This is a genomic window from Haloarchaeobius litoreus (genome assembly GCF_024495425.1).
In the GTDB taxonomy this organism is placed as follows: Archaea; Halobacteriota; Halobacteria; order Halobacteriales; family Natrialbaceae; genus Haloarchaeobius; species Haloarchaeobius litoreus.
Map to the genome: position 1 here is coordinate 218,328 of NZ_JANHJR010000001.1, position 111,534 is coordinate 329,861.

At 68.3% G+C, this 111,534-nt stretch carries 106 protein-coding genes and 1 tRNA gene (2 of these 107 running past the window's edge); 55 read left to right on the plus strand and 52 right to left on the minus strand.

What is annotated here, in order from left to right:
* Positions 1-42 carry the 3' portion of a proline dehydrogenase family protein gene (locus tag NOW55_RS01220; RefSeq protein WP_256399329.1) on the plus strand. It extends 798 nt beyond the left edge of the window, so 42 of the gene's 840 nt are visible here — the last part of the coding sequence; its start codon lies beyond the left edge, outside the window; the stop codon is at positions 40-42.
* 81 nt (positions 43-123) lie between these two features.
* Positions 124-348, plus strand: a complete 225-nt coding sequence (locus NOW55_RS01225; protein WP_256398226.1) for a hypothetical protein — start codon at positions 124-126, stop codon at positions 346-348.
* A gap of 25 nt (positions 349-373) precedes the next feature.
* Here NOW55_RS01225 and NOW55_RS01230 read toward each other — a convergent pair whose 3' ends face one another.
* Positions 374-1,180: an SDR family NAD(P)-dependent oxidoreductase gene (locus NOW55_RS01230; RefSeq protein WP_256398227.1), complete on the minus strand. Its 807-nt coding sequence runs from the start codon at positions 1,178-1,180 to the stop codon at positions 374-376.
* Between the two features lie 157 nt (positions 1,181-1,337).
* Here NOW55_RS01230 and NOW55_RS01235 point away from each other — a divergent pair, with 157 nt between their 5' ends.
* Positions 1,338-2,354, plus strand: a complete 1,017-nt coding sequence (locus NOW55_RS01235; RefSeq protein ID WP_256398228.1) for an Acg family FMN-binding oxidoreductase — start codon at positions 1,338-1,340, stop codon at positions 2,352-2,354.
* 91 nt (positions 2,355-2,445) lie between these two features.
* On the opposite strand, the gene NOW55_RS01240 is transcribed toward NOW55_RS01235, so the two are convergent.
* Positions 2,446-3,165, minus strand: a complete 720-nt coding sequence (locus NOW55_RS01240) for a helix-turn-helix domain-containing protein (protein ID WP_256398229.1) — start codon at positions 3,163-3,165, stop codon at positions 2,446-2,448.
* A gap of 131 nt (positions 3,166-3,296) precedes the next feature.
* Between NOW55_RS01240 and NOW55_RS01245 the strand changes: the two genes are divergently transcribed.
* On the plus strand, positions 3,297-4,079 hold the full coding sequence (locus NOW55_RS01245) for a M14 family metallopeptidase (protein ID WP_256398230.1): 783 nt from the start codon (positions 3,297-3,299) through the stop codon (positions 4,077-4,079).
* Positions 4,080-4,125: 46 nt separating this feature from the next.
* Here NOW55_RS01245 and NOW55_RS01250 read toward each other — a convergent pair whose 3' ends face one another.
* From NOW55_RS01250 to NOW55_RS01260, 3 genes are read right to left on the minus strand one after another with little or no spacing between them, the layout of a single operon-like run.
* Positions 4,126-4,983: a hypothetical protein gene (locus NOW55_RS01250; RefSeq protein ID WP_256398231.1), complete on the minus strand. Its 858-nt coding sequence runs from the start codon at positions 4,981-4,983 to the stop codon at positions 4,126-4,128.
* Positions 4,980-5,432: a UPF0179 family protein gene (locus tag NOW55_RS01255; RefSeq protein WP_256398232.1), complete on the minus strand. Its 453-nt coding sequence runs from the start codon at positions 5,430-5,432 to the stop codon at positions 4,980-4,982. Before NOW55_RS01255 ends, NOW55_RS01250 begins: the two co-directional genes overlap by 4 nt.
* Positions 5,433-5,457: 25 nt before the next feature.
* Complete coding sequence (locus NOW55_RS01260; RefSeq protein ID WP_256398233.1) at positions 5,458-5,856, minus strand: DUF5820 family protein; 399 nt, start codon at positions 5,854-5,856, stop codon at positions 5,458-5,460.
* A gap of 1,017 nt (positions 5,857-6,873) precedes the next feature.
* On the opposite strand from NOW55_RS01260, the gene NOW55_RS01265 reads away from it, so the two are divergent.
* From NOW55_RS01265 to NOW55_RS01280, 4 genes are read left to right on the plus strand one after another with little or no spacing between them, the layout of a single operon-like run.
* A complete protein-coding gene (locus NOW55_RS01265; protein WP_256398234.1) occupies positions 6,874-8,946 on the plus strand; it encodes a PrkA family serine protein kinase in 2,073 nt (690 codons plus the stop codon).
* Positions 8,946-11,234, plus strand: a complete 2,289-nt coding sequence (locus tag NOW55_RS01270; protein ID WP_256398235.1) for a PrkA family serine protein kinase — start codon at positions 8,946-8,948, stop codon at positions 11,232-11,234. The genes NOW55_RS01265 and NOW55_RS01270 overlap by 1 nt, the downstream gene beginning before the upstream one ends.
* Positions 11,225-12,535, plus strand: coding sequence for a YeaH/YhbH family protein (locus NOW55_RS01275; protein ID WP_256398236.1), 1,311 nt, complete (start codon positions 11,225-11,227; stop codon positions 12,533-12,535). Before NOW55_RS01270 ends, NOW55_RS01275 begins: the two co-directional genes overlap by 10 nt.
* A complete protein-coding gene (locus NOW55_RS01280) occupies positions 12,528-14,531 on the plus strand; it encodes a SpoVR family protein (protein ID WP_256398237.1) in 2,004 nt (667 codons plus the stop codon). Before NOW55_RS01275 ends, NOW55_RS01280 begins: the two co-directional genes overlap by 8 nt.
* A 20-nt stretch (positions 14,532-14,551) precedes the next feature.
* Here the strand turns inward: NOW55_RS01280 and NOW55_RS01285 are convergent, their stop codons facing one another.
* Entirely contained in the window at positions 14,552-16,072 is a 1,521-nt protein-coding gene (locus NOW55_RS01285; RefSeq protein WP_256398238.1) for a DUF7827 domain-containing protein, read from the minus strand.
* Positions 16,073-16,144: 72 nt separating this feature from the next.
* Here NOW55_RS01285 and NOW55_RS01290 point away from each other — a divergent pair, with 72 nt between their 5' ends.
* Positions 16,145-16,540 carry a secondary thiamine-phosphate synthase enzyme YjbQ gene (locus NOW55_RS01290; protein WP_256398239.1) on the plus strand — a complete coding sequence of 132 codons (396 nt, stop codon included), beginning with the start codon at positions 16,145-16,147 and terminating at the stop codon, positions 16,538-16,540.
* 3 nt (positions 16,541-16,543) lie between these two features.
* On the opposite strand, the gene NOW55_RS01295 is transcribed toward NOW55_RS01290, so the two are convergent.
* Positions 16,544-17,212 carry a glycerophosphodiester phosphodiesterase gene (locus NOW55_RS01295; RefSeq protein ID WP_256398240.1) on the minus strand — a complete coding sequence of 223 codons (669 nt, stop codon included), beginning with the start codon at positions 17,210-17,212 and terminating at the stop codon, positions 16,544-16,546.
* Positions 17,213-17,799: 587 nt separating this feature from the next.
* Between NOW55_RS01295 and NOW55_RS01300 the strand changes: the two genes are divergently transcribed.
* From NOW55_RS01300 to NOW55_RS01345, 10 genes are all read left to right on the plus strand, one after another.
* Entirely contained in the window at positions 17,800-18,171 is a 372-nt protein-coding gene (locus NOW55_RS01300) for a hypothetical protein (protein WP_256398241.1), read from the plus strand.
* A 132-nt stretch (positions 18,172-18,303) separates the two neighbouring features.
* Positions 18,304-20,253, plus strand: a complete 1,950-nt coding sequence (locus NOW55_RS01305; protein ID WP_256398242.1) for an endonuclease/exonuclease/phosphatase family protein — start codon at positions 18,304-18,306, stop codon at positions 20,251-20,253.
* Positions 20,254-20,286: 33 nt separating this feature from the next.
* Positions 20,287-21,381, plus strand: coding sequence for a mandelate racemase/muconate lactonizing enzyme family protein (locus NOW55_RS01310; RefSeq protein ID WP_256398243.1), 1,095 nt, complete (start codon positions 20,287-20,289; stop codon positions 21,379-21,381).
* A complete protein-coding gene (locus NOW55_RS01315; protein ID WP_256398244.1) occupies positions 21,378-22,895 on the plus strand; it encodes an aldehyde dehydrogenase family protein in 1,518 nt (505 codons plus the stop codon). Before NOW55_RS01310 ends, NOW55_RS01315 begins: the two co-directional genes overlap by 4 nt.
* A 134-nt stretch (positions 22,896-23,029) precedes the next feature.
* Positions 23,030-24,097 carry a zinc-dependent alcohol dehydrogenase family protein gene (locus NOW55_RS01320; RefSeq protein ID WP_256398245.1) on the plus strand — a complete coding sequence of 356 codons (1,068 nt, stop codon included), beginning with the start codon at positions 23,030-23,032 and terminating at the stop codon, positions 24,095-24,097.
* 82 nt (positions 24,098-24,179) lie between these two features.
* Entirely contained in the window at positions 24,180-24,611 is a 432-nt protein-coding gene (locus NOW55_RS01325) for an SCP2 sterol-binding domain-containing protein (RefSeq protein ID WP_256398246.1), read from the plus strand.
* A gap of 44 nt (positions 24,612-24,655) precedes the next feature.
* The gene (locus NOW55_RS01330; RefSeq protein WP_256398248.1) at positions 24,656-25,315 is read left to right on the plus strand and encodes a helix-turn-helix domain-containing protein; all 660 of its coding nucleotides are present in this window, start codon (positions 24,656-24,658) and stop codon (positions 25,313-25,315) included.
* 197 nt (positions 25,316-25,512) lie between these two features.
* On the plus strand, positions 25,513-26,808 hold the full coding sequence (locus NOW55_RS01335; RefSeq protein ID WP_256398249.1) for a multicopper oxidase domain-containing protein: 1,296 nt from the start codon (positions 25,513-25,515) through the stop codon (positions 26,806-26,808).
* Position 26,809: 1 nt separating this feature from the next.
* The gene (locus NOW55_RS01340; RefSeq protein WP_256398250.1) at positions 26,810-28,036 is read left to right on the plus strand and encodes a ZIP family metal transporter; all 1,227 of its coding nucleotides are present in this window, start codon (positions 26,810-26,812) and stop codon (positions 28,034-28,036) included.
* A 78-nt stretch (positions 28,037-28,114) separates the two neighbouring features.
* Entirely contained in the window at positions 28,115-28,819 is a 705-nt protein-coding gene (locus NOW55_RS01345; RefSeq protein ID WP_256398251.1) for an SDR family oxidoreductase, read from the plus strand.
* A gap of 12 nt (positions 28,820-28,831) precedes the next feature.
* On the opposite strand, the gene NOW55_RS01350 is transcribed toward NOW55_RS01345, so the two are convergent.
* Positions 28,832-30,562, minus strand: coding sequence for a histidine kinase N-terminal 7TM domain-containing protein (locus tag NOW55_RS01350; protein ID WP_256398252.1), 1,731 nt, complete (start codon positions 30,560-30,562; stop codon positions 28,832-28,834).
* 136 nt (positions 30,563-30,698) lie between these two features.
* On the opposite strand from NOW55_RS01350, the gene NOW55_RS01355 reads away from it, so the two are divergent.
* The 5 genes from NOW55_RS01355 (at position 30,699) to lipP1 (ending at position 36,388) form a co-directional block, all read left to right on the plus strand.
* Positions 30,699-31,991 (plus strand): M48 family metallopeptidase, encoded by a 1,293-nt coding sequence (locus NOW55_RS01355; protein ID WP_256398253.1) that lies wholly within the window; start codon positions 30,699-30,701, stop codon positions 31,989-31,991.
* A gap of 337 nt (positions 31,992-32,328) precedes the next feature.
* Complete coding sequence (locus NOW55_RS01360; RefSeq protein ID WP_256398254.1) at positions 32,329-32,943, plus strand: TetR/AcrR family transcriptional regulator; 615 nt, start codon at positions 32,329-32,331, stop codon at positions 32,941-32,943.
* A complete protein-coding gene (locus NOW55_RS01365) occupies positions 32,943-34,385 on the plus strand; it encodes an MATE family efflux transporter (protein WP_256398255.1) in 1,443 nt (480 codons plus the stop codon). Before NOW55_RS01360 ends, NOW55_RS01365 begins: the two co-directional genes overlap by 1 nt.
* 108 nt (positions 34,386-34,493) lie before the next feature.
* Positions 34,494-35,384, plus strand: a complete 891-nt coding sequence (locus tag NOW55_RS01370) for a tetrahydrofolate dehydrogenase/cyclohydrolase catalytic domain-containing protein (RefSeq protein WP_256398256.1) — start codon at positions 34,494-34,496, stop codon at positions 35,382-35,384.
* Positions 35,385-35,443: 59 nt separating this feature from the next.
* Positions 35,444-36,388, plus strand: coding sequence for a LipP1 family hormone-sensitive lipase (gene lipP1 / locus NOW55_RS01375; RefSeq protein WP_256398257.1), 945 nt, complete (start codon positions 35,444-35,446; stop codon positions 36,386-36,388).
* 9 nt (positions 36,389-36,397) lie between these two features.
* Here the strand turns inward: lipP1 and NOW55_RS01380 are convergent, their stop codons facing one another.
* A complete protein-coding gene (locus tag NOW55_RS01380) occupies positions 36,398-37,114 on the minus strand; it encodes a DUF7117 family protein (RefSeq protein WP_256398259.1) in 717 nt (238 codons plus the stop codon).
* Positions 37,115-37,553: 439 nt separating this feature from the next.
* On the opposite strand from NOW55_RS01380, the gene NOW55_RS01385 reads away from it, so the two are divergent.
* Together NOW55_RS01385 and NOW55_RS01390 are read left to right on the plus strand one after the other, a co-directional pair.
* Positions 37,554-37,982, plus strand: a complete 429-nt coding sequence (locus tag NOW55_RS01385; protein WP_368407720.1) for a DUF7528 family protein — start codon at positions 37,554-37,556, stop codon at positions 37,980-37,982.
* Between the two features lie 123 nt (positions 37,983-38,105).
* The gene (locus NOW55_RS01390) at positions 38,106-39,056 is read left to right on the plus strand and encodes a DUF1028 domain-containing protein (RefSeq protein ID WP_256398261.1); all 951 of its coding nucleotides are present in this window, start codon (positions 38,106-38,108) and stop codon (positions 39,054-39,056) included.
* A gap of 21 nt (positions 39,057-39,077) precedes the next feature.
* Here NOW55_RS01390 and NOW55_RS01395 read toward each other — a convergent pair whose 3' ends face one another.
* Positions 39,078-39,797 (minus strand): class I SAM-dependent methyltransferase, encoded by a 720-nt coding sequence (locus NOW55_RS01395; RefSeq protein ID WP_256398262.1) that lies wholly within the window; start codon positions 39,795-39,797, stop codon positions 39,078-39,080.
* Positions 39,798-39,917: 120 nt separating this feature from the next.
* On the opposite strand from NOW55_RS01395, the gene NOW55_RS01400 reads away from it, so the two are divergent.
* Positions 39,918-41,576, plus strand: coding sequence for a tRNA uridine(34) 5-carboxymethylaminomethyl modification radical SAM/GNAT enzyme Elp3 (locus NOW55_RS01400; protein ID WP_256398264.1), 1,659 nt, complete (start codon positions 39,918-39,920; stop codon positions 41,574-41,576).
* Between the two features lie 177 nt (positions 41,577-41,753).
* Here NOW55_RS01400 and NOW55_RS01405 read toward each other — a convergent pair whose 3' ends face one another.
* A complete protein-coding gene (locus NOW55_RS01405) occupies positions 41,754-42,329 on the minus strand; it encodes an NUDIX domain-containing protein (protein WP_256398265.1) in 576 nt (191 codons plus the stop codon).
* A 188-nt stretch (positions 42,330-42,517) separates the two neighbouring features.
* Here NOW55_RS01405 and NOW55_RS01410 point away from each other — a divergent pair, with 188 nt between their 5' ends.
* Positions 42,518-43,762: a Zn-dependent hydrolase gene (locus NOW55_RS01410; RefSeq protein ID WP_256398266.1), complete on the plus strand. Its 1,245-nt coding sequence runs from the start codon at positions 42,518-42,520 to the stop codon at positions 43,760-43,762.
* 14 nt (positions 43,763-43,776) lie between these two features.
* On the opposite strand, the gene NOW55_RS01415 is transcribed toward NOW55_RS01410, so the two are convergent.
* The gene (locus NOW55_RS01415; protein ID WP_256398267.1) at positions 43,777-44,034 is read right to left on the minus strand and encodes a hypothetical protein; all 258 of its coding nucleotides are present in this window, start codon (positions 44,032-44,034) and stop codon (positions 43,777-43,779) included.
* 83 nt (positions 44,035-44,117) lie between these two features.
* On the opposite strand from NOW55_RS01415, the gene rqcH reads away from it, so the two are divergent.
* From rqcH to NOW55_RS01430, 3 genes are all read left to right on the plus strand, one after another.
* Positions 44,118-46,286 carry a ribosome rescue protein RqcH gene (gene rqcH / locus NOW55_RS01420; RefSeq protein ID WP_256398268.1) on the plus strand — a complete coding sequence of 723 codons (2,169 nt, stop codon included), beginning with the start codon at positions 44,118-44,120 and terminating at the stop codon, positions 46,284-46,286.
* A gap of 36 nt (positions 46,287-46,322) precedes the next feature.
* Positions 46,323-47,030 (plus strand): DUF4013 domain-containing protein, encoded by a 708-nt coding sequence (locus tag NOW55_RS01425; protein ID WP_256398269.1) that lies wholly within the window; start codon positions 46,323-46,325, stop codon positions 47,028-47,030.
* 323 nt (positions 47,031-47,353) lie between these two features.
* Positions 47,354-48,421 (plus strand): mRNA surveillance protein pelota, encoded by a 1,068-nt coding sequence (locus tag NOW55_RS01430; protein WP_256398271.1) that lies wholly within the window; start codon positions 47,354-47,356, stop codon positions 48,419-48,421.
* 180 nt (positions 48,422-48,601) lie between these two features.
* Here NOW55_RS01430 and NOW55_RS01435 read toward each other — a convergent pair whose 3' ends face one another.
* The 3 genes from NOW55_RS01435 to NOW55_RS01445 form a co-directional block, all read right to left on the minus strand.
* Complete coding sequence (locus NOW55_RS01435; RefSeq protein ID WP_256398272.1) at positions 48,602-49,384, minus strand: TrmB family transcriptional regulator; 783 nt, start codon at positions 49,382-49,384, stop codon at positions 48,602-48,604.
* Positions 49,384-53,361, minus strand: coding sequence for an MMPL family transporter (locus NOW55_RS01440; protein ID WP_256398274.1), 3,978 nt, complete (start codon positions 53,359-53,361; stop codon positions 49,384-49,386). The genes NOW55_RS01435 and NOW55_RS01440 overlap by 1 nt, the downstream gene beginning before the upstream one ends.
* Before the next feature lie 147 nt (positions 53,362-53,508).
* Positions 53,509-54,243, minus strand: a complete 735-nt coding sequence (locus NOW55_RS01445) for an MBL fold metallo-hydrolase (protein WP_256398275.1) — start codon at positions 54,241-54,243, stop codon at positions 53,509-53,511.
* A gap of 757 nt (positions 54,244-55,000) precedes the next feature.
* Here NOW55_RS01445 and NOW55_RS01450 point away from each other — a divergent pair.
* Entirely contained in the window at positions 55,001-57,799 is a 2,799-nt protein-coding gene (locus NOW55_RS01450) for an ATP-dependent helicase (RefSeq protein WP_256398276.1), read from the plus strand.
* 9 nt (positions 57,800-57,808) lie between these two features.
* On the opposite strand, the gene NOW55_RS01455 is transcribed toward NOW55_RS01450, so the two are convergent.
* From NOW55_RS01455 to NOW55_RS01470, 4 genes are all read right to left on the minus strand, one after another.
* Entirely contained in the window at positions 57,809-58,846 is a 1,038-nt protein-coding gene (locus tag NOW55_RS01455; RefSeq protein WP_256398277.1) for a hypothetical protein, read from the minus strand.
* Between the two features lie 101 nt (positions 58,847-58,947).
* Positions 58,948-59,457, minus strand: a complete 510-nt coding sequence (locus tag NOW55_RS01460; protein ID WP_256398278.1) for a DUF6789 family protein — start codon at positions 59,455-59,457, stop codon at positions 58,948-58,950.
* Between the two features lie 88 nt (positions 59,458-59,545).
* Entirely contained in the window at positions 59,546-60,385 is an 840-nt protein-coding gene (locus NOW55_RS01465; RefSeq protein ID WP_256398279.1) for a phosphatase PAP2 family protein, read from the minus strand.
* A 40-nt stretch (positions 60,386-60,425) separates the two neighbouring features.
* Positions 60,426-63,095, minus strand: coding sequence for an AAA domain-containing protein (locus NOW55_RS01470; RefSeq protein WP_256398281.1), 2,670 nt, complete (start codon positions 63,093-63,095; stop codon positions 60,426-60,428).
* 97 nt (positions 63,096-63,192) lie between these two features.
* Here NOW55_RS01470 and NOW55_RS01475 point away from each other — a divergent pair, with 97 nt between their 5' ends.
* The 4 genes from NOW55_RS01475 (at position 63,193) to NOW55_RS01490 (ending at position 65,226) form a co-directional block, all read left to right on the plus strand.
* The gene (locus NOW55_RS01475; protein WP_256398282.1) at positions 63,193-63,717 is read left to right on the plus strand and encodes a hypothetical protein; all 525 of its coding nucleotides are present in this window, start codon (positions 63,193-63,195) and stop codon (positions 63,715-63,717) included.
* A gap of 253 nt (positions 63,718-63,970) precedes the next feature.
* A complete protein-coding gene (locus tag NOW55_RS01480) occupies positions 63,971-64,522 on the plus strand; it encodes a hypothetical protein (protein WP_256398283.1) in 552 nt (183 codons plus the stop codon).
* A gap of 79 nt (positions 64,523-64,601) precedes the next feature.
* On the plus strand, positions 64,602-64,985 hold the full coding sequence (locus tag NOW55_RS01485) for a nuclear transport factor 2 family protein (protein WP_256398284.1): 384 nt from the start codon (positions 64,602-64,604) through the stop codon (positions 64,983-64,985).
* Between the two features lies 1 nt (position 64,986).
* Complete coding sequence (locus tag NOW55_RS01490) at positions 64,987-65,226, plus strand: DUF8527 family protein (RefSeq protein WP_256398285.1); 240 nt, start codon at positions 64,987-64,989, stop codon at positions 65,224-65,226.
* 11 nt (positions 65,227-65,237) lie between these two features.
* Here the strand turns inward: NOW55_RS01490 and NOW55_RS01495 are convergent, their stop codons facing one another.
* Together NOW55_RS01495 and NOW55_RS01500 are read right to left on the minus strand one after the other, a co-directional pair.
* A complete protein-coding gene (locus NOW55_RS01495; RefSeq protein WP_256398286.1) occupies positions 65,238-66,200 on the minus strand; it encodes a zinc-dependent metalloprotease in 963 nt (320 codons plus the stop codon).
* 53 nt (positions 66,201-66,253) lie between these two features.
* Positions 66,254-66,547, minus strand: coding sequence for a hypothetical protein (locus NOW55_RS01500; protein ID WP_256398287.1), 294 nt, complete (start codon positions 66,545-66,547; stop codon positions 66,254-66,256).
* Between the two features lie 136 nt (positions 66,548-66,683).
* Here NOW55_RS01500 and NOW55_RS01505 point away from each other — a divergent pair, with 136 nt between their 5' ends.
* The 5 genes from NOW55_RS01505 to NOW55_RS01525 all read left to right on the plus strand — a co-directional run bounded on the left by NOW55_RS01505 (position 66,684) and on the right by NOW55_RS01525 (position 70,443).
* Positions 66,684-67,748, plus strand: coding sequence for a M20/M25/M40 family metallo-hydrolase (locus tag NOW55_RS01505; RefSeq protein WP_256398288.1), 1,065 nt, complete (start codon positions 66,684-66,686; stop codon positions 67,746-67,748).
* Positions 67,749-67,810: 62 nt separating this feature from the next.
* Positions 67,811-68,005, plus strand: a complete 195-nt coding sequence (locus NOW55_RS01510; RefSeq protein WP_256297427.1) for an LSM domain-containing protein — start codon at positions 67,811-67,813, stop codon at positions 68,003-68,005.
* Positions 68,002-68,175: a 50S ribosomal protein L37e gene (locus tag NOW55_RS01515; protein WP_256398289.1), complete on the plus strand. Its 174-nt coding sequence runs from the start codon at positions 68,002-68,004 to the stop codon at positions 68,173-68,175. Before NOW55_RS01510 ends, NOW55_RS01515 begins: the two co-directional genes overlap by 4 nt.
* 180 nt (positions 68,176-68,355) lie before the next feature.
* A complete protein-coding gene (gene purF / locus NOW55_RS01520) occupies positions 68,356-69,837 on the plus strand; it encodes an amidophosphoribosyltransferase (RefSeq protein ID WP_256398290.1) in 1,482 nt (493 codons plus the stop codon).
* 69 nt (positions 69,838-69,906) lie between these two features.
* Positions 69,907-70,443 (plus strand): GNAT family N-acetyltransferase, encoded by a 537-nt coding sequence (locus tag NOW55_RS01525; protein ID WP_256398291.1) that lies wholly within the window; start codon positions 69,907-69,909, stop codon positions 70,441-70,443.
* Positions 70,444-70,456: 13 nt separating this feature from the next.
* Here the strand turns inward: NOW55_RS01525 and NOW55_RS01530 are convergent, their stop codons facing one another.
* The 4 genes from NOW55_RS01530 to NOW55_RS01545 all read right to left on the minus strand — a co-directional run bounded on the left by NOW55_RS01530 (position 70,457) and on the right by NOW55_RS01545 (position 73,987).
* Entirely contained in the window at positions 70,457-71,026 is a 570-nt protein-coding gene (locus NOW55_RS01530) for a DUF420 domain-containing protein (protein ID WP_256398292.1), read from the minus strand.
* Positions 71,027-71,058: 32 nt separating this feature from the next.
* The gene (locus tag NOW55_RS01535) at positions 71,059-71,946 is read right to left on the minus strand and encodes a plastocyanin/azurin family copper-binding protein (RefSeq protein ID WP_256398293.1); all 888 of its coding nucleotides are present in this window, start codon (positions 71,944-71,946) and stop codon (positions 71,059-71,061) included.
* Positions 71,898-73,685, minus strand: coding sequence for a PA14 domain-containing protein (locus NOW55_RS01540; protein WP_256398294.1), 1,788 nt, complete (start codon positions 73,683-73,685; stop codon positions 71,898-71,900). The genes NOW55_RS01535 and NOW55_RS01540 overlap by 49 nt, the downstream gene beginning before the upstream one ends.
* Before the next feature lie 217 nt (positions 73,686-73,902).
* Positions 73,903-73,987, minus strand: a tRNA-Leu gene (locus NOW55_RS01545).
* A gap of 152 nt (positions 73,988-74,139) precedes the next feature.
* Between NOW55_RS01545 and NOW55_RS01550 the strand changes: the two genes are divergently transcribed.
* Positions 74,140-74,652 carry a helix-turn-helix domain-containing protein gene (locus tag NOW55_RS01550; protein WP_256398295.1) on the plus strand — a complete coding sequence of 171 codons (513 nt, stop codon included), beginning with the start codon at positions 74,140-74,142 and terminating at the stop codon, positions 74,650-74,652.
* 297 nt (positions 74,653-74,949) lie between these two features.
* Here the strand turns inward: NOW55_RS01550 and NOW55_RS01555 are convergent, their stop codons facing one another.
* Together NOW55_RS01555 and glyA are read right to left on the minus strand one after the other, a co-directional pair.
* Positions 74,950-75,351 carry a hypothetical protein gene (locus tag NOW55_RS01555; protein WP_256398296.1) on the minus strand — a complete coding sequence of 134 codons (402 nt, stop codon included), beginning with the start codon at positions 75,349-75,351 and terminating at the stop codon, positions 74,950-74,952.
* 231 nt (positions 75,352-75,582) lie between these two features.
* Positions 75,583-76,830 (minus strand): serine hydroxymethyltransferase, encoded by a 1,248-nt coding sequence (gene glyA, locus NOW55_RS01560; protein WP_256398297.1) that lies wholly within the window; start codon positions 76,828-76,830, stop codon positions 75,583-75,585.
* Positions 76,831-76,953: 123 nt separating this feature from the next.
* Here glyA and NOW55_RS01565 point away from each other — a divergent pair, with 123 nt between their 5' ends.
* Positions 76,954-79,014 carry a hypothetical protein gene (locus NOW55_RS01565; protein WP_256398298.1) on the plus strand — a complete coding sequence of 687 codons (2,061 nt, stop codon included), beginning with the start codon at positions 76,954-76,956 and terminating at the stop codon, positions 79,012-79,014.
* 399 nt (positions 79,015-79,413) lie between these two features.
* A complete protein-coding gene (gene tbsP / locus NOW55_RS01570) occupies positions 79,414-80,232 on the plus strand; it encodes a transcriptional regulator TbsP (protein WP_256398299.1) in 819 nt (272 codons plus the stop codon).
* A 308-nt stretch (positions 80,233-80,540) separates the two neighbouring features.
* Here tbsP and NOW55_RS01575 read toward each other — a convergent pair whose 3' ends face one another.
* Positions 80,541-80,831 (minus strand): amphi-Trp domain-containing protein, encoded by a 291-nt coding sequence (locus NOW55_RS01575; RefSeq protein ID WP_256398300.1) that lies wholly within the window; start codon positions 80,829-80,831, stop codon positions 80,541-80,543.
* 227 nt (positions 80,832-81,058) lie between these two features.
* Between NOW55_RS01575 and NOW55_RS01580 the strand changes: the two genes are divergently transcribed.
* Entirely contained in the window at positions 81,059-81,331 is a 273-nt protein-coding gene (locus NOW55_RS01580) for a PadR family transcriptional regulator (protein ID WP_256297442.1), read from the plus strand.
* A gap of 33 nt (positions 81,332-81,364) precedes the next feature.
* Here the strand turns inward: NOW55_RS01580 and NOW55_RS01585 are convergent, their stop codons facing one another.
* Positions 81,365-82,609, minus strand: coding sequence for an AI-2E family transporter (locus NOW55_RS01585; protein ID WP_256398301.1), 1,245 nt, complete (start codon positions 82,607-82,609; stop codon positions 81,365-81,367).
* 96 nt (positions 82,610-82,705) lie between these two features.
* Between NOW55_RS01585 and NOW55_RS01590 the strand changes: the two genes are divergently transcribed.
* A complete protein-coding gene (locus tag NOW55_RS01590) occupies positions 82,706-84,007 on the plus strand; it encodes an MgtC/SapB family protein (protein ID WP_256398302.1) in 1,302 nt (433 codons plus the stop codon).
* A 74-nt stretch (positions 84,008-84,081) separates the two neighbouring features.
* Complete coding sequence (locus tag NOW55_RS01595) at positions 84,082-85,452, plus strand: aminotransferase class III-fold pyridoxal phosphate-dependent enzyme (RefSeq protein ID WP_256398303.1); 1,371 nt, start codon at positions 84,082-84,084, stop codon at positions 85,450-85,452.
* A 29-nt stretch (positions 85,453-85,481) separates the two neighbouring features.
* Here the strand turns inward: NOW55_RS01595 and NOW55_RS01600 are convergent, their stop codons facing one another.
* From NOW55_RS01600 to NOW55_RS01610, 3 genes are all read right to left on the minus strand, one after another.
* Positions 85,482-85,802 carry a ribbon-helix-helix protein gene (locus NOW55_RS01600; RefSeq protein ID WP_256398304.1) on the minus strand — a complete coding sequence of 107 codons (321 nt, stop codon included), beginning with the start codon at positions 85,800-85,802 and terminating at the stop codon, positions 85,482-85,484.
* 153 nt (positions 85,803-85,955) lie between these two features.
* Positions 85,956-86,303, minus strand: a complete 348-nt coding sequence (locus NOW55_RS01605; RefSeq protein WP_256398305.1) for a hypothetical protein — start codon at positions 86,301-86,303, stop codon at positions 85,956-85,958.
* Complete coding sequence (locus NOW55_RS01610) at positions 86,303-86,524, minus strand: hypothetical protein (protein WP_256398306.1); 222 nt, start codon at positions 86,522-86,524, stop codon at positions 86,303-86,305. Before NOW55_RS01610 ends, NOW55_RS01605 begins: the two co-directional genes overlap by 1 nt.
* Positions 86,525-86,798: 274 nt before the next feature.
* Here NOW55_RS01610 and cysE point away from each other — a divergent pair, with 274 nt between their 5' ends.
* Positions 86,799-87,437: a serine O-acetyltransferase gene (cysE, locus tag NOW55_RS01615; protein WP_256398307.1), complete on the plus strand. Its 639-nt coding sequence runs from the start codon at positions 86,799-86,801 to the stop codon at positions 87,435-87,437.
* Here cysE and NOW55_RS01620 read toward each other — a convergent pair.
* The 7 genes from NOW55_RS01620 to NOW55_RS01650 form a co-directional block, all read right to left on the minus strand.
* Positions 87,434-88,282, minus strand: a complete 849-nt coding sequence (locus NOW55_RS01620; protein WP_256398308.1) for a hypothetical protein — start codon at positions 88,280-88,282, stop codon at positions 87,434-87,436. The genes cysE and NOW55_RS01620 overlap by 4 nt on opposite strands.
* Positions 88,283-88,381: 99 nt before the next feature.
* Positions 88,382-89,524: an acyl-CoA dehydrogenase family protein gene (locus tag NOW55_RS01625; RefSeq protein ID WP_256398309.1), complete on the minus strand. Its 1,143-nt coding sequence runs from the start codon at positions 89,522-89,524 to the stop codon at positions 88,382-88,384.
* 70 nt (positions 89,525-89,594) lie between these two features.
* Entirely contained in the window at positions 89,595-90,386 is a 792-nt protein-coding gene (locus NOW55_RS01630) for a helix-turn-helix transcriptional regulator (RefSeq protein WP_256398310.1), read from the minus strand.
* Between the two features lie 227 nt (positions 90,387-90,613).
* The gene (locus tag NOW55_RS01635; RefSeq protein WP_256398311.1) at positions 90,614-91,849 is read right to left on the minus strand and encodes an alanyl-tRNA editing protein; all 1,236 of its coding nucleotides are present in this window, start codon (positions 91,847-91,849) and stop codon (positions 90,614-90,616) included.
* 93 nt (positions 91,850-91,942) lie between these two features.
* Positions 91,943-94,234 carry an OB-fold nucleic acid binding domain-containing protein gene (locus NOW55_RS01640; RefSeq protein WP_256398312.1) on the minus strand — a complete coding sequence of 764 codons (2,292 nt, stop codon included), beginning with the start codon at positions 94,232-94,234 and terminating at the stop codon, positions 91,943-91,945.
* A 47-nt stretch (positions 94,235-94,281) separates the two neighbouring features.
* A complete protein-coding gene (locus NOW55_RS01645; protein ID WP_089735021.1) occupies positions 94,282-94,542 on the minus strand; it encodes a DUF7521 family protein in 261 nt (86 codons plus the stop codon).
* Between the two features lie 87 nt (positions 94,543-94,629).
* The gene (locus tag NOW55_RS01650) at positions 94,630-94,977 is read right to left on the minus strand and encodes a winged helix-turn-helix domain-containing protein (protein ID WP_089735019.1); all 348 of its coding nucleotides are present in this window, start codon (positions 94,975-94,977) and stop codon (positions 94,630-94,632) included.
* A gap of 152 nt (positions 94,978-95,129) precedes the next feature.
* Here NOW55_RS01650 and NOW55_RS01655 point away from each other — a divergent pair, with 152 nt between their 5' ends.
* A complete protein-coding gene (locus NOW55_RS01655) occupies positions 95,130-95,330 on the plus strand; it encodes a DUF7835 family putative zinc beta-ribbon protein (RefSeq protein WP_256398313.1) in 201 nt (66 codons plus the stop codon).
* A 34-nt stretch (positions 95,331-95,364) separates the two neighbouring features.
* Here NOW55_RS01655 and NOW55_RS01660 read toward each other — a convergent pair whose 3' ends face one another.
* Complete coding sequence (locus NOW55_RS01660; RefSeq protein ID WP_256398314.1) at positions 95,365-95,628, minus strand: hypothetical protein; 264 nt, start codon at positions 95,626-95,628, stop codon at positions 95,365-95,367.
* 118 nt (positions 95,629-95,746) lie between these two features.
* Between NOW55_RS01660 and NOW55_RS01665 the strand changes: the two genes are divergently transcribed.
* Positions 95,747-96,484 carry a metal-dependent hydrolase gene (locus NOW55_RS01665; RefSeq protein WP_256398315.1) on the plus strand — a complete coding sequence of 246 codons (738 nt, stop codon included), beginning with the start codon at positions 95,747-95,749 and terminating at the stop codon, positions 96,482-96,484.
* An 86-nt stretch (positions 96,485-96,570) separates the two neighbouring features.
* On the opposite strand, the gene NOW55_RS01670 is transcribed toward NOW55_RS01665, so the two are convergent.
* Together NOW55_RS01670 and NOW55_RS01675 are read right to left on the minus strand one after the other, a co-directional pair.
* Positions 96,571-97,602 carry a PAS domain-containing sensor histidine kinase gene (locus tag NOW55_RS01670; protein WP_256398316.1) on the minus strand — a complete coding sequence of 344 codons (1,032 nt, stop codon included), beginning with the start codon at positions 97,600-97,602 and terminating at the stop codon, positions 96,571-96,573.
* 55 nt (positions 97,603-97,657) lie between these two features.
* Positions 97,658-98,356, minus strand: a complete 699-nt coding sequence (locus NOW55_RS01675) for a mechanosensitive ion channel family protein (RefSeq protein ID WP_256398317.1) — start codon at positions 98,354-98,356, stop codon at positions 97,658-97,660.
* A 189-nt stretch (positions 98,357-98,545) separates the two neighbouring features.
* Here NOW55_RS01675 and NOW55_RS01680 point away from each other — a divergent pair, with 189 nt between their 5' ends.
* Positions 98,546-98,938 (plus strand): OsmC family protein, encoded by a 393-nt coding sequence (locus tag NOW55_RS01680; protein WP_256398318.1) that lies wholly within the window; start codon positions 98,546-98,548, stop codon positions 98,936-98,938.
* A 32-nt stretch (positions 98,939-98,970) separates the two neighbouring features.
* Here the strand turns inward: NOW55_RS01680 and NOW55_RS01685 are convergent, their stop codons facing one another.
* Positions 98,971-99,822 carry a ubiquinol-cytochrome c reductase iron-sulfur subunit gene (locus tag NOW55_RS01685; protein ID WP_256398319.1) on the minus strand — a complete coding sequence of 284 codons (852 nt, stop codon included), beginning with the start codon at positions 99,820-99,822 and terminating at the stop codon, positions 98,971-98,973.
* 149 nt (positions 99,823-99,971) lie between these two features.
* Between NOW55_RS01685 and NOW55_RS01690 the strand changes: the two genes are divergently transcribed.
* Positions 99,972-100,457 carry a DUF5799 family protein gene (locus NOW55_RS01690; RefSeq protein ID WP_256398320.1) on the plus strand — a complete coding sequence of 162 codons (486 nt, stop codon included), beginning with the start codon at positions 99,972-99,974 and terminating at the stop codon, positions 100,455-100,457.
* On the opposite strand, the gene NOW55_RS01695 is transcribed toward NOW55_RS01690, so the two are convergent.
* A complete protein-coding gene (locus NOW55_RS01695) occupies positions 100,454-100,600 on the minus strand; it encodes a DUF7557 family protein (protein WP_256398321.1) in 147 nt (48 codons plus the stop codon). The genes NOW55_RS01690 and NOW55_RS01695 overlap by 4 nt on opposite strands.
* A 36-nt stretch (positions 100,601-100,636) precedes the next feature.
* Positions 100,637-101,614, minus strand: coding sequence for a 3-isopropylmalate dehydrogenase (leuB, locus tag NOW55_RS01700; RefSeq protein WP_256398322.1), 978 nt, complete (start codon positions 101,612-101,614; stop codon positions 100,637-100,639).
* 302 nt (positions 101,615-101,916) lie between these two features.
* Between leuB and NOW55_RS01705 the strand changes: the two genes are divergently transcribed.
* A complete protein-coding gene (locus NOW55_RS01705) occupies positions 101,917-102,444 on the plus strand; it encodes a hypothetical protein (protein ID WP_256398323.1) in 528 nt (175 codons plus the stop codon).
* Between the two features lie 73 nt (positions 102,445-102,517).
* Positions 102,518-103,777: an acyl-CoA thioesterase/bile acid-CoA:amino acid N-acyltransferase family protein gene (locus tag NOW55_RS01710; protein ID WP_256398324.1), complete on the plus strand. Its 1,260-nt coding sequence runs from the start codon at positions 102,518-102,520 to the stop codon at positions 103,775-103,777.
* 4 nt (positions 103,778-103,781) lie between these two features.
* On the opposite strand, the gene leuD is transcribed toward NOW55_RS01710, so the two are convergent.
* The 7 genes from leuD to NOW55_RS01745 form a co-directional block, all read right to left on the minus strand.
* Positions 103,782-104,399 carry a 3-isopropylmalate dehydratase small subunit gene (gene leuD / locus NOW55_RS01715; RefSeq protein WP_256398325.1) on the minus strand — a complete coding sequence of 206 codons (618 nt, stop codon included), beginning with the start codon at positions 104,397-104,399 and terminating at the stop codon, positions 103,782-103,784.
* On the minus strand, positions 104,392-105,822 hold the full coding sequence (leuC, locus tag NOW55_RS01720; RefSeq protein ID WP_256398326.1) for a 3-isopropylmalate dehydratase large subunit: 1,431 nt from the start codon (positions 105,820-105,822) through the stop codon (positions 104,392-104,394). Before leuC ends, leuD begins: the two co-directional genes overlap by 8 nt.
* A complete protein-coding gene (locus NOW55_RS01725; RefSeq protein WP_256398327.1) occupies positions 105,822-106,190 on the minus strand; it encodes a DUF7989 family protein in 369 nt (122 codons plus the stop codon). The genes leuC and NOW55_RS01725 overlap by 1 nt, the downstream gene beginning before the upstream one ends.
* Before the next feature lie 2 nt (positions 106,191-106,192).
* Entirely contained in the window at positions 106,193-107,248 is a 1,056-nt protein-coding gene (gene ilvC, locus NOW55_RS01730) for a ketol-acid reductoisomerase (RefSeq protein ID WP_256398328.1), read from the minus strand.
* Positions 107,245-107,865 carry an acetolactate synthase small subunit gene (gene ilvN / locus NOW55_RS01735; RefSeq protein ID WP_256398329.1) on the minus strand — a complete coding sequence of 207 codons (621 nt, stop codon included), beginning with the start codon at positions 107,863-107,865 and terminating at the stop codon, positions 107,245-107,247. Before ilvN ends, ilvC begins: the two co-directional genes overlap by 4 nt.
* Entirely contained in the window at positions 107,862-109,628 is a 1,767-nt protein-coding gene (gene ilvB, locus NOW55_RS01740; RefSeq protein WP_256398330.1) for a biosynthetic-type acetolactate synthase large subunit, read from the minus strand. The genes ilvN and ilvB overlap by 4 nt, the downstream gene beginning before the upstream one ends.
* Before the next feature lie 346 nt (positions 109,629-109,974).
* Positions 109,975-111,255 carry a LeuA family protein gene (locus tag NOW55_RS01745; RefSeq protein ID WP_390293333.1) on the minus strand — a complete coding sequence of 427 codons (1,281 nt, stop codon included), beginning with the start codon at positions 111,253-111,255 and terminating at the stop codon, positions 109,975-109,977.
* 189 nt (positions 111,256-111,444) lie between these two features.
* Here NOW55_RS01745 and NOW55_RS01750 point away from each other — a divergent pair, with 189 nt between their 5' ends.
* Positions 111,445-111,534 carry the 5' end (the start) of a ferritin-like domain-containing protein gene (locus NOW55_RS01750; protein WP_256398331.1) on the plus strand. It continues 363 nt past the right edge of the window, so 90 of the gene's 453 nt are visible here — the first part of the coding sequence; the start codon lies at positions 111,445-111,447; its stop codon lies off the right edge, out of view.

The window sequence follows — 111,534 nt, forward strand, 5'->3', positions numbered from 1 at the left end:
TCGAACGCGCTGTTCGCGCTACGGGCCGTGGTCGGGCGGTGAGTTCGCCAGCCGTCTCGATTTCACGGTTCGGAACCCGCTCTCGTGCGTACGCTTTTGTCTTCGCTCCCGCAACTATCGGACATGTCTCGGCGTCTCCGTAGCTGGCTCTCCGGGCGGTTCGGCGGCGAATCCGACGGCGAGGACGACAGCACGGACGACGAGTCTGAGACGGGTCGGTTCGTCCCCTCGCCGCTCGACCTTTCGGTCCGTTTCGCCCACGGGAGCGGCGACAGCAACGTCGACCGCGAGCTGACCAAGGTCCACGATGAGGCCAGACGGCTCGACGAGGAGCGACGGCGGGACTGATTCTCACGACGACAGGGTGGGCGTCTCAGGTATCCTGCTCGGGCGCCATCGTCTCCGGCTCACGCCCCGATTCGTGCTCTCGCACGAACCGCTCGGTCTCCCGCCTGACGAGGACCGGGAACCGCCGTGCGAGCGCCAGCCCGATTCGCGTGACCCAGTCGGTCATGACGACCGGCTTCGTCGACTCGACCTTCCGGGCCAGCTTGCGGCCCACGTCGGCCGGGTCGCTCATCATCGACTCGTCGTAGTCGAGCGTCGCTGCCGACCGGGTGTTCGCCAGCCGCGGGTGCATCACCGAGCAGGAGACGCCCGTGTTCCGGAGCTCCAGCCGGAGCGACTTCGTGAGCGCCTCTATCGCGCCCTTCGAGGCACCGTAGGCGGTGAGGCCGGGATTGCCGACCAGACCGACGCCGGAGCTGACGTTGTGGATCTTGCCCTCGTCCCGTTCGAGCATGTGGGGCAGGACGGCGTGGATGGTGCGGACGTAGCCGAAGCAGTTCACGTCGAACACCTCCTGCATGTCCGCGACGGTCTGGTTCTCGAAGAAGCCGAACTGCAGCACCGCGGCGTTGTTGACGAGGATGTCGACGCGTTCCCACTCGTCGAGGACGGCGTCTACCGCCGCCTCGACGTCGTCGTCGCTCCGCACGTCGCACTCGTGGTAGCGGACCCGGTCGGGGTACTGGTCCCGGAGCGGTCGGAGGTTCTCCACGTTCACGTCGAGGCCCGCGACGCGATACCCGTCCCCGGCCAGCGTGGCGGCCATGTGGTGGCCGATGCCCTCGTTGGCACCGGTGAGAACGACGACGCGGTCCGCGTCCGTGGATACCATCGTGTCGGACAATGGCGACCCAGAGCTATCGACTCGTCGGTGGTCGGTCTCCCGGGTCGCCACCACCCGGCCGCCCGACAGTGCCCCCGTCTCCGATGGATGGGAACTGGAAACCGTAGTTATGTGCATGACTCACGTATCCTCGACCGAGGCCTTCATGCCAGCTCCCAGAGCACCACCCGACACGACGTCGTTCCCGGCCGGCGAGTCCCTGGAGAATCAGGCGACGTTCCTCGTCCGGTACGCGATTCTGGCACCGTCGAGTCACAATTCGCAGCCGTGGGCGTTCGCGGTCACGGAGGATTCGGTACTGGTCTACGCGGACGAGTCCAGACGCCTCGACGTCGCCGACCCCGACGGTCGCGAGCTGCTCCTGAGCGTCGGCTGTGCGCTTGAGAACCTCGTCGTCGCGGCCCGGCGGTTCGGGCTAGAGCCGACCGTCGAGTACGGCGCGTCCGAGGAGTCCCCACCGTCGGGCGGGGACCACCTTCGGCACGTCGCGACCGTCCGGCTCGATTCGGCAGGGTTGACCGACGAGGGAGCGGTGCAGACGGAACTGTTCGACGCCATCGGGAACCGCCGGACGAACCATCGGCCCTTCGAGGACCGCCCCGTCGCCGAGTCGGTCCTCGCGCGGTTCGAGGAGTACGCCGCGACCGATGGACTGGGACTCGAGCTGGTGACCGACCCGACACAGCGACGGGAAATCGCGACGCTGCAGACCCGCGCCGACGAGCACCAGTTCGACGACCCCGCGTACCGACGGGAGCTGGGCCACTGGATCGGAACCGGCGCACTCGGTGCGAGCTGGTTGACGGCCCGCATCGGCCAGCTGGCGGTGAGCCACCTCGATATCGGCGAGCGGGAGGGGCGGAAGAACTCGAAGCTCGTCACGAGTGCGCCGGTCGTCGCCGTGCTGACTACCGAGTCCGAGGACGTGCCGACCCTGCTTCGGGTGGGACAGGTGTTCGAGCGCGTTGCCCTCGCCGCCACGAGCGAGGGACTGGCGGTCCACCCGATGAGCCAGATACTGGAGGTCGACGAGTTTCGTACCGAACTGACCGCGCTGCTCGGGCTCGAGGACCAGACGCCCGTACACCTCTTCCGTATCGGCTACGCCGAGCCCGGATCGACCCGAACGCCCCGCCGGCCGCTCGAAGACGTACTGCGGTGACGGCGGTCGGGGTGAGGCTGCAACCGACTGGGGGGTCAGACACCGCTCTCGGTCCAGGAGAACAGGTCCGTAAGGGTGTCGCGTCCCTCCGCTACGGGTCGAGCAGCTTCGCCTCGGCCTTGCGCAGGTGTTCGAGCAGCGTCGTCTTCGAGATGTCCATGTCGTTGGCGAGCTCGCGGGTCGAGGTGCCGCGTGGCCACTCGAAGTAGCCCGCGTCGCGAGCGTGCTCGAACACCTCGCGCTGTGCGGCGGTGAGCGTGTCGAGGCGCTGCTCGCGTGGCGACTTCGTCGACTCCGACGAGGTGATGGAGGAGACAGTCACCTCCGCTTCCGCCTCCTCGCGGACGCAGTCGAGTTGGTCCTGTATCTCGGTGCGCTCGCCGGCGAAGCCCACCTGCCACTCCTCACGGCCGTCCTCGATGCGGACGGGTGCGCTGTGGACGAAGCCGTGCTGGAGCAGCGTCGGGCAGACCATGTCGTCCGGGTTGTACTCGAGGAAGAACTCGCGGACGACGTTGCCCGGAGCGTTGCGTGCCCGCCCGAATCGCTGCTGGAGCTCCTGGACCTCGCCGGCGTGGTCGGTCTCGCGGATGGCGTCGAGCAGCCGCTCGACCTCGCGTTCGGTCGAGCCGTAGGCGGTGAACAGTCCGTTGACGGTGTTGGCCGGTAGTGCGTCGGCTCGGGGCGAGTCGTAGATCGCGTGGGCGAGGACACCTCCGTTTCGTCGGTCTGTCGCTTCGATCGCCCAGCAGTTCGGGTGCCACAGTTCCAACGTCAGTCTCGTTCCCGGTGTCTGGTCGGCCAACGCCATAGATTTTTCTGCCTCTGCAGTGTCTTGTGTGTGTCGGCCTAACAGACCCCGACCGACCATGGTCGGGACGGGCCGAATCGCGCCGACCGGTTCGAACGGTTTTACTCCCCCCGACCCCTGGGACGTGACGAATGCAGGTGACGAAGCTGGGGGAGGGCCACGCCGAGGTCGCCATCGTCGGCGGTATCCACGGCGACGAGCCCTGTGGTATCCGAGCCATCGAGCGACTGCTGCGGGACGTCCCCGAGGTGCGCCGCCCCGTCAAGCTGGTATTCGCGAACGAAGAGGCCACCGAACGGGGCGTCCGCTACGTCGAGGAGGACCTGAACCGGGCGTTCCCGGGCTACCCGGACGGTGAGACACACGAGAAGCGCCTCGCGTACGACCTGGCCCACGAGATAGAGGGGTGTCGGACGCTGGCGCTGCACTCCACGCAGTCCCACGCCGAGCCGTTCGCGGTGGTCGACGGCGTCGACGACTTCGCCCGGGCGGTCTGTCCGCGGCTCCCGGTCGCGTCGGTGGTCGAGACCGGGCGGTTCGTCGAGGGACGCATCTTCAAGGCCGTCCCGGACACCATCGAGGTCGAGTGCGGGCTCCAGGGGAGCGAGGACGCCGCCGCGAACGGCTTCCTGCTGGTGCTCTCGTTCCTCACCGCGACCGGGGTGCTCCCGGGCGTCGCGCCCGCCAGGGACACGCCGGTGTTCCGGCTCGTCCGGCGAATCCCGAAGGGGGCCGCGAACGAGTACGAGGTGTTCGTCGAGAACTTCCAGCGCGTCGAGAAGGGCGAGACGTACGCGGCCGTCGACGGCGAGACCGTCGTCGCGGACGAGCAGTTCTACCCGGTGCTCATGTCCTCGTCCGGTTACGAGGACGTGTTCGGCTACGCGGCCGACAGGGTCGGCTACGTCGGCTGAGCCGGTAGCTCGTCCCGTGTTCGTCACTCGTCGTTCCGTCCTGCCTTCAGGGACTGCTATCCGCGGTGTCGCGCCGGCCGATGGCCGCGAGGATGGCCTCCGGGCCGACCCCGGTCAGCGCGGCGACCTCGTCGGCCGGTCGGTCGAACGTGTCGAACGCGAGCAACGCACCCTGGAGTCGGACGATGCGGCGGCACTCCGGGTCGGTCCGCTCGGCCGGGTCGAACCGTGGCTCGCCGCCGGTTGCGACCTCGACGTGGTAGCTCGCCAGCACCGCGTCGCGGTACGTGTCGTCGTCGACTGTCGCGTCGGTCTCGACGAGCGAGACCAGCCGGGCGAGCACGGCGAGGCCGGTCGAGAGCAGGTGTTCGGTGTCGGAGCCCGTCTCGTGGGCCGCCTTCGCGCCGACGGCGGCACGCTCCAGCCGTTCGAGCAGCACCGCGAGCGCGAGGTACGGGTCGGGGTCGTCGGGCTCGTACACGAGCTGGGCGAGCAGCTGGCCCTGCCAGCGGCCGGCGTTCCGGACGACCGTCTCGACGGCGGTCACGAACGGGTCGTCGACCGGGAGGTCGTCTCCGGCGTCTGACAGCCCGTCGGCGGCGAGCAGCGGCACGTCGAACCGGTCGGCGTACCGGCTCGCCGACGACCGGAACCGGTCCTCGGGCGGTCGGCTCAGCACGTCGTCGGCGAGGACGGTCGGTTCGGGTAGCCCGAGCGCCCCCGCGGCCTGCGAGCCGAGCGAGAGCAGCGGCGAGAGCCCGGCCGCGAGCACGTCCTCGGCAGGGGTGGCGTCCTGGGAGTCGAGCTGGGCGGCGACGGTGTTCTCGACGAGTTCCCCGTCCGTGCCTTCCGAGGAGCCGTCCGTTGCGTCCTCGGTGGGCTCGTCGTCCGGCTCCTCGCTCATGCGTCTTCGTCGGGCGCGAACTCGACCATCGTCAGGTCGCGGTCGAGGTGGCAGTACTCGTGGGGTGGGTCGCCGACGACCTCGGCGATGCGGTGCTCACCGTCGAGTGAGGCTCCGTCCGGCTCGCAGAGCTCGTGGCTCGGGCAGTCCGTGTGCGGGCACGGACCGGCGAGCTCGACCTTGCTGCCGGCGTAGGCCTGCCGCGAGGGGACGTTCGCCCGCACGCCGACGGCCTCGACCTCGACGGCGCGGACGCCCTCGTCGTGGACGGCACAGTCGAGCGTCTGTGCGTTCTGGCGCACGTCCGTCACCTGGTACTTCACGCCGTCGGTGAGGTTGAGGCACTGGCTGCGGTACGGACAGCCCTCGCAGGCACTCGACTCGCCCTCGTAGACGAACTCCACGCCGGAGTCGGCGAGTCTGGCCCCGATGAGCGTGACGGTTGACATGGTCCCGGGTACGGGAGGGCTCCGGTTAAGACTGTCCCGTCAGCTCCCGCAGCTTCTCGACGTACTCCTCGCGCGGGACCTGGTACACGTCGTCGGGGTCGATCTCACCGTCGGCGAACCGTCGGGCGAGCTCGATGGTGCCGTCGACGCCCGCCTCCCGGTCCTCGTATCGGTTCGTCTCCTGCAGCTGCACGTCGGGTTCGAGATTGAGGGTGACGTACCAGTCGCCGGAGACGGCGTCCTCGCGCGAGACGCCCGGCCGACGGTGGTTGCGTCGGCCACGCGTGAGGTACAGCGTCGGCAGACACGGCGCGGGGAACTCGGTGGAGTCGAACACGTCGGGCCGGTAGGCGAGGACGCAGTGCCCGTCCGGCTCCTCGTTCCAGACGACCCACCCGTCGGGCAGGTCGGCGAAGTCGCTCATGGCCACGGGTAGGCGGTGGCGGCGTTAATGACTCCCGGTCCGTGACGACGGGGGCATCGCCCGGCATCACCGTGGACACGAACCGCGCGAGCCCACGTGGCCCGAAACAGCCGTGAACAGGCGAGAGAGCCCCGCTACCCGCACGAGTATATAAATAGCTCTCGACAGCCGGTCGAGACGGGTCGCTGGAGTGACACGCTCAACGCAAGCGAACCGACTCATTTAAAATGGAGTTGCAGTTCTGGTAGATACATCTTGGGGGTGCAACAGCTCGGACGGCGGGGTGGCGTCGGGCCCGCACTCCCCCGTCGCCCCTCGCCCCGGTGGCATCCACGGTCGTCCGTCCGATGCACGAGAACCACACGAAGAAACGGACCTGGGAGCGCCCCCACGTGAGCAAGTGGCACGCACCGTCCCGGCGGGAAAGCCGTCGCTGCCTGGAACCGCCCCGGGACGGCGGGGCCCGACGTGCAGACGCGGTAGGTCCGCGCTACCTCGTACTGCGGGTGCGACCGTCGCAGGCGGGCCCGTGGCCGGCAGGAATGGGGTTCCACCGTGGGCGTCGGTCGGTGTGACCATCGGCCAGTATATAAATGACGCCGCTATCTCCGGTGAACAGCGGGTAGAGAGAGCACTGTCTCCCGCGAACAAACCGATTCCTTTAAAGTGAGTTTTGGTCCAGCTAAATATTTGTTGGGGTCAAACTTATGCGCGTCCGCATCTGAACTAGGGACACCACTCGGTATCCCCCCGCACTGCCGATGGTGGCGGCCCCACGGTCTCGAACACCGTCGAGTGGCCGTCACGCACCCGGTAGTGTCACGAGTTCACACATGTCACGAATCACGTCCGGACGGATGGGGCGCGGCCAGGGCGGGCGCGCAGACGACACGAATCGACCGGACGGTTCGACCGTGGCAGGGGTGACCGAGCCGTTCTGGACCGACGGCGACGTGCGAGCGCACCCGGCCGCCCGGTGTGCGAGTCGCCGGTCCCGACCAGCGTACCCATGATAGCATGACCGACACCAGAGAATCACTGGCGGAACTGAGCACCGACTACAAGGAGTCGATACCGGCGGACCTGCGCGAGACCAAGCCCTTCGAGTGGTACCTCGACGAGGTGTACGAGGACCCGCTGGTCGCCCGGAACGCGCACCAGCGCGTCGCCGACATGTTCGACTTCTACGGCACCGAGTACGACGAGCGCGAGGGCATCGTCAAGTACAAACTCGCCACCGAGGACCCGCTCAACGACGGGGAGAACACGTTCTACGGGAACGTCATCCACCAGTCCATCCACGAGTTCGTCAACAAGGTGAAATCCGGGGCGCGCGGACTGGGGCCGGAACGCCGTATCAAGCTGCTGCTCGGTCCGGTCGGGTCGGGGAAATCGCACTTCGACCGGATGGTCCGGCAGTACTTCGAGGACTACACCCTGCGCGACGACGGCCGGATGTACACGTTCCGGTGGACGAACCTCTGTGACGTCATCCGCGACCAGGACCCCGCCGACGACGTGGTCCGGTCGCCGATGAACCAGGACCCCCTGGTCCTCCTGCCGAAGCGCCAGCGCCAGGCCGTCCTCGACGACCTCAACGAGGTCCACGACGCGCCGTACACCATCCGGAACGAGCAGAGCCTCGACCCCGAGTCGGAGTTCTACATGGACCGGCTGCTGGAGGAGTACGACGACGACCTCGAGACCGTCCTCCAGAACCACGTCGAGGTCATCCGGCTGACCGCCGACGAGAACAAGCGCCAGTGCCTGGAGACGTTCGAGCCGAAGGACAAGAAGAACCAGGACGAGACCGAGCTGACCGGCGACGTCAACTACTCCAAGATCGCCATCTACGGCGAGAGCGACCCGCGGTCGTTCGACTACTCCGGCGCGTTCTGCAACGCCAACCGCGGCATCTTCTCCGGCGAGGAGCTGCTGAAGCTCCAGCGCGAGTTCCTCTACGACTTCCTCCACGCCACCCAGGAGATGACCATCAAGCCGAAGAACAACCCCAGAATCGACATCGACCAGGTCATCGTCGGGCGGACGAACATGCCCGAGTACAAGGACAAGAAGGGCGACGAGAAGATGGAGGCGTTCAACGACCGGACTAAGCGCATCGACTTCCCGTACGTCCTGGGCTACGAGGAGGAGGCCGACATCTACCGGAAGATGCTGAACAACGCCGACGTGCCCGACATCAACGTCGAGCCCCACACGCTGGAGATGGCGGGGCTGTTCGCGGTGCTCACCCGCATCGAGGAGCCCGACACCGGGACCGTCGAGATGATACAGAAGGCCAAGGCCTACAACGGGGAGATAGACGACGGCGACGACATCGACGTCAAGAAGCTCCGCGACGAGGCCGAAGCCAAGGCCGAGATCGGTGAGGGCATGGAGGGCGTCTCGCCGCGGTTCATCGGCGACGAGATCGCCGAGGCAATCATGGACTCCAAGCACCGAACGCGCGGGTTCCTCTCGCCGCTGACGGTGTTCAACTTCTTCGAGGACAACCTCGAACACCACGGCTCCATCCCCGAGGAGAACTTCGAGACATACTACCGCTACCTCGAACTCGTCCGCGAGGAGTACAAGGCACGCGCCATCGAGGACGTCCGCCACGCACTCGCGTACGACGTCGACGAGATCCAGCGGCAGGGCGAGAAGTACATGGACCACGTCATGGCCTACATCGACGACGACACCATCGAGGACGACATCACCGGCCGCGACCAGGAGCCCGACGAGAAGTTCATGCGCTCCATCGAGGAGAACCTCGACATCCCCGAGGACCGCAAGGAGGACTTCCGCCAGGAGGTCTCGAACTGGGTGTCCCGGCGGGCACGCGAGGGTGACACGTTCAACCCGCAGGACAACGAGCGCCTGCGCCGTGCCCTCGAGCGCAAGCTCTGGGAGGACAAGAAGCACAACATCAACTTCAGCGCCCTCGTGAGCGCCAACGAGACCGACGACGACGAGCGCAACTCGTGGGTCGACGCGCTCATCGAACAGGGCTACTCGCGCGACGGCGCGACGGAGGTGCTCGAGTTCGCCGGCGCCGAGGTCGCCAAAGCAGAGATGGAAGACTGATGAGCACCGGAGACGACTACGTCACGGCGAGTGACCGCGCGCTGGAGGACACGTACGAGGCCCCGATGAGCCTCGCGGAGTACGTCGACCGCGCGTTCGAACAGCCCTCCATCGCCGCCCACGCCTCGAAGTACCTGCTGCAGGCCATCGAGGCCGCCGGGACCCGCACTGTCGTCGAGGAGGGCGAGGAGAAGGAGCGCTACCGGTTCTTCGACGACCCGTACAACGACGGCGAACACGCGGTGCTCGGCAACACGGACGTACTGAACTCGTTCGTGGACGACCTGCGCTCCATCGCGGCCGGGCGCGGCAAGCACGAGAAGATACTCTGGTTCGACGGGCCGACTGCAACGGGCAAGTCCGAGCTCAAACGCTGTCTCGTCAACGGCCTGCGCGAGTACTCGAAGACGCCCGCGGGCCGCAGGTACACCGTCGAGTGGAACGTGGCCGCGGCGGAGGGCAGCAGCCGCGGGCTGAGCTACGGCGACGACCTCGGCGGCGACGACGAGAGCGACTGGTACGAGTCCCCGGTGCAGGCGCACCCGCTGTCGGTGTTCCCCGAGTCCGTCCGCGCGGACCTGCTCGCGGAGATGAACGAGCGCGTCGACTCCGACGTCCCCGTCCGCGTCGAGGAGCGACTCGACCCGTTCAGCCGCGAGGCGTACGACTACCTGGAGGAGCGCTACCGCCGCGACGGCCGCGACGACCTGTTCTCGGCCATCGCGGACAGCCGCCACCTCCGGGTGAAGAACTACGTCGTCGACGTGGGCCAGGGTATCGGCGTCCTCCACAGCGAGGACGACGGCTCGCCGAAGGAGCGCCTCGTCGGCTCGTGGATGCGGGGGATGCTCCAGAAGCTCGACTCCCGTGGCCGGAAGAACCCGCAGGCCTTCTCCTACGACGGCGTGCTCTCGCAGGGCAACGGCCTCCTCACCGTGGTCGAGGACGCCGCCCAGCACGCAGACCTCCTCCAGAAGCTGCTGAACGTCCCCGACGAGGGCACCGTCAAGCTCGACAAGGGCATCGGGATGGACGTCGACACGCAGCTCGTCATCATCTCGAATCCGGACCTGGAGGCGACGCTGAACCAGCACTCCGACAGGCAGGGGATGGACCCGCTGAAGGCGCTCAAGCGCCGGCTCGACAAGCACGAGTTCACCTACCTGACGAACCTCTCGCTGGAGACGGAGCTCATCCGGCGGGAGCTGACCGGCGAGACGTCGGTCTGGACCGCCGAGTCGTACGACGACCTCGCCGCGAAGATACGGCAGCCGGTGACGCTGTCGGTCAAGCGCTCGGCGGACCGGCTCACCGACCGGGAGTTCGCCCCGCACGCCATCGAGGCGGCGGCGCTGTACAGCGTCGTCACCCGGCTCGACGACGAGGACCTGCCGACGGGGCTCGACCTCGTCGACAAGGCGATTTTGTTCGACCGTGGCTACCTGCAGGAGGGCGACACCCGACGCGACGCCGAGGAGTTCGAGTTCGCGGCCGACCCGAAAGACGGGAGCCACGGCATCCCCGTCACGTACACCCGGGACGTGCTCGCGGACCTGCTCCACGAGGACACCGACCGCCACCACGCCGACCTGCCCGTCGAGAACGTGCTCATGCCGCGTGACGTGCTGAACGCGATGGTCGAGCGCCTCGTCGAAGCGCCGGTGTTCTCGACCGGCGAGCGCACCGAGTTCGAGTCCCGCGTCGCCCAGGTGAAGAACCACGTGTTCGACGCCCAGGAGCAGGACGTGGTCGATGCGATGCTCCACGACAGCACCGTCGACGAGGCGACCGTCGCGGAGTACGTCGAGCACGTCTACGCGTGGGAGACGGACGAACCCATCGTCAACGACCGCGGCGAGCGCGAGGAGCCCGACCCGCTGAAGATGAAGGTGTTCGAGGTCGAGCACCTCGGCCGCTTCGACGAGGACGAGTACGAGGGCGACCAGCCGAGCGAGGCCGTCGCCGCGTTCCGTCGCGAGAAGATCATCACGGCGCTGAACCGCCACGCCTGGGAGCACCGCGACGAGGACTTCGCCATCGAGGACGTCGACCTCGCCGCCATCCCGGTCGTGCAGGCGGTGCTGGAGTCGAACGACTGGGACGACGTGCGTCGCACCTACGAGGACCTCGACCCGAGCCAGTGGGACGACCCGCCGAGTGGCACGGAGACCGCCGACCTCAAGGCCAAGACCATCGCGGCGATGGTCGACCTGCAGGGGTACTCCGAGGCGTCGGCCGAACTGACCAGCAGACACGTCATGGGACAGGTGGCATACAGATGGGACTGAAAGAGGACCTCGACCGGTTCCGGGAGGTCGGCGAACAGCGACGCGAGGACCTGAAGGAGTTCATCCAGTACGGCGAACTCGGCCGCAGCGGCGCGGACCAGGTGAAGATACCGATCAAGATCGTCGACCTCCCGAGCTTCGAGTACGACCGCCGCGACCAGGGCGGCGTCGGTCAGGGTGACGCCGACGTCGGCGACCCGGTCGGCCAGCCCCAGCCACAGCCCGGCGAGGGCGACGAGGGCGACCCCGGCGAGGAGGGCGGCGAGCACGAGTACTACGAGATGGACCCCGAGGAGTTCGCCGAGGAGCTCGACGAGGAGCTCGGGCTCGACCTCGAACCGAAGGGCAAGCGCGTCGTCGAGGAGAAGGAGGGCCCGTTCACGGACATCACCCGGAGCGGTCCGGACTCGACGCTCGACTTCGAGCGGATGTTCAAGGAGGGGCTCAAGCGCAAGCTCGCGATGGACTTCGACGAGGAGTTCCTGCGCGAGGTGCTGAAGATCGACGGCTGGGGCCCGCGCAAGGCGTTCGAGTGGGCCCGCGGCGAGAGCCTCCCCGTCTCGATGGCGTGGCTGGACGACGCCTACGACGAGATTCCGCGCGAGGAGCGCACGAAGTGGGCCTCCCTCGAGGAGGTCGAGGAGAACGTCGACCGCCAGACCGTCACCGAGAAGATCCGCCGGGAGGGGATCAAGCACGTCCCGTTCCGCCGCGAGGACGAGCGCTACCGCCACCCCGAGATCATCGAGGAGAAGGAGAAGAACGTCGTCGTCGTCAACATCCGCGACGTCTCCGGCTCGATGCGCGAGAAGAAACGGGAGCTGGTCGAGCGCGTGTTCACGCCGCTCGACTGGTACCTCACCGGGAAGTACGACAACGCGGAGTTCATCTACATCGCCCACGACGCCGACGCGTGGGAGGTCGAGCGCGAGGAGTTCTTCGGCATCCGCTCCGGCGGCGGGACGAAGATATCCTCGGCGTACGAGCTCGCCGCGGAGCTGCTGGAGGCGTACCCGTTCAGCGATTGGAACCGCTACGTGTTCGCGGCCGGCGACTCCGAGAACTCCAGCAACGACACCGGGGAGCGGGTCATCCCGCTGATGGAGTCCATCCCGGCGAACCTCCACGCCTACGTGGAGACCCAGCCGACCGGGACGGCAATCAACGCGACCCACGCCGAGGAGTTGGAGTCGCACTTCGGCGGCAGCGACGACGTGGCCGTCGCGTACGTCACCGGGCCGGAGGACGTCACCGACGCGATCTACACCATCCTCTCCACGGAGGGTGATTCCGATGAGTAATCCAGACAGGATCGAGAAACAGCGCATCGCCGACGACCTGCGGGAGCACGTCGCGGAGGCCCGCAACCTCGCCGAGAAGTTCGGTCTCTCGCCGTACGAGGTGAACTACTGGGTCGTCGACTACGACGAGATGAACGAACTCATCGCATACGGCGGCTTCCAGCACCGGTACCCGCACTGGCGCTGGGGGATGCAGTACGACCGCCAGCAGAAGCAGGGCCAGTACAGCGGCGGGAAGGCGTTCGAGATCGTCAACAACGACGACCCCGCCCACGCGTTCCTGCAGGAGTCGAACACGCTGGCTGACCAGAAGGCGGTCATCACCCACGTCGAGGCGCACTCGGACTTCTTCGCGAACAACGACTGGTTCCAGCTGTTCGCCGAGGGGACGCCCAACGCGGCGGCGATGCTCGAACGGCACGCCCGCGCCATCTCGGAGTACATGCAGGACCCCGAGATCGAGCGCGCCGAGGTCGAGAAGTGGATCGACAACGTGCTCACCCTCGAGGACAACATCGACCAGCATCGTCCGTACCAGGCCGTCAGCTCGGTCGTCGACGACCCCGAGGAGCTGGACCCGGAGGACCTCGCCGACAGGCTGGGTGACCTCGAACTCTCCGAGGAGGTCCGCCGCGAGGTGTTCGACGACGAGTGGCTGGACGCGCTCGACGGCGACGAACCGCCGGCGACGTTCCCCGAGGAGCCACAGAAGGACGTCATCGCGTTCCTGCGCACCCACGGCAAGCAGTACGACCCCGAGGCCGAGAAGGCGGCCGACATGGAGCCGTGGCAGCGCGACGTGCTCGATATGATGCGGGAGGAGGCGTACTACTTCGCCCCGCAGAAGATGACGAAGATCATGAACGAGGGCTGGGCGAGCATCTGGGAGTCCCGGATGATGACCGACGAGGGGTTCGCCGGCGACGACGAGTTCCTGAACTACGCGGACCACATGTCGGCGGTGCTCGGCTCGCCCGGGCTCAACCCCTACAGCCTCGGCAAGGAGCTCTGGCAGTACGTCGAGAACACCACCAACCGTCGCGAGGTGCTCGACAAGATACTCCGCGTGAAGGGCATCACGTGGCGGAACCTCAAGGACAACGTCGACTTCGCGCAGGTGCGTGAGCTCCTCCAGCCACCCGCCGCGCTCGACAGCATCGACGCCGACTCGCTGGCGGCGGTCGCCGAACTGCCCGACGAGTACCTCGACCGCGAGGCGCTGGAGCGGGCCATCGACGGGGAGGTCGATGTCGAACGGTACCCGTGGAAGGTGCTCTCCTACGAGGGGATGTGCCGGCGACACTACTCGCTCGTCCGGCGGCCCCACCGTGGATTCCTCGAACGCGTGAGCCAGTCCGACCTGGAGCGCATCGGGCGCTACCTGTTCGACGACCAGGTGTACGACAGCGTCGAGGAGGCCATCGCCGACGTGGACTACGCGGCCGGCTGGGACCGGATGCGCGAGGTCCGCCGGAGCCACAACGACGTGACGTTCGTCGACGAGTTCCTCAGCCAGGAGTTCATCGACGAGAACGGCTACTTCACCTACGAGTACTCCGAGGCGACCGGCCAGTACCGCGTCGCCAGCCAGGACGCCGCCGACGTGAAGAAGAAGCTGCTGCTCCAGTTCACGAACTTCGGGAAGCCGACCATCGCGGTGTACGACGGTAACTACAACAACCGCAACGAACTGCTGCTCGGCCACGAGTACAACGGCGTCATGCTGGACGTCCGGCAGGCGAAGCAGACGCTCGAACGCGTCTTCGAGCTCTGGGGCCGTCCCGTGAACCTCCTGACCGTCGTGAAGGAGGTCTCGGACCACGACCGCGAGGTCGCCCGTCGCCGGAACCGCGAGCCCGAACCCAAAGAACAGGGGCGGCTCCTCCGCTACGACGGTGAGGGGTTCGACGAGCAGGACGTGCCGTGGGAGGACGTCGAGCACCTCGCGGCGGACGACGTGGACTACGACACGAAGCCCGAGGACTGGCTCGCCTGAGCCCGCCCCGCGACCGGTCCCTATTCTCGCTGGAGCGCGAGCACCCGCCCGCCGATACCGATACCCAGTCCCACCAGCGCCGCGAGCGCGCCGAAGCCGGGCTGGCCGCCGTCGCTCGTCCGTCGCGGGCCGGGCACCAGCGTCGGGTCCTCGATGCGCGTCTCGTTCGTCAGCCGCACCTCGAGCTCGCCCGTGACGGTACGTGCGCCGCCCGCGATACGGACGTCCCACCGGGTGACGCCCTCGGTCAGCGGACTGGTGTCGAACGCGACCCTGACGGTCTCCTGCGAGCGCGGGCCGACCGTCACCTCCCGCGTGACGTTCGTCCCTTCCAGACCGACGACGACGGTCGCGGTGCCCTCGCGCTCGCCACTGTTGACGACGCTCACCGCGAAGGTGGCCTCGCGGCCCTCGATGACGGTCTCGGGTGCCCGGACGTCGACGACCTCGAGGACGGGCCGGTCGGGCTGGGCACCCGCGGGGAGCACGCGGAACTCGGTCGAGGAGCTCACCTGCCCGCCGCCGGCGTAGGGGTTCGACCGCGCGACGACGAACCGTGCGACGTAGTCGGTGTCGGGCTCGAACACCGTCGCGTTCGGCGGGACGCCGACGACGAACTCGTCGTGCTGCGGGAAGTGGAGGAACGTGGCGTTCGAGAGGTCGACCATCGGGCCGTCGCTGCCCCGGGTGATGTGGAAGGTGACGCCGTCGGTGCCGTTGCCGGTCAGGTCCTCGATGCCGTCCACGTATCCGTGGATGCTCTGGCGCTCGACGAGCACGAACAGCCACTCGTCCTGCTCGATGGTCCCGCTGATACCCGACCGCGCGAACGCAGTGGAGGCGTCGGCCAGTGGCGGCCCCTCCAGCACCGTGATGGAGGAGCGCCGGAGCGGGTCCGATTCGAGCACGACGACGTCCTCGGCGACCACGCTGTCGTCGTGACGCACCGAGACGGTGTAGTGGCCCTCGTCGAGCCGTCCGTCGCGCTGTGGCGTCGTCCGCCGTGCGTCGAGCACCCGGTCGGGCTCGTCGGCCGCGACGGTCCGGTTCGCGACGGCCTCCGCCGGCACGCTCCCCGCGTGGTAGGTGTTCCAGTTGAGGACGGCGACGCCGTCGCGGTTCTCGTCGACCACCCGCACGACGAGTCGGTAGCCCAGGCTCTCGTTCTCGATAACGACCGTCGCCTCCGTCTCGTTGCCCGCGAACCCGACCGGAATCCGCACCACGTCCCCGGGCTGTTCGTCGGTCCCGTTCGGCACGGACCAGCCCTCGTCCTGTGAGGGCCGGGCCACGTCCTGTGAGGGCTGGCCCAGGTCCTGTGATGGCCAGCTCACGTCCTGCGGGGCGCTCCACCCGCTGCTCGTCGCTGCGTCGACCGCAGCGCCCTCGGCTCCCGTCGCCGTGCCCTCGGCTCCCGTCGCCGTGCCCTCGGCTCCCGTCGCCGTGCCCTCGGCTCCCGCCACCGTGCCCGCCGCACCCGCCGTCGCCACCACCGCGACGACGAGCAGGCAGACGCAGGTTACTGTGCGCCCCCGTGCCATCTGTCGTGTTACCACTCACCTACTCCTTCCCCGCCAAGAAGGTTCTCGTTGTCGGCCACCGAACCGGCACCCATGCACAGGGAGCAGTTCACGGTCGAGACCGAGGAGCGCCTGACCACCGTCGACGTGACCGACCGCGTCCGCGCTGCAATCCCGGACGACGCGACCGGGCTCTGTACCGTCGCGACCGGGCACACGACGGCGGGAATCGTCGTGCAGGAGGGCGAACCACGGCTCCGCGAGGATATCGAGGCGTTCCTCGCCGACCTGGTGCCCGACGACGGCTGGCGGCACGACGAGATCGACGACAACGCCGACTCGCACCTGCGGGCGACCGTCGCGGGGCGGGACATCTCCACCCCCGTCGAGGACGGCAAGCCTGAACTCGGCTCGTGGGGGTCCGTGCTGTTCGTCGAGTGCGACGGTCCGCGGCGGCGGACCGTCGAGGTGTGCGTGCTCGAGGGGTAGGCGTCAGCGCCCGAGCACGTCGCTGCGGTCGCTGACCACGCCGTCGACGCCACAGAGGCCGAGCAGGCGGACGATGCTCGGTGAGTGGACCGTCCAGACGTTCACCTCGATGCCGGCGTCGTGGGCGCGCGGGACGAGCTTCGAGAGCAGCGGGAGGAAGTAGTGGGGGTGGACGTAGTCGCAGCCGAGTTCGACCGCCGTGGCGACCGGTCGGTTCCGGAGGCTGTCGGTGAGGAAGGCGGTCGGAACCGAGGGCGCGGCGTCGCGGGCCTCGGCGAGGGCCGCCTGTTCGAACGAGGAGAGCATCGCGTCGCCGTCGTGGCTCGCCAGCGTCTCGGCGACCTCGCTGGTCACGCCGACCTCCTTGCACTCGACGTTGAGTGCGAGGGAGTCCGGCACCGCGTCGAGGACCTCGTCGAGCGTCGGGACGCCCTCGCCGGAGCCGAGGACGTCGAGGGCGGCGAGTTCGTCCCGGGTGAGGTCGGCGACCCGCCCCGTTCCGTCGGTGACTCGGTCGACCGTCCCGTCGTGGTGGACGACCACCTCGCCGCTGGCACACCGTCGCACGTCGAGCTCCATCACGTCGGCGTCGGAGCTGGCGGCGTGTTCGAGCGCGGCCAGCGTGTTCTCGGGTGCCTCGTCGGCGAACCCGCGGTGGGCGATGAGTCGCACACGCGCCCTGTCGCTCCGAGCGCAATTACGCGTTTCGTCGCCCGGTCCGGACCGTCCTACGAATCACCAAAACCAATCACCATTAACACAAGACACTTACCACTGGCCTCGGTGCCTTCGGTCGTATGAGAGGTAGACGGAATTATCTCAAGCGTCTCGGTGGAATCACCCTTGGAACAGCCGCGCTCGGTGCGGCAGCATCGAACGCTGCCGCAACGGCGAGCACGTATTAGGACGACTCGACGGAGGGCACGTGGCACTCCGGCTGGCAGTCCTACGACGCCTACAACGAGCTCGACAACAGGTCGGCGACGTTCGAGGAGAACCTGACGTACTCCTTCTCGCCGGCCCAGCCGGCACCGTTCGGCGAGTGGAGCGTCTACCTGAGCGCGTTCTCGACGACCGTCTGTACGTACGACGACACGGACGACCTCGCCCCCCTCGTCGGCTACAAGAAGACCAAGTTCAACTGGAAGGAATCCCAGGACCAGCACGTCGAGTACCCCGAGAGCGGCAACGACGACTGGATCGGTGGGCACAACCACGACGAGAACGACGACCTCTTCTGGGAGACGGTCGAGTTCGGCGTGGACACGGCCGAGTACGTCATCAGCCTCGCCGACGAGGTCGTCCCCGACCCGGTCGGGCCGCTCCTCGACACGAAGAACTACATCCAGGAGGTCGTCGAGTTCGCCGACGACATCGGGGGCTGGTGGGACAACTGGAACTCCGCGAGCTACGAGTGGCGCGACCACAACCGCGCGCTCCACACCTCGTTCGTGATGGTCGAGCTCGACCAGCTCGAACCCGGCGCGTCCATCGAGATCGACATGGAGACGTTCGCCAACCAGCGCCGGAACCCGCCGGAGGCCGGCGGCTCCGGCATCGGCTGGCAGCGCCGCTCCAACCTCTCGAACACCCTGACGGCTCCGGACTACGAGTCGCCCGACCCGACGTAGTTCCCACCGTTCGACCCGGCTCGGCCGCGGGCTGCCGGCGACGTGTGGCATCCGGGTCGCCTGTCGCCCGGTTTAACGACACGTCTCACGACGGCCGAACCGCTTTCTTGGTCGGGGCGATTCGTTCGGACGATGACCGGGCCGTTCGGACGCTCGACCACGCGCGTCGCACTCCTCGTCGCCGCGGTCGTGGTCGTCGCCGTCGCAGCGTTCGAGCAGGCCGTCTCGCGGCTCTACCTGCTGAACTTCAGTACGGCCGGCCCCAACGCGTCGGCGGCCCTGGCCGTACTGCTCGTGAGCGCACCCGTCGTCGGCCTCGCGAGCAGTCTCCCCGACCGCGCGCGGACACGTGCGTCGACCGGTGGCGCACTCGCCGTCCCCGTCCTGCTGGCTGTCGCGCTGCTGGGCTCGCCGGTCACCGCCGCCGTCGCGGCCAGCACGGTCGGTGCCGTCACGCTCCTGTTGCTCGTCGCCGTACTCGTCCGCCGGCCTGCTACGGTGACTCCCGGTGCGGCTCTCGGCCTCCTCGCGGTCGTTCTCCACCGGTCGCTGCTCGACGGCACGCCACTCTACGCGACGACGGCGGGGCGCGTGGTGCTGTTCGGCCTCGCCCTCTGCGTCGCCGGCGGCTGGTTCGTCCGGCCCCGACACGAGGACACCCCTCCCTCGTTCGACGCCGACGTGGCGCCGCTCGCGCTGTTCCTGTTCGTCGAGGCGGCGTTCCTCGGGGCACCCGGTGCGGTGGCGACGTGGGGGCTGACCAGTCCGACGACGGCGACGGCTGCCGCGGCTGCCGGGCTCGCGCTCGCGGGGGGTCTCGTCGCGCTCCGCGGCCCGCCGGCCCGCGTGACGCTGCCGGTGCTCGCCGGCGGGCTCGTCCTCGCCGTCGCCGACCTCCTCTGGCTCGGCCTGACGGCGGGAGCCGCGGTCGGCGTCGCCCAGGCCTGTGTCGTCGGGCTGCTCGCGCGGGGTGCGGCCGACGCTCGCTCGTCCTGCTGGCGCTGGGGCCCCGCAGCCATGGGGCAGCTGTTCGCCGTCGTCCTGCTGTTCCTGTTCATCTCGTCACTGAACTGGGCGTACATGCCCGCGCCGCTGGACTCGCTGACGCGCGGCCGGAGCGGGCTGTTCCTCCTCGCGCTCTCTGCAACGGTGCCGGCGGCAGTCGCCCTGACGGCGTGGGGGGCGCGCGCGGCAGCGGCGAACGCCCCCGCTCCAGACAGCGCCGGCACCGACCTCGCGCCCGTCGACGGCGACCGACGGACCGCGCTGCTGGCGGTCGGGGGCGCGCTGGCGGGTGTCGGGTCAGTCGCCCTGCCCGACCGTCGTGGACCGGCCAGCGCCGAGGCCCGCCCGCTGACGGTCGCCACGTACAACGTCCACCAGTTCCTCGCACCCGACGGCGACTACAACCTCGAAGCCGTCGCACGCGTGCTCCGCGAGACCGACGCCGGCATCGTCGGGCTGCAGGAGTCCGAGGGTAACCGGCTGACCTCGGGCACCGTCGACGGCGTGCGCTGGCTGGCCGACGAGCTGGGCTACTACCACGACTACGGCGCGCCGACCAGCGCCGCGAGCTACGGGGTCGCGCTGCTGTCGGCGTGGCCGGTCCGGGATACCGAGGTCGTCTCGCTGCCGACGCACGACTCGCCCCGCCGGCTGTCGATGCGGTCGGTCGTCGAGACGCCGGCCGGCGAGGTGCCCGTCGTCTGCACGCACTTCCAGACCCAGCAGGGCGACGACCCCGACGCGGTCGCGGTCCAGGGCGAGGCGGCGGAACGCGTGGTCGAACTCGCGGGCGACGACCCCAGGACCGTGCTCCTCGGCGACTTCAACGTGACCCCCGGCGACGACCCGGCGTACCGCGTGCTCGCCGACGAGTTTACGGACGCCTGGCCGGCGGCCGCCGCCCGGTCGCCATCCGACGGCGGCACCTATCCCGCCGACGAGCCAGTCGAGCGCATCGACCACGTCTGGACTGGCGACGAGTGGTCGGTCCGGTCAGCGGCGACCCACGGCGGCTGGGACGCGTCCGACCACCGTGCCGTGTCGGCCGTACTTGAAGACCCCGACCAGTCCGTCTGAAGGTTGAGGGGGCTGGCGTGCGAGAGAGTCACTATGCAGATCACGGGCGTCACCCAGCACCACCTCAGCCACCAGCTCGACGGCCACTTCGAGCCGACGTGGATCCCGGGCTACCCGCAGTCCAGCCACGAGGTCGAGCTGTTCGAGGTCGAGACCGACGCGGGAATCACGGGCCTCTGTGCCAGCCCGAGCTTCGCGGGGGGGCTCTCCTACGAGACGCCCCTCTCGCTCTTTCTGACCGGCGAGGAACCGCACGACGTGGACGCCATCCGACGGAAGCTCGAGAGCATCGACCTCATCGGCCCACGGCCCTGGCACCTCGAACTCGCGCTGTGGGACATCATCGGCAAGGACGCCGGGAAACCCGTCTACGAGCTGCTCGGCGGGAGCGGCGACGCCATCCCGTGCTACGCGAGCACCGGCGAGGTGCAGGCGGCAGACGAGCGAATCGAGTACGTGCAGGACCGCGTCGACGAGGGGTTCCAGGCGGTGAAGCTCCGCGTCGCCGAGAAGGAGGACGTCGAGGTCGTGCGCGCCGTCCGCGAGTCGTTCCCGGACCTGCCGCTGATGGTCGACGCGAACAAGGGCTGGGCGGTTCGCGTGATGGCGAACGAGGAGCGCTGGCGCTACAAGGATGCTCTCGAAGTCGCCCGCGAACTGGCGGATATCGGCGGCATCGAGTGGTTCGAGGAGCCGCTGCCGAGGCACGACTACGAGGGCTACGCCCGGCTCCGCGAGGCGACGGACGTCCCCATCGCGGGCGGGGAGTTCAACGACCGCCCTGGCGAGCTGTATCGGTTCCTCGACCACGACGCACTCGACGTGCTCCAGCCCGACGCCGCGCTCGCGACCGGCATCCGGGCGGGCGTGAGCGTCGCCGAGGCCGCCGAGGAACAGGGCGTCGAGTTCGTCCCGCACACGTGGACGAACGGCATCGGCTTCGCGGCGAACCTCCACGTGATGGCCGCCGCGGGCTCGCCGTGGTGCGAGTTCCCCATCGAGCCGCCGTGGACGCCCGAGGTGCGTGACTTCCTCCTCGAAGGGACGTTCCACCACGAGGACGGGTACGTGACGCCCCCGGACGGCCCGGGCCTCGGCGTCGAACTCGACGGAGGTGTCCTCGGATGAGCCTCCCCGACGACGTGCTGACGAAGCACCGCTCGGTCGCCGAGGACGTGGTCGGCGAAGAGACCTACGGCCACCTCATCGGCGGCGAGTGGGTCGAGAGCGACGGCGGTGAGACGCGGACGACACACGACTCGACGACCGGCGAGCCGCTGGCCGAGGTCCAGCAGGGCACGAGAACCGACGTGGACCGCGCCGTCGCGGCGGCCCGGGAGGCGTTCGAGGGTCGCTGGGGCGAGAAGTCGCCACAGCAGCGCGCCGAGCTCCTGCACCAGATCGCCGATGTCGTCGAGGCGGAGAAGACGAGCATCGCCCGACTGGACTCGCTGGAGGTGGGCAAGCCGAACAAGCACTCGCTGCTCGTGGACAACACCATCGTCGTCGACCAGCTCAGGCACTTCGCGAGCCTGGCCCGGACCGCCGACTCGGGCCGCTGCCCGCCGTCGGGCGACGACAAGCACATCTACACGCGCCGGGAGCCCTACGGCGTCGTCGGCTGCATCAGCGCGTGGAACTTCCCGGCGATGTTCGTCGCCTGGAAGCTCGGGCCAGCACTGGCAGCGGGCAACAGCGTCGTCTACAAGCCGTCCTCGCGGGCGGCGCTGTCGACGCTCGAACTCGCCCGCGTCTTCGACCGGGTGCTCCCCGACGGGACGGTCAACGTCGTCACGGGGGCGGGCAGCGTCGTCGGCGACGCCCTCACCGGCCACGAGGACGTGGCGAAGGTCAGCCTGACGGGCTCGACCGGAGCCGGGCAGGCGGCGATGCGGAACGCCGCGAACCGGGTCGCGCCCGTCTCACTCGAACTCGGCGGCAACAACCCGAACATCGTCTTTCCGGATGCGGACATCGACGACGCCGTCGAGGGGGCGCTGGTCGCGATGCTGTTCAACCAGGGCCAGCAGTGCACGGCGGGCTCGCGGCTGTTCGTCCACGAGGACGTGCGCGACGAGTTCTGCGAGACGCTGTACGCGCGGCTGGACCAACTCGGCGTCGGCGACCCGCTCTCGCCGCTGACCGACGTGGGCCCGCTCGTCGACCACGACCACGCGGACGAGGTCCGGGGCTACGTCGAGACCGCCCGGCAGGAGGGCGCGTCGGTGCTGTACGAGGGCGAGATTCCGGATGGGATGCGGGACGCACCGTTCGTCCCACCCACGCTACTCGGCGACGTTGGCGACGACGACACGGTCGCCGTCGAGGAGGTGTTCGGGCCGGTCGCGGCGCTGTTCACGTTCGAGTCCCGCGAGGAAGTGCTCGCCCGGGCGAACGACACCGAGTACGGGCTCGCGGCGGCGGTCTGGACGACCGACCTCGACCGCGCCCACGAGGTCGCGGCCGACCTCGAGGCCGGCACCGTGTGGGTGAACACCTACAACGACCTGTTCGAACCCGCGCCGTACGGCGGCTACAAGCAGTCAGGGCTCGGCCGCGAACTCGCGGCGGAAGCCCTCGACGACTACAGCCAGACGAAGTCGGTGAAGGTGAACCACGGCGACGTGCCGAACCTGGGCTGAGGGGAGCGTTCCGGGAACGCCCTCACGGTCGACACCGGTTCGGCGGATGCGCGACCGCCCGAAAGCGACGCCACCGCCCAATTTTTACATCAATATTCATTACATTTAAGCCGGTCGCTCCCGAACCGGGGACCATGCGCGCAGTCGTATTCCAGGGTGCGGAGGAGCCCATGACAGTCGAGGACGTCGACCGCCCGTCGCCGGGCGACGACGACATCCTCGTCGAGACGGAGGCCTGTGGCATCTGCCGGTCGGACTGGCACGCCTGGCGCGGGGACTGGGAGTGGATCGGCGTGATGCCCCAGCCCGGCCTCGTGTTCGGACACGAACCCGTCGGCACGGTCGTCGAGGTCGGGGACAACGTCGACCGGTTCTCGGTCGGCGACCGGGTCACCAACCCGTTCAACCTCGGCTGTGGCGGCTGTCACCACTGCCGCGACGGCCGCGGGAACATCTGCGAGCGCTCCATCCCGATGGGGTTCGTCCCGTTCCAGACCGGCGCGTTCGCCGAGTACTACTCGGTTCGGAACGCCGATTTCAACGCCGTCTCGCTCCCCGACGAGGTCGACCCGGTCGACGTGGCCGGGCTCGGCTGTCGGTTCGCCACGGCGTTCCACGGGCTCGCCCACCGCGTCGACGTGACGCCCGGCGACTGGGTCGCGGTCCACGGCTGCGGGGGCGTCGGCCTCTCCGCGGTCCACGTCGCCGACGCGCTCGGCGCGAACGTCATCGCGGTCGACCTCTCCGCCGAGAAGCTGGAGCGCGCCCGCGACCTCGGCGCGGACCGCACCGTCGAGGTCGGCGAGGTGGACGACGTGCCACAGGCCGTCAAGAAGTTCACCGAGAGCTCGCGCGGGGCGGACGTGGCGGTGGACGCGCTCGGCATCGCCGAGACCTGCCGGAACGCGATGGACTCGCTGGGGAAGGGCGGCCAGCAGCTCCAGATCGGCATGACCACCAGCGAGGAGGGCGGCGAGGTCTCCCTGCCGGTGGACACGATGGTCACCGACGAGCGGGAGTTCTACGGCACCTACGGCATCCCACCGAACGAGTACGACGAGATATTCCGGATGATGCGGACCGGCAAGCTCGAACCCGGCCGCGTCGTCAGCGAGACCGTCTCGCTGGAGGAGGTTCCGGGCGTCGTCGAGGGGCTGGGCGACTACGAGACGGTCGGCATCCCGGTCTGCGACGGGTTCTGAACGCCGGGCGACGGCTCCGTCGCTTAAAGACACGACTCCGTCCGGGGGAACGGGTAAGGGCGAGCCGTGAGAACGACGCTCCATGGCCATCGCACTACCCAGCGAGGCGGACGAGTGGATCCAGGAGTGGCGAGAGAAGCTGAACGAGTCCGAACGCTACAGCGAGGTCGGCGAGGGCTGGGGCGTCGGCTTCGACGGCTCGTTCCTGTTCGTCATCGAGCCCGACGACACCTACGACGGCGACGCCATCCACCTCTACGTCGACCTGGAGGACGGCGAGTGCACCGCGGCCCGCATGGTCGACGGCGAGGACGCCGTGGACTGGGGGTTCGCGTTCCGCGGGAGCTACACGAACTGGAAGCGGCTCATCCACGGCGAGGCCGACCCCATCGAGGGGATGATGAGCGGCGAGTTCGACCTCGACGGGGACATGCAGAAGGTGCTCCAGTACAGCAACGCGGCGGTCGTGATGACCGAGAACGCCGGCGCGGTCGACACCGAGTTCGAGTACTGACCCCACCCGAACCCTTTCCTGCCGACCCTCCGAACGACCGCACCATGAAGTCCGTGGGGTTGCGTATCGAGCCGGAGGACGGGTCGTTCCCGGGTGTCGATTCGTCGCTGGCGGCGCTGCCGGACGTGCGTCGGGATGGGCTGTCCGTCCTCGACCGGCTGGGTGACGGCACCTACGCCATGCTGTACCGTGTCGTCGGTGGCGACGGCGACCAGCTGCGCGGCGTCCTCGCCGACCACGAGGAGGTGCTCGAGTTCGACGTGGTCGACGCGGGCGACCGACGTCACTACGTCTTCGTGAACGTCCTCGCGCGCGAGTCGGTCGACGCACTGCTCGACGTGGTCGAGGCGCACCGCCTCCTGCTCGACCCGCCGTTCCACGTCACCCCCGACGGGCTGCGCGTCACGGTCTCGGGTGACCCCGAGTCGCTCCGCGAGGCGTTCGCAGACGTCGACGCGCTGGACGTCTCCATCGAAGTCGAGTGGACCGGCGGCTTCCGACCCGAGGAGCCGGCGGCGCTGACCCGGCTCACCGACCGCCAGCGCGAGGCCCTTCGCGTGGCCCACCGGCTCGGCTTCTACGAGACGCCACGCGAGGCCTCCTACGAGGAGATCGGTGCCGAGCTCGACTGTGCGCCCTCGACCGCGAACGAGCTCCTGCGGCGGGCCGAGGCGTGCGTCGTGGACGCGCTGCTCGACGGCTGAGTTCGCCGATTCCGTCGAAGCCCGATAGAGGCATCGAAACTGCTGCTGGCACCTGTTTTAGACACATCTAACTTTGAGTATAGAAAGCAACTATTATAAACTGTGGGCCTACTAATCTACGGTATGGAACGAACTGACGTCCTCACGAGCCCGCCCGGACGGTCGGGAAGTGGGGTTGGAAGGACGAGGGGTGCGCCATGACCTCGATGGGTTACGGAGCGGCGCAGTCACTCACCGCACAGCTGGAACAGGACCTCGCGAGCACCATCGACGTCGCGCCCTCCGTCTCGCGGCGCGCCGTCCTGGGTGGCCTCAGTATCCTCGGGGGAGCGGCGCTCACCGGCGTGGGCGGTGCCCAGAGCGGCGACGGTGGCGGCGGTGGCCACGACCACCCCGACCACGGGAACTTCGGTGCCGTCGGGGAGTACGACAGCGACGAGTTCGACCCCCACGAGTTCCTCACCGAGTTCAACACCGGTGACAACGGGGACGGCGGGGACGCCGACCCCAACGAGGGGGTCTACCAGGAGAACGGTCGGACGGTCCGCGAGTTCACCCTCACGGCCGTCGACACCGAGATAGAGGTCCTGCCGGGAGTCACCTTCCCGGTCTGGACGTACAACGGACAGGTCCCCGGCCCGACGCTCCGCGTCGAAGAGGGTGACCTCGTGCGCGTCAACTTCGTCAACGGGGCCGAGGAGCACGCACACACCATCCACCCCCACCTGAAGAACCTCGACCCCGACATGGACGGCACGCCGACGAACGGGCCGGGCGTCCTCAATCCGGGCGAGTCCTTCACCTACGAGTGGCAGGCCGAGCCGATGGGCACCCACCTCTACCACTGTCACACGATGCCCCTGAAGGCGCACGTCCACCGCGGGCTGTACGGTGCGCTCATCGTCGACCCGAAGCCGGAGCGGGTCCGAGAGAACCCCCGCGACTACGTGAACTACCACGGGCCGATGACCGACGAGCTGGTCTCCGAGCTGGTCGACCGGGCGAGGAGCCGGAACATGATCAGCCACCCCGACTACGCCCCCGAGGGGTTCACCGGCGTCAACGAGATGGTGATGGTGATGAACGGCTTCGACACGAACTTCGACGGCGACAACGAGGTGTACGCCGTCAACACCCGCGGCTTCTGCTACGGCGTCGGCTCGACCGACGGCCGCGGGAACTGGGCGGCCGGCGAGACGAAGCGACCCATCCAGGTGGATAAGAACGAGCTCCAGCGCGTCCACCTCGTCAACATGATCGAGTTCGACGCCATCAACTCGTTCCACACCCACTCGCAGTTCTTCGACTACTACGACGCCGGGACGACGCTGCTCCCGACCCGCTCGAACATCGACACGGTGATGCAGTGCCAGGCGCAGCGCGGGGTGTTCGAGATGGACTACAGCGACCACGACCCGGGGCTCTACATGTTCCACGCGCACCAGTCCGAGTTCGCCGAACTCGGCTGGATGAGCTTCTTCGAGGTGGTCTGAGATGAGCGACGAACCCGAGTCCGACGGCGGTGTGGTGACACACGAGGAGAGTCCCACGGGACCGTTCGGCCTGCCGACGGTCGTTGCCGGCGTCGTCCCCATCGTGATGCTCGCGGTGCTGGTCGGCGTGTTCCTGGTGACGACGCCCCTCGCTGGGCTGCAGAGCGACGGCGAACCGCTGCCGGACGTCTCCATCGACTACACGACGGTCCCCGAGGAGGGGACGCTCGTCGTCCACGTCACGAACAACGGTGCGGCACCCGTCACCATCGACCAGCTACAGATCGACGACGCGTACTGGAACTACGAGATGTCCAGTCCGGGCGACGACAGGACGCTTCAGCCACGTGAGAGCGGGACGATACGCGTCCCGTACCACTGGTCGCCCGGCTTCGACCACCACGTCACCGTGATGACCGCGGGCGGCGCGACGTTCGGGGAGACCATCGTCGCCACCCAGCAGACGCCCGGGTTCGACTTCGACGTCGTCCTCACGCTCGCCGTCGTGGGCCTGTTCGTCGGGGTCATCCCGGTCGCCCTCGGGATGCTCTGGTTCCCCTTCCTGGAGTCCATGAGCGACCGCTGGCTGCACGCCGTCCTCGCGTTCTCGGCGGGCATCCTCGCGTTCCTCGCCGTCGACGCGGGGTTCGAGGCGTTCGAACTCGGCCGCGCCGTGCCGAGTGCGTACATGGGCGAGCTGCTCGTCGTCCTCGGCATCGTCGGCGCGATGCTCCTGCTGCAGGCGGCGATGGACTGGCAGTCCGGCGGCGGTGAGCCGTCCGGGCTCTCGCTGGCCTACGCCGCCGCGCTCGGGATCGGGCTCCACAACCTCGCGGAGGGGCTCGCCATCGGGAGCGCGTTCGCTCTGGGGCGAGCGTCGCTCGGAGCCTTCCTCATCGTCGGGTTCATGATCCACAACGTGACCGAGGGGCCGGTCGTGGTCGCCCCGCTCGCACGGTCCGAGCGGCCCGCACTCTGGCACTTCGGGGCCATCGGCCTCCTCGCGGGTGCACCCGCCATCCTCGGCGGCTGGATCGGGAACCTGTTCTTCTCGCCCCTGCTCGGCGCGCTGTTCCTCGCCATCGGCGTGGGCGCGCTCCTGCAGGTCGTCTTCGACATCGGCGGGATGATCCGCAAGCGCGGTGAGCTCCTGAGCACGACGAACTCCCTCGGGTTCCTCGTCGGCCTCGTCGTGATGTACGCGACCGACTTCTTCATCACGCTGTAGGCGACGGGCGCTCCCGCCGTCGACGCGTCTTCCCAGGCGCGACCATCCTTTATGCACCGAGAGCGCGTTCGTCTAGCCATGTCCGTCAGCTTCGACTTCTCGGGCCGTGTCGCCATCGTGACCGGCGCGTCGGGCGCGCTGGGCAGTGCCGTCGTCGAGGCGTTCCGCGACGCCGGCGCGACAGTCTGTGCCGTGGACGTGGTCGACCCGAGCGACGAGGACGCACAGCTCGACCCCGACGCCGGGACGACGTTCTACCAGGCCGACCTCACCGACGAGGCGGTGGTCGAGGCCCTCGTCGAGCAGGTTCTCGACGACCACGGCCGTCTCGACCACCTCGCGAACATCGCCGGCACGTGGCGCGGCGGCGACCACGTCGAGGAGACCGAGCTCTCGGAGTTCGACCTGCTGTGGAACGTGAACCTGAAGACGGCGTTCCTCGCGACGAAGCACGCCCTGCCGCACCTGCAGGAGTCGGCGGGGTCCATCGTCTCGGTGTCCGCGCGCTCGTCGCTGGAGGGCGGCGAGGGCGACGGCCCGTACCGCATCACGAAGGCGGGCATCCGCCTGCTCACGGAGACCGTCGCCGAGGAGAACCGCGGCACCGTGCGGGCGAACTGCGTGATGCCGTCGGTGCTCGACACGCCGATGAACCGCGAGATGATGGAGCCGAGCGACGACTGGGTCGACCCCGCCGACGCGGCGCAGGTCATGCTGTTCCTCTGCTCCGAGGCGGCGTCGCCGACGAGCGGGGCGGCGGTCCCGGTGTACGGCGAGGCCTGAGCAGCCGGCGACTCACTCCTCGCCGCCGTCGTCCGTGCCCACTCCATCTCCGAGCACGCCCGGAACCCGAACCCGGACCGTCGTCCCGTCCTCTTCGGTCTCGAACGACAGCTCGCCGCCCAGCGCGTCGACGCTCCAGCTGACGAGCCAGAGCCCGAGCCCGCTCCCGTGGTCGAGGGCTGACTCCTCCTCGCGGTGGAGCGCGTCGAGCTCGTGGTCGGGGATGCCGGGGCCGTCGTCGCGGATCTCGAAGACTGCGTCGCGGCCATCACCGGACCCGGCGGCGACGGTCTCGGCGAGTGCCACGGTGACCGCCGGCTCTCCGGGGTCGTGTTCGAGCGCGTTCTCCACGAGGTTCGCGAAGACGGTCCGGAGCAGCTCCCGGTCGGTCCGGAGCGTGAGGTCGCGGGGCACCGAGACGGTCACGGCGTCGCCACCGTTGCCGTCGTCGACCTCGGCGACGACCCCCTCGAGCAGCTCGCGGACGGCAACCGCCTCGACGGTCACGTCCCGGTCCATCGTGCGCTCGATGTCGCGGGCCTTCTCGCCGAGGGCGAGCAGGCCGGCGGTCTCGTCCGCCGCGGTCCCGAGCATCGCCTCCAGCTCCGGGTCGTCCGTTCGTGCGAGCACCTCGCCGAGGTAGCCCTGCACGACGGTCAGGTCGTTCCGGAGGTTGTGCCGGAGGACGCGGTTCAGGACGGCGAGACGCTGCTTGCGGGCGAGTTCGTCGGTCACGTCCTGCAGGACGACGGTATAGCCGAGCGTGGCGTCGCCGGGGCCGGTCAGCGCGGTCACGACGACGGTGAACGTGAGGCGTTCGCCGTCGGCGTACGTGCTCACGCGGCGCTCCCCCGCCGCCTCGGCCGTGGCGTCGATGTCGAGGTGGTCGTCGAGCGGGTCGGTGAGCGCGGCACGCTTGTCGGCCCCGAGCAGCGACTCGGCGGCCGGGTTGAGCGTGACGATGCGGTTGTCGCCATCGACGACGACGACCGGGTTCCCGAGGTCGTCGATGGCGGCGCGTTCGCCCGTCCGGCGCGTCGCGGGGTTGAGCGCGAACATCTCACTGCGGAAGAGGGCGTACATGTCCAGCGCGACGTGGGGGATGAACGCGACGGCGACGAAGTTGAGTTCGGGGTACGGGCCGAGTTCGAGCAGCCACAGGCCCACGGCGACCAGCGGCGGAATGGGCGTGAGCGCGATGGCGATGGCCTGTGTCCGGTAGAGCGGGCCGTAGCTGAGGACGGTGTCGATGAGGAGGAAGATGGCGACGGTCAGCACCGCCGCAAGCAGCACGAACTGGAGGTAGATGGGGAGCCCGATGGCGTAGTCGGCCGACGCGACGCCCTCGGTCGGGACGACGGTGAACGACCGCCAGGCGAGCCCGTGGAGCGGGTTCGTGAGGACGAGCGCGCTGAAGGCCACGGCGTCGGCGACCAGCAGCCCGAACCACGTGCTCCGGAGGGCGTGTCCCCGGCCGGTGTACTCGAACGCGAAGGCGACGTAGCCCACGACGACGACGGCCGCACCGACCCAGAACAGCGACTCCAGCACCTCCCGGGTTACCTGGTCGTAGACGAGCATGGCGACGGCCTGCGAGAAGCAGAGGAGCACCTGGCCCGCGATGACGACGAGGAACGAGCGGCCGCCGGGCTTGTCCGCAAAGCGCAGGACGTAGCCGAAGAAGGCGAGGTTCACCACGCCCGCCAGCAGGGCGAGGGCGGCGGGCCAGGCGAACGTACTCATTCCCCGCAGCTTTCACTTGCATCCACTTGCGGGTTCCGGCCTCGGATGGTGGTGCGGGGCGACGACGGCTGCCTGCGACCGTCGGCAGCAGCGTCGACCGCCAGCGTTTTCGACGGGACGCACCTACCGGACACCGATGCTCGCGTACCACGCCCTGTTCGTCGCGCTCGTCGTCGGGACGGAGCTGTTCTTCGCCGGCCTCTCGATAGTCAACGTCCGGTACGGCGCACGGACGGCCCGCGCTCGCTCGGACTGGATGCGCGAGACGCTCGGCGTCGAGGACGTGGCGTCGGTGCTCGACTACCAGCGCGCCCGCGTCGGCCTCTCGCTGCTGGAGACGGCGACGACGCTGGGGTTCCTGCTGCTCGCGCTCTACTCCGGCGTCGTGACCGACGTGGTCGTCGCCCTGACCGAGACGGGGCTGTCGCCGCTGCTCCAGGGCGTTGCCTTCGTCGTGCTGGCGCTGCTCGCGGCCCGGCTGCTCGGTGTCCCGTTCGACCTCTACAGCACGTTCGTCGTCGAGGAGGCGTTCGACTTCAACAACCAGTCGCCGACGCTCTGGGTGCGGGACTACCTGCTGGGGACCGTCCTGAGTCTCGTCATCGTCGGTGGGCTCGCCGCGGCGGTCCTCTGGTTCGTCGAGAACGTGCAGTACTGGCCGGTCGCCGGCTGGGCGCTCGTCGTCGGCTTCTCCGTGGCGATGTTGGTGCTCAAACCCCGGGTCATCGACCCGCTGTTCAACGAGTTCACGCCCGTGGAGGAGAGCGACCTCCGCGACGCCGTCGACGAGGTGTTCGAGCGCGCGGGGTTCCGCTGCGAGCAGGTGTACGAGATGGACGCCAGCAGGCGGTCGGGCCACTCGAACGCCTACTTCGTCGGCTTCGGGCGCACGAAGCGGGTCGTGCTGTACGACACGCTCGTCGAGTCGATGGAGGTCGACGAGATCCAGGTCGTGCTCGCCCACGAACTGGCCCACTGGAAGCGAAAGCACATCCCGAAGTTCGTCGCGCTCGCGGCGGTCCAGTTCGCCGTCGTCTTCGCCGCGTTGGGCTACCTCGCGGGCCAGCCGTGGGTGTTCGACCTGTTCGGGTTCCCCGCGGAGGCGACGTACGCCGGGCTGTTCGTCGCCGTCCTGCTCGTTGGCCCCGTCCTGCAGCTGAGCGCGCCGCTCCAGAACTACCTCTCGCTGGCCTACGAGCGCGAGGCCGACACCTTCGCCGTCGAGACGATGGGTGCCGACCCGATGGCCAACGCACTGGCCGCGCTCGCCGCCGACAACATGACGAACCCGTTCCCCCACCCGCTGTACGAGACGTTCCACCACGACCACCCACCCATCCCCGAGCGCATCCGGTACGTGCAGGAGATGGGGGAGGAGGCGGCCGAACCGACCGAGGAGACGCCCGGCGACGGGACGCCGTCGGCCTGAGAAGTTTACGTATCTTGTAAACCTCCCGTCTGCATCGTCTTCGGGAGCAGGGCGGGACCGGAGGTCCCGCTAGCAGCCGGCGCGGAGCGCCCGCGACGAAGCGACCGAGGGCTTGCGAGAGCGTGCTCTCGCAGTCGGCAGGGAGGCGTGAGGTGCGGTGCTGTGGGGGCGGGTCTGACAGGGACGTTCTGGCTGTTGCTGTCTCCACCCAGTCCCTTGCTGCGGGTTTTCGAGGCGTTCTCGACCCGCCCGTCCGGACCATGCCACACACATCCAGACACAGTCAGCCCGGGAACCGGCCACTTTAGTAGCTGGCTGACTGAACGTTCATTCAACGATGGGCGACACCAGCCGGTTCGCCGTTGCCGAAGACGACACGCGGGCCGCCATCATGCGGGCCACGTACGACGCCCTGACGAGTCACGGCTACGCGAACCTGACGATCCAGCGGATCGCGGACGAGTTCGAGAAGTCGAAGTCCCTCCTCTACCACCACTACGACGGCAAGGACGACCTCCTCGTGGACTTCCTGCGGTTCATGCTGGAGCACTGGGAGGCGAAGGCCGAGTGCCGCGAAGACCAGGACCCGAGAACGCGTCTCGAAGGGTTGCTCGACCGGGTCGCCGCGGTCGACCTCGACGAGGAGACCGCGGCGTTCACGGCTGCGATGGAGGAACTGCGCGGGCAGGCCCCGCACGACGCGGCCTACCGGGAGCAGTTCACGGAGCACGACCGCGCGCTGCGTGAGCGGTTCGCGACCATCGTCGAGACGGGCATCGACGACGGCGTCTTCCACGAGGCCGACCCCGAGCGCGTCGCCGAGTTCCTGCTGACGACGGTCAACGGGATTCGCATCCAGCGGGTCACCCGGGACGACACCGGCGGCGTGGCGGCGGCGCGGGCCGAACTCGATGAGTACCTCGCCACGCGGCTCTACCGGGGTGAGGCCTGATGGGCATCTTCGACGTGTTCCGCGGGCAGGACGAACTGGACCTCACCTCTGGCGGCATCGGCAAGCCGCTGTTCCTGCTCGCGCTGCCCATCGTCATCACGAACCTGCTCCAGACCGCGTACAACCTCGCGGACACGTTCTGGCTCGCGCAGCTGAACGAGACGGCGGTCGCGGCCATCACGTTCGGCTTCCCGATGGTGTTCCTGCTCATCTCGCTCGGGATGGGCCTCTCGGTGGCGGGCAGCGTCCTCGTCGCCCAGCACACCGGCGCTGATGAGGAGGCCGAGGCCGAGTACGCCGCCTCGCAGACGGTGCTGTTCGCGCTCGTCGCGTCGGCGCTGCTCGGCGTCGTCGGCTACCTCACGGTCGACGAGGTGCTGTGGTTCCTCGGTGCGCGGGGTGACGTGCTCCGGGAGGCGACGAACTACATGGAGGTGATCGCGCTCGGGATGCCGTTCATGTTCGGGTTCTTCGTGTTCATCTCGCTGATGCGGGGCTACGGCGACACGGTGACGCCGATGATCGTCATGTTCGGCACCGTCGTCCTCAACGTCGCCATCGACCCGCTGTTCATCTTCGGGTGGGGTCCCATCCCGGAGGGTCTGGGGGTGCAGGGGGCGGCCATCGCGACGGTCATCTCCCGGGCACTCGCGACCGCGGTGGGGCTCGGCATCCTCTTCCAGGGGAAACGCGGTGTCGAGATACACCTCTCGCAGATGAAGCCGGACCTGCAGTTCTTCCGGAAGATGCTGAACATCGGCCTCCCGGCGTCGGTCGAGAGCACCGGGCGCTCCATCTCGGTGAACCTGATGCTCGTCGTCGTCGCCATCTTCACCGACACGTTCGTCGCTGCCTTCGGCGTCGGCATCCGCATCTTCTCGGTCATCTTCCTGCCCGCCATCGCGGTCGGACAGGGCGTCGAGACGATGGTCGGCCAGAACATCGGGGCGGGCAAGCGCGACCGGGCCGAGCGCACCGCACACACCGCCGCCATCGCGATGTTCGTCATCCTCTCGGCGGTCGCACTGTTCGTGTTCGCGTTCACCGAGCCCATCGTCGCGCCGCTGTCGCCGAACGAGCGGGCGACCGACATCGCCGTCACCTTCCTCCGGGTCGTCGCGCCGACGTTCGGCTTCATCGGGATGATGCGCGCCTACAACGGCACGCTCCGCGGCTCGGGGAAGACGATGCTCTCCGCGGCGGTCTCCATCATGATGCTCGGCGTCATCCGGCTGCCCATCGCGTACGTGCTCTCGCGGTCCATCGAGCCGTTCGCCAGCTGGGCACCGTACGCGACGGGGCAGGCGGGCATCTGGGCCTCGTTCGTCGTCTCGAACGCGGCCGGGGCGCTCATCGCCCTCGCGCTCATCCAGCAGGGCTCCTGGCGGCACGGCGACGTGCGCGGCGGACCATCCCCCGAGGCCAGCGCCACCGACGACTGAGCACCCGACCACCGACCTATGCGAGTTCGTGCATATAACTCTGTTCTGGAACGCCGTTTTGAGCACGAACCCGAGGATTCAAGGGCTCCGTCGGCCAACCCCGACGTAATGACACACGTCATCGACGGCAACGCGGTCGCAGAAACCGTCCGGGACGACGTGCGCGCGGCCATCGACGAACTCGAGGCCGAGGGCGTCACCCCGGGGCTCGCCACGGTGCTGATGGGCGGCGACGACGGCTCGGCGACGTACGTCTCGATGAAACAGCGCGCCTGCGACGAGGTCGGCATCGACGGCACCACCGTCGAGATCGACCCCGACGCACCCGCCGAGGCGCTGTACGAGACCATCGACGAGCTCAACGCCGACCCCGACATCCACGGCATCCTCGTCCAGATGCCGCTGCCCGACCACGTCCCCAAGCGCGAGGTGCTCTCCCGGGTCGACCCGCTGAAGGACGTCGACGGCTTCCACCCCGAGAACGTCGGCCGGATGGTCTCCGGGAACTCGCGGTTCAAACCCTGTACCCCCCACGGCATCCAGAAGCTGCTCGCCTCCGCCGACGTCGACCCCGAGGGCATGGACGCGGTCGTCCTCGGCCGCTCCGAGATCGTCGGCAAGCCGATGGCGAACCTGCTCCTGCAGAAGACCGACGGCGGCAACGCCACGGTGACGGTCTGTCACTCCCGCACGCAGGACCTCGCCGAGAAGACCCGCGCCGCCGATCTCGTCGTCGCCGCCGTCGGCCGTCCCGAGATGCTCACCGGCGACATGCTGAGCGAGGGCGTGGTCGTCATCGACGTCGGCACGAACCGCGTCGACGCGGACAACGAGAAGGGCTACGAGCTCACCGGTGACGTCGACTTCAAGAGCGCCAGGGAGAAGGCCTCGGTCATCTCGCCGTCGCCCGGCGGCGTCGGCCCGATGACCATCACGATGCTGCTGTACAACACGGTGAAGGCCGCCAGCCTCCAGTCCGGCGTCGACGTCGAGCTGTAGCCGGCTTCGACCGACAATCAGGCCCAGCACCTTTCTCGCCAGGGTCGGTAGCCGTCACCATGCCCGACGAACCCCATCCACAGGTGCAGGCACTCCTGACGATGATCGACTCGCTGGACGTGCCGAAGATTCCGGAGATGACGCCGCAGGAGGCCCGCGCGACGATGGACCCGCTGTTCGCCCGGGCCGCCGGAGAAGAGCCGGTCGGCGCGGTCGAGAACCGGACCATCGACGGCCCCGGCGGCGACCTCCCGGTTCGCATCTACCGACCCGAGGGCGAGGGACCCCATCCGACGCTCGTCTTCTTCCACGGCGGCGGCTTCGTCATCGGCACCCTCGACACCCACGACGCGGTCTGTCGCGCACTGACGAACGAGGCCGAGGCCGTCGTCGTCTCCGTGGACTACCGCCTCGCGCCCGAACACCCGTTCCCCGCCGCCGTCGCGGACGCCCACGCCGCAACCGAGTGGGCCAGCGACCACCTGGACGAGCTGGGCGGGAACGAGTTCCTCGCCGTCGCCGGCGACTCCGCGGGAGGCACCCTCGCCGCCGCAACCTGTCTGCTGGCACGCGACCGCGGCCCGGCCATCGACCACCAGTTCCTCGTCTACCCCGCGACAGCGGGTGACGCCGACCCCGAGGCGTTCCCCTCCCGCGCCGAGAACGCCGAGGGCTACTTCCTCGAGACCGCCGAGATGGAGTGGTTCTTCGAGCAGTACATCGACGACGAGTTCGACGCGTACAATCCGCTCGCGTTCCCGCTGCAGGCGCGTGACCTCTCAGGGTTGCCGCCCGCCCTCGTCATCACGGCGGGCTTCGACCCCCTGCGGGACGAGGGCCGGGCGTACGCCGAGCAGCTCGACGAGGCCGGCGTCGACACCACCTACCGCGAGTTCGAGGACATGGTCCACGGCTTCGTCTCCATGCTCGGCGACGTGGGCGTCGACACCGCACGCGTCGGCATCGAGGAGATCGCGGCCGAACTGGACGCCCGGGACGCCTGAGTCCGGGAATCAGTCGTCGGCCAGCCGGTCCTGCGCCCGCGACAGCGCCACCTCGTCGCCGTCTTTGACGTAGGCGACGACCTCTCGGAGTGCCTCGACGAGCGCGTCGGCCTCCCGCGGCGGCACGTCGCCCTCCAGCGCCCGGACTCGCTTCACCCGTTCGTCGAGCGAGGCCAGCAGCTTCGTCGCCGGCCGGTCCGGCTCCACGTCGTTCGCGGCCAGCCAGTCCCGCAGTTCGCGGCGGTACTCCCGCACCGCGTCCGCGGCGGCGAGCCCGCGCGCCTCGCGCAGCGAGTCGGGCACGTCCGCGGGCTCCGGCCGGCCCTGCGTGTCTCCACGGAGCAGCCGCAGCAGGTACCACTCCTCGTCGTCGTCCGGGTCGAACGACCGGTCCACGAGGTCCGCGACGTGGCGCAGCTCGCCCGCCACGAGGTAGTCGTCGTCCAGGTCGCGGAGCTCCCCGGCCGCGACGAATCCACGCTTGCGCTGGTACGTGCGCACCGTCTCCGCGACCGACTTCAGCGCCTCGTCCTCCGGCTCGTTCTCGAAGCGCTCGCGTGCCTCCGTGAGGTCGAACTCGACCGACTGGGTCGTGTGCAGCTTCCGGTCGTCGTCCACGCCCACGCTGTGCAGGCTCCCGCACTCCGGACACGAGACGCTCCCGGTCTCGTAGTACGACCACCGCGTCCCGCAGTCCTTGCACTCGCGCTCGCCCCGGATCTCCATGTTGTGCGTGTGTTCGAGTGTCTGGGGGAAAGGTTGTCGGGTTCTGGTGTCGTGAGTCGTGTGCTTCGATGCTGGAGGGATGCGATCGGGTGCGAACAGCCAGAAAGCCCCGGCGTCCTCGTCGGCCGCGACTGCCGAGACTCCTCCGTCGTCTCGCTGCCCTCCGCTCACACCGTCTCGCCAGCCGCGCGCCGGAGTGGCGGTGAAACCGCGCGCCGGAGTGACGATGATACCGCACGACGAAGACAGCTGTTCTGCCGACAATCGCGGTCGTACAGCCGAACCTGCACGACCACCACGTTCAAGCCGGACGACCCCGAAGGGGGAGGTACGATGTCCACGGAGACACCCGAGGATAGAGGAAGTCGCACAGAAGCGGCTGGTCGAGAAATTCTCCCACGGAACTGACACCCCGACGGTCGTCCGCACGGACGACGGACTGCGTCTCGCAGTCGACGGAGAGAGCACCGTTCTCACACAGGAATCCGCCGCGGAGCTACGCGACCAGCTCGCGGAGGCACTGACACGGACCCACGAGTTCGTCCACACGACCGGCACGCACCGGGAGGACGGCAGCTACGTCGTCGCCCGACGCGGGGCGGACTCGGCGGGCCACAGCAAGGTGTTCGAGCGCGTCGACGCGCTGGAGCGCCTGTACGACCGCCTGCCGGACAGCTTCACCGCCGAGGACGTGGGTCGGACCGGCCTGACCGGCGGCCGGCGGCACATGCTCGTCTGGCACTTCGCCGAGCACCCGGGCTTCGACTGCGAGCTCGTCTCGCGCCAGCCACTCACCGTCGAGAAGCACGGGGAAGGGGGTGAGAGAAGCGTGGCCGAAACGCACCTCGCCGCGCTGCCGGCGGACTGACGGCACGAACTGGCGGCGTGCTGGTCCGACGCCGCAGCCCCCTGGCTGCAGGGGACGCCCCTGCCGCGAGTGACGCCTGCCGCGGACCGCAGCCTTTTGCCCCGGGCCGACACAGTGGCGGCCATGCAGCCACGGCCATCCACGTTCTCCATCGCGGCCCGCGACCCCGAGACGGGCGCGGTCGGCGTCGCCGTCCAGTCGAAGTTCGTCGGCGTCGGGGCGGTCGTCCCGTTCGTCAGCGCCGACGCGGGCGCGGTCGCCACACAGAGCTTCGCGAACGTCGCCTACGGTCCGGACGGGCTGGACCTGCTGCGCGAGGGCCACTCCGCGCAGGAGGCCGTCGACGAACTGACCAGCAGCGACGACGAGGCCCCGCAGCGACAGGTCGGCATCGTCGAGGCCCCCGGCGGGGACACCGCCGAGCGCGAGGACAGCGTCGCCGCGTTCTCCGGCGACGAGTGCTTCGACGTCTACGGCGACGTCCAGGGCACCCACTACACCGTGCAGGGGAACATCCTCGAGAACCGGGAGACGCTGACCGCGATGGCCGAGACGTTCGAGGAAGCCGACGGCGGCCTCCCCGAGCGCATGATCGCCGCGCTCCACGCCGGCAACGACGCCGGCGGCGACTCCCGGGGTGAGCAGTCCGCCGCGCTCTACGTCGCCAGGCACGAGGGCGGCTACGACGGGAAGAACGACCGCTGGGTCGACGTGCGCGTCGACGACCACGAGCACCCAATCGACGAACTGGAACGGGTGTTCCGGCTCTACGACATCACGCTGCTCGCCCGCGAGGAGCCCGACGATACCCGCGAGCTGTCGGGCGAGACGGCCGAGGCGGTCGCGGAGACGCTCGCCGACCTCGGGTTCTACGACGGTACGCCCGACGGCGAGTTCGGCGACGGCGAGCGCGACGCGCTGGAGGATTTCCGGGGCATGAACAACTTCGAGAACCACAGCGTCGCGACCCTGGAGGACGCGCTGGCGAGAGGCTGGGACGACGCCGACGGCGAGGGCGAAGCCCGGATGGTGGACGCCATCTGGCACGGGCTGCAACGGCTGGAGCGGAAGTAGCGCGGCGGCGGAATCGGTTCCTCAGCGTTTCTCCAGCGCGAGGTTGACGTTGTGGTCCCACTCGCCGGCCCCCCGGCGCACGTCCGCCACCCGCCAGTCGGTTCCGACGGTCAGCTCGCGCAGCTGCCCAGGGGTGAACAGCCGGTAGAGCCACGGCTCACCGAGGCTGCCGGCGTACTCGAACTGGAGCACGCGGTACGCCCTGCCCGGGGTCGCGTCCTCGTAGAAGTCCAGCATCTCCCGGGTGCGGTCGTGCTCCGGGTCGAAGCAGTCGAGGACGGCGGTCGCGTCGGGAGTCGTGACGTACGCGAGGTCGGCGAGGAACTCCCTGACCCCTGCCTCGGAGCGGGCGAGGCTCAGCTGGGTACCGACCGCGAGCGCGGACCGGAACCGGTCCCGGTCGAACGACTCGCGGAGCGCGAACATGTCGCCGACGCGGGCGTCCCGCACGCCCCGGTCGCGCATCACCTCGACGAGCGACGCGCTGTGGTCGATGGCGACCGTCTCGAACTGCTCCTGGAAGTAGAGCGCGTGCCGCCCGCCGCCAGCACCCATGTCGAGCAGCGGGCCGTCCAGCCAGGACTCGAACCAGTCGCCGGCCGCACCCTCGGGCTCCCACTCGTCGAGGTAGACCGCCTCGACTCCGGCCTCGCGGGTCTCCTCGCCGTTCCGGTACAGGAGCGGTCCGTCCATCTCGTCGAAGTGGCAGTCGTGGATGGCCTCGGCGAACGGGTCCGACATGGTGTCTCGAGCGTCGACCGTCCGGGTGAAAAAGGACCCGCGTGTTCGTGACCGGTTCACACGGACGGCGGATGCTCGCTAACGACACGCTTTTTGCCGTCACGGAGCCACCAGAGAGTAATGAGCACGGAGACGGACCCGACGAACTCGGACGCGTTCGAGGCGGTCTGCGAGACGCTCGTCGAGGGCATCCTCGCGGGCGACATCGAGCGCGACGACGTCGAGTCCGCGAAGCTCGCGGCCTGCTCCGAGCACAGCGCGCCGAAGGTGCCGAAGAACTCGGAGATACTCGACTACGCACCCCAGGACCGCCGCGAGGAGCTGGAGGCCGTGCTCCGGCGCAAACCCGTCAGAACGGCGTCGGGCGTCTCGCCGGTCGCCATCATGACCTCGCCGCACATGTGCCCGCACGGGAAGTGCCTCTACTGCCCGGGCGGGCCGGCGTCGGAGTTCGACAGCTCGCAGAGCTACACCGGCCACGAGCCGGCGGCGGCCCGCGGCGAGCAGAACGACTACGACCCCTACGGGCAGGTAACCCTGCGGCTGGAGCAGCTGCGGGAGATCGGCCACCCCGTCGACAAGGTCGAGCTCATCCTCATGGGCGGGACGATGACGGCGCGTTCGCACGACTACCAGGAGTGGTTCGTCAAGCGCGCGCTGGAGGCGATGAACGACTTCGACGTGGACAAAGAGCCCGCGCCCGCGGAGGGCGAGAGCTTCGCGCAGGACCCCGACGAGTACGAGTTCAGGTACCTGGAGGACGTCATCGCCGAGAACGAGACGGCGGACGTGCGCAACATCGGGACGACGTTCGAGACGAAGCCGGACTGGTGCGACCCCGAGCAGATCGACCGGATGCTCGACCTCGGCGGGACGAAGGTCGAGGTCGGGGTGCAGACCACCTTCGAGCGCATCAACCGCGAGATGCACCGCGGCCACGGCGTGCAGGCGAGCGTCGACGCGAACCGCCGGCTCCGGGACGCGGCGTTCAAGGTCGGCTTCCACATGATGCCCGGCCAGCCCGGCATGTCGCAGGCGATGTGCCTGGAGGACTTCCGGCGTATCTTCGAGGAGGAGCAGTGGAAGCCCGACTACCTGAAGATCTACCCGACGCTCGTGGTGCGCGGCACGAGAGTCTACGACTCGTGGTACCGCGACGAGTACGACCCCCTGACGAACGAGGAGGCCGCCGAACTGGTCGCCGAGGCGCTGTCGATGGTGCCGAAGTACACCCGCGTCCAGCGCGTCCAGCGCGACATCCCCGCCGACTTCATCGACGCCGGCGTCTGGAAGTCGAACCTCCGCCAGCTCGCCTGGCAGAAGATGGACGAGCACGGCTGGGACTGCCACTGCATCCGCTGTCGCGAGGCCGGGATGAACGACGAGGAGCCCGGGGACGTCACGCTCGACACCATCACCTACCAGGCCGGCGGCGGCACGGAGCACTTCATCAGCTTCGAGGACCGCGAGCAGGACCTGCTCGTGGGGTTCTGTCGGCTGCGGTTCCCGAACGACCCGGTACGCCGCGAACTCGAGGACGCCGCGCTCGTCCGCGAACTCCACGTCTACGGCAACCAGGTGGCTGTCGGCCAGTCGGGGGCGGACGGCGACCAGCAGCATCGTGGTTACGGTCGCCGACTGCTCGCCGAAGCCGAGCGTCGCGCCCGCGAGGCCGGGTACCGGAAGCTGTCGGTCATCTCCGGCATCGGCGTCAGACAGTACTATCGAGAGAAGCTCGGCTACCACCAGGACGGGCCGTACGTGAGCAAGCGGCTGTAGTCCGTGTGCACCGGGCGTTGGCCTCGAGTAGACACGAGACTGTCACGTGGGGACGGCCACGAACCGGACATGGGCGGGTTCCAGTCGCTGTTCTACGGCACGCTCGCGAGAATCGTCGGCGTGGCGTCGCGTTCGCCGGGCTCGCGCTCCTCGTCGGTTGGTGATCTGGGCCCGTCGCTACTCCGCCATCAGTTCCAGAATCTCCTCTCGCTCCCGGCACTCCGGCAGGAGTTCGCGGTCGAACACGCCCGTTGCCCGCGTGACGCCGGGGTGGTCGATGCGCTCGCGCTCGACGGTGAGCGAGCCGCCGACGCGGTGGCCGACGAACTGTGCGAGCGGGAGCGTGACGCTCGCGCCGTTCCGATACTGGAACTCGAAGCGACCGGCGTAGAGCAGGTCGGTGAGTTCGATCTCGAGGCCGGTCTCCTCGCGGGCCTCCATGTGGACGGTCTCCTCGGGCGTCTGGCCGGCTTCGATGGCACCGCCCGGCGGCTCCCAGTGACCGGAGGGGTTGTAGACGAGCACCGTCTCCTCGCGGGCGTCGGTGTAGAACACGACGACGGAGGCGATACCGGCGAGGCGTTCGAGCTGGCCGTCGACGTTCTCGGGCGGTTCCGCCGGGTCGTGGTGGCGTGGTCCGTACTCGAACGGTTCGACGCTGCGGTCGGTGTCCCACCGCTCCCGCAGGTCGGCGAGGACGCGGTCGGTCCGTTCGGCGACACGTTCGCGGACCGCGGGCCAGTCGTCGGTCATCGCCGTTCCGGTACTCGTTTCAGTTATTTATCAATTGTGTGCGGAACGACCGTGAGGGTTGTCCACACACCTCCGGGGCGACGGCCGGTTGGGGGACCTCGGGGGGTGGTCGTCGGCCGACGACGGAGGAACCGGCATCGTCTGGTGCGAACTGGAGGACTGAAACCCCCGGGCGATGTGGACTGGGTATGGACAGGACGGTGTCGAGCGACCGACTCCGGGAGCGGTTCGACGAGTTCAACGAGATCGGCGCGACCGACCGCGGCGGGGTGAACCGGCCGTCGCTCTCGGACGCGAACCGGCGGGCCCGGGACACGCTGGTCGAGTGGTTCGAGGCGGCAGGCCTCGCAGTCACCGTCGACGAACTCGGGAACATCTTCGGGCGGCGGCCCGGGCGGAACGCCGACCTGCCGCCGGTGCTCGTCGGCTCGCACGTCGACAGCCAGTTCAACGGCGGGCGGTACGACGGCGTCATCGGTGTCCTCGGCGGGCTGGAGATCGTCGAGACGCTGAACGACGCGGGAATCGAGACCGAGCGCCCCATCGAGGTCGTCGCCTGGAGCAACGAGGAGGGCGTGCGCTTCCAGCCGGACATGCTCGGCAGCGGCGCGTTCGCGGGCAAGTTCGACGTGGAGTTCGCCTACGACCTGACCGACAAGGAGGGGAACCGCTTCGGCGACGAACTCGAACGCATCGGCTACCGAGGCGACGCGCCGTGCGAGCCCCGCGACCTCCACTGCTACCTCGAACTCCACGTCGAACAGGGGCCGAAACTGGAGGCGGCCGGCCACAGCGTCGGCGTCGTCGAGGGCGTCTACGGCTTCGTCTGGTTCGACGCGGCCTTCGAGGGAGCAGCAGACCACGCTGGCCCGACGCCGATGCACCAGCGCCACGACGCGCTCGTCGCGACGAGCGACGTGGTCGAGGCGGTCCGGCGCATCGCCGGCACGGGTGGCGAGGACCTCGTCGGAACCGTGGGTTCGGTCGACGTCTCCCCGAACGCCATCAACGTCATCCCCGAACGGGTCGACTTCACCGTCGATCTCCGTTCGTACGACGACGATGTCGTCGACCAGGCGGCCGAGAAGGTCCAGCGGGAGATCGCCCACGCGGCCGGCCGGGAGGGCGTCGACCCGGAGTGCGAGGAGGTCATGCGCATCGAGTCGCAGTCCTTCGACGACGACCTCGTCGAGACGGTCGCCGACGCGGCCGACGACCTTGGTGCGGCGTACACCCGGCTGGTCAGCGGCGCGGGCCACGACGCGAGCTACCTCAATCGTGTCTGTCCGACCGCGATGGTGTTCGTCCCGAGCGTCGACGGCGTCAGCCACACCGAGGGCGAGTTCACCGAGTGGGAGGACGTCGTCGCCGGGACGAACGTGCTGCTGCACGCGGTGCTGGCGCAGGCGAGCGAGGCGGCGGACGTGGAGTGAGTGCGGAGCCGCTATCAGGGACGCGACGACTCGAAGAAGTCGGTGAGTTCGTCCCACGCGACCAGTACCAGCCCGAGGGCGACCGTTCCGGCGACGAGCTGGAGGACGGTCGTGTTCATCGAGTCGCCGGCGAGGGAGCAGTAGACCCCGTAGGCCGTCAGCGAGACGACGGCGAGGCCGACGGTCACCACGCCGAGCACGCGGGCGGGAAGCGGAATCAGCGAGCCGCCGTCGCCGGGGCTCGTCATCGGGCCGTACATCTTCGTTCCCATTGACACGACTTGGCAACAAAGACCTTTCGACACTGTCACGCACGAACGACAGGCCCTTACCCCCGCCACGAAAAATCGGGGGCATGGAACCGAAGCGCGAACTGACCAGCGTCGACCTCGCCGCGCTCGTCTCCGAGCTGAACGCTTACAGGGGGGCGAAGCTCGACAAGGCGTACCTCTACGGCGACGACCTGGTCAGGCTGAAGCTGCGCGACTACGACCGGGGTCGCGTCGAACTCATCCTGGAGGTCGGCGACGTCATGCGTGCCCACGTCGCCGCGCCGACGCACGTCCCCGACGCACCCGGGCGGCCGCCGAACTTCGCGATGATGCTGCGGAACCGGCTCTCCGGCGCGGACTTCGAGGGCGTGGAGCAGTACGAGTTCGACCGCATCCTCGAGTTCGAGTTCTCCCGCGAGGACGGCGACACGAAGATAATCGTCGAGCTGTTCGGCCACGGCAACGTCGCGGTCTGCGACGGGACGTACGAGGTCATCGACTGTCTCGACACGGTGCGACTCAAGTCCCGGACCGTCGCACCCGGGTCGACCTACGGCTTCCCGGAGTCCCGCATCAACCCCCTCACCGTCGACTACGAGGGCTTCGCGCACACGATGGACGACTCCGACACCGACGTGGTCCGCACGCTCGCGACCCAGCTGAACTGGGGCGGGCTCTGGGCCGAGGAGCTCTGTACGCGTGCCGGCGTCGAGAAGACGCTCGACATCGCCGACGCGACCGACGAGGAGTACCGGAAGGTGTACGACACCGTCCAGCGCCTCGCCGAGTGGCTCTCGTCGGCCGACCTCGACCCGCGGGTGTACTACGAGGTCGACGAGGGTGCGGACGAGGACGATGGCGAGGACGACGTCGGGACCGGTGACGACGTCCGCAACGTCGTCGACGTGACCCCCGTACCGCTGGAGGAGCACGAGATGGACGATGCGCTCGCCAGCGACGCCTACGAGACGTTCAACGGCGCGGTCGACGACTACTTCTACGAGCTCGACCGCAGCGACGACGACAAGAGCGAGCCGGTCGGCGACACCGGCCCTGACTTCCAGGAGCAGATCGAGAAGCACGAGCGCATCATCGAACAGCAGGAGGGCGCGATTCAGGGCTTCGAGGAGCAGGCCGAGGAGGAGCGCGAGAAGGCCGAACTGCTCTACGGCAACTACGGGCTCGTCGACGAGGTCATCTCGACGGTCCAGCAGGCCCGCGAGAACGACGTGCCCTGGGACGATATCGCCGAGACGTTCGAGTCCGGCGCGGAGCAGGGCATCCCCGAGGCCGAGGCGGTCGTCGACGTCGATGGCTCCGAGGGGACGGTGACCCTCGAACTCGACGGCACGCGCGTCGCCGTCGACGTGGCAGACGGCGTCGAGAAGAACGCCGACCGGCTGTACACCGAGGCCAAGCGCATCGAGGGCAAGAAGGAGGGTGCGATGGCGGCCATCGAGGACACCCGCGAGGAGCTGGCGGAGATACAGGAGCGCAAGGCGGCGTACGAGGAGCGCGACGAGGAGGACGACGTGGACGGCGACGACGAGGAGTACGAGGTCGACTGGCTCGCACGCTCCTCCATCCCCATCCGCCGCGACGAGAAGTGGTTCGAGCGGTTCCGCTGGTTCCACACAAGCACGGGCTACCTCGTCATCGGCGGCCGAGACGCCGACCAGAACGAGGAGCTCGTCAAGAAGTACGTCGAGGGCGGCGACAAGGTGTTCCACACGCAGGCCCACGGCGGCCCCGTCACCGTGCTGAAGGCGACGGACCCGAGCGAGCCCTCCCGCGAGGTCGACTTCGACGACGAGACGCTGGAACAGGCGGCCCAGTTCGCGGTCACCTACTCCTCGGTCTGGAAGGACGGCCGCTACGCCGACGACGTGTACATGGTCGACGCCGACCAGGTGTCGAAGACCCCCGAGAGCGGCGAGTTCCTGGAGAAGGGCGGCTTCGCCATCCGCGGCGACCGGACCTACTTCCGTGACACGCCGGTCGGCTGCGAGGTCGGCATCCAGTGCGAACCCTCGACCAGAGTGATCGGCGGCCCGCCGGCGGCCATCGAGGACCGCGTGGAGACCAGCATGCAGGTCGAGCCGGGCCGGTACGCCCAGGGCGACGTGGCCAAGCGCATCTACCGCGAGTTCCGCGAGCGATTCAACGACACGTCGTTCGTCCGCAAGGTCGCCAGCCCGGACCGCATCCAGCACTTCCTGCCGCCGGGCGGGAGCCGCATCGTGGAGGAGTGATGGCCGTGCGGGCCGAGATTCGCACGAGGGGGACGCGTGGTCGCTGAAGCCTTCCTCTACCCGTTCCGCGACGAGGCGGACCGGTCGGCCCTCGCCGTGCTGTTCGCCTGCGGACTCGGCACCGCCATCGCGGGTCAGCTCGCCGTCGCGCTCTACCCGGCGACGCCGTGGCTCGTGCCCGCGCTCGTCACCCCACTTCCACTCGTCGCCTGGGCGGGCTACTGTCGCCACGTCGTCGCGGCGACCGTCGCGGACCGTGACGCCCCGCTGCCGTCGTTCGGGTCGGTCCGGGACCGGCTGCGGGACGGTCTCGTGCTCCTCGCGGTGACGCTCGCGTACCTCGCCGTGCCGGCTGGCGCGCTGCTCGTCACGGTGCAGGGGGCGACCCGCATCGACCCCGCGACCATCACGCTGGAGACCGGGACGGTCGTCCTGCTCGGCTCGACGCTGACGATGTTCGTCGCGCTCGCCGTGGGCTACGTCTACCCGGCCGTCGTCGCCCGCCGGCTCGACCGCGAGGACGCCCCGCTGTTCCACCCGGGCGGGCTGCTGTACGTCATCCGGAACCCCTCGTACCTCGTCGCCTGGGCTGCCGCGATGGTCGTCGCGTTCGTCGGCTTCGGCGTCTCCGGCCAGCTGTTCGGTGGGCGCGGCGTGCCGGGCCTGCTCGCCGGGCTCGTGGCGGTGTACGCGAGCGTGGTGGCTGCGAGGCTGGTCGGTATCGGGTACGTGCGTAGTCGATAACAGTCCAAAATCCAAAATTATTCGGTGAACCACACGACATCTCTGAGGTGTGATTCATGAGGCCGATCTTGGATACCAGTAATACGGTCATGACTCTCGGAATCATGACCTCGCAGTGTGCCATCTTCGGGAAGTTGCTATTCGAGCAGAATTATACCTCATTTTGGGTACTGGTATTTTTAATTGGACTACTGATCACCCTGTTCGGGGCACTGGTCCCACCAGAGCGAGTCGACGATCAGAGCGATTGAGCTGCCGCGGTAGCTTCCAGATACGCTCGTAGAACAGAAAGGCATGTAGCCCCGGACACCCGAATCGCCCATATGCAGGTGAAGAGCCGGGTCCGCGTCGAGGGCGGCCGCGAGCGCATCACGCTCGTGCCCGAGAGCCTCGACGACCTGTGGCACCTCCAGTACGTCCTCGAACCCGGCGACCTCGTCGCCGGCGACACCACCCGCCGCATCCAGCGCGACGACGAGGAGCTGCGCGATACGGGCGGCGAGCGCGAGCACATGCACGTCACCATCGGCGTCGAGGAGGTGGAGTTCCACAAGTTCGCGAACCGGCTGCGCGTCTCGGGGACCATCGAGGACTGCTCCCGGGAGGACCAGCTCGGGCTGCACCACACGCTCAACGTCGAGGACCACGACGAGGTCGAGGTCACGAAGCACTGGAAGGCCGACCAGCTCGACCGGCTGGAGGAGGCCGAGGAGTCCGCCGACAACCCCGACGTGGTCATCGCGACCGTCGAGGAGGGCGAGGCGCACATCCACACCCTCGCCCAGTACGGCACGGAGTCACGGGGGACGTTCACGGGGACGACCGGGAAGGGCGAGTACGCCCGCGGTCGCGACGAGCTGTTCGCCGAGCTCGCCGACGCGCTCGCGCGGATGGACGCCGACGCGTTCATCCTCGCCGGACCGGGCTTTACGAAGCAGGACGCCTTCGACCACATCGAGAAGAACCATCCCGAGGTGGCAGAGAAGATGACCGTCGTGGACACCGCCTCCGTCGGCGACCGGGGCGTGCACGAGGTGCTGAAGCGCGGCGCGGTGGAGGACGTCCAGCGCGAGACGCGCATCGCGGCCGAGGCCGACGCCATCGACGAGCTGACGAAGCGCATCGCGACCGGCCACGAGGCCGCCTACGGTCCCGAGCAGGTCCAGAAGGCGGCGGAGTACGGTGCCATCGACGAGCTCCTGATACTGGACGAGAAGCTGCGCGAGGAGCGCGGCCCTGAGGGCGAGTGGGCGATCGACGTCAACGAGCTCATCACCGACGTCGAGCGCAAGGGCGGCGAGATAACGGTTTTCTCGAGCGAGTTCGACCCGGGGCTGCAGCTCCGGAACCTCGGCGGTATCGCGGCGCTGCTGCGCTACCGGCTGGAGTGAGCCCTAGACGGTTTGGGACCAGGTTTTCACCGATGGAACGGCCATCTCACGATTGCGGTGTACAGCCGCCGGCAGTCACGGACTGCCGAGACGACGACCCCTGTCAAACGTCGATTCCGTTCCCCCCACTCTGGCCGTCGCCACACGGCCCGGGCGGCCACGACACCCCCGGCCGTCCGTCTACCGTTCGACCGGCGAGATGGTCGTCTCCACCAGCTGGACGAGCACCTCCGCGAAGCCAGTCCTGGCGCTCCAGAACGCGGTCTCGCGGTTGATGCCCGGCAGTTCCTCGTCGTCGCCGAGCACGCTCAATAGCAGGATGTCGTCGTCGCCGAGCAACGCACGGCCGGTGTGCTCGTCGTTGACGTGGTGGTCGGTCAGCGGCTCGACCGCCTCGATGCCGGGGTAGTCGTCGTACAGCGCCCGGACTGCGGGGTCCTCGCTGAAGACGACGACGGAGAGCCCGTCGTCGGCACGGTCGCGAAGCGCGGTGTCTATCTCGTCGCCGACGAGCTCGGGGGAGCGTGCGGCGAACAGCACCGACCGCTCGGCGCGCCTGATCAGGTCCGCGACGCGGTCGGAGATGCGGTCCTGCCCGCGGACCATCCAGATGTCCTCCTGCTCCTCCTCCTCGTCGCGGCCGAACTCCTCGTGGACCGTCTCGACGTAGTCGAACGCGCGGTCCGACTCGTGCTCGAACCGCTCGCGCAGCGTCGAGCGTGCCTCGTCGATGCTGACCGCGCGGTACTGGATGGGGCTCGACTGCTGGACCTCGACGAGCCCGCGGTTCTCCAGGCTCTCGGTGACGCTGTACACCTGCGAGCGTGGCACGTCGGTCACACGTGAGACGTCCCGGGCGGTGCCGGTGCCGAGCTTGTGCAGCGCGATGAACACCTTGGCCTCGTAGCTGGTGAGGCCGAGGCGTTCCAGGGACTCGATGGCGTCGTCCTCGTCGACGGTCATCAGTCGTCCCCGTCCAGCCAGCGGTCGTACAGCGATTCGAGTTCGTCACGCGTGAGCTCGCCCTCGCTCGCGAGGTCGCTGGCGCGGTCGAGCGTCGCCCGGGAAACCGGCCCGGACAGGGCCTCGCGCAGGAACGGCGTCGTCACCGTCAGCGCGTCGGGGCCGTCGAAGGTGGCCTCGCCCGCGGCCGATGAGAGCGTCGCGTCGAACGTGAGCTCCTCGCCGGCGGTCGCGCCGGTCGGGACGGTCGCCTCGTAGACCAGCGTCAGGTCGGTCGGCTCGTCGAACTCCCAGGCGACGTACAGCCGGCGGCCGACCATCGAGTGCGAGGTCGGTCTCGGCGAGAGCGTCGTGACGCGGCCGCCGGTGCCGGGGACCGTCTCGGAGAGCACGACCCGACCCTCGACGTCCTCGATGGAGAGGCTGACCTGGAAGTCGGCACCGGGTTCGGGCCGCTCGTCGGTGACCGTCCGCGTCGCCGTCGGGGTGTCGTCGTCGGTGGCGACCGCGGCGGTGCCGGCCGCGCGGGCACTCCCGACTGCGGGGGTGTCGGCTCCGTCGTCGGTCGTCTCGGCGTCCGCGAGGGCGGTGGCGTCGCCGGCGGTGGCGGTCGCCGTGTCGGCCTCGGTCACGGCGTGCAGGTCGCTCCCGTCGCCGCCGAGGTCGAGGTCGTCCGAGGGGACGGCATCCGCGGACGCGGCCGTCCCGGCGTCGCTCACCGTTCCGGTGGTGGCGTCCGTCCGTGGCTCCGCGGGCTCGACAGCACTCGCGGTGTCGGCGGTCTCCGTGGTCGCGGGCCCGTCCGTCGTCGTCTCCACGGTGGCCGGTTCGTCGCTGCCGCCGTTGGCGGCGGGCACTGCGTCGCCGGCCTCGGAGTCGTCGTCGTCGAACATCGACTCGACCTCGTCGGGGCCGAGGTAGCGGTGCCAGACGATCAGCAGGCTCGGCAGCACCAGCACGCTCGCGAGGAACGCGTAGATGATGGTGAGCGCGGTGATGACGCCGAACTGCTGGAGCGCCGGGAAGATGGCGAAGCTCAGCACGCCGAAGCCGCCGACCGTGGTGGCGGCGGAGCCCAGCAGCGCGCCGCCGGTGCCGGTGATGGTCGTGTCCATCGCCTCCCACTTGGTGTCGCGGCGGCCGAGCTCGAGGTTGAACCGCTCGGAGACGTGGATGCTGTAGGCGACGCCCAGCCCGACGGTCAGGCTTGTGATCATCCCCGTCAGGACGTTGAACGGCATCCCGATGAGGTACATCGTCCCGAGGATCCACGTCACCGAGAGGGCGACGGGTAACAGGGTGACGACCCCCAGCGTCGCGCTCCCCTCGGTGATGCGGTAAGCGATCATGAGGAATGCGAACACCGCGACGAGCGTGATGATGAGGCTCTGGATGACCGTGTCGAGGAGCTGGCCCTGGACGACCTCGTTGACGACCGGTGAGCCGGTCGCGATGACCGACACGGAGTTGCCGTCGTCCTCGATGGCGGTCGCGATGGCGCGCATCTCCTCGGTCTGCTCCGAGGTCGTCGTGCCGGCGTCTGTGGGCACGACGAGCCGCATCGCGGCGTACTCGCCGCCCCCGGTCCGGTAGATGACGTCGCCGGCCTGCTGCGGGGCGACCTCGAACAGCTGGTCGTACAGCGCCGTGACGTTCTCCTCGGGCACCCCGTCGGAACCGAGCGAGGCCCGATAGCTCTCGTTGAAGCTCTCGTTCTCCGCGGCGACCGTCTCCATGACCGTCAGCGGCGACCGGTAGGCGACCTCGCCCGTCGCCCCGACGAACGGGGTCTGGTAGGTGTCGTCGTCGCCGAGGAGCTCCTGTTGCTCGTGTAGCGCCCGCAACGTGGCGGGGTCGTCGATGCCGGTGCCGTCACCCCCTGCCTTTATAAGCACCTGTGCCTGGGAGTCCTCGCGCTGGAAGTTGTCGTTGACGTAGTCGAGGTTGGACTTCGCGGTGTACTCGCCCGGCGCGAGCGGCTCGGGCAGGTCGTACATCCAGCTCGGCGGCTCGTCCGCGATGAAGTCCTCGTTCGCGAACGAGGTATCGACCTGCGTCGCGCCCGCTGCGCCCCCGACGGAGAGCAGCAGCGCGACGAGGATGACCGCGACGGGTGCCTTCTTCGCGAGCGTCGAGCCGACCGCGAGCAGCTCGCTGAAGCGGCCGCCGCCGGTCCCGAACGCGCGCTTCTTGCGGTCCCAGCCGAGACGACCTTCGAGGAGGTCGTCGAACTCGACCTTCAGTGCGGGGATGAACGCGCCGAAGACGACGAGCGCGGCCACGATACCGAACGAGGAGACGACGCCGAACTCCTGGATGGGCGCGAGCGGGCTCGTCAGGTTCGAGAGGAACCCGATGACCGTCGTCGCCGTCACCCAGATGAGCGCGACGCCGACGCCGGCGAGCGCGTAGCTCATCGAGCCGCGCACGTCGCTCGGCGTGTCGTCGTCGAGGCGCTCCTCCCGCTGACGCATGAAGATGTGGATCGCGTAGTCGATGGACAGCCCGATGAGCAACACCGGGACCGCGATCATGATCTGGTTGAACGGGATGTCGGCGTAGCCCATGAAGCCGAACGTCCACGTCAGGACGACGCCGATGCCGAACAGCCCGAGCACGATGTCGAGGAAGTCGCGGTACGCGATGGTGAGCGTGATGAGGACGAACAGGATGGCGAGCGGGCCGACGATGGCCAGCGAGTCCTCCATCGACATGTTGATCTCGTTCGAGATGATGCCGAAGCCGAAGACGAGGTAGTCCTCGCCGGAGTCCACGTCCTGGGCGTACTCCTGCATCTCCAGCTGGGCGTCGATGGTGGTGTCGCCGACTCCTGCGCCACCGCCCATGTCGCTGCTTGACTGTGCCACCTGCTGGATGACCATCGTCCGCGCGCTGGCCTCGGTCGAGCCCGGCGTGTAGTCCTTCTCCATCAGCCGGACGGCCTGCCCGGCGAACGGCGAGTTGCCGTTCTCACCGTCGCTATCACTCAGGACGGTCGTGAGCACGGAGTCCAGCTCAGACTCGTTCATCGATTCGAGCCGTTCGCGCTGCTCGGCGAGCGTCGGCGTCGAGGCGTTCTGGAGCGCGGCCTGCTGCTCCTGGAACGCGGCGAAGTCCTCCTGCAACGTGGCACCGTGTTCCTCCAGCTGTTCGCGCTGCTCCTGGAGCTCGGCCGCGCGCTGCTGGAGCTCCGCACCCTGCTGTTCGAGTGCGCTGTACTGGCTCTGCAGCACGCCGACCGTCCCGAGCTGGTACGCCTGCTGGACCTGCGACTGGTTCGTCGCGTTCCGGATGTCCTCGCCGGCCTGCTCGAAGACGGCGTACTGCGTCTCGTTCAGCGTGACCGAGCCGTTAGGCTCGACACCCTCCCACTGTGTGCGGATGCTGGCGTTGGGCACCTGCCGGATGACGGTGAGTGCAGCCTGCAGCTGGTCGGCCGTCGCGTTCAGGTCGTCGCTGCGCTGCTGGAGCGCCGCCTGGTCCGTCTGGAGCTGCTCGAAGGCGGCCTCCAGCTCGGCCTGGTCCGACTCGAGCTGCTGCTGGCGCGACTGGAGCTGTGCGCCCTGGGCCTCCAGTTCGGCGATGCGCTCGCCCTGGATGGCCGCGATGGCGACGATGTTCGAGACGCCGATGAGGGGCCGTTCGTCGATCAGCGTCTCGTTTATCGACTCGTCGTCCCGCAGGGTCTGCTGGAACTCGATGGAGCGGAGCAGCGACTCCTGCGAGAGGACGTTCCCGTCCTCGCTCCTGACGATGACCTGCGTGGTCTGTGTCTCCTGGTCGCCGCTGGTGAAGTTCTCGCCGATGTAGGTCTGTGCCGCGGCCTCGGGCGTGTCACTCTCGAACTGACTGAGGCCGGACTCGCTGCTGACGCTGCCCGCCCCCGCGCCGAGGACGACCGTCATGACCAGCATCACCGCGATGATGACCTTACTGTACGACGTGATTCCGTCCGTGAGCTGCCTGAGCGCCTTCATTCGTCACCCTCCGTGACGAACGCGCCGGCGGCCTTCCTGTGTGTCTCGACCATAACGACAGTGGTGTTGTTATGACGCTACTAACAATCTGCCTGAGATAAAGGTGTCGCTATCCGTAGGTGAAATCGACCGCACGCCGTCGCCAGTTCACTCGATGGAGAGCGAGAGCATGTCGTCGGCGAACCGCACGTCGCCGTCGTAGTGCTCCGCGATGGACGACAGCATCGCCTCGTGCTCCCCGTTCGTGTGCGGGTAGAGATGCGTGAGGTACACCCGGCCGATCTCGTGGCCCGCTAGCGCCCGGCCCAGCTCCGACGGCGTCGGGTGGTTGTCCACGTCGACCCCGTCCGGGAACGAGCAGTCGTGCGCCAGCACGGCCGCGCCCTCCGCGAACTCGGCCAGCCCCGGGAACGCCTCGGTGTCGCCGGAGAAGACGAACGCCCCGTCGAACCTGTACGCCAGACACGGCAGCGAGTGCCGCACCTCGAACCCCTCGACGTCGAAGCCCGCGACCGAGAACTCGTGGGGACCCACCTCTCGTACCGTGAGATCCACCCGCCCGTCGAGGTAGTCGTGCACGTCCAGCAGGCCGTCGACCAGGTCCTTCGTCCCGGTGGGACCGACGACTTCGAGGTGGTCCTCGCCGGCCAGCCAGCGCGCCTTCAGCAGCGCCATGAGGTCCGAGACGTGGTCGAGGTGGTGGTGCGTGAGCAGGACCGACGAGACGCCCTCGTAGCCGACGTTCGTCCGCGCGAGCCGGTGGAGCGACCCCGCCCCGCAGTCGACCAGCAACGGCTGCTCGTCCCCCTCCAGCAGGATGCCGGTCTGGTGGCGGTCAGCCGTCGGCATCGCACTCCCCGTTCCGAGAAACGTGACGCGCATGTATGTCCTGTCGCGTGGGGTCCGTGAAATGTGTGACGCCACTCGTTCGACTTTGGTGGAGTCGACTTCGGGGACCGCTCTTGTGACCATGACCGTCGGGTTGTCCTCTGGGTCGTAGGACTCGCTGATGACGAGAATACCCAGAAAGTCCTCTCGGTCGTGGGGCCCGCTGGTGACGAGAACATCCAGAAAGCCCCGAGGCGCTCGGCGGCTGCGACTGGCGAGACTCCTCCGTCGTCTCGCTGCCCTCCGCTCGCAGGCTCGCGGAGAACTCGCTGCGGTCCTCGTTCCTGCGGTCCTTGCGTCGTCTCGCTCGCCGAGCGCCTCGCCCCTTTCAGTCCCACCCCGCACGGCACCGCAACCGCCCTCGTGCCTCCCCAGCCGATAGCGTCCCCGGAAATCGAAGATTTCCGGTGGGCTCACGAGACGCGAGCGTCTCGTGACCGCTCCTCGCTTCGCTGTCGTTCGAGAGAGCGAAGCTCTCTCGTGATGACGGGAGAGCTCTGCTCTCCCGAACCACGGTGCTCAGCCCTCGCGCGGATGGCTCGACGTGCTCCCTGCGCTCACGGGTCGCAAGCTCCCCGTTCGCAGTCGCGGTTCTCGCTCGCTAGCGCTCACTGCGAACCGCGCACCGCTCGCACAGTCTCGCCAGGCGCGCGCCACCCGGCTGTCCGGTCCACATCGACCTGCCATGACGGGGTACGCACGACTTCGCGAGTGCAAAGGCACTTGCCGGTCCGTCCCTCAGGGGGCACCAATGGACGCGAGGGCGTTGCTCGCAGACCTGGACGGGTTCGAGGGGGACCCCGACTCGGTCGCCATCGACGACGAGGACGTGTTCGAGCTGCTGGACCCCGCCGTGCAGGAGTGGTGGGTCGAGCAGTTCGGCGAGTTCGTCCCCGAGAACGGCGGCTTCTTCACGCCGCCGCAGAAGGGGGCCATCCCGCACGTGCACGCGGAGGAGAACGCCCTCATCTGTGCGCCCACGGGCAGCGGGAAGACGCTGGCGAGCTTCACCGCCATCCTCAACGAGCTGTTCGCCAGGGAGCGCGAGTCGGGGCTGGAGAACTCGGTGTACTGCCTGTACGTCTCGCCGCTGAAGAGCCTCGCGAACGACATCCACCGGAACCTCGAGGAGCCGTTGTCTGGCATCCGCGGCATCGCAGAGGAACGCGGCGAGCCGGTGGGCGAGGTGCGCCACGCCATCCGCCACGGGGACACCGACCAGTCCGAACGGCAGAAGATGCTGGCGGAGACGCCGCACGTGCTGAACACGACGCCCGAGACGTTGGCAATACTGCTGAACGCGCCGAAGTTCCGCGAGAAGCTCCGGACCGTCGAGTACGTCGTCGTCGACGAGATACACAGCCTCGCCGAGAGCAAGCGCGGGACGCACCTCTCGGTCTCGCTGGAGCGCCTGGAGGCGCTCGCGGACAGCTCGCCGACGCGCATCGGCTGTTCGGCGACCATCGACCCGCTGGCGGACGTGGCGGAGTTCCTCGTCGGGAACGACGTGCCGGCCGATCCCGAGGCGACGGACGGCGCGGGCGGCTTCACCGAGCCCGAACCCCGGGACTGCGAGATCGTGGACACCCGGTTCGCCCGCGAGTTCGACCTCCAGCTCACCTGCCCGACGGACGACCTCATCGACACCCGTCGGGACGTGGTCACCGAGCGGTTCTACGGGCAGCTGCACGACCTGATCCAGGAGCACACGAACACCCTCGTCTTCACGAACACCCGGTCGGGGGCCGAGCGCGTCCTCCATCGCCTGCGCGAACGGTTCGAGGACTACGACGAGGAGAACTCGGGCTGTCACCACGGCAGCCTCTCGAGGGAGGTCCGTGAGGGCGTCGAGTCGAAGCTCAAATCGGGCGACCTCGACGTGGTGACCTCCTCGACGAGCCTCGAACTCGGCATCGACATGCCCCACGTCGACCTCGTGGTGCAGGTCGGCTCGCCGAAATCCGTCGCCGCGTTGCTCCAGCGCGTCGGGCGGGCGGGCCACCGCGTCGGACAGACCGTGACGGGGCGGGTCGTCGCGCTCGACCGCGACGAGCTCGTCGAGTGCGCGGTGATGCTGAAGAAGGCCGACGAGGGGTTCGTCGACAGCGTGGACGTCCCCGAGCGCGCCCAGGACGTGGCCGCCCAGCAGGTGTACGGCATGGCCATCGCCGACATCAGGCCGGAGCGCGAGATACGGCGCATCCTCCGGTCGGCGTGGCCATACCGCGAGTACGGCGAGCCCGAGTGGGAGCAGCTGATGGCCTACCTCACGGCCGACTACGACGGGCTGGAGGAGAAGAACGTCTACGCCAAGATCTGGCGGGACACGAACGATTCGCCGTCGGGCGAACACCACTACGAGGAGTACCCCGTGGGCGAGCATCTCATCGGGAAACGCGGCCGGCTGGCGCGGGTCATCTACATGACGAACGTCGGCACCATCCCGGACTCGTTCACCTGCGACGTGTTCACCCGTGCCGACGACGAGTGGGTGGGCCAGCTCGACGAGTCGTACCTCGACACGCTCGAACCCGGCGACGTGTTCGTCCTCGGCGGCCAGCACTTCGAGTTCCGCTACCGGCGGGGGTCGAAGGTGTACGTCGACCCGACGAGCGCCGCACCGACCGTGCCGTCGTGGTACTCCGAGCGCCTCCCCCTCTCCTACGACCTCGGGACGGAACTGGCCGCGTTCCAGGGCGAGCTGCTCGACCGGCTCGCGGAGGGCGGCGCACCCGCCGTGCGGCACTGGCTGCGGGAGTTCCCGCTGGACGACAACACCGTCCGCGCGGTCACCCGGATGTTCGAGGAGCAGGTGGCCTACGCCGGCACGGAGAGCGTCAGCACGGGCGACCGCCTCGCCGTCGAGGAGGTCGTGGACCGGCAGGACTACGACCGCCGCTACCACGTCCACTCGACGTACGGCCGTCGGTTCAACGATGGGCTCTCCCGGCTGCTCGCGTACCGCTGTGCGCAGGCGACGAACGCGAACGTCTCCGTCAGCGTCGCCGACAACGGCTTCACGCTCTCGATGCCGCTGAACCGGAAGGTCGATTTCGTAGGCATCGTCGAGAGCCTCGACGCCGGCGAGGTCCGCCCGGACCTGCGGGCGAGCCTGCAGGGGACGGAACTGCTCCAGCGCTACTTCCGCATCGACGCGACGCGCTCGCTGATGATCCTCAAACGGTACAAGGGCTACGAGAAGTCCGCGAAGCAACAGCAGGTGTCGAGCGAGATGCTGCTCGGCTTCGCGGAGGACCTCGACGACTTCGCCGTCATCGAGGAGACCTATCGCGAGATTCTGGAGGACAAGCTGAACGTGGCCGGCGTGCAGGCGGTCGTCCGCGCCATCGGTGCCGGCCAGATACAGGTCAGCCACACCCGCGTCGAGTCGCCCACGCCGCGGGCGTTCGGTCTGGCGACACTGTCCGCCAGCGACGTGGTGCTCGCCGAGGACGAGAGCGCCGTGCTGCAGGAGTTCCACGACCGCGTCGTCGAGGCCATCGGCGACGAGGCCAGCCGCGTGGACGACCTCGCCGGCACCATCGAGTAGCCGGCGGGGCTACCCCATCATACCCGTCGAGACGACGGGGCAGTTCACCGTCGCCGCGTTGCTGTTCAGGATGTTCGCGGCGTTCGCGGACTCGAGGTCCATCACCGAGTCGAAGTCGGCGTTGTCGTAGACCGCGACCTGCCAGAGCGGCGAGTAGCCGTCGTCGCCAGGGAGCGTGGCGACCACGTTGTGGGTCTGGCTGCCCCCCATCTCGGTCATGAAGCCCGACGCGGGGCCGCCGCCGTCCATCCCCGGGTTCGTGTTGAACGTCACGAAGATGGGCGACAGCGGCACCGACCCGTCCATCGTTGTCAGCGGGGCCTCCTCGAAGGTGAAGTAGTGGACGACCTGCCCGTCGTACCAGCCCTGCACCAGCCCGGTGTCCCCGTCGCCGGCGCGCTTCGTGGCGGTCGAGCCCTCGGGGACGATGGGGCAGTTCACCAGCGTGTCGGTCTCCTCGATGCTGTAGTCGCCGTCCATCAGCGTGCTGGCGCTCGTGATGGTGTTGGCGGTGTAGTCCCCTGGCACCGTTACGCGGTGGACGTGCCAGAAGTCGTTGTAGCCGTCGTCGCCCGGGACGACGTCGACGACGTTGAGCTGGCCCTCGACCGGGGTGTCCTCGCCCTCGCGGAACAGCGCGTAGATCGGTGCCGGGCTGGTCGGCTGCACGTCGAAGTTGTAGTACTCGACCGGCTCGCCACCCGGCCCGAGTCCCCGGGTGATGAACGGTGCCTGGTCGAAGTCGATGGCCTCCCCGGGCCCGGGAAGCCCGTTCTCGTCGGAGCGCACCATGAGCGTGCCGGCGTCCTCGCTGAAGCGGTCGATGGTCGGGCGCGGTGCAGAGGCGGGGTCGGTCGGCTCCGCGTCCATCATCCCCTCGTCGGTGGTCATCTCGTCGTCGGTCATCCCGTCGTCGGTCATCCCGTCGGTCATTCCATCGTCGTCACCGCCGGCGTCGCCGCCGCCGAGACAACCGGCGATGGCCGCGAGGCCGGTCGCGCCGGTCGCCGCGAGGAACGTGCGTCGGGTGTGGTCTGGGTTCGACATCACATCCGTCCCCGACGACGAACCCGTAAAAAAGGATTTTTCGAGATTCGAGCAGAGTCTCTACAGAGTGGTTGGGAACTGGTTCTAGATTTCGGCTCGATTCAGACGGCGACGTCGGGCGTCTCGCGGTTGCCGGTCAGCCGGCCGGCGACGAACCCGAGCAGGTAGCCGTAGGCGACGTGGGTGGCGATGGACGTGACGACGAACACCGCGAGGTCTATCCCCGAGTACATGGTCCCGAAGGCGACGACGAAGCCGGTCCAGAGCACGAGCGCGAAGACGACGCCCTGTTGGGCACGGGTCGCACCCGGCAGGTACGCACCGAGCGTCGCGAACGTGAGCGGCCACGCGAGCGCGCCGGCACCGAGGAACATCGCCATCCCGAGGGCGACGTTGTCCGCACCGACACCGGCCAGTTCGGCGAGCGTCGCGAACACGCTGATCTCCGGCGCGTAGATCGCGTTCACCGCGAGCAGCACGCCCGTCATGACGGTCGTGCCGACGATGCCGCCGGCGACCGCGCCCATCGCGGCCCGGAGCTCGTCGTCCCGTTCGGCCGTTCGGTCGAACTGGTCGTTATCCTCTTCTGCACCCGAGTGACTGCTTGCCATGTCACGACGTACCACCGCCATCGTCATAAACGATTGGCCGACGGGCCGAAGGTGTTCGCGACGGACTTTTTCCCGGGGAACGGCCGGCTCAGCCGATGACGCGCTGAACGACGTCGAACGCGTCGGCACGGTCGAGGAACGCGGGGAGCCCGAGGATGGCCGCGACCGTCGCCACCCCGACGACGAACTGCGCGGGACGGTTGGTCTCCAGCGCGACTCGCACGGCGACCAGGACGACCGCCAGGACGATACCGACGGCGAGCAGGAACGCCCCCTCGGCACGCTCGCGGTGGGCCGGAATGGGCTGTATCGTCCGGCAGGCCCAGACGCCGCCGAGGGAGGAGCCGAGCACGGCGACCGTCTGTGGGTCCGCGTCGGAGACGACGACGGCCGGCACGGCGACGACCGCCCCGAGCCCGTAGCCGACCGCGGGCCGGTCGCGCCAGAGCCGGTGGCCGAGGGCGAGGACGAGCACTCCGAGCGCCGCCCCGACGAGCACGTCGCCGAGGTAGTGGACGCCGAGGACGACCCGCGAGAGCCCGACCGACACGGCGAGCAGTCCGGCTGCGAGCGCCTTCGGCGGCTCCTCGAACCAGTCGAACTCCAGTGCGAGCCCGCCGTAGACGACGACCCCGGCGATGGCGTGACCGCTCGGGAAGCCGTAGCCGTCCTCCGCGACGAGCATGACCGACTCGGGTGGGCGCGGCATGGCGAAGAGCTCCTTCAGGAACAGCACGAGCGCGAACGCGAGAAAGGCGTACCCGACGACCGTCGCGGTCTCCTCGCGGCGGTAGCCCCAGTAGACGAGCGCCAGCAGCACCGTCAGCAGGCCGGGGTTGCCGAGCGCCGTCACGCCTGCGTACACGTCGACGAGCCCGTTCGGAAACGCCATCCGAATCGTCTCGCTCGCGGCCTCCAGTCGAACCATACCTTGCACGTTGAACGGCCCTGAACTGAACGCTTTCGCTTCAGCGGTCGGCCCAGTCGACCATCCGGGCGTACACGTCGTCGGTCGCGAGCGTCTCGCTGTCGCCGACGAGGACGAGCGAGCGCTTCGCCCGCGTCAGCGCGACGTTCACCCGGCGGTAGTCCTCGAAGATGGGACTGTCGAGGTCGCCAGAGGCGACGAAGGAGACGACGATGACCTCCTTGGCGGAGCCCTGGAAGCGGTCGACCGTGTCGACGGCGACGCCGACGGGCACGTCCCGGGTTATCTCGGCGACCTGCGCCCGGAAGGGTGCGATGACGCCGATGTCCTCGGGTTCCAGCCCGGCTTCGAGGTAGGCGTCGACGACCCGTCGGACCTCGGCTGCTTCGACGGCATCGGTGTGGCGGCCGTCGTCGCCCGGCGTGTCGACCATCGAGACGCCGTCACGCAGCGAGTCGGGCAGCGCCCCCACGTCGACGTGGTCGAGGTCGGCGAGCGACCGGGCAGCCACTTCGCCCGTCGCGGGCCGTAGCTGGCCGTCGTAGAACTCCCGCGAGGGGAACGCCTGGATGCGCTGGGACATCCGGTACTGACGGTCGAGCAGCACGCCCGCCTCGGGATGGGTGTTCATCATGCGCTCGAACAGCGACCGCGACAGGTCGGTGTCGGCGCGGACGACCGGTGGGAGCTGCTGGTGGTCGCCGACGAGGACGAACCGGTCGGCGAGGTTGACCGCCGCGAGGGTGCCGGGCTCGGTGAGCTGGCCGGCCTCGTCGACGAGCGCCACGTCGAACGCCTGTTCGCGCATCACCGTCGAGCCGCAGGTCGCGGTGGTCGCGGCGACGACACTGGCGGACTCGAGCTCGCCGGCGCGCTCTTGCGGGTCGCCGTGACGGCGCAGCCGGAGGTCCTGCATGTCCTCGCGGACGCCCGATTTCGTGCCGATTCGGACGATACTTCCCAGGCCGTCGTCCTCGAACCCGGTGTCCCGAATCGCCTCCAGTGCGTTGTCGACGGCGCGGTTGGTGAACGCCGAGAGGAGGACTCGCTCGCCCCGCTCGACCATCGCCCGGACCGCCTTCGCGATGGTGTAGGTCTTGCCCGTCCCGGGCGGGCCGTGGATGAGCGCGCAGTCGTCGGCGGTGACGGCCATGCGGACCGCCTCGTCCTGCGCGTCGTTGTTGTCCACGAAGGTCTCGTCGGTGGGCTGGAACGTCGGCGACTCGCGGCCGAACAGCACGTCCTTCCGGCGCTCGTCGCCCTTCAGCAGCGCGTCGTGGACCGCGGTGAGCAGGCGTGACGGGCCGATGTCCGAGGGGTAGACGTCGAGCCGGTGCACGTCGACGGGTTCGTCGGCGGTGAAGACGATCTCGTCGTCGCCGAGGCGTTCGATGGTTGCGAGTTCGGAGTGCCCCCGAATCGGGTCGCCGTCGCTCGCCAGCACGTAGTCGCCCTCGCGTATCTTCGAGACGGCGGCGGAGGTGCGCCGGGCCGTCAGCTCCCAGCGCCCCGCCGGGAGCTCCCGCTTCCCGACGGGTTCGAGGTCGACGAGTGCGCGGTCGTCGTCGGCGCGCTCGGCCGCGGTCTGCCGCCAGAGCTTCACGAACTCGTCGTGGGCCGCGTCGCGCTCGGCCTCGATGGCGTCGTAGGTGCGCTCGAAGTACTCGCGCTCGTCCTCGGGGATGGCGGTGCCGATCTGGCCCGCCTTGGACTCCTGGTTCAGCCGGCCGGAGACGACCATGCAGGTGTCCTGCTCGAAGCAGTAGTCGCACCTGGCGTCGGCCTCGTAGCCCGTCGGCACGTCCGCGTCGAACTCCATCGCTGCGATCTCGTTGCGGGCGCGGACGACGAACTTCAGGAGGCCGTCGCCGATGGAGAACTCCTTCGCCGGCGAGAAGTCGCCGGTGAACTCGTCGCGGTCCAGGGCCTCGTTCTTCGTGTAGAGCAGTGTGCCGGTGTCGGCGGGGACGCCACGCTCCTGGAGCAGCAGGGCGTAGGCGGCGGCCTGTATCTTGTCGTGGAATCTGGGTTCGCTCTTGAGGTTCTTCCCGGTCTTCAGTTCGACGGGCTGGCCCCGACGGATGGCGTCGGCCCGTCCCTTGATGCCGAACGTCTCGGAGACGAGCAGGCGCTCGGAGCGCCACTCGTCCTCGTCGGCGAGCCGACCCTGCTGGAGCCAGCCCGCGATGGCCTGGGCGTTCTGGGCCACCTCCCGCTCGACGTCCGCTGCCGACCGGTCGAGCAGGCCGAGTTCGAGCGCCTGCTCCGCGACGCGGTCCTCGACGGCCTCGTCGAACTCCCGGCCGCGGAGCAGGTCCCCGAACACCTCGTGGACGACGGTCCCCTTCACCACCGGGTAGGCGAGTGGGACGCTGGAGAGCTTGTTCAGGTAGTACATCCGAGGGCACTGCACCCACTGGCGCACGTCGGTCACGTTGACGAGGAAGTCCGGCTCGACGACGACGTACGAATCTCCGGTCGTCGAGAACGAGAGTTCGCCCTCGTACTCCTCCTGCTTCGGCTCGGTGACCAGCAGCTCCATCCCCGGTTCGAGCACCTCGGCGGTCTCGGTCCAGCGTCCCCACAGCGTGACGGTCGTCGGCGTGTCCTCGGGCCGCTCCAGCCCGACCTCCACGAGCTCGCTCGTGCCGTGGCTCGTGTTCACTGACCGTTCCTCCCCGACCGTCGTGACGATACCGCGAACGCTCACGCTCACCTCTCGGTCGTCACCGTTCATAAACCCGGCGCGGCACCGGTACCCCCGTCGTGTCGGGGTTTGATATGTGCCGCGGCAGAACCCTGCAACCATGTCACAGTCGGACGACGGCGTCCCGGTTCTCACGCCGGTCGCCGACGCGCTGGAACGGGTCGTGTTCGCCCCGTGGTACCGCTGGTTCGTCCGCGGCCTCCTCGTCGCGGCCGCGCTCGTCGGGCTCGTCCACCTGATTCGGGCGACGACGGACACGCTGGCGCTCTCCCCGAGCGGCACTCGGCTGCTCTCACAGCTCACGAGCGTCGTCGTCACGCTGTTCGTGCTCGCCGGCGCGCTTCAGCTGCTCCTCGTCGCCCGCGGGGTGCGCCGCCGCGAGGAGACCGTCGCCGAGTCCGCCGCCGGCGTCGAGAAGTCCGCCGACGAGGTGAGGTCCGCCGCCGAGGAGCTGGAGGAGACGGTCGAGCAGTCGGTCGAGGAGGGCGGTGCGCCCGAGGAGACCGCCGAGGAGATCACCGAGCGCGCGAAGCACGTCGAGGAGCAGGCCGACGAGGTCAAAGAGACCGTCGAGGGCGTCAAGGAGGAACTGCACGGGCCGGCGGAGAAGGACGAGGAGTCCTGACGTTCTGTTGCGAGCCTCCGGATGCGAGACGACACAGGAGTCCCGCCAGCCAGGGACCGCAGGGACGAGGACCGCGAGACGCGGAGCGTTCTGACGACCCAGCGAGTTCTGGAAGTGTCGCCCACCGGGGCGCTCCGGCTGGTGTCGACAGCAACAGTCGAAACCCGTCCGCCGTGAACTCCGGCAGCGTCGACGCCGTCCACGGACCTCGGGCACCGATACGTTCTTGCGACCGTACGAACTAGCCCCGTCCATGCGCGTTCGAGACTGGGACGACATCGTCGCGGACGTGGTCGAGTCGGGTGCGGAGCCCGAGGGCTGGCGGGCGGTCGCCGGCGACCGCGCGAACGGGCTCGGCGAGGACCTGTATCTCGGACACCCGAACAGCGGCGTCTACCACCTGAAGACGTACGCGAAGAACCCGTTCGAGGTCCACGGTGTCGGGACGCGGGTCGCCCGACGGCTGGACGACGAACTGGAGCCGCTGTTCCCGGGGAGGACGGACGGGAGCCGGTTCGCGGTGCAGTCGCCGCCGGAGGACGAGGACGAGGCGGCGGACGCGGCGAAACGACTGGAGGCGGTCGTGGAGGCACACGCCGACGCACCGACGACGCCGGGGGACTTCTTCGACGACGTGATGGACGCGCTCGACAGCCCGGCGTTCGGGCCGATGGAGTTCGACAACTACGACCGGCCGGAGGGGCTGGACGACCTGGCGACGACGTTCGAGGACGCCGAGGACGTCCTGAACACGGAGCTCGACGAGGTCATCGAGGCCGACGGCGTGGACCGCGGTTTCATGTGACAGGGGCGACCTGTCGGCCGGCGTCGAGACGTCGGGGTCGAACGGGGGTTTCAAATCCGCCGGGGCCGTTGCTCCGGGTATGACTCCCGAGGAGACCGTCCTGGACTACTACGAGGCGTTGCGCCGGGGCGAGCCGCTGTACCCGTACTTCGTCGAGCGTGCGGAGACGTGGAAGGCCGCCATCAGCACCGAGTACAGCGGCTACGACGCCGTCAGCGAGGCGCTGCGAGAGCAATCACGGACCACCGACGAGTGGACCGTCGAGAGCGAGGCGCTGTCGGTCACCGAGCGCGGGGAGCTGGCGCTGTTCACCGACGCGGTCCGGCTCGCGTGGACGAACGTCGAGACGGGCCAGCGGTTCGGCTTCGACTCCCGCTGGAGCGGCGTGCTCGAACCCATCGACGGCGACGACGAGGAGTGGGGGTTCGTCCAGATGCACGTCTCGGCACCCCAGACGTTCTGACATGGTCGGGCCATCGATGACCGGCGAGGACCGAGAGGAGGGGATGAAGCGCATCCAGTACACGTTCGTCGTCATGGTCGCTGCGTCGGGCGCACTGGTCGCGCTGCAGGCGGAGGCGTCGCTGGCGGTCATCGGGGCGGCGGCGGTCGGCGGGGCCGTCGCCGGCGCGCTGCTGTGGTGGTACCTCGTCAGTACGTTCCGGTCGTCACAGCGGGAGACGGAAGCGCGGTCGCGGCGATAAGCGGGAGCGACCTAGATGCCCATCCGGCTGACCCACGCGCCGGGGTCGTCGAGCTCGTCGTCGGTCGGCAGGTTCTCGTGCGACTCCCAGACGAGGCCTGCGGCCTCCAGCCCGCGCAGGGCTGCGACGCCCTCGAAGAACCTCTTGCCGCGCTCGTACTGCTGCCGTTTCAGACCGAGCCCGAGCAGTCGCTTCGCGAGCTTCGAGAGGGGGCCACCGCCCTGTCTGCGGGCGTCGACCTTCGCGCGGAGGTCGGCGTACTCGTCGTCGAAGGCGTGGTCCATCAGCAACTCTGCGTAGCCCTCGACGACGGTCATCGCGACGTTCATCTCGCGGAACGCCTCGCGGTCGAAGCCGCCGTGGGAGAGGTCATCCAGCCCCTCCTCCATCCGTTCTTCGAGGTAGTCGGAGAGCCACGGTGCGGCCCCGAACTCGGCGGCGTGGGTCACCTCGTGGAAGGCGATCCAGCGCCGGAACCGGGGGAAGTCGACGTGGAGGTCGGCGGCGACCTGCCGGATGTTCGGGTGGACGAAGTAGAGCGCGTGGTCGGCGTCGACCTCGTCGGCGAGCAACAGCGGGTCGTACTGGCCGAGGACGTTCCGCGCGAGGAAGCCGAGCATGAACGACATCGTCCCGGTGTTGACGGCGCGTGCGACGCCGGGGAGGAAGTCGGCCTGCTGGCCCTCCAGCGGTTCGAGCACCCGCCGGAAGGTGGCGACGTTGGCGTCGATCCAGTGGTGGCGGTGCTGTATCTCGATGGTGTCCGGCACGTCGAAGTCGATGGCGGCGACCTCCCGGACGCGGTCACGGGCGTCCCGCACGTCGGTCGCGTATCCCGACCGCTCGGCGGCGGTCAGGTCGACCGACCCCGGCCGGGTGCCGGCACGGGCCGCCTCGACGACGGCGTCCCAGTCGATAGCACCCTCGCCGTTCCCGGAGGATGCGACCGCCCGGACGCTATGAAAGAGGTTCACACGGCCGGGTTGGGACCGCGCACGCAAAACGTTTCTGTGTGTTCGAGTCGGCGCTACTCCTCGATTTCGACCATCTCGGGCTCGAACTCTTCGGATTCCTCCTCGGCACCGCCGCCGAGTGCCTTCTTGACGCCGAACGCGACGAGCGCGAGCACGACGAGGCCCACGAGGATGGCCACGGGGTTCGGACCGGGGAGACCGGACGACTCCGAGTCGTCTCCCCAGTCGATGTCGACCTCGTCGTCGGCCGCTGCCTCCTCGAGTGCGTCCTCCTCGTCGTCACCGCCGAACGTCGGACCGAAGCTCGTGTCGCCGTCGAAGTGGAGTTCGAACAGTGTTATCTCCATACGAATCAGTTCTTCGACAGTGGACTTAGCGGTTGTGCCTCACACGGTGGGCAACGCGGTGCCGACGCCACGGGGTCGTCGCACCGGGTCGGTTCTGGACCGTCGGGTTCAAACGGGGGCCGTCCCATCGTCCGATATGGACGAGACCGAACGCGAGTTCCTGACGGAGCTGCTGGAGACGCCGAGCCCGTCGGGCTACGAGACGCACGGACAGCGGGTCTGGGTCGAGTACGTCGAGCAGTTCGCCGACGAGGTACGCACGGACGCATACGGCAACGCCGTGGCCGTCGCCGAGGGGAGCGACGACGCCCCCTCGGTGGCGTTCACCGGCCACGCCGACGAGATCGGCTTCGCCGTCAACCGCATCGACGACGACGGCTTCCTCCACCTCGCACCCATCGGCGGCTCCGACCGGACCGTCTCGAAGGGCCAGCACGTCACGGTGCACACCGGCGACGGCCCGGTGTCGGGCGTCGTGACCCAGACCGCCATCCACCTGCGCGAGCGCGACGGCGACGAGTTCGAGGACATCACCCAGCAGACCGTCGACATCGGTGCGGAGGACGGCGACGCCGCCCGCGAGACCGTCGAGGTCGGCGACCCCATCACCTTCTCCAGCGGCGTCGAGGAGCTCATGGGCAGCCGCCTCGCGGGCCGCGCGCTCGACAACCGGGTCGGCACCTGGGCCGCCGCCGAGGGGCTGCGTCGGGCCGCCGAGGCCGACGTGGACGCGACGGTGTACGCCATCTCGACCGTACAGGAGGAGCTCGGCGCGCAGGGGGCGAGGATGGTCGGCTCGGAGGTCGACGCCGACGCGGTCGTCGTCGTCGACGTCTCCCACGTCTCGGACTACCCCGGCGGGAAGGCGGACAAGGCGGGCGACACCGAGCTGGGCGGCGGTCCCATCGTCGGCCGGGGCGGCGCGAACCACCCGGTAGTCGCACAGGCCGTCCGGAAGGCAGCCGCGGACGCGGACATCGACGTGCAGCTGCAGGCCGACCCGAACGCCGGCGGCACCGACGCGCGTTCGTTCTACACGGCACGGGGCGGCGTGCCGACGCTGAACCTCGGCGTCCCGAACCGCTACATGCATACGCCGGTCGAGGTCGTCGACACCGAGGACCTCGACGCCGTCGCCGACCTGCTCGCCGCGTTCGCCGGACAGAGCGTCGAGTACGACTCGTACGCCGTCGACGTGTAACGGGAACGACAGGCCGACCGCGACTCGGTACGTTTAAGAACGCGTCGGAAGGCCGTGTGAGTATGAGTGAATCGAGTGGCCGACCGCTTGACGTGCTCGAAGCCTCCGTCGGCGAGCAGGTCACGGTCCGACTGAAAGGTGGCGAGGAGTACGACGGCGAACTCACGGGCTACGACCAGCACATGAACCTCGTACTGGACCGAGGCGACAACACAACCATTATACGCGGCGACAACGTCGTTTCGATAACTCCATGACCGGTGCAGGAACCCCCTCTCAAGGTAAAAAGAACATCACGACGCACGTCAAGTGCCGACGGTGTGGCGAGAAGTCCTATCACGTGAAGAAAAGCGTCTGCTCCTCGTGTGGCTTCGGCAAGTCCGCCAAGCGCCGCGACTACGAGTGGCAGTCGAAGGCCGGCGAGTAACTCCCGCAATTCTCACTCGCGTTCTCCGGTCGGTGAGCCGTGGCTCCGTCGTCCGACCTACCGTCGCTTCGGCGCTCAGCCCGACAAGAATATGCACGAACGTGTGTATTCTATCGGTTATGATCGGCCAGTAGGACACAACCACGGGGATTTTTACCGTCCGGTACCTGACCCTCTCACATGACACACGGGTCGGGGCAGTCCCCGCACCGGAGCGGACCAACCGAGAAATGCGGCGTCGTCGGCGTCGCGCTCGACGACCGCGCCGCCGCGCGGCCGCTGTACTACTCGCTCTACGCGCTCCAGCACCGCGGGCAGGAGTCCGCGGGCATCGTCACCCACGACGGGTTCCAGCAGCACGACCACGTCTCGATGGGGCTCGTCGGCGACGCCTTCGACGAGGCCGACATCGAGCGGCTCAACGGCGAGTCCGGCATCGGCCACGTGCGCTACCCGACCGCAGGCAGCCTCGACAAGTCCTGCGCACAGCCGTTCACCGTCTCGTTCAAGTCCGGCTCGCTCGCCCTCTCCCACAACGGGAACCTCGTCAACGCCGACGAGATCCGCGACGAGCTGGCGGGGCTCGGGCACGCGTTCACCTCCGACGGCGACACCGAGGTCATCGCCCACGACCTCGCGCGGAACCTGCTGGAGGCCGACCTCGTGCGCGCGGTCAAGCGCACGATGAGCCGCATCCACGGCTCGTACTCGCTGACCATCATGCACGACGAGACCGTCCTCGGGGTGCGCGACCCCGAGGGCAACCGTCCGCTCTGCATCGGCGAGCTGGAGGACGGCTACGTGCTCGCCTCCGAATCGGCCGCCATCGACACGCTCGACGGCGACCTCGTCCGCGACGTCGAGCCCGGCGAGCTCGTCGTCCTCCACGAGGACGGCTCCGGCTTCGACTCCTACCAGCTCGTCGAGCGCGAGAACACCGCGCACTGCTTCTTCGAGCACGTCTACTTCGCGCGCCCCGACTCCGTCATCGACGACGAGCTCGTCTACGAGGTCCGACGCGAGCTCGGTCGCCAGCTCTGGGACGAGTCTGGCATCGAGACCGACGTGGTGATGCCCGTCCCCGACTCCGGGCGCGCGTTCGCCTCCGGCTACGCGGAGGCCTCACAGGAGGCCGGTGCTGGAACCGAGTTCGCGGAGGGCCTGATGAAGAACCGCTACGTCGGCCGGACGTTCATCATGCCCACCCAGGACGAGCGCGAGCGCGCCGTCCGCCTGAAGCTCAACCCCATCAAGTCGACCGTCGAGGGCAAGACGGTGACGCTCATCGACGACTCCATCGTCCGCGGGACGACCTCGACCCAGCTCGTCGCCCTGCTCAAAGACTGCGGCGCGGAGGAGGTCCACATGCGCATCGGCGCGCCGCCCATCGTCGCGCCCTGCTACATGGGCATCGACATGGCCACCCGCGAGGAGCTCATCGCGGCCAACCAGGACGTCGACGACATCCGCGACGCCATCGAGGCCGACTCGCTCTCCTACCTCTCCATCGACGCCGTCGCGAAGGCGCTGAGCCGTTCGCGCGCAGACCTCTGTCTCGGCTGTGTCACCGGCGAGTACCCGTACGACATCGACGGCGAGGCCACCGACCGCGAGGTCGAGCGTCCGGTCATCGAGGGAGCGGACCTCGCGGCCGACGACTGAGGACACGCCACGCCCATTGCTACCACACGTTGTCACTCGTTTAAGCCATGGGCGCGTGACGGTTCTCTCATGCCCGGAGCACCCTTCCTGGAGGGCGACAGCGTCGACCTCTGCACCATCGAGAAAGACGACGCCGAGTTCCTCACCGAGGCCCTGAACGACCCCGAGGTTCGCGTGCCACTCGGCATCGCCGAGCCGAAGAACGAGACACAGCACGAGGAGTGGATCGAGGAGCAGGTGTCCAGCGACGAGGGCTTCAACCTCCTCGTCGTCGCCGACGACGAGCCGGTCGGCGTCATCAACTCGAACTGGCTGAGCGAGCGCCACGGCCACGCGGTCATGTCGGCGTGGCTCGCGAGCGACGCCCAAGGCCAGGGCTACGGGGCCGATGCCACGAGCACCTTCATCGACTTCCTCATCGACGAGCGACGCATGGAGACGGTGCGAGCGGAGGCGTTCGCGTTCAACGAGCGGTCCAACGCGATGCTCCAGTCCATCGGTATGGAGCGCGTCGGCACCATCCCGAACTGGGCGTTCGTCGACGGCGAGCACCACGACTCGCACATCTACGCCGTCACGGCCGACCAGTGGCGGAACCGGAACTGAGCAGTCGGTCCGCTCAGTAGACGCTCGCCGGCACCAGGTACAGCAGGACGTAGACGACCGTGCCGAGGACGAACGAGATCAGCCACAGCGGGGCGGCGATCCGCCCGATCTTCGGGTGGGCCGTCTCGGAGAGCTCGCTCATCGGTCGGGTCACCGCGAGCAGGAGCACGTAGTACAGCAGCGGGATGCACGCGATGGCGAGTATCATGTGGATCGCCAGGATGGCGAGGTACGCGAGCTCCGCCACGCCCGAGCCGGGGAACGAGTTCGGCCCCTTCAGCGCGACCTTGTAGAGGTAGAGCGCGAGGAACGCGACGAACAGGACGACGCCGGTCAGCATGAGCGTCCGGTGGCGGTCGTACCGGCCCTGTTTGACGGCGCGCAGTCCCGCGAGGATGACGACGACGGCGACGACGCTGATGGCGGCGTTCACGTGTGGAATGGCCGAGAGCACCCACGCCGGCGCGGCCGGCAGCAGCGAACGGGGGATAAGCTGTCGCGCCGCGCCGAAGACCAGCGCCAGCGAGACGATGGAGAGGACGGCTGTCACCGCCGGAACGTTCCGCTTGACCGTCTGTTGCATACGCGGGTCTCGGGGCGGGACGCCCAAAGCCGTTACTCAGTCGACTCGACCAGCAAGACGCCCCGCTCGCCGAGGCTCTCGTGGGGCTGGCAGACGAACTCGTAGCGACCGGTCGCCTCGAAGGTGTGGGTTCGTTCGTGACCGGCGTCGAAGACGACCCCATCCTCGTTCGTCCAGTCGGAGTCCTCGGGCATCGACTCCATGTAGACGTTGTGGCTGTCGGACTCCCAGACGAACGTCACCCGCGTTCCGGGCGGGACGCTCACCGGGCGCTCGGTGCCCGGCTCGTACACGAAGCCGCCGTCGGCACCGACGCTGATCTGCGCGGTACCGTCGTCGCCGAGGCGGACCGGGCCATCTGGATGCTCGGTCCCGGTTTCGGGGGGTGCTCCCGTCTCGGTGACGACTATCTCACCGACCATGCCGATGCTCTGGTGTGGCTCGCAGAGGAACTCGAAGGTGCCCTTCGTCTCGAAGGTGTGGCGGTACGTGAACCCGGCGTTCTCGACCTCCGGGTAGCCCTCCCACGAGGAGCCGGCCGGCGTGCTCTCGACGGCGATGTTGTGGCTGTCCGACTCCCAGCCGAACAGGACCTCCGTCCCGGGCGTGATGTACAGCGGTTCGTCGGTGCCGGGCTCGAAGACGTACTCGCCGCCCGGGCCGACCTCGACGACCGTGCTCTCCGTCGTCTGGCCGCCCGAGCCGTCCCCATCGTCGGACATCTGGTCCGGTTCGTCGGTCGTCGTCGGGGGGTCGGTGGACGGTTCCGCCGTGGCCGTCGGGGTTTCGGTCGCCGTCGGCGTTCCGTCGCCGCCACCGTCGGAGCTACAGCCCGCGAGCGAGCCGAGGAGGAGCGTCGTGCCGGTCGCTTTCAGTACGGTGCGCCGTCGCTTCGTTGCTGTGTCGTCTGTGTCGTGCATCGGGGACCAGTCCTCGGTCCATCTTCAGGACGCACCGTAAAAGTATCCCTGAACGCGTTCCCGGCCGCTGGGAACCGGACCGTCGCCGAACCCTGCGCTGTCAGGTTCGCCATCGATGGTGAGCTGTCGTTCCGGTAGAGCGCGCTGTCGGGGATCTGCTCCTTGCCGAAGCTCGGACCGGCCCAGAACACCGACAGCGACTCATGCCCGGTCCGTTCGAAGAACGTGACCGTGATGCGGTGGGTGCCGGCCTCCAGGTCGATGGTGCCGGACTCCTCCTCGTAGGGGTGGGTGCCGTCGTTGTCCACGACGACCTCGGTGCCGATCGCCAGCCGGCTCCCGTCGTCCGAACCGGTCCAGAACGTGTACTGGCCGTCCTCGGGCACCTCGACGTAGCCGGTGTAGCGAACGGCGAACTCGTCGTCCCGCTGTCGCACCGAGATGTCGAAGTTGGATACGTCGCCGGTGTCCACCGGCGTCTCGCTGTCGAAGTTCGGCAGGCTGTTCCAGTAGCCCTCGTAGTACTCGTACTCCACCCCGGCTTCGAGGCTGCCCGGCGAGTCCGGCGCGCGCAGGTCCTCGACGGTGACGGTCCGGCTGGTCGAATCGCTCCGCCCGCTCGACCCCTGTACGGTCAGGCTGACGGTCCGGTCACCGCCCGACGTGTACTCGTGGTCGACCGTCGGCCCGCTCGTGGTCGTCGTGGTGCCGTCGCCGAACGCCCACTCGTAGGACTGGACGGTGCCGCCGTCGTCACGCGACCCGCCCGCGTCGAACGAGCAGTTGTAGCCGACGCAGCTCGCGTCGAAGTCGGCCACGGTCGTCGGCTGGGTGTAGAGCGCACTCGCCGGCACCGGCTGCTTGCCGTCGGTCGGGCCCTCCCACGACACGTCCAGCACCTCGTTGCCGGTGTGCTCGAAGTGCGTGACTGTGATTGGGTGCAGACCGGCCGAGAGCGTCACCGTGCCCGAACGCTCGCGCGCACCGTGCAGCCCCCGGTTGTCGACGACCCGATTCCCGTCGATGTACAGCTCGCTCCCGTCGTCGGAGGTCGTGTAGAACGTGTACTGGCCGTCCGCGGGCACGTCGACGTAGCCGACGAACCGGAACGCGTACTCCGCGCCACGGTCGCGGAGCGAGATGTCGAACGTCGGCGTCGACCCGGTCCGCTCGGGCGTCTCGCTCGCGAAGTTCGGCATCGAGCTGTACTGGCTGCTCGCCTCGTAGTACTCGTAGGTGAGGCCCTGTGCCAGCCCCACCGACGGGGCGGCATCGGTCGGCACCCGGTACTCGGCGAGGATGGCCGTTCGCCCGTCGTCACCCGGTGCATCCCAGACCACACGGACCGTGTCGCCCCGCTGGAACGCGGTCGGGTACGTCACGTTCCCGGCGACGGGGCTGTTCGTCGCGTTCAGCCGGAACGTCTCGCCCGCGCGCATCTCGAAGTCGCCGCTCCCAGTCCATGTGTAGTTCCGACGCGTCCCCCCGTCGGCCGGGACCACCTGGATGGTCACGGCCTCCGTGTTCGTGTCCGACAGCGACTCGCCACCCCCGTGGGACACGTCGAGCACACCCGTCTCCGCGTCGTACTGGAACTCGAACTCGGCCTGCGGCGTCGGCTCGCCGAGTACCTCGGTCAGGCTCGCCCCGGTCAGGAACACCGCGCCCGCCGCGACGAACGCTACCGCGATGATCAGTACGACTGCGAGCTGCGAGTTCAACCCCCGGTCGTCCATCATCCCATCACTCCCTGGCGAGAATTGTCTTCCAGACTACAAAAGTCGCGTGGCCGTTTCGGGCTCCGCTCGATGCGGGCGGCCGGAGTCGGCCGTCCTGGAGCCCGAACACGGTGGCGCGGCTGTTCGAGTGTTGCGTCGAAAGGAATATGCGTGGGTGCTGTCCGTCAGGAGAGCACCCGCATCGTGTTGGCGGTCGAGTTGGTGACCACCTGTGCGATGCGTGGGACCGGATTTGAACCGGCGGACCTCTACAGGACAGCGCCCTCAACGCTGCGCCGTTGGCCTGGCTTGGCTACCCACGCTCGCTGTGTCTTGCTGCACTCCTGCGTTTCACCGGGATAAATAAAAGCGTGTCCTTTTTCGGCCGCCGGAGGGCGTGGTAGCGACGGGCAGGGTGCGTGACACTGAACAGCAAAGCGGGGTATTCAAATGTGCGCCCACGGTAGGGGAGCGTATGGCGAAGTACTCGACGGGTGACTCGTCGGGTGGCGGCGACGGGGACACCTGCGAACTCTGCGGTGCGGCCAGCGACCGACTCCGGATGGCGAACGTCGCCGGAGCGGAACTGGAGGTCTGTCCCGACTGCGCCCCGCACGACGACGCCCAGAAGACTACGAGCGGTTCCAGCGGCGACGGCAGCAGCCGCGACCGCGGCGAGCGCAAGCGTACCGCCGCCCGGAACACGGCCCGCACCTCCAACTGGGACGGCGACACCTCCCACTGGGAGGAGGGCGGCACGAACTACGACGACGACCAGCTGCCCTACCTCGTCACGGACTACGGCAAGCTGCTGACCGAGGCCCGCCAGGACGCCGGCCTCCAGCGAGACGAGCTCGCCGAGGAACTGGACACCGACGAGGCCGACATCATCGCTGTCGAACAGGGCCGGGCGGCGCGTGCCGGCATCGGCGGCGGCCTCATCGCGAAGCTCGAAGACAGGCTCGACGTGCAGCTCTCCGAATCCTGAGTTTGGGTCTTCGATCAGCGATCCAGTTCTGTGGCAGGTGAGAGACCGGGACGCGTCCCCCGAAAGGAGTCGACCGTTGTATAGCTGCACCTGACGTGGCGCTACCAGTGCGTGTTTCTCACCCTTTGTCAATAACTGCGTGTTGGATACAGAGGATGCAGTTAGAAACCGACTTTCCTTCGTTTCGACGTCTGTTCGCTGAATGTGCTGATAGACCGAGCATGCGAATCTACCGTGTTCCTCCCCACCGAGGACACTAGGAACATACCCCACGAGAAGAGTGCGTCAGCAGTTGAATCACGCAACAGTTCGGTAACGTCGCCGCAGTAGAAATCCAGCAACAGGGAGCGCGACGATCTCTGTTATCACTAGCACCACAAGGAGTTCGATTCCGAAGGATAGCACCAGAATTGCAGTCGGTACGGCTCCAACCACGACCGGGAGTGCGAGATGCACTCGGTCGTTGAAAGGGCCGAACATCGTGATGAGCGAGACTGAAACGAGGCTGGCAACAGCCACGATCAATAGACCACCGCCAATCAGCGCGGCGATGAGGAATCCGAGAAGTGCGAGGCCAGTACCGTCCGCTGCGCCGGGTGCGTCGGCAGGGACGGCAGTTGGTGAGGCAGACTGCGCCGCAACAGTTGTGGAACACGCAAAAACGACAAGGACGGCGCGGAGGGGCTTCCAATTATGCATCGTTCTACGGGCGGTGGACGCACGTGCCCCATAAATGTCTTCTCTGTATCTACCACTTCGGACAATCGAAGCCGGGAGAATCTCTTATGGTCGATTCGCGCTCTGTACTCAGCAGACCTCCCAGAGAACCACCCGCCGCTGTCGGGGTTCGCAGTGGTCGGTATCCTACCCCTCGTTCACACGGTAACAAAATCCGATTCCCGTTCGTGAATGACAAGGAGGCCGACGTTCTCAGTCGTAGAGCGGGTTCGCGTCGCAGAGCTCCGCGACGGTCGCCTCGACGTCCGTCTTCACCGACTCGTCCTCGGGCGAGTCGACGACCTGTGCGATGCAGTCCGCGACGACGCGGATGTCGTCCTCGTCGAAGCCACGGGTCGTCAGCGCGGGCGTCCCGATGCGGATGCCGGAGGGGTTGAACGCCGAGCGCGTCTCGCCGGGGACGGTGTTCGCGTTCAGGACGATACCGGTGTCCTCCAGGGCCTCCTCGGCGTCGCCGCCGGTGGTGTCCGGGTGCGACGGTCGGAGGTCGACGAGCACGAGGTGGTTATCGGTGCCCCCCGAGACGAGGCTGAAGCCGTGCTCCTGGAGCTGGTCGGCGAGCGCCCGCGCGTTGGCGACGGTCTGCTCGGCGTACTCCTCGAACGAGGGGTCGAGGGCCTCCTTGAAGCCGACGGCCTTGCCCGCGATGTTGTGCATGAGCGGGCCGCCCTGCCCGCCCGGGAAGACGGCCTTGTCGATGTCGTCGGCGTACTCCTCGTCGCACATGACGATGCCGCCGCGGCCGGCGCGGATGGTCTTGTGCGTCGAGCCGGTGACGAAGTCGGCGACACCGACCGGCGAGGGGTGTGCGCCGCCGGCGACGAGCCCGGTGATGTGGGCGATGTCGGCGAGATGCAGTGCGTCCGCGGCGTCGGCGGCCGCCTGGATGCGCTCCCAGTCGACCGTGCGCGGGTACGCGGAGTAGCCCGAGACGACCATGTCCGGCTCGAACTCCTCGGCCATCGCGTGGAGCTCGTCGTAGTCGATGTAGCCGGTGTCGGTGTCGACCTCGTAGGATTCGACCTCGTAGAGCTGCCCGGTGAAGTTGGCGGGGTGGCCGTGGCTGAGGTGGCCGCCGTGGCTCAACTCCATCGAGAGGATCCTGTCGCCGGGTTCGAGCATCGCGAAGTAGACCGCCTGGTTGGCCTGCGTGCCGGAGTGGGGCTGGACGTTGACGTGCTCGGCACCCCAGAGCTCCTCGGCGCGCTCGATGGCCAGGTTCTCCACCTTGTCGGCGTACTCGCAGCCGCCGTAGTAGCGCTTTCCGGGGTAGCCCTCGGCGTACTTGTTCGTCAGGGCGGAGCCCTGTGCCTCCAGGACGGCCTCGGAGACGTGATTCTCGCTGGCGATCATCGCCAGCGTCTCGTTCTGGCGTGTGACCTCGCCTGAGAGGGCGTCTGCGACCGCCGGGTCGACCTCGCGGACGTGCTCGTAGTCCATGCGAGAAGACCCGACCGGTTCGGGCATAAGTGTACTCGTCTCCGGGCGATACTGCCACCGAATATGTACTCTCGTACGTTTCCCGATACATCTAACTGCTATTAGTTACATCTACCAACGCGAATGATAGAGTGGGAGGTGACGTCCACGGGGCTCCGGGTCGTCGACCCTGGGAACTCGGAGTTCACGGTCGAGGGTCCGAACCTCTCGGTGACCGGTGACGGCGTCTCGCTCCCGCGACCGGTCGACGCCACGCTCTCCTGTCGAACCGACGAGGTCCGTTTCCCCATCTCGGTGGTGTACGTCGCCTCGGAGTCGAGCGATGCCACCTACGAGCTCGAGAACGACACCGGCCCGCTCGAGCTCCCGACCGGGGAGTACATCGTCGACCTCGACACCGACATCAAGACGTACCTGCGCGCGGACGGGCCGCTCGCCATCTCGAAGACGCCGGACTTCGAGGAGGTCGTCGTCAGCTTCGCCGAGGAGACGGACGTGACCCTCGGCTTCCGGAGCCGGAACGTCCGGCCGTCGGGGCGGATCGTCGTCCCGCCGACGCCGAAGGGGCTGGCCGTCGCGCTCAGCCACCTGCCGTCGTCGCACAAGACCACCGCGCCGGACCGGACGTATCCGACGTTGCGGGGACACCCGCCGCTCGTCGAGACGGGCGACACCGTCGAGGTGTCCTCGACCATCAGGGACGCGACGCCGGACGTCGGTATCGAACTGCTCGTCCCGCCGTCGTTCGAGGAGCTGTACGTCACCGCCCCGCTCGCGTACTACCTGCAGGCGGATGTGGAGACGGTACCGGACATCGAGGCCCCGATGCTGTGTGCGCCCGGGGCGGGCATCCGTCACGAGCTCGGGACGATGCCGGACCTGGAACGGCGGGTAACCCGGGTCCTCCGGAAGACGTTCTTCCTCGACTGTCTGGTCCGCAACGCCGGGCCGTACGGGACGAACCTCGCCGAGGAGAGCCTGCTCGACGCGCTCGGCCTCGATGCCGAGTCACTGTACCACGGGAGTCCGGTCGACCGTCTCGAAACCTACCTCGACGTCCCCTATGCAGCGCTCGAACACAGGCTGCCCGACTGGCACCTCTCGATGTACGTCGAGCCGAGCGCCGACACGCTGGAGACCATCCCGTTCCTGCTGCACGACCTCGCGGCCATCTACATGCCCCGGACGTCGGAGCTGGAGGGGTCGGAACTGGTCGAGCGGTCGCTCGACGACTTCTACCGGGCGACCGGCCCCGGCGAGGTCGCGTCCGTCGATGTCGTCAAGCCCGAGCTCCGTGCGGGTCGGGTCCACGGCTGGCTGGCCGATGGCGTCCCCATCGACGTGTTCAAGTGCACGCCGGCGGCGTACCGGAACCGGCTGTCGGTGCTCGACCGGCAGCACGAGACCGCCGAGGTGACCGTCGTACTCAACGACGAGAAGATGGACGACGAGCACATCGACGTGGGCCGCATCTACCGGGAGCACGCGGCGGACCTCCCGCTGTCGGTGAACGTCGTCGACCACCTCGGCACTGTCGCGCTCGCCCGCGTGCTCGAGGACGACAACGACTTCGTCCACTACATCGGACACTGCGAGACGGAGGGGCTGCGCTGTCCCGACGGCTACCTCTCCGCCAGCAGCCTCTCGTCGTGTGGCACCCAGACGTTCTTCCTGAACGCGTGTGGCTCGTTCCACGAGGGGATGGAGCTCGTCGAGAAGGGGGCAGTCGCGGGCGGGGTCACGTTCACGCAGGTGCTCAACGACCACGCGGTGAAGGTCGGTTCGGCGTTCGCACGCCTGCTCATCCACGGGTTCAGCTTCGAGCGGGCACTCCGCATCGCGCGCCGTCGGATCATGATGGGCAAGGACTACGCCGTCGTCGGCGACGGCACCTACACCCTGACCCAGACGACGAACCGGCTGCCGACGACCGCCGAGCTGGAACGGCTGGACGACGACCGGTTCTTCCTCACGTTCGACCAGTTCTCGCTCCAGCACGCCGGCAGCTACTACCACCCGTACATCGAAGGGAACGAGTACTCCTACCTCTGTGGCAACGAGTCGGAGTTCGCGCTGTCGAAGCCGGCGCTGCTCGACTTCCTCGAACGGGCGGACACGTCTGTCATCTTCGACGGGGAGTTCTGCTGGTCCGACGACCTCTACGTCCAGCTAGCGAACGAGTAACGGGTTCAGGGGCCCGTGTAGGGACTACTTCCGCCGTCGTGGCTGTTCGTCCCGTTGTGGTTGGAGGCGGGAGGAACACGTTGCATATGCGACTACACCAACCTGTCTCCCAATCTGACTTATAGATTGTGGAGAACCGAGTACTGTCGGTTAGGTATTACATACCTTCGACCACCGAAGCGAGACCGCGTGGATCCCTTCGAACCTAAACCTGTAGTCCAGTTGGTTGGTTTTGGGAAGTAAAGTAATTCGGCGTTATATGCTATATCATCCCACGTTACACTCCCTCAATCTTCCTCTCGTTTACATAGGGGCGGAATCAAGAGTGGATTGCCAAGATTTGAGGTTGTGCTGGCCAATAAAATTAAGTAGCGCGGGGCCGTTTTGTTGTGCATAGGCATGAGTTCGAATTTACTCGACAGACAGATTGACGATATCCTCCACACCGTGCTGGAGGATACCACGGGCGACGTGTTCGTGGTGAACCCGTCGGCCGACGCGATCGAGGAGTTCGTCCGCGTCGCCACTCGCTTCGAAGGCGAGCTTCCGACGGTCCACATGCTCGCGGACGAGCGAACCTTGAAGGACGTCATGGACGACTTCATAGTGGCGTCGAACGCGGCCGACCTCGTCGAGCGGGGCGCGCTCGAGCTCCGCACGGTCGAGGAGACCCCGGAGAACTCGCTGCTGGTCACCGAGGACAGCGTCGTCGCACTCGTCACGGCGGGCAACCGTGTCGGTGGGCTGACGACCGAGGACGAGGAGTTCGTCACCACAGCGTACGACGCCTACATGGCGTCCTGGGAGGACGCGGAGCCGTTCAAGCTCCGCACGCCGCCGATCTCGCGTGTCCGCGAGTCGCTGAAGACCGACATCAGCCCGGAGGCGGAGGAGGACTTCACGAACATCCTCAACTCGCTCGAGACCGCTCGCGGCGACGGTGAGGGGCTCGACGAGGTCACCATCTCGCTGCTCGTCGCCGCGAAGAACGAGGCGCTGCTGTACGACATCAGCAAGTGGGGCGAGGACGTGGGAATCGCCAGCAAGGCAACATTCTCCCGCACGAAGACGAAGCTCGAGGACATGGGCCTCATCGACACCGAGAAGGTCCCCATCGACGTCGGCCGGCCGCGCCTGCGCCTGAAGATCGGTGACGACCGCCTGCGCAACGCCGACAACGGGCAGCTCGCGACGGTCGCACAGTCCATCCTCAACTGATCCGGTCACTCCATTCTTCGGCCGCTACCACCCCAGGAGTGGCGACGCCCTCGGCGGGGTTTCTGTCCTCGGCGAGAGGGCACCAGGTTGGCCGTTTGCGGTACATTTAAGAGTCTGGCACCGATTGTTTCAGGTGACGCTTCGCTTGGAGGGCCGAAGCGTCAGCGGGGACCAATTCAGGGCGGCAAGCGACCACGCGGGCCCACTATTCCCGCGTGGTCTGCTTTCCTGTTTCGAACAGTAATCCTGGAGCGGCCGCTTCGCCGTGATGCGTCAAAGAACGAGATAGCGAGCCGCAGGGCCGTCGATTACTCGATTGCGAGGTCGCTGGTGTCGCCGGTACCACCGGACTGACCTTCGTCCCACTCGAGCTCGAACTCGATGCTGAGTTCGCCCTCGCTTGCGCCCTTGCTCGTCTCCCGTTCGGCCTTGACCTCGAACTCGACGCGCTCCGGCGGGTCCATCGTGACCGAGTCGCTGCCGGCGGTGAGCGTCAGGGAGCCGCCGCCGTCGAGCTTGTCCGCGACGGTCCGCAGGTACTCGGCGACGTCTGCACGGGTCCGCATCGCCTCCGTCTTGAACAGGACTTCTTCTGGCATGCATTCCAATACGTGGCGACACACCATAAGTGTCTCAACTCAGAGGACATAGACAGATTCCATACAATTTTGCCTGTATCTGCCAGATATCATCTCTATCGGTGAGTTCCTATAGTCACGGGAAACTGGATAAATAAGGCATTCGCCCCGGTGAGACACTGAATATGCAGGGCCAGGCCGACATACTTAATAATAGTCGACAATAAATCGCGAGCGACGTTCCCCCAATGCACGACCTGACAGGATTCCAGCGCGATTTACTGTATGTAATCGCCGGGAAAGACGAACCACACGGACTCGCGATCAAGGAAGAGCTAGAGAACTACTACGAGAAGGAGATTCACCACGGTCGGCTCTACCCGAACCTCGACACACTCGTCGACAAAGGGCTCGTCGAGAAGGGTCAACGGGACCGGCGGACCAACTTCTACACGCTGACGCGTCGCGGGCGCAGGGAGATCAGCGCTCGCGACGAGTGGGAGTCGCAGTACGTCGAGTGAACAGGCACACGCTCGACGACGAGTGACAGGCACTCACTCGTCGCTCTCACCCGCAGGGGAGCCACCGGGCACATCTTCTGTTCCAGTCTCCGCGGGCTGGTCCGTCGCCGTCTCGAAGTGCGACGGGTCGACCGCGTAGGGCTGGACGCGTTCCGCGTTGAGCAGCTCCGGCAGCACCAGCCGAGCGAAGTGGACCGAGAGCACCAGCAGCATCGGTCCGAGGAAGATGCCGTACCAGCCGAACAGCAGCGGCCCGAAGATGTACGCGAACATCACCGACCCGACGTGGAGGTTCCGGCCGGAGACGTAGGGACGCAACACGAGGTCGGGGATGACGTCGACGATGACGAACGAGACGGAGACGAACAGCACCGGGAACCAGAACACGCCGGTCGGCTCCTCGGTCGCCGCACGGAAGAACAGGAAGGCGGCGACGGGGAAGTAGACGAGCTTCATCCCGACGACGGGGATGAGGCTGGCAGCCCCGGCGAGCAGCCCGACGAGTGCGGCGTACGGGATGGCCCCACCCTGGGGTGCGTACACGTTCAGGAGGCTGTAGGAGATCGCGCCGATGGTGCCGGTGAGAAAGGCGTTGAGGATGTTGCCGAAGAAGATGTTTTTGAAGTCGCGGTCGACGACGCGGAGGTACGCCGCGAGCACGCCCCGGTCGTCACCGAAGGTGGTCCGGAACCACCGCGAGAGCTTGTGACCGTCCCGGAGCAGGTAGAACGCGATGGCGATCATCACGAACACGTGGAGCAGCCCGGTGGTGACGAAGCCGATGTAGCCCTGGGCATCGCTCGCGAGGTTCGTGACGAGGTCGAGCCCCTCCGGGTCCGAGAGGAGCTGTTCGGGGTTGTTGACCGCCGAGGCGATGTCGAAGTACGGGTCGAGGATGTCGGAGATCTGGTCGACACCGCCGGCGCTCGCGTCGCCGGTGCCGTCGCCCGTCCCCCCGTCCGCGCCGCCGTTCGCCTGTCGCTCCTGGAGGTTCTCCAGGAACACGTTCAGCTCCTGGAGCCCGATGGCGACGGCGTAGGCGAGCAGGAGCAGGAACGGCAGTGCGAGGGTGAAGATGGCGACGGTGGCCGCCAGGCTCGGCGGACGGACGCCGCGTCGCCGCATCCGGCGGTAGATCGGGCGGGTTGCGTAGTAGATGAACACCCCGAAGACGAACGTCCCGACGAACGAGTAGAACACCCAGAACAGGATGGCCCCGAGGGTGAACGCCAGCAGCCACCACGCGGCCTCCGAGCGTCGGACGTCGAGGCCTAACATACGTTTGAGAGCGCGGGCAACGGGGAAAAAGGTTCACCGTGATACCTCGCCGTCACGAGGGCAGGTTTTTTATCTGGCAACGGGGTACGATGTGGGATGAGCGTCGTACTCCAGGGCTCCGAGAGCCTGTCGCTGGACAGTGCGGTCATCCGGCTGGTCCTCGCGGGAGCCCTCGGTATGTTCCTCGGCCTCGAACGGGAGTGGTCGCAGAAGTCGGCCGGGGTCCGGACGTTCTCGCTCATCGCGGTCGCCGGTGGCGTGTTCACGCTGCTCGCCATGAACACGCAGTGGGGCGGGCTGTTGCACGTCGTCGGTGGGGTTCTCGTCGTCGCCCAGGGCGTGGTACTCGCGGTCCGGGGGCTCATGGAGGGCGGGGAGAGCGGGCTGGCGCTGACGACCTCGATGTCGATGCTCGTGACCTACGGTGTCGGCGCACTCGTCGTGAGCGGCTTCGTCCTCGAAGGCGTCACGGTGGCGGTGCTGTCGTCCATGCTGCTCGTGTTGAAGCGCGAACTCCATTCGTTCGCGGACAACCTCTCCCGTGAGGAGGTGCGGTCGGGGGCGGAGTTCGCCATCCTGGCGTTCGTCGTCTACCCGCTCCTGCCCGTCGGGGAGCAGACGTACGCCTACGAGCCCCTGGGTGTCGAGGCGATCAAGATCGAGCCACGCGTGGTCTGGCTGATGGTCGTCACGGTCGCCGCCATCGGCATCGTCAACTACGCGGTCGTGATAACCTACGGGAGCCGCGGCATCGCCGTCACGGGCTTCTTCGGCGGGCTGGCGTCCTCGACGGCGGTCGTGGGCTCGATGATGGACCACGTTAGCCAGCAGGACGACGCGGTCTCCTACGCCGTCGCGGCAATCCTGCTCGCCGACGCCGCGATGGCGCTGCGGAACCTGTTCATCGTCGTCGCGTTCTCGGTCTCGACGGACATCCTCGTCCCGACGGCGGTGCCGCTCGTGCTGCTCGTGCTCGGCTCGTTCGCGGTCGCGGCGTGGTCGGCGGACTGGCGCGACAGCGTCGAGATGGAGCTTGAGAGCCCGTTCTCGCTCCGCTACGCGCTCGGGTTCGGCGTGATGTTCCTCGCGGTGCTCGTGGTCGGTGCCGTCGCCGAGGCGCAGTTCGGTGCGGAGGGGTTCATCGCGACGGCGGTCGCCTCCGGGCTGGTGTCGAGCGCCGGCGCGACCACCTCGGCGGTCCTGCTGCATCGCGGCGGGACGCTCACCACCTCGACGACCGTCATCTCGGTGCTGCTCGCGACCGCGTCGTCGGTGCTCGTCAAGGCGGGGCTGACTGCCGCGAGCCCGAACCGGGAGTTCGCCCGTCAGGTCGCCATCTTCAGTGGGGTGCTCGTCGTCGTCGGCGGCGTCGGCGCGGTCGCCATCCTGTTCGCGTGAGGCCGTCGTCCCCCGTGCAAATGTTGCGGGGAACTAAACGAATGTATTAAACGAATCCTCCTCATAGCGGGGATATGGACAGAGACACGGCCGAGCCACGGGTACGAGAGATGCCCGGGGAGAAGGCAAAACAGTGGGTCGAGTACCACCATCAGTTCTCCGCTCCGAGTACGTACGTCTACGACTTCGTCTGGGACATCACCGAGGAGTCCGAAGGTCCGTTCTGTACCGACGTCGACGGCAACGTCCTGCTCGACTTCACGAGCCACGTCGCCGCCGCGCCGCTCGGGTACAACAACCCGAAGGTGCTGGAGCCGCTCTCTGACCTCGAGCTGTTCGACCCGGTGAAGATCGCCGGACAGGACTTCTACGCCAGCGGTGGCTGGCCGCCCGAGGACCCCGACATCCCGACACCGACCCAGCTGATGGACCGTCTCATCGACGCGACGGACCACTACGACATGGACCGGGTGTTCCTCTCGAACTCCGGCGCGGAGGCCGTCGAGAACGCCATCAAGATCTGTTACAACCAGCGCGGGCACCGCGCGTTCACCTTCGAGGGCGCGTTCCACGGCCGCACGCTCGGTGCGCTCTCGCTCAACCGCTCGAAGACGGTCCACCGGAAGGGCTACCCCGAGGTGCCCGGCGTCGTCTCCGTGCCCTACATCTCGACCGACGAGGAGTACGAGCAGCGCTGGTGTACCGACGGCCACGGCGGCAACGTCCTCGCCGACAGGCTCCACACCGCCGGCAACATCGACCCCGACGAGGTCGCCTACATCATCCTCGAACCCGTCCAGGGCGAGGGTGGCTACCGCGTCCCCCACGACGGCTTCATCCACGATATCGCCGACATCCGCGACGAGCACGGTATCTACGTCATCGCCGACGAGATACAGGCCGGCCTCGGCCGCACCGGCAAGATGTGGGGCGTCGACCACCTCGACCTCACGCCCGACGTCATCACGTCCGCGAAGGGCCTGCGCGTCGGCGCGACCGTCTCCCGCTCCGATATCTTCCCGGAGGAGAAGGGTCGCCTCTCCTCGACGTGGGGTGCCGGTGACATCCTCTCCGCGGCACAGGGTGTCGTCACGATGGACGCCATCCACGAGTACGACCTCCTCGACAACGCGCAGGTGCGTGGCCGGCAGCTCTGGGAGACCATCGCCGACGCGGACCTCGACTCCGTCGTCGATATCCGCGGCCGCGGACTGATGTTCGCGGTCGAGTTCGACACCAAGGACCGCCGCGAGGCGGTGGTGAAGGAGGCGCTCCACCGCGGGCTGCTCACGCTGGGCTGTGGCTACAAGAGCCTGCGCCTGCTCCCGCCGCTCGACGTCACCGAGCGCGAGATCGAGCTCGGTGCGAACCTGTTCGTCGAGGCCGCCGAGGCCGCCGAGCGCGACGCGCCCGTCACCACGACGGACTCCAGCGACGCGTACTGAGGCAGAGAAAGAGTTCCTCCGGTGCCGTTTCAGAACTGGTAGCGGCGGTCGTCGTTCGTCTCCGGCTGCGGGAAGCTCCCGCCCGTCATCTCCTCGTAGGTCATCCCCGAGAGGTACTCGTCGTAGGTCACGTCGTACTCGGAGCGCAACTGGAAGTCGAGCTTGCCGGAGTCGACGGTCGTCTGGAACAGCAGGTGGACCGCGCGCTCGACCAGCTGGTCCGGGTCGGTGCCGAGGCCGGCGGCGAGCATCGCCAGCTCGTTCTTCGTCTCGCGGGCCAGCTCGAACTCGCCGTCGATGTCCTCGTACGCGTCGGTGACGTCCGCCTGTAGGTCGTCGAGTCCACTCATGACGGTCCGTAGCCGTTCGCGACTGAAGCGCGTTTCGTGTTCGTATCGACGCCTCGGTGGGGCCGTCGGAACGGTCGTGGACGGCCGGGCACCACCGGCGACCCGACCGGCAGCGACTGCACCGAGTGGCCTCGCTCCCGTCGTCGGCGAGGACTACAGCAGGCCACGCCAGGCGGCGACAGCGAGCCCTCGCAGCGACACGTCGGCATCGTAGCCCGCCGCCGCGGCGAGCCGGGACGGCGTCACGCTGGCCCCGAGCCGTGCGACCGGCGTGTGCCTGACACGGACCTCCACGGTGAGGTCGGCGGCCGAGAGCGCCCCGGTCAGGCGACTCCGCGGTAGCGGAATCGCGTCGACCCCCGCGACCAGGGTCCGGGCCGCCGACAGCGTCGGCGCGTTGACGACGAGCAGGCCCGGCTCGTTCCAGACCGCACACCGGCTGCCATCGACCGTCACGTCGAGTGCGACGTCGACAGACAGCGGTTCGACCGCGGTCGTCATCAGTCCTCGCGTGTCGTGATGCTGACCGTTCCGTCGATCTTCCAGTGTGCGTGCTGCGCATCCTCGCCTGCCTTGCTCGGCACCGCGACCTCCATCTCCTCGAAGACGTACTCGATCGTCGCCCCTCTCCCGGTCAGTCGTTCGTACAGTGCGATTCCTAATTCCGGCCAGGTGGTGGTCTCGGAGATCTCCTCTCTGGATGCCGTGTTGTCTGTGCTCATACCTCATACGTATCTTCGCCGTGGAGCCGGATAAGCACCGGCCCGCAACTGCTGGTCACGGGGGCGGTGGTCACGTGGACGGTACCGGACGACCACGCGCGTCGGCGGCTGTGCGTCCCGGTCGCGGAACCGTACCCCTTTTTGCCGCTCCGCTCCCAGGAGTGTGTATGTCGGTCACATCTGTACCCGACCGTATCGCCGTCGACCAGCACCGGTCGCAGACGGCGTGTTGCTGTTTCCGGTCGGGTGGGCGTGACAACGGGGTGATGCGCTGATGCTCGCCCGGCTCCGTGAGGACGTCGAGGCGGTGCTGGAGCGCGACCCCGCCGCGAAGAGCAGACTGGAGGTACTCACCTGCTACGCCGGCCTGCACGCCGTCTGGGCGCATCTGGTCAGCCACCGGCTCTGGGAGGGTGGGTTCCACCTGACCGCACGACTGCTCTCGCAGTTCGTCCGGTTCATGACGGGCGTGGAGATACACCCCGGTGCGCAGCTGGGCCGGCGCGTCGTCATCGACCACGGGATGGGCGTCGTCATCGGCGAGACGGCCGAGGTGGGCGACGACGTACACATGTACCACGGCGTCACGCTCGGCGGGAACTCGCCGCGGCCCGAGAAACGGCACCCAACCCTCGGTGACGGCGTCGTCGTCGGCGCGAACGCGACGTTGCTCGGCGACATCGACGTCGGCGACGACGCCCGTGTCGGTGCCGGCTCGGTGCTGACGAAGGACGTGCCCGCGGGGGAGACGTGGACGGGTGTGCCGGCGACCCGCGTCGGCGGACCGTCGGCGGCGGAGGAGCACGAGGAGTCCGACGCCGCCTCGGAGGGGTCGGAGTCGGTCGACACCGGGACGAGCGCCGACGAGTCCGTCGTCCCGGGCGACGGCGCGGAGGCCGAGGCCGACGACTAGTCGAGCGGAATCGACCCGTCGGTGGACTCGCCGCGGCCACAGCGTGGCACCCTGACGACGACGTCGTCGTCGGTCCGTTCTGCGGTCGCGTCCGTGGCAGTTATCGGGAACGGCGGCACGATGCGAGCGACGCGTTCGGTCCGCTCGACGCCGCCGTCGCGGTCGGTCTCGCCGAGCAGCCAGACGCAGAGCGCGCCGTTCGCGACCCGAACCTCGTGGTGGGTCTGCGCGCCGGGCGTGGGGTCGAGCCGGACGACGAGCTCGTCGCGGGTGACGGTCACGTCGCCGTCGCCGATGCGTTCGCGGAGGCCGAACAGCCGCTGTGCGACCCCGGCGATCGCGGGGACGACGACGCCGGCGAACAGCCCGTTACCGCGGAGCCGTTCGAGCGTGTACGAGGGTGGGGATTCGGGGGGTGTCGGCGGTCCCCGACGGCCCTCGCGCACGAAGCGGTCGCCGTCACGGCGGAACGTCGCCTCGTGTGCGACCGCGTCGTCGGCGTCGCAGGTCCGGAGCGTGGGTCGGACGAGTCGAACGTCCGAGGCGGCTCCGGGGAGTTCGGTGACGAGGACGCGTGCACAGGCCAGCGTGACGTGGTGGTCGAGCGCGGCGGTCGTCGTCAGCTCCTCGTCTGCGTGCAGGACGCGGTCGACCTCGGTGCCGCCGTCCGTGGGCCGGACACGGAGGGTGACCGCCTCGGTGTCGCCGACTGCGGAGCGGAGCCGGCACGTGAGCGCCTCCGGGGAGACGTTCGTGGGTCGCTGGTCGGACGCGGCGCGGTCAGTTCTGTCCGCGTTGTCCGGGTGCTGGTCGTCCCGCTCCGGGTCGGTCCTGCCGGTAGCCATCGATGGTGCCAACGAGGCCGACCGTAATAATTTTCAGGGGGAGAAGGTGGGAAACTGTCGACAGGTTCGACCGTCGTCGGGGCCGCGTACCGGTCGGACTCAGGCGTCGTCGCCGAGCAGGTACCGGGCGATGATCTTCTTCTGGATCTCCGTGGTGCCCTCGTAGATGGTGAGGATCTTCGCGTCGCGGTAGAACCGCTCGACCGGGAAGTCGGTGGTGTAGCCGTAGCCGCCGTGTATCTGGACGGCCTCGTTGGTCACGTCCATCGCGGCCTCGCTGGCGAAGTACTTCGCCTGACTGGCGAGGAACGCGGTCTCCATGCCGGCGCCCTCGGCCTTCTTCTGGGCGGCCTCCCGGGTGAGCAGGCGGCCGGCGGTGACCTTCGTCTGCATGTCCGCGAGCTTGTGGCGGATGGCCTGGAAGTCGGAGATGGGCTGTTCGAACTGCTCGCGCTGCTGTGAGTACTCGACGGCGGCGTCGAGCGCGGCCTGCGCGAGGCCGACGGACTGTGCGCCGATGGCGATGCGGCCACCGGTGAGGATCTGGAACGCGGCCGAGAGGCCTCGACCCTCCTCGGTGAGCTGGTACTCGGCCGGGATGCGGGCGTCCTCGAAGATGAGCGTCGTCGTGTCCGACGCTCGCAGCCCGAGCTTGTCCTCCTTCTTGCCGACACTCACGCCGTCGGTGTCGGCGGGAACGAGGAACTGGGTGATGGAGCCCGGGTCGTCACGGTCGGTCTTCGCGAAGACGACGTAGACGCCGGCGCGGCTGCCGTTCGTGATCCACTGCTTCTTGCCGTTCAGGCGGAACTCGTCGCCCTCGCGCGCGGCGACGGTCGACATCTCGGCGGGGTTCGAGCCTGCCTCGGGCTCGGAGAGCGCGAACGCGCCGACGGGGCGGCCGTCGACCATCTCGGGGAGCCACTCGTCGCGCACGTCCTGCGAGCCGAACTCGTCGATGCAGGAGGTCGCGAGCCCGTGGACCGACAGCGCGGTCGCCACGGCGAGCATCCCGTGGGCGAGCTCCTCGTTGATGATGGCGTAGGTCACCGGGTCGGCGTCGTAGCCGCCGTACTCCTCGGGGACGGTCAGCCCCGTCAGGTCCAGCTCCGCCAGCCCGTCCCAGACGTCCTCGGGGAAGGTCTGCTCCGCGTCGCACTCCCGGGCGACCGGCCGTAGCTCCGCCGCCGCGAACTCCCGAACGACGTCGCGGACGGCGGCCTGCTCCGAACTCAGATTCATACCCCTGCCTTCGGGGGCGAGTGGAAAAAGTTGCCCCATTCCCGCGGCGGGTGCGTCGACCCCGACGGGCTCAGTCCTCGACGAGCGCCTCGACCGGCGTCGCCCGCTCCCAGATACGTTCGAACACGGTCGCGCCCCAGTCGGCGGCGGCGTCGGACTCCCTGACGAGCTCTGTCTGTGGGTCGTACGTGCCGTCGAGCTGCGGGAGCGAGAGGTACACGCCGGACCCGGTGACGGTCATCGCGAACGCGATCTCGGCGACACGGATGTCCACCAGTTCGGCGAACGGCGGTGGCTCGTCGGCGTTCGAGTCGTCCTCGGGCCTGAGATCCAGTATCTCGGGGTCCAGCACCAACCGCACGGAGTCGGTGTCGCCCTCGAGCAGCGCGTCGGCGAAGCGGTCGTCGTAGACGGGAGCGAGGACAGCGACCTCGTCGGCGTCCGCGATGGCGGTCCGCACCCGCCGTGCCGCGCGGAACGGGTCCGTCTCCGGGGAGTCGACGACCTCGCAGCCGGCGAGCCGATGCAGCTCTCGGCGGTCCGGTTCGGGGAGGACGCCGAGGTCGTGCTCGTCGAAGTACGGGCGGGTCCCCTCGACGACGGACTCGACGGTTCCGACACGCTCCAGCAGGTCCGCGACGGCGCGTCCGGTGCCCGTGAGCGCCCACCGACCGTCCTCGCGCTCGTAGCAGAAGCCACGGTCCGACAGCCGGTTCATCGCGTCGTACACCGCCGACTCGCTGGCCGCGGTCGAGCCCACGACCGCCCGCCGCTCTCGTGGTTCGCTCGCGAGCGCGATGAGCACCTCCTGTCGGGAGCGCGAGCCACAGACGAACTCGACGCGTTCGGTCGGACCGACCATACAGATGGTGACGACGCGGCGGCCATATGTGTTTTCTTCTCGGCTGTATTACCATACTTTCCGAGGACGTCGGAACGTTCCACCCCGCTTCGGTCGTTTCGCGCAGGTCGGAATGGTAACCTTTAGGCAGCATACTACGGTACTTTCCAATGCTGTCTGTCGGTGCTTCCGGCGTACGCCTCCCTCGTCGTACGCCTTCGTCACCAACTCGTGCCCAGCCGGGGGGCTCATGCGCTCCTGCTACCGAGCCCCTCGGCCACCTTCGCTGGCGGGGCGTCGATGCCACCGCCCTGCGCGAAGGACCCGCTGCCGCCACCACCACCGCCGTAGTCGGCCGTCACCGCCTCCACCACGGCCGACGCGTCGTGGTCCGGCCCCGCCGCGACCGCGACGAAGGTCCGCCCCGACTCGCCGACCGCCACCACGACATCCGCATCCCGCCCCGCTGACGCCTGGAGCGGTTCTCGGCAGTCGTTCGCCTCGACGCCCTCGACCGTCGCGACCAGCCACGTCTCTCCATCGCGTTCGAACGGCTCCGCCGCCGTCAGCGTCGACGCCACGAGCCGCCGTCGTGCCGACGCGAGCTCGGACTCCAGCTCCTCGACCCGCTCGGAGAGCCGTTCCGCCGCTTCGGCGATATCCGTCGGCGCGGCGTCCAGCGCCCGCCCGGCGTCGAGCACCGCCCGCTTCTCAGCGGCCCGGTGCTCGATGCCCCGCTCACCCACCGCGAACTCGACTCTGGTCATCCCCTCGCCGGGGTTCGACCGCGAGAGCAGCGTGACGGGTCCGATCTCCCGGGTGTTCCGGACGTGCGTCCCGCCGCAGGCCGCGACGTCCCAGGGCCGCTCGCGGGGCTCGCCCGGCACCACGTCGCCCTCGCCGACCGTGACGACGCGCACCTCGTCGGCCCCCTCGAAGACGCCCTCCTCGGTCTTCGTGTTGAACGCGACGAACCCGTCCTCGCGGAGGTCCGCGAGCGGGACCGACTTCCAGCCCACCTCGCGGGACTCCCACACCGCCTGGTTCGTCAGCCGCTCCAGTTCGACCAGCGTCTCGTCGGTCACGTCGCTCGACGTCGTCAGGTCCACCCGGACCTTCTCATCGTCGATGCCGAAGCCGCCGTAGCCCAGGTCGTCACAGAGCCGACGGGCCGCCCCGTACAGCACGTGACTCGCGGTGTGGGCCCGCATGCAGTACATCCGGAACGCCCAGTCCACCTCGCAGAGCACCGACGAGCCCTCGCCGAAGGTCGGCTCCTCGGCGAGCGTGTGGACGTGCTCGCCGTCCCGGTGCTGTACGTCGACCACCGGCACGTCGCCGACGGTGCCCCGGTCGCTCGGCTGGCCGCCGCTCTCGGCGTAGAAGTAGCTCGTCTTCAGCCGGACTTCGCGCCCGTCGACGCCCGCGACCGTGGTCTCGAAGCGTGTCGTGTACGGCTGGCGCGCCGCGAGTTGCCCCGTCATTACGCGATTGCAAGACGGGCGGGCGAGAAAAACGTGCCGCCGGATTCAGTCTTCGGGCCGTGCATCGTGGCTGACACTCCCCCGGACCCGACGTCAGGCGAAGGAGTTCGCGATGGCGGAGACCGTCGCGTTCAGCACGTCCTCGCGCTCGCCGCGGAGGAACTCGAGGTGGCCGTCGCGACCGCCGACGACGCTGACGCCGCCCTCGGGGACCTCCTCGTCGACCTCGGTCCCGAGGTCGCGGACGTCGAGCGGACTGGTGCTCCTGATGTGGAGTTCGTCCTCGCCGAGGGCGAGGGTGACGAGGTCGGCCTCGGTGTCTTCGCCGTCCTGACGGTGGAGGGCGTCGAGGAGGAGCTCGGTCGGCGGGAAGTCGAACCGGTTGCTGAACGCGTCCGCGTCGAGGACGGCGAAGTCGACGCCCTCGGCGGAGCGCGTCGAGAGGTTCCGCCGGGCGGTCTTGAGCTCGCGGTCGAGCTTGGTGCGGAACTGCTCGCTGACGTGGCCCGCGAGCCCGTCGGTCTCCTCGAAGAGGATGTCGGTGATGAGCTCGCGCTTGTCCTTGTAGGACTGGTAGAACGCCTCCAGACCGACGGCCTCGCGGAGCTCGGTGGTCTCGCTCTCGTCGTAGCCGGCGTCGGAGGCGAGTTCGGTGTACGCTTCGGGGCTGTCCTCCCAGTAGCTCACCGCGGGGAGGTGCGCGAGGTCGTCGCGCACGTCGTCGTTGACGTGGGCGGCGACGTTCGCCGCGACCGCGGTCGTCGTCACGTCGGTCACGTCGTCGCTCGCGAGGTGCGGGTCGACGATGCCGCCCAGGTCGTCGGCGACCTCGGCGTCGGGGTAGCCCGAATCGATGACGAGGCACTCGGCCCCGTAGACGTCGAGCAGCTCGTAGCCCTCGCGGGACTCGAGCGTGCTGCCGAGGTCGACGAGGACGACGAGCGGGAGCTGCTCGCCGTGGCGCTCGCGCGCGTCCAGCATGTTCGTCACGTCGTCGGTCGCGGCGTCCATGCCGTAGACGGTGTCGTCGAGCGGGCGGCGCTCGCAGAAGTGGTACTGGGCGTCCTGGCGCTCGTGCTCCGCCTCGACGAGGGGGAGGACGGCGCGCTCGATGGCGGCACCGGCGACATAGCCGTCGGCGGTGGCGGTGTGGCGGACGACGACCGGGCGGCCCTGGATGACCGCGCGGCGGATCTCGGTCGCGACCTCGCGGACCTCGTCGGCGACGGCGGCGACGGCATCGTGGTCGGCGAGCAGGTCGACGCTGCCGGGGTCGGCCTGCTCGTCCAGTGCGGCGTCCATGCGCTCGGAGACGACGGTGGCGTCGTCGTCCTCGAGTGTCGTGAGGACCTCGGTCTCGATCTGGACCTCGTCGTGGTGGCGCTCGACCTCGCCCTCGAGGCGGACGACGTCGTCGACCTCCACGTCGGGGTAGGCGCGCACACCGGCCTCCTCGAACGCGGCGCACTCGACGACGCCCGTCTCGTCGCGGATCTCGAAGACGGTCGGGCCGGAGGTCTGACGGACGCTGACGACCTCGCCCTCGATGCGGACGACCTGTCCGACGAGGTCTCCGACGTTGTCGACCGTGCTACGTGCGAGCTCGGAGCGGCTCTCGGTGTCGTCGGTCTCGGCCGCTTCGGTCGGTTCGGCGTCGTCGGTCTCGGCCTGCTCGTCCTCGGTCGGCTCGGTGGCGTCGGTCTCGGCCTGCTCGTCCTCGGTCGGCTCGGTGGCGTCGGTCTCGGCCTGCTCGTCCTCGGTCGGCTCGGTGGCGTCGGTCTCGGCCTGCTCGTCCTCGGTGGCGTCGTCGGTCTCGGCCGCCTTGGCCGCGTCGACCGTCTCGTCGCTCCCCTCGGCTTCGCCCTCCGAGGGAGCCTCCTCGGTGGCGTCGGAGTCCGTCGTCGCGGGGGCCGCGTCGCCCTCGTCGGGCGTCCGGACCTTCTGCTTGGCGGCGGCGTTCCCGCCGGCGGCGACCGGTTCGGCCTCCTCGTCGGGTTCGTCGGGCTCGTCGGGCAGTTCGTCGCCCTCGGGCGTCTGGACGAGTGTGCCACGGAAGTCGGACTCGCGCTGGCGGATGGACCAGCCGAGGTCCACGTTGCCGTTGTCGCGGATGTCGGTGACCTGGACGTAGACCCTGTCGCCGGCGTCCCAGTCGAGACTGTCCAGTCGGCGGTCGAGTTCGCTTCGGTGCAACAGGCCGGTGACGGAGGTCCCGATGTCGACGAACACGCCGAACTCGGCGAACCCGTCGACCGACCCCTCGTAGTAGCGGCCGGGCTTCAGCTGGTTGGCTCGGTTGCCTTCGAACGTGAAGACGACGTCCTCCTCGTGGCTCGAACAGATGTGCCCGTCGACGGAGGCACCACAGATGATACAGTTACCCATTTGACCGAGTAGAGAAGACCCGGCCTAAAACGGTTGTCGAATCTACCTCAGCGATAGAGCGACAGGTACAACATGCTGAACCCGACGATGAAGGGGATGGTCTCCGCCACCTGAAAGTACGTCGCGGTCTCGGCGGTGGCCTCGCGCGTGATCTGCGTGCTGATGGTGGTCAGGGCGACGCCCATGCTGATGAACGCGAAGCCGATGAACGCCGACTCCAGTCGCTTGCCGCCCTTCTGGTTGTACGCCTGGAAGCTGATGAACGTCAGTCCGAGCGCGAGCGCGAACAGCACGAGGCGCAGCCCCATCAGGAGCACGTCCGCCACGGCGCTCAGGTCGACCACCGGGTCTCACCTCCGGCTCGTCGACGTCTCTGGCTCTCCCGACGCCTGTGATCACCGACCGAGCTCGTCCCAGAGGCTGGAGAAGCGGTCCGGCAGGTTCTCCTTGCGATAGATACGGATGTCGTACTCATCTTCTTTGAGCCGAATGACAGTCGCGTCGAAGTTCGACTTGAACGCGTCGTAGTGGTTCCCGTCACGGGCCACGAGCGTCTCCGACGTTATCAGTTCGTGTTCTTTGAGCATCTCGATACGACGATAGACCGTCGGGAGCGAGAGGTCACAGAATTCGGCCACCTCCTTCGCCGACCGTGGCTCCTCACTCACGGCTGCGAGGACCTCCCGGGCGGTCTCGTCACCGATTGTATCGAGTATCTCTTCGATTGGCCGCTCGTCGTCCACGAGTTTACGTGACCGGTTGGCGACTAAAAGGTTTGTGTCCGAAGGGATTCAGACCTCGAATAGCGTGGAAATAAACACGCTAGATAACTCGGTTATTACATCCGATGAAAACGCTAACTGGACGTTATATGGGTAGCCGATAATGGGGAGGTATGGCAACGACTGACGACTCAATAGACGGGTTGACCGAACACTGCGAACACTGCAGCACGGAGACGCTCCACAAGGTTTCCGTCCAGATCATCACCGAGAGCAGCAAGCAGGAGAACGCCCAGTTCTCCCGTGAGCCGTACCGCGTGAAGGAGTGCCAGAGCTGCGGCGAGCGCTCCAGTCAGCGGATGAACAACGCCTGACCCGTTCGGCAATCCCACACCGGAGCGGTGGCGGTCACTCGAAGACCGGGGAGTCGGCCGCCAGCGACTCCACGTCTGCTGCCATCTTCTCTGCTTCCTCGGGGAACAGGGACACCTGCACCTCGTTCCCCGAGTCGTCCTCGAAGACGAACTTGAGTCGTTTGTCGCCGAACTCGCGTACCTCGACGGCTTCGACGTCGAACAGCTTCGCCGAGGCGGACTTGTTCGTCGGGCCCACGTTCTTGATGCTGCCGTCTTTCAGTTCGACCATGAACTCGTCGAGTTCGAGTGCGAGCATGGCCGACAGTTCTCGACGGCGGACCATAGTCGTGGGTGGTCGAAGCGGTGCCTGCCCCGAATTCCCGGCTACCGACGCGCGTACCTTGAAGTAGCTACCGGACGAATTCGGGAGTGCCATGGAACTCACCTGGTACGGACACTCGACGTTCGGTGTGACGGTCGGCGAGACGGAGCTGCTCATCGACCCGTTCTTCGACAACCCGAAGACGGACACTGACCCGGAGGAGCTCGACCCGGACTACGTCCTGCTCACACACGGTCACGCCGACCACATCGGCGACGTTGACCGCTACGAGGGTGTCGAGCTCGTCGCCACGCCAGAGGTCGTGGAGTACTGCCGGGACGAGTTCGGCGACTACGAGGCCGTCGGCGGGATGGGCATGAACATCGGCGGCACGGTCGAGTGCGGCGACGCCTACATCACGATGCACCGCGCCGACCACACCAACGGGATGGAGACCGGCTACGGCACCTCCGGCGGGATGCCGGCCGGGTTCGTCATCTCGGATACGAAGCCGACGCAGGTCACCGACGAGGAGAGCGAGACGTTCTACCACGCGGGCGACACCGGGCTGATGACCGAGATGCGCGACGTCATCGCACCGTACCTCGAACCCGACGTGGCCGCGGTCCCCATCGGCGACCACTTCACGATGGGTCCGTGGCAGGCCGCCATCGCGGTCGACTGGCTCGACGTGGACTTCGCCCTGCCGATCCACTACGACACGTTCCCGCCCATCGAGCAGGACCCCGACGACTTCGCCCGCGAGGTGCGCGCGACGGGCAGCGACGCCGAGGTTGTCGTCCTCGAGGGCGACGAGAGCTGGACCCTGAGCGAGAACCTGCTCGACTGAGGGGTACTCCCCCTCGACCCGCTCGAAGCGCTGATGCGAACGCAGGGGCTGGACCAGATTCCACCCCGTACTCGCTGGCGGCTCTCCTACCGCTCGAACTCGACGCCCGTCACCTCGAACCGGAGGCCGCCGTCGGGCACCTCTTCGAGCTGCACCGTCCAGTCGTGCGCCGTCGCTATCTCGTGGACGATGCCGAGGCCGAGGCCCGTGCCGTCGTCCTTGCTGGAGTAGCCGGTGTCGAACAGCCGTTCGGGCGCGACGTCGACGTCGTGCAGTCCGACCCCGTCGTCCTCGACGACGAAGCCGTCCTCGGTCGACTCGACGCGCACGCGGACGTCGTCGCCGCCGTGCTCGACGGCGTTCCGGAAGAGGTTCTCGAACAGCTGTCCCAGTCGGCTCCAGTCGGCCAGCACGATGCCCGAGGTGTCGTTGACGAGCGTCGCCCCGCCAGTCTCGACGTTGTTCCACGACTGCGAGACGAGCGCCGACACCGGCGTCGGCTCCAGCTCCTCGGTCCGTTCACCCTCTCGGGCGAGGGTGAGCAGCTGCGTCGTGAGCCGGTCCATCCGGTCGAGGCTGCGCTCTATCTCGTCGAGGTGGTCGCTGTCGCAGTCCTCCCGGGCGAGCTGGAGGCTCGTCGTGGCGACGCTCAGCGGGTTCCGCAGGTCGTGCGAGACGACCGAGGCGAACTCCGCGAGCCGTTCGTTCTGGCGTTCGAGTTCCGCCTCGTGGCTGGCCCGTTCGGTCACGTCCCGGTAGAGCCAGATGTTCGCCTCCCCCTCGGGGTGGTCGTACGGGACGTACGTGCGTTCGAGCGTCCGCCCGTCCGCGAGTTCCACCTCCTCCCCCTGGACGGGTTCGCGTCGTTCGAGCAGCTCCGTGATGCGGGGGACGAACTCCTCGGTTTCGGCGAACCGGTCCGCGACGTGTCTGCCCGCGTCCTCGCAGTCCATCCCGACGAGCGCTGCAGTCTCGTACGGGATGTTCAAGAGATCACAGAGTCGCTCGTTGACGAGAAGAATCTCCCTGGATGCGTTCTCGATGAGCACGCCCTCGGGCATGTTCTCGACCAGCGTCTCGAGAACGGGGTCCGAGGATTCCAGGGAGCTGTCGGTCATGAGACACAGCTTCTACACGGAGCGGAATAACCGTTCCGTCCGGTTCGGTGTCCCGTTACTCGTAGTCGTCCTCGTCGTCGCTCTCGACCGCGCCGGCGAGGTGGTCCTTGCTCACCCAGCCGACGGCGAGGCCGAGCGCGATGGCGAACCCGAGCGCGAACGCCTGGATGATGGGGAACGCGATGCCGCCCGCCCCCGTCGAGGACGCCAGCGCGCCGAAACCGACCGCGATGGCGATGATGTAGACGAACACCTGGACGGCCGCGCCGAACAGCGAGCCCACCTGTCCGTCGCCGAGGTCGGAGTCGGCCATGCGGTCCTCGACGAGGTCCGCGAGCCAGAAGCCGAGTGCCACCACGATGGCTGCGATGATGGCGGTGGGGAGGAACTCGACCGCGCCGTTGAACGCTGCGGCGAGCCGGCCGATGCCCAGTTCCTGCATCACCAGCAGGCCGACGAGCAGGTAGATGTACAGGGTCGCGAACTGGCCGAGCAGCCGGCTCAGGTCACCGGGAAGTAACTCACCGAGGGGCGAGTCCTCGGCCATCTCGTCCAGCCCCATCCGTCGCGTGACCTTCACGACGGTCCCGGAGACGAACTTCGCGACGAGGAAGCCGACGACCAGGTAGATGAGGGCGTACACCAGGTTCGGTGCGATCCCCTGGAAGTCGGTGATGATTCGGGATAACACGTTGTCCAGCCACCGGATGAGGGGCGTCGGCGTGATCTCGAAGTTGCTCTGGAGCGAAATCACGCTGACCACCCAGCTGCGGTCGATACGGTACGAACGTCGCCACACCACGTACTGCCTTGAGCTATCATGGCCCGTTCGGGGTGTCGTAAGAACAGTAACTAAAGTTTCCGGACAAGATCAGACTGAGACAGAGTCGCCCCACCCGCAAGAACAAGTATGAAGGCGCTGCCGAGCAACGTTCCGAACGCAATGTCAAAAGAAGTCCACAGCGTCTCCGAGGAAGGGTTCAGCACCGAGAACACAATCCGCGACTTCGAGACGACAGTCGACGCGACCGGCGAGGCCGCGCCCGACACACTCGAGGCGCTGCTCGCCGCCTACGCCTCCTGCTACGTCCCCGCGCTGCGCGTCGGCGCGGAGCAGCGCCAGGCCGGCGACCTCGGCCGCATCGAGATCGACTCGACGGGCGAGCTCAACGACGACGACAAGCTCGCGTCCGTCCACTTCGACATCAAGGTCGCGGGAGACATCGGCGACAAGGGCGACGCCATCGCCGAGCGCGCCCACGAGCTGTGCAAGGTCGGCGACGCCGTGAAGAGTGAGCTGGTCGCGGACGTCGACATCGAAGGCGACGCGTTCTGAGACCGGTTCCGTCGCGGTTTCTCTCGCCCGTCTCAGCCGTCGGTGTTCGGTCGTGGGAGGGCGGTGAACGAGCGCTCCACGACCTCGAACGGGTCGTAGACGGACTGGTGACAGGCGCAGTAGCTCTTGTTCGCAGCGCCGAACTTCGGGGCGTCACTGCTGTCCTTGAATCCCGGGATACAGCAGAAGTGGGTACACTTGTTGAGGAAGGCGATGAACCCGTCGACCGTGCTCTCGGCGAGCCACTCGCTCTCCTCGGCGGCGCGCTCGACGCGCGTGCTGCGGATGACCTGGATGGGGAGCGTCTCCTCGCTGTCGACGTCCTGTGACCGCCAGGTGCAGTTCGCGGGCTTGCCGTAGCCGTCCTCGCCGATGCCGTTGCCCCACTCCGCGTAGTCGTCGAACTGGTCGACGTGGACGCGCTCGCCGATGCTGGTCTCCGAACTCTGCCAGTCGAGGCGGGTGTTCGCGCTGTAGCGCATGTAGTTGTCGTGGTCGCCGTCGGGCTGGACGTTCTGGAACGTCTGGCAGCCGCAGTACTGGAACCACTGGGTGGAGTACGTCACGCCACCGAGCTCCGTCTCGGCGACGGTGATCGTGGTGCCGTCCTCGAGTTCGCGCTCTTCGGCCTCGGGCCAGATGCCCTTCAGGTAGCCGTCGTCGTCGAGTTCGAGCGGGATCTGTGGGAGGCCACGGGGGGCGGGGCCGTCGGTGTTCTTCGCCGCGCGGTAGGTGACCGTCCCGCCACCGGTTCCCGCGCCCGTGGTCGTCGCCTCGATGGCGGCACCGCCTGCGGTCGAGATGGCGGCCATCGCTGCACCGCCCGCGACACCTTTGACGAACCGTCGTCGGTCGCTCTCCGTAGGGTACTTGTCTGTATCCATGGGGGACCAGTCGAAGATGAGTCAGAGGAGGGACATATACGGGTCGCGCGTTCCTACCGGCTGTCAACTGGAGAAACGTTCTTGTGGGGCCCTGCCAAGACGTGCGCGCGAGCGCAATCCTGATACGGGTGCTCACGAAAGGTCGTGACATGGACAACCGCTGGACGGACCAGGTCGTCGGCGAACGGATGACGGTCGACAAGGAGTTCACGCAGGACGTGCTGAACTCCGAGTTCACCAATCAGGAGTGGGACCTCATCATGAGCGCGGTGGAGTTCGAGATCGAGAACCCCGACTCGCCCGAGGAGGCACGCATCGTGGCGAACACCGAGAAGGTGGCGACAATCGTTCCCGAACTCGACGACATCAACGCCCAGATGCAGGCGATGGGCGGCGCGCCCGGCGGCGGGTCACGCAACCGCGGCAACGGCGGCGGCATCGTCGACTCCGTCAAGTCCGCGCTGGGCATGGGGGGCGGCGACGGGGACGGCGACCCCGACCAGGAGCGCATCGAGGCGGCGAGCGAGCTCGCGGCGCGCTACGGCGAGGAGCTACAGGAACACCTGGAGTCGAAGGGTCGCTGGGCGGAGATCTGTGCGGTCGCGGCGCGGTCACCGGCCGCCGACGAGAACTAGCCGTCGCCCGACCGGAACATCGTCAGTTCCTCCGCCTCGTAGATGTTCATCAGCTCCGTGACGAGCTCGTCGTAGCTCTCGTCGTCGACCCGGAGGCTGTCGAGCCGCTCCACGGTCTCCTCGCTGAGTTCTACCTCTGGCATACGATACCATACGCCGTCCCGGATGAAAACGCTTGCTCAGACCCGGTCCAGTACGGCGTCGCCCACGTCCTCGGTCGTCGCGTCGCCGCCGAGGTCCGGCGTGTGGGGTCCGTCGGCGAGCACGTCCTCCACGGCGGCACGGACGCGGTCGCCCTCGTCGTCGTAGCCGAGGTGTGAGAGGAGCATCGCGGCAGAGAGCAGCGTCGCCGCCGGGTTCGCGACGCCCTCGCCGGCGATGTCGGGGGCGCTCCCGTGGACCGGCTCGAACAGCCCGTTCTCGGGGCCGACGTTGGCCGACGGGAGCATGCCGAGCCCACCGACGAGGCCGGCGGCGAGGTCCGAGAGCACGTCGCCAGCGAGGTTCGGGCAGACGACAACCTTGAACTGCTCGGGGTCGAGGCAGACGTGGGTCGCGAACGCGTCCATCAGCACCTCCTCGGTCTCGACGCCGTGCTCGTCGGCGACCGCGACGACCGCGTCCCGGAACCGGCCGTCAGTCTCGCGCATCACGTTCGCCTTGTGCGCGACGTGGAAGCCGTCGAGGTCGCGCTCGTCGACGTACTCGCAGGCGAACTCGGCGAGACGCTCGGAGGCCGAGGTCGTGATGACGCGCGTGAGTGTCGAGAGGTCGTCGGAGAGTCGGTCCTCGTGCCCTGAATAGACGCCCTCGGTGTTCTCGCGTAGGAAGACGAGGTCGGTCTCGGGTCGAAGCGCGTCGACGCCCGGGTAGGCGCGTGCCGGGCGGACGTTGACGAACGAACCGACGGCCTCGCGGAGCGGGAGAACCACGTCGGCGGCGGTCTCGCCGGCCGCGCCGAAGATGGTCGCGTCCGATTCTGCGACGAGGTCGTAGGTCTCCTCGGGCAGCGCGGTGCCGGTCTCTGCCTTCGTCGCGTCGCCGGCCTCGCCGTGGACGAACTCGAACTCGCCGACAGCGTCGAGCACGTCGACGGCGACCGGGACGACCTCCTGGCCGATACCGTCGCCGGGGACGACGGCGATCTGGTCTGTCATGACGGTAGGCACTCGTCGTGCTCAAATCAGGATTCCGGAAGGGGCTACATCCGCCAGGGGGGCACCTCCGACTGTCCGACCCAAAGTTATTTATGCCTGGGGAAGAAATAATTACATGCAGGGGCGACGCGAATAGAAATCGGCAGTTTCTTGTATCAGTCTCCAGTAGCAACTGTTCCCGGCAGCGAGCCGGCACCGACGACAGGCCAGACATCCCGCTGACGACAGTGTACCGCCCGACGACGAGCGACAGCCACGTCGCTCGACGACCAGGTAACGCGACGCCGCCGCCCACATCACACATGCACGACACGACTCAGAACACGGTAGACGTTCCAGACGACCCGACCGAACTCGCCGAACGCGACGGCGTCGAGGAGGTCACCGACACGTTCACGCACGGAAACGAGGACCACTGCGAGGCCGACTACGCCGGCCGCGCCATCGTCGGCGTCACGAACGACGACGGCGAACTGCTGCTCGTCACCGACCGTGCGGAGGGGCGGGCGGTCCTCCCCAGTCCGAAGGTCGAGTACGACGGCGACTGGACCGCCGCGGCACGCGACGAACTCGCCGACATCGCCGAGATGGAGGTCCGCATCACCGGCGTCGAGCGCGTCCGTCATGCCGAACACGTCATCGAGGGCGACGACGAGGTCTTCGACGAGACCACGCACGTCGTCCTCGCCGCCGAACCCGTCGCCGACGCCCCCGAGCTCCCCGACCTGGCCGCCGAACACTGGTCGCTCGAGTGGCACGATAGCTACCCATCGGACCTGTTCGAGGACGGGCAGCCGGAGGCCGAGGACGTCCGGCTGTTCCTCGACTGACCCCAACAGCCCTCCCCTGTTCGCCGAACCCCAGCCAGCACCGCCGACGACCGCCCCACCACCAGCCTCAGCCATGTCAGAACTCCCACCACAGGACCCGAGCACAGCCGACGACCAGCGAGACACCGACACCGGCGGTGCGCTCGCCATCCACGCCCCGCCGGAGAGCGCGAACGACGAGACGATTCCGGTCGAGGTGACCGGCCTCACCCCCGGCGAGCAGGTCACGTTCACGGCCGAACTGTGCGCCCACGACGGCGTCACCTGGCGCTCCGAGGCGACGTTCACCGCCGACGAAGACGGCACCGTCGCGCTCGCCGTACACGCGCCCGACGACGGGAGCTACGACGGCGTCGAACCGATGGGCTGGTACTGGTCCATGACCGCGGCCGACGACGGGACGCGCTTCCCCGCCGTCAGCGACGAGCCGACCGTCGAGGTCGAGCTCCGGGCGACTGCCGGCGACCGGTCCGCCAGCCGGACCATCACCCGGCAGGTGTACGACGGCGGCGTGACCGCCCACCCGGTCGACCACGACGACGTGGTCGGGACTCTCTACGAACCACCGGGCGAGGGACCCCACCCGGCCGTCCTCGACCTTCACGGGTCCGCGGGCCGGCTCTCCGACTCGACCGCGAAGGCACTCGCGAACGAGGGGTACGCCACGCTCGCCATCGACTACTTCGGTGAGGGCGAACCCATCCCCGACGAGCACCGACGGGTCCCGCTCTCGTACTTCGACACCGCGGTCGACTGGCTGGGCGACCAGCCGGGCGTCCGCGAGGGCCCGGTCGGTCTCGTCGGCGCGTCCCGCGGCGCCGAACTCGCGCTCCTGCTCGGTGCGCGCCGGGACTGGGTCGGCGCGGTGGTCTCCTACGCCGGCAGCGCAATCATGTGGGACACGCCCTCGGGCGAACCCGCCTGGACCGACGACGGCGAGCCCGTCCCCCACGTCGTCGCCGACCCGGCCCCCGGCGCATCCGTCGAGAAAGGACTCACCGACGAGCAGGTCGAGCGCGCGACGGTCCACGTCGATGAGACGGACGGTCCCGTGCTCCTGCTCTCCGGCGGTGACGACGAGGTCTGGCAGTCGCGGTACCTGTCGAATATCGCCATGGACCGACTGACGGAGGTCGACTTCCCGCACCGCTTCGCCCACCACACCTACGACGGCGTCGGCCACTTCATCGGCCGCCCGTACTGCCCGATGACCGGCGTCGGGCCCGCCGACCGGGCGAAGGCGACCGCCCACGCCGCAGCCGACTCCTGGCCGCGCGCGAAGGCGTTCCTCGCGGACGGACTCGGAAAGACCGACGAACCGGGAGAACAGTAGCCGCTCAGGCCGCGTCGTCGACGTACGGCAGACTCGCGGCCGTCTTCTCGACCTCGCCCGCGTTCGCCTTCATCAGCGCCGTGGTGTCCCAGACGCCCTCGACGAGCGCCTTGCGCTGGGCGTCGTCGACGGTCACGTCGACGGTGGTGTCGCCGTAGGTGACCGTCTCGTTAGCGACGTCGACGTCGATGTCGCCGTCGGGATTGTCGTCGACCCAGTCCTGGATGGCCGTGACCGTCTCGGCGTCGGCCGTCACCGTCGGCACGCCGAGCGCGAGGCAGTTGCCCGCGAAGATCTCGGCGAACGACTCGCCGATGATGGCGTCGATGCCCCAGCGGACGAGCGCCTGCGGGGCGTGCTCGCGCGAGGAGCCACAGCCGAAGTTCGCGTTGACGACCATCACCGAGGCGTCGCGGAAGCGGTCCTCGTTCATCGGGTGCTCCTTCTCGTTGTCGTCGCCGTCGAACCGCTGGTCGAAAAAGGAGAACTGGCCGAGCCCGTCGAACGTGACGACCTTCATGAACCGTGCCGGGATGATCTGGTCGGTGTCGATGTCGTTCCCCCGGACCGGGATGCCGGAGCCGGAGACGTGTTCGACGGTCTCGGCGGGTCCGTCAGTCATCGACGACCACCTCCGCGGTCTCGACGTCGCGGACGTCGGTCACTTCGCCCTCGATGGCGGCGGCGGCGACCATCCGGGGGTTCATCAGGACGGTGCGGCCGTCCTTGCTGCCCTGGCGGCCGACGAAGTTCCGGTTGGAGGAGGAGGCACAGGCCTCGTCGCCCTCCAGCTGGTCCTCGTTCATGCCGAGGCACATCGAGCAGCCGGCGTTTCGCCAGTCGAAGCCGGCCGCCTCGAAGGTCTCGCGCAGGCCCTCCTCCTCGGCGGCGCGTGCGACGCGCTGGCTGCCGGGGACGACCATCGCGCGGACGTCCGGGTGGACCTCGCGGCCCTCGACGACGCGTGCGGCGCGGCGCAGGTCCGGCAAGCGTGCGTTCGTACACGAGCCGAGGAACGCCACGTCGATGGGGTACCCGTCCATCGTCTCGCCGGGCTCGACGCGCATGTGCTCCTGGGCGCGCCGGGCGGTGTCCTGCTTGTCGGCGGGCAGGTCCTCCGGGGCCGGGATCGGCTGGGTGACGCCGACACCCTGACTGGGCGTCGTGCCCCAGGTGACCACCGGCTCCAGCTCGCTCCCGTCGATGGTGACCACGTCGTCGTACTCGGCGTCGTCGTCGCTGGCGACGGACTCCCAGTACGGCTTCAACTGGTCGAACGTTTCGGGGTTCTTCTGGAAGTACTCGGTCTCTCTGAGCCACTCGTAGGTGGTCTCGTCGGGGTTGACGTAGCCCGCGCGGGCACCGCCCTCGATGCTCATGTTGCAGATGGACATCCGCCCCTCCATGTCGAGGTTCTCGATAGCCTCGCCGGCGTACTCGTAGACGTAGCCGACGCCGCCGTCGGTGCCGAGCCGGCGGATGATCTCGAGGATGACGTCCTTCGCGCCGACGCCGTCGGGCAGCTCGCCCGTGACCTCGATCTTCCGGACGTCCTTCTTCTCCATGGCGACGGTGCCCGTCGCGAGCACGTCGCGGATCTGGCTGGTGCCGATACCGAACGCGAGCGCGCCGAACGCGCCGTGAGTCGAGGTGTGGCTGTCGCCACAGACGATGGTCTTGCCGGGCTGGGTGAGCCCCTGCTCCGGCCCGATGACGTGGACGATGCCCTGGTTCCCCGACCCGGGGTCGGAGAACTCGATGCCCGCCTCGCGGACGTTCTCCTCGAGCTCGCTCATCATCCGCTCGGCCGCGTCGTCGGCGTACGGCCGCGACTGGTCTGCCGTCGGGACGATGTGGTCGACGGTCGCGTGCGTGAGTTCGGGATACGCGACCTCCATGTCGCGCTCGCGGAGCATCCCGAACGCCTGCGGGCTCGTCACCTCGTGGATGAGGTGCAGGCCCACGAACAGCTGCGTCTGGCCGGTCGGGAGCTCGGTGACGGTGTGGCGGTCCCAGACCTTGTCGTAGAGCGTGCCCTCGGACATCAGTTCTCGTCCCGTTCGCTGTACTCGCCCCCGCGCTCGAAGACGCGGTTGGCGGCGTCGTCTGTCGTCCGGTGGCGTACGTCGGCCATCACGTCGCGGTCGTCGGTCGACTCGGTCTCGTCGGCCGACTCGTCCTCGTCGGTGGCGTCGGTCGACTCGGACGGGTCGTCCTCCTCGGGTTCGGCGTCGAACGGCTCGGCCCGCTCGTCCTCGCGCGCCGGGTCGCGGCCGCCGTCAGCGACGACGGTGACGCCGTGTTCGAACACCTGCCCCATGCTCTCGCCGGTTTGCGGGTTGGTGTGGCTCACGTGGGCCATCGTGGTGCGGTTCTCGGTCGGTCGGGGTCGGTCGGTGGTGCGTTCGGTCATTGTCAGTCGTCCGCCTGTGGCGGGGTCGCGTCCTGTTCGTCGGTCGGTGCGTCGTCGGCCCACGCGAACAGGCCGCGCAGCTCCTCGCCGACGTCCTCGATGTCGTGGGCTTTCTCGGCCTTCCGGAGCTGGTCGTAGCTCGGGCGGCCGGCCTGGTTCTCGGTGATCCACTCGCGGGCGAAGGTGCCGTCCTGCACGGCCTCGAGCACCTCCTCCATGTTCTCGCGGGCGTGCTCGTCGACGACGACGTCGCCGCGGGTCAGCCCGCCGTACTCAGCGGTGTCCGACACCGAGTCCCACATCTCGCCGAGCCCACCCTCGTACATCAGGTCGACGATGAGCTTCATCTCGTTCATGCACTCGAAGTACGCCATCTCGGGGCTGTAGCCCGCGTCGACGAGCGTCTCGTAGCCCTGCTTGATGAGCGAGGTGACGCCGCCACAGAGGACGGCCTGCTCGCCGAACAGGTCGGTCTCGGTCTCCTCGCGGAACGTCGTCTCGACGACGCCCGCGCGGGTGCAGCCGATGGCCTGTGCGTACGCGAGCGCCTCCTGTGTCGCCTCGCCCGTCGCGTTCTGGTACACCGCGAGCAGGCCGGGCGTGCCCTCGCCGCGCTCGTAGTTCCGCCGGACGATGTGGCCCGGCGACTTCGGCGCGATCATCGTCACGTCGACGCCCTCGGCGGGGCGGATCTGGTTGTAGTGGACGTTGAAGCCGTGGGCGAACTGGAGCGTGTCGCCGGGGTCGAGGACCGGTTCGATCTCCTCGTACACCGTCGGCTGGACGGTGTCGGGGACGAGCACCGACACGATGTCGGCGGCCTCGGCCGCGTCGCGTGGCGTCTCGACCTGGAGGCCGTCGGCCTCGGCGGCATCGCGGGAACTGGAGTCCTCGCGCAGGCCGACGACCACGTCGACCCCGCTCTCGGCGAGGTTCTGTGCGTGGGCGTGGCCCTGGCTGCCGTAGCCGAGTACGGCGACGGTCTTCCCGTCGATGTAGCTCGCGTCGGCGTCGTCGTCGGTGTACACTGTCGTCGTCGTGGAGTCGTCTGTCGTCATTGGTTGGTGGATTGCGGGGTGGTGTCGTCGGTGGTCGATTCTGTGCCGCGAGCGAGCGCGGCCGTGCCGGTCCGGGTGACCTCGCGGACGCCGAAGCGCTCGAACGTCTCGACGGCCGCGGCGATCTTCTGGCGGCTCCCGGTGATCTCGACGGTGACCGTCTCCGGGCAGGCGTCGACGGTCTTCGCGTCGTACATCTCCGCGACGGCGGAGACCTGGTCGGGGTGTTCCGCCTCGACCTTCACGAGCGCCAGCTCGCGGTTGATGGCGTTCTCGGGCAGCTCCTTGACGGAGATGACCGGGATCTGCTTCCTGAGCTGCTTCTCGAGCTGGTCGATGCCGGGGTCGGACTCCTCGGTCACGACCGTGATTCGGGCGCGGGAGTCGTCCTCGGTCGGGCCGACGGTCAGGCTCTCGATGTTGAACTGCCGTCGGCTGAACAGCCCGGAGACCTTCGAGAGGACGCCGGGCTCGTGCTCGACGAGCACCGAGATAACGGCACGGCGCGTCGCCGGTTCGGCCTCGACCTCGGGGTCGATGCGGATGCCCTGTGCGTTCCGTCGGCCCTCGGGTGTCTGCCGCTCGTCGGGAGCGGGCCCGGACAGTCCGGAGCTCACAGGTGGTCCTCCGCCAGCGCGAACTGGCCGTTGTCGCCGCCGCTCGGGACCATCGGGTAGACGTTCTCCTCGGGGTCGACGTGGCAGTCGAGGACGGCAGGACCGTCGTACTCGAGCGCCTCGGTGATGGCGTCGGCGACGTCGTCGTAGTCGGCGACGGTGATGCCCTTCGCGCCGAAGCCCTCCGCGAGGGTGGCGAAGTCGGGGCACCAGTGGTACTCCGAGGCCATCCGTCGGCGGTCGTAGAACGCGTCCTGCCACTGGCGGACCATCCCGATGTGCTCGTTGTTCAGCACGACGACCGTGATGTCGAGGTTCTCGCGGACCGCGACCGACAGCTCCTGCATCGTCATCAGGAACGAGCCGTCGCCCTCGAAGGAAATGACCTGCGTGTCGGGGGCGGCGACCTTCGCGCCGATGGCGGCGGGGACGCCGTAGCCCATCGTCCCCAGCCCGTGGCTGGAGACCCAGGTTCGGGGCTGGGTGTAGGTCCAGTACTGCACCGCCCACATCTGGTGCTGGCCGACGCCGGTCGTGACGATGGCGTCGTCGTCGGTCGCCTCGTCGAACGCCTCGACGACGAACTGCGGCTTCAGCGGCTCGTCGTCGGGCGTCGCGTAGTCCATCGGGTACTCGGACTTCCACTGCTGGCAGGTCGCGCGCCACTTCTTCGTCTCGGGCGCGGCGCGCATCGCCTCGTCCAGCTGCGTGACGACCGTCGCGGCGTCGCCGACGAGCGGGTAGTCCGCCTCGATGTTCTTGCTGATCTCGGCCGGGTCGATGTCGACGTGGACGACCTCGGCGTCGGGCGCGAACGTCTCGATGCCGCCGGTCAGGCGGTCGTCGAAGCGGCAGCCGACCGCGACGAGGCAGTCGGTGTGGGTGATGGCCATGTTGGCGTAGCCGGTGCCGTGCATGCCCGCCATCTCGAGTGCCAGCTCGTGGTCCTCGGGGAACGCGCCGACGGCCGGCATCGTCGTGGTCACCGGGACGTCGTAGGTCTTTGCGAACGCGCGGACCTCCTCGCTGGCGTCGCCCTTGATGACGCCGCCGCCGACGAGCAGCAGCGGCCGGTTCGCGGACTCGATGGTGTCCGCCGCCTCGCGGATCGCGGACGGGTCGGCGCGCTCGGTCACCTGGTAGGTGTCCGGCGTGGTCGGCGGGCCGGGCTCGCGGTCGGTCTCGGCCTGGGTGACGTCCTTCGGCAGGTCGACGAGCGTCGGGCCGGGGCGGCCCGAGGCGGCGAGGCCGAACGCCTCGCTCACGTCGTCGCCGACGGTGTCCGCGCCGCTGGCGAAGTAGTTCGTCTTCGTGATGGGCGCGGTGACGCCGGTGGTGTCGGTCTCCTGGAAGGCGTCGTTGCCGACGAAGTCGGTCGGGACCTGCCCGGTCAGTGCGACGACCGGGTCCGAGTCCATCGAGGCGTCGGCGATGCCGGTGACGAGGTTCGTCGCCCCGGGGCCGGACGTGGCCATGCAGACGCCGGGTTCGCCCGAGACGATGCCGTAGGCGTCGGCCGCGTGGGCCGCGCCCTGCTCGTGGGCCATCGTCACGTGCGTGACGGCCTCGGAGTCGTAGAGGGCGTCGTAGACGGGCATGATCGCGCCGCCCTGGACGCCGAAGCAGTACTCGACGCCGGCGTTCTCCAGCGCCTCCACGACGGAGGTCGCGCCGGTGCGCGGTCGTTCCGGCTCCTCGTCGTCTGTCGGTGTCGTCTCACCTGTCGCTCCGTCCGTGGGTGCGGTACTCGCTCGTTCGCTCATGGGCTCGGACCGTCGAACGGTGTTGTGGTCGTGGGTCGATACCGGTGGTCACCCTGGGCTGGCGGGCGACGGCTGGCTGCGGTTCGTGGCTGTGTGCGTGTGTCGGCGGTGTGCATCGGTGTCGTACGGACGCTCGGCTGTGGGTCTGGAGTCGGTGCAGAAACGGTCGGTGGAGGGGTGATGTGAGGGGCTAGGCGGCCCCTACAATACCGAGAATCCGTACGACGGCGCGACCGCTGTCGAGGGGCAGCCCCTGGACAGACGGTCTGCGTCTCATTACCAGAGACGTAGGGTGAGCACGATATATAAACGTTGGCGGTCGTGCAGACCTTGCCGCCGGACGGCATCAGACCGACACCTCCTCCTGCTCCTCGCGCTTCTCGACGCCGACATCGCGGGCGAACTCGCGTACCGTCGACGCGGTGACCCGCTCCTTCTCGGCCCCGCGGTCCTTCACCTTCCGGGTGACCGCACGGACCTCGCTCTCGGTCGGGTCGTAGCCCGCTTCGACCAGGTGCTCGCGGACGGCGTTGACGCCCGTGTGCTTGCCGAGCACCAGCTCGCGGGTCGCGCCGACCATCTCGGGGGTCATCACGCCCGGTTCGAACGTGTCGCTGTTCTCGATGACGCCGGCCGCGTGGATGCCGGACTCGTGGCTGAAGGCGTTGTCGCCGACGACCGGCTTGTTCGCCGGCACCGGCATGTCCGAGCGCGCCTCGACCAGCTTGCTCAGTTCGGTGATGCGCGTCGTGTCGATGCCGGTGTCCGTCTGGTACACCGACTCGACGGCCATCACGAACTCCTCGTAGGCGGCGTTGCCGGCGCGCTCGCCGATGCCGTTCACCGAGACCTGTGCCTGCTCGGCACCCGCCTCGATGCCCGACAGCGCGTTCGCGGTCGCCAGACCGAAGTCGTCGTGGGTGTGGACGTCGATGCGTGCGTCCGTGTGGTCGGTCACCCTGTCGATGAGGTCGTAGAAGCGCCGCGGCGTGGCGACCCCGCAGGTGTCCGGCACGTTGATCCAGTCGGTGCCCGCCTCGGTGACGGCCTCGACCATCTCGATCAGGAACGCCCCGTCGGTGCGTGTGGCGTCCATGGGCGAGAACATGCAGTCGACCCCGGCGTCTTTCACCTGCTGGACGGAGTCGATCGCTCGTTCTTTGACCTGTTCCCTCGTAGCGTGCATCGAGTCCTCGATCTGGACGTCGGAGGTGCTGACGAAGACGTGGACCATGTCCACGCCGGCGTCGATGGCGGCCTCCACGTCCTTGTCGACGACGCGGGCCAGGCCCGCGGTCGTCGCGTCGGTGTGACGGGCGATATCGGAGACAGCTTCGAACTCCGCGTCGGAGTTGACGGGGAACCCGGCCTCGATGACGTGGGTGCCCATCTCGTCCAGCACGGCCGCTATCTCGCGTTTGTCCTCGTAGGAGAACGACGTCCTCGGGGACTGCTCGCCGTCCCGCAGTGTGGTGTCGAAAACTCGTGCAGCGTCGAACTCGTCAGTTACGTCCAGGGTGCCCTGGAAGAACTCGACCGCCCTGACGGGTGTCAGAGCGAGTGTCGTTGTGAGACATCGTACCCGTTCCGAGGTGCGAACTCCTATATAAGCCTGGTGCTGTGACAGACGGTCGTTCCGCGGAAATCACGTGTTATAATCCGTGACGTTCGCGAAAACCCGCAGCGGGCGTCGGCTACAGTCGGATAATGATTCCTAGTATTGTTTGTATCACGGTTCGGAAGTCGGCTCGCGGGGCCGGCAGAGCGGGTGGCCGGCTACCCCAGCGTTAAGCGGCTGGTCGCCGTCTGTCTAGCCATGACAGACGAAGTGATCCAGCTGCTGAAGCAGGCGTACGGTGACGAGATCGAGACCGTCATGAACTACATGTCGAACTCCATCGTGCTC

What these genes read in the sequence shown, in the direction of transcription:
- NOW55_RS01225 (WP_256398226.1), top strand. Translation starts at nt 124, where the DNA reads ATGTCTCGGCGTCTCCGTAGCTGGCTCTCCGGGCGGTTCGGCGGCGAA.
- NOW55_RS01230 (WP_256398227.1), bottom strand. Translation starts at nt 1,180, where the DNA reads ATGGTATCCACGGACGCGGACCGCGTCGTCGTTCTCACCGGTGCCAAC.
- NOW55_RS01235 (WP_256398228.1), top strand. Translation starts at nt 1,338, where the DNA reads ATGCCAGCTCCCAGAGCACCACCCGACACGACGTCGTTCCCGGCCGGC.
- NOW55_RS01240 (WP_256398229.1), bottom strand. Translation starts at nt 3,165, where the DNA reads ATGGCGTTGGCCGACCAGACACCGGGAACGAGACTGACGTTGGAACTG.
- NOW55_RS01245 (WP_256398230.1), top strand. Translation starts at nt 3,297, where the DNA reads ATGCAGGTGACGAAGCTGGGGGAGGGCCACGCCGAGGTCGCCATCGTC.
- NOW55_RS01250 (WP_256398231.1), bottom strand. Translation starts at nt 4,983, where the DNA reads ATGAGCGAGGAGCCGGACGACGAGCCCACCGAGGACGCAACGGACGGC.
- NOW55_RS01255 (WP_256398232.1), bottom strand. Translation starts at nt 5,432, where the DNA reads ATGTCAACCGTCACGCTCATCGGGGCCAGACTCGCCGACTCCGGCGTG.
- NOW55_RS01260 (WP_256398233.1), bottom strand. Translation starts at nt 5,856, where the DNA reads ATGAGCGACTTCGCCGACCTGCCCGACGGGTGGGTCGTCTGGAACGAG.
- NOW55_RS01265 (WP_256398234.1), top strand. Translation starts at nt 6,874, where the DNA reads ATGACCGACACCAGAGAATCACTGGCGGAACTGAGCACCGACTACAAG.
- NOW55_RS01270 (WP_256398235.1), top strand. Translation starts at nt 8,946, where the DNA reads ATGAGCACCGGAGACGACTACGTCACGGCGAGTGACCGCGCGCTGGAG.
- NOW55_RS01275 (WP_256398236.1), top strand. Translation starts at nt 11,225, where the DNA reads ATGGGACTGAAAGAGGACCTCGACCGGTTCCGGGAGGTCGGCGAACAG.
- NOW55_RS01280 (WP_256398237.1), top strand. Translation starts at nt 12,528, where the DNA reads ATGAGTAATCCAGACAGGATCGAGAAACAGCGCATCGCCGACGACCTG.
- NOW55_RS01285 (WP_256398238.1), bottom strand. Translation starts at nt 16,072, where the DNA reads ATGGCACGGGGGCGCACAGTAACCTGCGTCTGCCTGCTCGTCGTCGCG.
- NOW55_RS01290 (WP_256398239.1), top strand. Translation starts at nt 16,145, where the DNA reads ATGCACAGGGAGCAGTTCACGGTCGAGACCGAGGAGCGCCTGACCACC.
- NOW55_RS01305 (WP_256398242.1), top strand. Translation starts at nt 18,304, where the DNA reads ATGACCGGGCCGTTCGGACGCTCGACCACGCGCGTCGCACTCCTCGTC.
- NOW55_RS01310 (WP_256398243.1), top strand. Translation starts at nt 20,287, where the DNA reads ATGCAGATCACGGGCGTCACCCAGCACCACCTCAGCCACCAGCTCGAC.
- NOW55_RS01315 (WP_256398244.1), top strand. Translation starts at nt 21,378, where the DNA reads ATGAGCCTCCCCGACGACGTGCTGACGAAGCACCGCTCGGTCGCCGAG.
- NOW55_RS01320 (WP_256398245.1), top strand. Translation starts at nt 23,030, where the DNA reads ATGCGCGCAGTCGTATTCCAGGGTGCGGAGGAGCCCATGACAGTCGAG.
- NOW55_RS01325 (WP_256398246.1), top strand. Translation starts at nt 24,180, where the DNA reads ATGGCCATCGCACTACCCAGCGAGGCGGACGAGTGGATCCAGGAGTGG.
- NOW55_RS01330 (WP_256398248.1), top strand. Translation starts at nt 24,656, where the DNA reads ATGAAGTCCGTGGGGTTGCGTATCGAGCCGGAGGACGGGTCGTTCCCG.
- NOW55_RS01335 (WP_256398249.1), top strand. Translation starts at nt 25,513, where the DNA reads ATGACCTCGATGGGTTACGGAGCGGCGCAGTCACTCACCGCACAGCTG.
- NOW55_RS01340 (WP_256398250.1), top strand. Translation starts at nt 26,810, where the DNA reads ATGAGCGACGAACCCGAGTCCGACGGCGGTGTGGTGACACACGAGGAG.
- NOW55_RS01345 (WP_256398251.1), top strand. Translation starts at nt 28,115, where the DNA reads ATGTCCGTCAGCTTCGACTTCTCGGGCCGTGTCGCCATCGTGACCGGC.
- NOW55_RS01350 (WP_256398252.1), bottom strand. Translation starts at nt 30,562, where the DNA reads ATGAGTACGTTCGCCTGGCCCGCCGCCCTCGCCCTGCTGGCGGGCGTG.
- NOW55_RS01355 (WP_256398253.1), top strand. Translation starts at nt 30,699, where the DNA reads ATGCTCGCGTACCACGCCCTGTTCGTCGCGCTCGTCGTCGGGACGGAG.
- NOW55_RS01360 (WP_256398254.1), top strand. Translation starts at nt 32,329, where the DNA reads ATGGGCGACACCAGCCGGTTCGCCGTTGCCGAAGACGACACGCGGGCC.
- NOW55_RS01365 (WP_256398255.1), top strand. Translation starts at nt 32,943, where the DNA reads ATGGGCATCTTCGACGTGTTCCGCGGGCAGGACGAACTGGACCTCACC.
- NOW55_RS01370 (WP_256398256.1), top strand. Translation starts at nt 34,494, where the DNA reads ATGACACACGTCATCGACGGCAACGCGGTCGCAGAAACCGTCCGGGAC.
- lipP1 (WP_256398257.1), top strand. Translation starts at nt 35,444, where the DNA reads ATGCCCGACGAACCCCATCCACAGGTGCAGGCACTCCTGACGATGATC.
- NOW55_RS01380 (WP_256398259.1), bottom strand. Translation starts at nt 37,114, where the DNA reads ATGGAGATCCGGGGCGAGCGCGAGTGCAAGGACTGCGGGACGCGGTGG.
- NOW55_RS01390 (WP_256398261.1), top strand. Translation starts at nt 38,106, where the DNA reads ATGCAGCCACGGCCATCCACGTTCTCCATCGCGGCCCGCGACCCCGAG.
- NOW55_RS01395 (WP_256398262.1), bottom strand. Translation starts at nt 39,797, where the DNA reads ATGTCGGACCCGTTCGCCGAGGCCATCCACGACTGCCACTTCGACGAG.
- NOW55_RS01400 (WP_256398264.1), top strand. Translation starts at nt 39,918, where the DNA reads ATGAGCACGGAGACGGACCCGACGAACTCGGACGCGTTCGAGGCGGTC.
- NOW55_RS01405 (WP_256398265.1), bottom strand. Translation starts at nt 42,329, where the DNA reads ATGACCGACGACTGGCCCGCGGTCCGCGAACGTGTCGCCGAACGGACC.
- NOW55_RS01410 (WP_256398266.1), top strand. Translation starts at nt 42,518, where the DNA reads ATGGACAGGACGGTGTCGAGCGACCGACTCCGGGAGCGGTTCGACGAG.
- NOW55_RS01415 (WP_256398267.1), bottom strand. Translation starts at nt 44,034, where the DNA reads ATGGGAACGAAGATGTACGGCCCGATGACGAGCCCCGGCGACGGCGGC.
- rqcH (WP_256398268.1), top strand. Translation starts at nt 44,118, where the DNA reads ATGGAACCGAAGCGCGAACTGACCAGCGTCGACCTCGCCGCGCTCGTC.
- NOW55_RS01430 (WP_256398271.1), top strand. Translation starts at nt 47,354, where the DNA reads ATGCAGGTGAAGAGCCGGGTCCGCGTCGAGGGCGGCCGCGAGCGCATC.
- NOW55_RS01435 (WP_256398272.1), bottom strand. Translation starts at nt 49,384, where the DNA reads ATGACCGTCGACGAGGACGACGCCATCGAGTCCCTGGAACGCCTCGGC.
- NOW55_RS01440 (WP_256398274.1), bottom strand. Translation starts at nt 53,361, where the DNA reads ATGAAGGCGCTCAGGCAGCTCACGGACGGAATCACGTCGTACAGTAAG.
- NOW55_RS01445 (WP_256398275.1), bottom strand. Translation starts at nt 54,243, where the DNA reads ATGCGCGTCACGTTTCTCGGAACGGGGAGTGCGATGCCGACGGCTGAC.
- NOW55_RS01450 (WP_256398276.1), top strand. Translation starts at nt 55,001, where the DNA reads ATGGACGCGAGGGCGTTGCTCGCAGACCTGGACGGGTTCGAGGGGGAC.
- NOW55_RS01455 (WP_256398277.1), bottom strand. Translation starts at nt 58,846, where the DNA reads ATGTCGAACCCAGACCACACCCGACGCACGTTCCTCGCGGCGACCGGC.
- NOW55_RS01460 (WP_256398278.1), bottom strand. Translation starts at nt 59,457, where the DNA reads ATGGCAAGCAGTCACTCGGGTGCAGAAGAGGATAACGACCAGTTCGAC.
- NOW55_RS01465 (WP_256398279.1), bottom strand. Translation starts at nt 60,385, where the DNA reads ATGGTTCGACTGGAGGCCGCGAGCGAGACGATTCGGATGGCGTTTCCG.
- NOW55_RS01475 (WP_256398282.1), top strand. Translation starts at nt 63,193, where the DNA reads ATGTCACAGTCGGACGACGGCGTCCCGGTTCTCACGCCGGTCGCCGAC.
- NOW55_RS01480 (WP_256398283.1), top strand. Translation starts at nt 63,971, where the DNA reads ATGCGCGTTCGAGACTGGGACGACATCGTCGCGGACGTGGTCGAGTCG.
- NOW55_RS01485 (WP_256398284.1), top strand. Translation starts at nt 64,602, where the DNA reads ATGACTCCCGAGGAGACCGTCCTGGACTACTACGAGGCGTTGCGCCGG.
- NOW55_RS01490 (WP_256398285.1), top strand. Translation starts at nt 64,987, where the DNA reads ATGGTCGGGCCATCGATGACCGGCGAGGACCGAGAGGAGGGGATGAAG.
- NOW55_RS01500 (WP_256398287.1), bottom strand. Translation starts at nt 66,547, where the DNA reads ATGGAGATAACACTGTTCGAACTCCACTTCGACGGCGACACGAGCTTC.
- NOW55_RS01505 (WP_256398288.1), top strand. Translation starts at nt 66,684, where the DNA reads ATGGACGAGACCGAACGCGAGTTCCTGACGGAGCTGCTGGAGACGCCG.
- NOW55_RS01510 (WP_256297427.1), top strand. Translation starts at nt 67,811, where the DNA reads ATGAGTGAATCGAGTGGCCGACCGCTTGACGTGCTCGAAGCCTCCGTC.
- NOW55_RS01515 (WP_256398289.1), top strand. Translation starts at nt 68,002, where the DNA reads ATGACCGGTGCAGGAACCCCCTCTCAAGGTAAAAAGAACATCACGACG.
- purF (WP_256398290.1), top strand. Translation starts at nt 68,356, where the DNA reads ATGACACACGGGTCGGGGCAGTCCCCGCACCGGAGCGGACCAACCGAG.
- NOW55_RS01525 (WP_256398291.1), top strand. Translation starts at nt 69,907, where the DNA reads ATGCCCGGAGCACCCTTCCTGGAGGGCGACAGCGTCGACCTCTGCACC.
- NOW55_RS01530 (WP_256398292.1), bottom strand. Translation starts at nt 71,026, where the DNA reads ATGCAACAGACGGTCAAGCGGAACGTTCCGGCGGTGACAGCCGTCCTC.
- NOW55_RS01535 (WP_256398293.1), bottom strand. Translation starts at nt 71,946, where the DNA reads ATGCACGACACAGACGACACAGCAACGAAGCGACGGCGCACCGTACTG.
- NOW55_RS01540 (WP_256398294.1), bottom strand. Translation starts at nt 73,685, where the DNA reads ATGATGGACGACCGGGGGTTGAACTCGCAGCTCGCAGTCGTACTGATC.
- NOW55_RS01550 (WP_256398295.1), top strand. Translation starts at nt 74,140, where the DNA reads ATGGCGAAGTACTCGACGGGTGACTCGTCGGGTGGCGGCGACGGGGAC.
- NOW55_RS01555 (WP_256398296.1), bottom strand. Translation starts at nt 75,351, where the DNA reads ATGCATAATTGGAAGCCCCTCCGCGCCGTCCTTGTCGTTTTTGCGTGT.
- glyA (WP_256398297.1), bottom strand. Translation starts at nt 76,830, where the DNA reads ATGGACTACGAGCACGTCCGCGAGGTCGACCCGGCGGTCGCAGACGCC.
- NOW55_RS01565 (WP_256398298.1), top strand. Translation starts at nt 76,954, where the DNA reads ATGATAGAGTGGGAGGTGACGTCCACGGGGCTCCGGGTCGTCGACCCT.
- tbsP (WP_256398299.1), top strand. Translation starts at nt 79,414, where the DNA reads ATGAGTTCGAATTTACTCGACAGACAGATTGACGATATCCTCCACACC.
- NOW55_RS01575 (WP_256398300.1), bottom strand. Translation starts at nt 80,831, where the DNA reads ATGCCAGAAGAAGTCCTGTTCAAGACGGAGGCGATGCGGACCCGTGCA.
- NOW55_RS01580 (WP_256297442.1), top strand. Translation starts at nt 81,059, where the DNA reads ATGCACGACCTGACAGGATTCCAGCGCGATTTACTGTATGTAATCGCC.
- NOW55_RS01585 (WP_256398301.1), bottom strand. Translation starts at nt 82,609, where the DNA reads ATGTTAGGCCTCGACGTCCGACGCTCGGAGGCCGCGTGGTGGCTGCTG.
- NOW55_RS01590 (WP_256398302.1), top strand. Translation starts at nt 82,706, where the DNA reads ATGAGCGTCGTACTCCAGGGCTCCGAGAGCCTGTCGCTGGACAGTGCG.
- NOW55_RS01595 (WP_256398303.1), top strand. Translation starts at nt 84,082, where the DNA reads ATGGACAGAGACACGGCCGAGCCACGGGTACGAGAGATGCCCGGGGAG.
- NOW55_RS01600 (WP_256398304.1), bottom strand. Translation starts at nt 85,802, where the DNA reads ATGAGTGGACTCGACGACCTACAGGCGGACGTCACCGACGCGTACGAG.
- NOW55_RS01605 (WP_256398305.1), bottom strand. Translation starts at nt 86,303, where the DNA reads ATGACGACCGCGGTCGAACCGCTGTCTGTCGACGTCGCACTCGACGTG.
- NOW55_RS01610 (WP_256398306.1), bottom strand. Translation starts at nt 86,524, where the DNA reads ATGAGCACAGACAACACGGCATCCAGAGAGGAGATCTCCGAGACCACC.
- cysE (WP_256398307.1), top strand. Translation starts at nt 86,799, where the DNA reads ATGCTCGCCCGGCTCCGTGAGGACGTCGAGGCGGTGCTGGAGCGCGAC.
- NOW55_RS01620 (WP_256398308.1), bottom strand. Translation starts at nt 88,282, where the DNA reads ATGGCTACCGGCAGGACCGACCCGGAGCGGGACGACCAGCACCCGGAC.
- NOW55_RS01625 (WP_256398309.1), bottom strand. Translation starts at nt 89,524, where the DNA reads ATGAATCTGAGTTCGGAGCAGGCCGCCGTCCGCGACGTCGTTCGGGAG.
- NOW55_RS01630 (WP_256398310.1), bottom strand. Translation starts at nt 90,386, where the DNA reads ATGGTCGGTCCGACCGAACGCGTCGAGTTCGTCTGTGGCTCGCGCTCC.
- NOW55_RS01635 (WP_256398311.1), bottom strand. Translation starts at nt 91,849, where the DNA reads ATGACGGGGCAACTCGCGGCGCGCCAGCCGTACACGACACGCTTCGAG.
- NOW55_RS01640 (WP_256398312.1), bottom strand. Translation starts at nt 94,234, where the DNA reads ATGGGTAACTGTATCATCTGTGGTGCCTCCGTCGACGGGCACATCTGT.
- NOW55_RS01645 (WP_089735021.1), bottom strand. Translation starts at nt 94,542, where the DNA reads ATGGGGCTGCGCCTCGTGCTGTTCGCGCTCGCGCTCGGACTGACGTTC.
- NOW55_RS01655 (WP_256398313.1), top strand. Translation starts at nt 95,130, where the DNA reads ATGGCAACGACTGACGACTCAATAGACGGGTTGACCGAACACTGCGAA.
- NOW55_RS01660 (WP_256398314.1), bottom strand. Translation starts at nt 95,628, where the DNA reads ATGCTCGCACTCGAACTCGACGAGTTCATGGTCGAACTGAAAGACGGC.
- NOW55_RS01665 (WP_256398315.1), top strand. Translation starts at nt 95,747, where the DNA reads ATGGAACTCACCTGGTACGGACACTCGACGTTCGGTGTGACGGTCGGC.
- NOW55_RS01670 (WP_256398316.1), bottom strand. Translation starts at nt 97,602, where the DNA reads ATGACCGACAGCTCCCTGGAATCCTCGGACCCCGTTCTCGAGACGCTG.
- NOW55_RS01680 (WP_256398318.1), top strand. Translation starts at nt 98,546, where the DNA reads ATGTCAAAAGAAGTCCACAGCGTCTCCGAGGAAGGGTTCAGCACCGAG.
- NOW55_RS01685 (WP_256398319.1), bottom strand. Translation starts at nt 99,822, where the DNA reads ATGGATACAGACAAGTACCCTACGGAGAGCGACCGACGACGGTTCGTC.
- NOW55_RS01690 (WP_256398320.1), top strand. Translation starts at nt 99,972, where the DNA reads ATGGACAACCGCTGGACGGACCAGGTCGTCGGCGAACGGATGACGGTC.
- NOW55_RS01695 (WP_256398321.1), bottom strand. Translation starts at nt 100,600, where the DNA reads ATGCCAGAGGTAGAACTCAGCGAGGAGACCGTGGAGCGGCTCGACAGC.
- leuB (WP_256398322.1), bottom strand. Translation starts at nt 101,614, where the DNA reads ATGACAGACCAGATCGCCGTCGTCCCCGGCGACGGTATCGGCCAGGAG.
- NOW55_RS01705 (WP_256398323.1), top strand. Translation starts at nt 101,917, where the DNA reads ATGCACGACACGACTCAGAACACGGTAGACGTTCCAGACGACCCGACC.
- NOW55_RS01710 (WP_256398324.1), top strand. Translation starts at nt 102,518, where the DNA reads ATGTCAGAACTCCCACCACAGGACCCGAGCACAGCCGACGACCAGCGA.
- leuD (WP_256398325.1), bottom strand. Translation starts at nt 104,399, where the DNA reads ATGACTGACGGACCCGCCGAGACCGTCGAACACGTCTCCGGCTCCGGC.
- leuC (WP_256398326.1), bottom strand. Translation starts at nt 105,822, where the DNA reads ATGTCCGAGGGCACGCTCTACGACAAGGTCTGGGACCGCCACACCGTC.
- NOW55_RS01725 (WP_256398327.1), bottom strand. Translation starts at nt 106,190, where the DNA reads ATGACCGAACGCACCACCGACCGACCCCGACCGACCGAGAACCGCACC.
- ilvC (WP_256398328.1), bottom strand. Translation starts at nt 107,248, where the DNA reads ATGACGACAGACGACTCCACGACGACGACAGTGTACACCGACGACGAC.
- ilvB (WP_256398330.1), bottom strand. Translation starts at nt 109,628, where the DNA reads ATGAGCGAACGAGCGAGTACCGCACCCACGGACGGAGCGACAGGTGAG.